Below are 90,811 nucleotides of genomic sequence, written 5' to 3' on the forward strand. Positions count from 1 at the left end.
TTCATCAATCGTAACGGAACGTCCCACGATTACATTTGTCTTGATTTCTACACCCAGTTTTTCTACTGTCTCGATTTCTTTTGCAACTAAATCCTTTGGAAGACGGAATTCAGGAATACCATAACTTAATACGCCTCCTGCCTTATGCAGTGCTTCAAATACAGTAACATCGTATCCTTTTTTGATCAGTTCCCCTGCACAGGTAATTCCTGCCGGTCCACATCCTACTACAGCTACTTTCTTACCGTTTTTTTCGATTTTCACTTCTGTCGGTTTTGCATTTGCCATATGCCAGTCTGCAACAAAACGTTCCATACGTCCGATACCAACTGGTTCTCCTTTGATACCACGTACACACTTTCCTTCACACTGGTTTTCCTGTGGACAGACACGTCCGCAGATGGCAGGTAATGCATTTTCGCTTGTGATAACTTCATAAGCACCTTCAAAATCTCCTGCTGCAACTTTTTCAATAAACGCAGGAATCGGTACATTAACAGGACATCCATTTACACAAGGTTTATTTTTACAATTTAAGCAGCGTGTTGCTTCTTCCATTGCCATTTCTTTTGTATATCCCAGAGCAACCTCTTCAAAATTCTTATTTCGTACATTAGGATCCTGTTCAGGCATCGCTACTTTTTTCAGGCTCATATTTGCCATGACTATTTCCCCCTTCCAATTCTGCATTCATGTTCTTCTTCTCTAAACATTCCCTGACGTTGCATACATTCATCAAAATCAACTTTGAATCCATCAAAATCTGGTCCGTCTACGCATGCGAATTTTGTCTCACCACCAACAGTTACACGACAACCTCCGCACATTCCAGTTCCGTCGATCATGATCGGATTCAGGGATACAGTTGTTGGAATATCGTACTCTTTTGTAATCTTTACTACATTTTTCATCATGATCAGTGGTCCGATTGCAATAACTTCATCGTATTTTACCCCGGATTTAATCTGTTCTTCCAAGACTGTTGTAACAAATCCTTTTGTTCCAAGGCTTCCATCATCTGTTGCAATATATACATTATCACAGAATTCTTCAAATAATTCCTTAAGGATAACAAATTCTGCACTCTTACCACCAATGATTACATCGACAGGTACTCCCATCTTAGCCAGTTTACGAAGCTGTGGATATAAAGGTGCTGCACCCACTCCTCCGGCAACTCCTATTACACGTTCACATTTATGTAATGGAGAAGGCTGTCCTAAAGGACCAACAAAGTCCTGTACATAGTCTCCTTCTTCTTTTTTACTCAATAATTCTGTTGAATAACCAACCACCTGATAGATAATGGTTACTGTTTCTTTTTCACGGTCAAAATCAGCAATGGTCAATGGAATTCTTTCCCCGTCTTCATCTACCCTGATGATGATAAACTGTCCAGGTTCACATTTTCTTGCTACGTATGGAGCTTCAATCTCCATTAACTCAACAAGATTGTTAAGTTTCGTTTTCTTTACGATTTTATACACCACGTACACCTCTTTCTCAAAATATATCTTTCTACATTATACATGTTAAAAGTTCAATAGAAAAGAACTTTTTTTAAAATGTGTAATGCAATTGTTTTATTTCATTATCAGCATCTATCCACGACTAGTCTTTCTCAATGGATGAATAATAATTTCATAATAATTTTCTGCCGTTCTATCATTCTCCCATAAAACTATTATAACAGAAAAAGGAAAAGCAATCACATGCTTTTCCTTTTTCCCTTCAAATGCTATAGAAGTATATAGAATAATTTTACTTATTCTCCTTATATAATTTAATAAACAGATTTTCAAAATCCGCCTCTGTAAATATGACTGGATTATCAAAAGTTTCTTCTGCATTTGCTGCTGTATGAGCAAGTCTCTTAAAATCCTTTGGATCCACAACATCCAATTCACAGAACTTTGGTATATTTAATCTTTCAGCCAATTCTTCCATATAGTCAACACCTGCATATGCTGCCTCTTCAACTGTTTTTCCTTCTACAACAACCCCGAGGAATCTGGCTACATCTGCATATTTTTCCGGTGCTCCTGGAACACTTAATCGACTGACTTCTGGAAGCATCATTGCATTGGCAACTCCATGAGGAATATCATAATATCCACCCAGTGCCTCTGAAATAGAATGAACAGATGCCACATCTGAATTTCCAAAAGCTGCTCCCGCCATACAGCTTGCTGCCATCATATCAACATAAGCTTCTTCACTATTTTCTTCTACCGCTTTTACAAGACTCTTTCCTATGAGCCTGATGGCAGTTTCTGCCAATGCATCTGTAAATGGATTTGCCGCTTTACATACATATGCTTCTACTGCATGGGTCAATGCATCCATTCCTGTGGATGCCAGCAATCTTTTCGGAAGATTTATTAGAACATCTGGATCAAGTACAGCAACTTTTGCGCTGACCTCATCTCCCCAGATACAGTCCTTTTCCAGTGTTTTTGTATTATTTACAATAGACTCATGGGTAACTTCACTTCCTGTTCCACAAGTTGTAGGGACACAAATCAAAGGGGTTATTACATTTTTAAGGTTTCCTTCTCTCCAGTCTTCACATTTCCCGCCATTTTCAAGAATTGCCCCTATTGCCTTGGCTGTATCAATGGCTGATCCTCCACCTACTGCAACCATAGAATCAATTTGCTGTTCTTTTGCAAAAGCTGCTCCCCGCTCAATATCCACATCTCTTGGATTCGGAACAATTTCTGACCACAAAATATATTCTATATTTTTCGCTTTAAAATCTTCAAAAACAGGATCAAGCAAACCTGTATCAAGCATTGGCTTATCTGTTACGATTAATGTTTTCTTCCCTATCTTTGCCGCCTCGTCAGCTACCTGTCTGATAGCTCCACGTTCAAATATAATTTTAGTCGGCATATAAAATTTAAATGGTTGAATCATATTTTTCTCCTTCAATATATTTATCCTAGTACAAATCCTGCTACCAGATACATTACACCGGAAATAACTGCCGAAATAATAAAATATGGCTGACAGGCAATATACTGTTCATATATCTTTACACCACAGGATCTTGCTGATACTACTCCAAGGTCAGATACAACACATGCATTAGCACCAAACAGACTTGCAGAAATCAACGCCCCTAAACATAACGGAACGTTTGCCCCCATATTACTAAGTACGACCATTAGAACTGGAATTGCTATCTGGAACAATGTATAATTCAGACTAAATAAATATTCTTCGCAGCAGAAAAATACAAAAATCAGGAACGGTATCAGACTTGGAATAGGTATTGCATTACAAACCCCCTGTACAAATGCTTCCATGCCCATAGCATACATTACTTCCTGCATACAATATCCGATCATCAAGATCATGACCATATCCATCATGTCAAGAAATCCGTCAACTGTACATTGTACATAATCACTAATTGTCATCAATCCCTGAAGTACATATAATACTCCGGTAAAAATTGCAGCAATACCAAATGCCAGATAACAGTTTAAATCCGTTGCAATCAGTGCAACTACAATTACAATAATCGGAAGAATCAGATTTAATACACTGACATTTTGCGTTCTTGGATTATTTTCGTCAAACCCATCATCTTCGTCATCATCTTCACCACCATCAATTGCACCCATCTGGATTCCTTCTTCTTCCATCATCTGATATGCTTTTTTCATTGGTCCGATTTTTGGAAAAATTCCAACAGCAAATAATAGTGCAATCACACAGGCAACAATACAATAAAACATAAACGGAATCGTCTGTATGAAAATATGCGTTGCTTCTGCACGGCTTTCAACATTTTTTGCATTTGCAATCTGATAGATTACAAAATATCCCCATGCGCCAAATGGAAGCATTTCTGAAACATTGATACTTAATGTTCGAACAACATATGCCAACGCCAGTTTAGGTTTTCTAATCGCTTCCATCAGTGGAGAAAAAGACGCTCCTGCAGTTAAAGCCGATACATAATCATCAATAGATGTTGCTCCCGCATATACTCCAGATGCCGCAAGAATCATTTTCTCATTTTTACCAAATCGGGATGTAATAAAATCTGCAAATGCCTTTGTACTTCCGCTTCGCTTCATGGCAATGATGATTCCTCCACATAAGAAAAAGGACATATACATCTGTATATCTTCTTCATCTGCAAGAACTACCATTAAATCATCAAAGAAACCACCTACACATCCTAATTTGTACCATAAAATATAAGATGAAAACGTACCCAGTATCAAACTGCTCATTACATCTTTTGTTGTCAGCGCATAAACAAACAGTACAACAATTGGTGCAAGAATCAGAATATTTCCTTCGATCATACTTTTGGGCAACAGAAAAAATATAATATTCATGATCAGATAAAAAGACCATAGTTTTACCATTTTAGGATCAATTTGTTTTGGATTCATATAATACAGAATCCTTTTGATTATATTTTTTTCACTCATATTTTTCACTTCCTATCTTTCCAAAAGAAAAGGACATAAGCAGCTATTGCGCCATATCCTTTTCTTTCATCATTTTAACGGTCTGCCTTAAAACGGTCATATCGTAAAGGACTGATATCTACAATGGTATCTTCTCCCACGACCATCTGTGCAAGCATAAGTCCTACTGCCGGTGCAGTTCCAAATCCATGTCCTGTAAATGCGCATGCCAGAATCAGACCAGGTACTTCTTCTACCGGGCTGATAACAGGAACACCATCAATACAAAGATCTAACCATCCACCCCAACTTCTTACAATCTTAGCATCTTTCAGTGCCGGGATATATCCCATGATCGCACGACATCCTGCTGACATCGTTAAAGAAGATGTTCTAAGATCTGTTAACTCTTTATCTGCAGCTTCTTCAAGTCCACATTCAGAACCAAATACAAAAGATCCGTGAGCAGCCTGATGTCCATAGAAATCTGCATCTGCGGTTCCAAGCATTTGTTTAAACATTGGTGGCTGCATTTCTGTAACCAGAGCTTCTTCAAAATATTTAGTCATAGGAATATCAATACCTACAGTTCTTGCAATTTCTCTGCTTTCATATCCTGCTGCAAGGATAATAGTTTCTCCTTCAAATACAGTGCCATCAACTGTTATAACTTTTCTTGCCTTTCCTCTTACCTTTTCAATTTTCTTTACAGGTGCACCTTTGATAAAAGATACTCCTAATTCTACTGCTCTTTTGTAATATGCCAGAGTTGTCATCATTGGATTTGCATGTCCATCTGTTGGACACCAGCTGGCTCCAATGATATCATCAGATAAATATGGATTAATTTCTTTTACTTCTTTTGCATCAATCATTCGCACATCCAGACCAACACTCTGTGCATTTGTTGCCAGCTGATTTAACTTCTTTAAATGTGCTTCTGTTTTTCCAAGACGCAGGTTTCCTTCCTGACAGTACTCCACATCTACCCCTAATTCTTCAGATAAAGTAGGCCACATATTTTTGATAGCATACATAGCATATGGAAGTTCTCTCACATCACGTCCAGACTGACGGACACCTCCACCATTTCGACTGGATCCTCCATGCCCAATACTATCAGAAGCTTCTAATACAATAACATCTTTTACTCCGCGTTTTGCAAGATAGTATGCTGCTGCACAACCATTAACACCGCCACCGATAATTATTACTTCTGCTGTCTGTTTCATTACTGGTCACCTCCATCTCTTCCAAGAATCTCCATTGTCATCGGACGCATTGGAGCTCTTGATACTGCAGGCTCCAATTCAGCAGGAGATATCTTTAATTCTCTTGCAACAATTCCTTTTACCAGTTTTCCACAGGTCTGTCCCTGACAAAGTCCCATTCCACTTCTTAAAAAACGACGAATTTCTTCTATTGTAAACATTCCCGCATGAACTGCCTGTCTGATTTCTCCTTTGGTCACTTCCTCACAGCGACATACTAACATATCATCATCCGGCTGCGGTACATATTCTCCAATTTCTTTTAATTTATCATCTACACTAATCATATCCGCATCCTCCTATCTTTTGAAAAAGCGAGCTTTATCAACCATATCTGCCGGTACTTTAATCGTTAACAGATTGGTATGATCAAATGCTTTTGCACTTTTGACACCAATAACTTCTGCTTCACAAACCGGGCTTCCACTACGGTCAAATGCCATTCCTTTGTCACCTTTTTGTGGCAGAGGCAAAAATTCATATGGCATTGTAACACTTGCATATCCTTCCTCGTATCCTTCATCGATCAGGAAGATTGCCTGTCCGGAACAAGAAGCTACACACATTCCACATCCGATACATTCTTTTTCCACATCTACAACTGGAAGAGATGTGATATTTTCACCAATGCTAATGCATCCTTTTGGACATGCATCCTGACAAGGATTACATGGGATGTTCTGTGTACATTCCATTACCGGATGAACACCTAATTTTTTTACAAAACCAGGATATCTTGCGATTTCATCATCAGCTACATATCCTTTTTTCAAAAGATTGGTAGAAATTTCAATTCCTTCTTCTGTTTCTTTTATAATCTTACCTCTGTTTTCAGGAGCAAACATACCTTTACGGAGACTTCCTAAAGCATGTTCCAACGCTTCGCATTGTGTCAGACGTTCTTCCTCTGTCAGATATCCTGCAGATGCTGCAATGGAGACACCGGCTATCCTTCCTTCAATCATAGCTGAACTTGCTTCTTCAATACTGGAAACATCACCTGCTGCAAAAATTCCATCCACAGATGTCTGTCCAAATTCATCACATTCCGGAATATATCCACCTGGTGTATCCAACATTTTACATCCTGCCTGTTTTAATAACTGAGAGCTAGGTGACAATCCAACTGCCACACAGATGGTATCAACATCAAAATGTTTTTCTGTTCCAGGAATAAACTGGAACTTATCATCTACTTCTGCAATGGTGACTCCAGTTACATATTCGTCACCTTCTGCTTCTTTAATTGTATGGGATAAATAAAATGGCACGCCACAACGAGATACTTTAGATGCATGAACTCCATATCCACCAACTCTTGGAGCTGCATCTACCAGTGCTACTACTTCACATCCTGCCTGTAACAGCTGATAACTTACAACCAATCCTACATTTCCTGTTCCAAGCATCAATACTTTTTCTCCTGGCATTACATGGTGAAGATTCATCATTGTCTGTGCTGCACCGGCACCAATAACTCCAGGTTTAGTCCATCCCTTGAATGTAACCATATTTTCACTGGCTCCTGTTGCTACCAGAATGGAATCACCTTTAAAATGTTTTACCTGATCTCCAATTTTTACTGTAATTTCTTTTTCAGGATACAATCCAATAACTGTTGCATTTAAAACAACTTCTACTCCATATTCCTCAGCTTCTTTTAATAAATCTTCTCCAATTTTGAAACCTCGGATTTTAGCTCTATGTTCTTTGGATCCAAAAAATTTATGAATCTGTTTAAACAGCTGTCCGCCTGGTTTTGCATTTTCGTCAAAAACAATTGGTTTCATTCCACATTTTGCGGCTTCAATGGCAGCAGATAACCCTGCAGGTCCTGCTCCGATTACAATCAAATCATATCTTTTCATTATAGGCTGCCTCCTTCCTCTTTTGCTGTAACTCCATATTGAGTCTGCACTGTCATCCCCTCTTCCAATGGAGTAATACAAGTTCTCACATTTGGCTGTCCATTTACGATCATAACGCAGTCTGTGCATCGTCCAATCGCACAAAAAATACCTCTTGGCTCATGACGTTTCTTTGTATATCTATGTACCATAACCCCTGCAGCTTTCAATGCTGCAGCAATCGGTTCACCTTCCATTCCTTCCATTTCTTTTCCATCAAAATAAAACTTTACCACTTTTTTTTCTGGTGCAGTTCCTAAAATTGGATGTTCTTTAATTCTACCCATGTTATTTCCTCCTATCTTTATATTAAAAGGCTACTGGTTCTTCCCATAAATTAAGCATTGTTCCAATGCCTTTCTTTTTTGCCTTATGATAACACTCATAAGCCCATGCTACGTCTTGAATTGGCATTCCTTCTATGGATACAAGGAAGATTTCATCTTCTGATGTTCTTCCTTTACACTCTCCATTTACAATGTCTGCCAGATTCTTCACATCTTCTCTTTTGATCATGCCATCTCTGACCATAAACACAAAATCTTCTCCTATAGTTCCACAATTCTTTCTTGTTCCATCCGGATAAAAGTCATCTCCATCTTCCTGAGCGTATTCTTCATACATTCCCCAGTTGTCAACAACTTTGGAAAATTTCTTTTCATCTTCCCATGAAATATTTAATCCGTTGGTGGAAACAACAACTGCTCCAGGTTTTAACCACTCATATTTTAATTCCGGCCAATTTGGATATGTTACAGATGCTGCTTCACAAACAATATCCGCATCCTTCACTGCTTCCTGTACTGTAGCGCAAATCTCAATGTTCGTAATCTGAGGAAAATGCTCTTCAATAAATGTTTTCATCTTTTGTGCAGTTTTAGAAGTTGGAGTACTTCCTACCATTTTCACTGTATCAATTGTTGGAAACTTTGCAACAAAAGCTCTCATGGAAGAGCGATTGATAACGCCTGGACCAATAATTCCAACTGTTTTTGCATCCTTCTTGGCAAAGTATTTTGCTACCAGTCCTGGCATAGCACCTGTTCTCATAGAACTTAGCAAATTTGCAGACATATAACTGATCGGTGCTCCGGTCTCTACGTCATTTAAAGTTGCCATTAAAATAGATCTTGGATAACCTTTTGCACGGTTTCTTCCATTTGATCCATACCATTTCTGCCCTGCTACATGAAATCTTCCTCCCAGATATGCCGGCATTGCTATAAAACGACGATCTCTGGAATCTTGCAGCGGAAAATCTTTAATATCAGATTCTTTAGGAAATTCCAACATCAATCCATGTGCATTGTGATCAGAACCTCCCATCAGATAATCACCTTTTCCTAAAAGTGATACCACCTCTTCCATTACATCGACACATTTTCCCGCATCCAATACTCCAGCCTTAATCATATCCTGTTCATTCAAATATAAAAAATCAATCCTTGCGTCACTCATCATATCCTCCTTTTTATTATGGCGAACATTGAAATTTTCAGAAAACTTAAAAAAAGGAACACTATAGGTGTTTTACAACCTCAGTGCTCCTTTGCGCTGTTTTCTTTGTCTAAACGCATTATATAGTCTAGTATTATACTAGAGTCAATAACTTTTTTCCCAATTTTTTTCAATTTATGTTAGAATATCAATAAACAAGTCGTATAAAAAGGAAAAAAAAATGAACGAAGAAATATATTTTAAAATAGGTGAACTATCAAAGTTATACAATATAGGTGTGGACTCTATCCGTTATTATGAACAAGTGGGACTTTTACACCCAAAAAGAGATCCAAACAATAATTATCGATTATACACTTTGGAAGATATCCGAAAATTAACAATGATTCGAGAATTGCTGGCTTTGAATATGCCTTTAGAACAAATCAAAAATTTCGATGACCATCGTACCGTCGAAAATTCTATCAAATTATTAAAGACAGAATTGGATATCATTGATGAATCCATTGAAAAGCTGGTTCAGAACAAGAACAGTATCCTGAACCGTCTTTCAAATATTCAAAGTGCTTTGGAAAAAACAAAATATCTTAACCAAATTCGTACCCTGGACTTACCTGTACGTGATTGTGTTATGATCAGTGATACGAATCTTCCCAACGATTATGTTGATTATGCTGTTACACAATATATGCAAAATCATCACCAGGATATACATACCATTGGTGCATGTGACTGCTATACTCTGGATGTAAAAAACAGTAATCCAAAATCTAAACAATTGAGAACAAAAAATGTGTTTTTTTATTCTCCAAAGCCAATGTGTGATAGCAACTATACTCTTCCGGCAGGAAAATACCTTTCTGTCATATATTCCGGCAGCTATGATTACACAAAAGAATGGGTAAATAAAATGTTTCTTTATGCCAAAGAACATTCTTTAAAGATCATATCTGATCCCATTGAATTTGGTTATATTAATGAATATGAAACCACCGATGAAAATGAAAATATCATTGAAGTCCAGATGCAGATTAAGTCTTAATCTGCATCTGCACACAAAAAAAATAGAGGCTGCCACTATAGCAACTTACCCAGTTACCCTGATGACAGCCCCAATTAAAAATTACCAAGAGATTCTCTATATTATTCTGATTTTCCCACGAATCTGATTCTTTACTTTCGCTTAGTGTCCAGCGTCTACATCATACCCATTCCTGGTGCTCCTGCTCCTGCTGGCATTGCTGGTGCTTCTTCTTTGATGTTTGCAACTACAGATTCTGTTGTTAACAGAGTTGATGCTACAGATGTTGCATTCTGTAATGCACTTCTTGTAACTTTGGCTGGATCAATGATTCCTTTTTCGATCATATTTCCATATTCCTCGTTCAGTGCATCAAATCCAATTCCAATTTCCTGTTCTTTTACTTTATTTACAATAACAGCTCCTTCTAATCCACCGTTTACTGCAATCTGGAATAATGGTGCTTCTAATGCTTTTAAGATGATATTTGCACCTGTTTTTTCGTCTCCTTCCAGATCTTTTGTTGCTTCTGCAACTTTCTTGGAAGCATGAATATATGCTGATCCTCCACCAAAGATGATTCCTTCTTCTACTGCTGCTTTTGTTGCTGCTAAAGCATCTTCCAGACGAAGTTTACTTTCTTTCATTTCTGTTTCTGTTGCTGCTCCAACACGGATAACTGCTACTCCACCAGATAATTTAGCCAGTCTTTCCTGTAATTTTTCTTTATCAAATTCAGATGTTGTTTCTTCAATCTGACCTTTAATCTGTCCAATACGTGCCTGAATTGCATCTTTATCACCTTCACCGTCAACGATGACTGTATTCTCTTTTTCAACTTTGACAGATTTTGCACGTCCTAACTGATCTAAAGTTGCATCTTTTAAGTCCATTCCAACTTCTTCAGAAATTACTGTACCACCTGTTAAAATAGCGATATCTTCTAACATTGCTTTTCTTCTGTCACCATATCCAGGAGCTTTAACAGCACATACTGAGAATGTACCACGTAACTTGTTAACGATTAATGTTGTTAAAGCTTCACCTTCAATATCTTCTGCAATTATCAGTAACTTCTGTCCACTCTGTACGATCTGTTCCAGTAATGGAAGAATGTCCTGAATATTAGAAATCTTCTTATCTGTAATCAGAATATATGGATTTTCTAATTCAGCAACCATTTTTTCCATATCTGTTGAGAAATATGCTGATAAATATCCACGATCGAACTGCATACCTTCTACTAAATCTAATTCTGTTTTCATTGTCTTAGATTCTTCGATTGTAATAACTCCATCATTAGATACTTTTTCCATAGCATCTGCTACTAATTCTCCAACTTCTTCATCTGCAGCAGAGATTGCTGCTACTTTGGCAATCTGATCTCTTCCTGTTACCTGACTGCTCATTTCTGCGATTGCTTCTACAGCTGCTTCTGTTGCTTTTTTCATTCCTTTACGAAGAATAATTGGGTTAGCTCCTGCTGCCAGGTTTTTCATTCCTTCATTGATCATTGCCTGTGCAAGAACAGTAGCTGTTGTTGTACCATCTCCGGCAACATCATTTGTCTTTGTGGCAACTTCTTTTACTACCTGTGCTCCCATGTTTTCAAAAGCATCTTCTAGTTCGATTTCTTTTGCAATTGTCACACCGTCATTTGTAATTAATGGTGTTCCAAAAGATTTATCAAGAACTACATTACGTCCTTTTGGTCCGATTGTTACTTTAACTGTATCTGCTAACTGGTTTACTCCTGCTTCCAGTGCTTTTCTAGCTTCAATTCCGTATTTGATTTCCTTTGCCATAATTTACATACCTCCAAATGAATTATTCTACAACGGCTAAGATGTCATTCTGTTTTACGATAATGAATTCATCATCTTCTAATTTTACTTCTGTTCCTGCATATTTAGAATAAATTACTTTCTGTCCTACAGCAACTTCCATCTTCACATCTTCTGTTCCAGGACCAACAGCGATAACTTCTGCTTCCTGTGGCTTTTCCTGAGATGCTGTTGTTAAAACAATACCAGATTTTGTAGTTGTTTCTGCTTCTAACTGTTTCAGAACAACTCTGTCTCCTAATGGTGTTAATTTCATAATCGTATTACCTCCAAAAAAATTTTTAGAAAATTGTCATTTTTTATCTTTTATTGTTAGCACTCACTTTAACCGAGTGCTAACTCTATGTTTCTTAGTATAACACCGAGGAAAAAAAATGCAACCCCCTTTTTTATAAAAAATGTGTAAACTTTTCCACTGATGTAAATAAAAAAGAGACATCTTACTTTTTTATAAGACATCTCATTTTTTATTTCTACTATAAAATCTCACTTGCGAACTCGGACACATCTGGACGAAGCGCCAGCGAAGGAAGCGTTCCGAGAAGCATGTGAATTTTTTAACTTTAATATATCTTCATTCATTAAGTAACAAAAACAAGACATCTTATTTTTTTATAAGACATCTCATTTTTATTTCTACTATAAAATCTCACTTGCGAACTCGGACACATCTGGACGAAGCGCCAGCGAAAGAAGCGTTCCGAGAAGCATGTGAATTTTTTAACTTTAATATATCTTCATTCATTAAGTAACAAAAACGAGACATCTTATTTTTTTATAAGACATCTCATTTTTATTTCTACTATAAAATCTCACTTGCGAACTCGGACACATCTGGACGAAGCGCCAGCGAAAGAAGCGTTCCGAGAAGCATGTGAATTTTTGTTTTAATTTGGTTTATATGAACTCTTCAGATTTACAATTCGATTAAATACCAGATGATCTTCTGTGGTATCCTTTGTATCAATACAGAAATAACCGGTTCTCATAAACTGGAAACTGTCTCCTGGCTTGAATTCTTTCAAAGCAGGTTCTACATAAGCATTTTCAATAATCGTCAATGAATTTGGATTAATGTTCATAGTACCATCTTCTTCGTTATAAACACCTTTTTCTTCATCTACGATATTTTCATATAATCTTACTTCTGCCTGAACTGCTGTAGGAACTGCTACCCAGTGAATGGTTCCTCTGACCTTTCTTCCATCAGGACTGTTGCCACCTTTAGATGCAGGATCATAAGTACAGTAAACTGTCGTTACATTTCCATCTTCATCAGCATCATATCCTGTACAGGTTACAAAATATGCATTCATAAGACGAACCTCGTTACCTACATAGAGGCGACGATATTTTTTCGGTTTCTCAATCTTGAAGTCTTCTCTTTCAATATATAATTCTTTACAGAATGGAACAGTTCTTGTTCCCATCTCTTCATTTTCCTGGTTATTCGGCACTTCCACATATTCCATCTGATCATCTGGATAGTTTGTAATAACCAGTTTAATCGGATCTAGGATTGCTGCCATACGAGGTCTCTTTAACTTCAGATCATCACGGATACAATACTCAAGCATTGCATTATCCACTGAACTGTGACTCTTTGCTACTCCTACCAGTTCCATAAATTTACGGATAGCCTCAGGAGTATATCCTCTTCTTCTCAACGCAGACAATGAAACAAGTCTTGGATCATCCCATCCATCTACAACTCCATCTTCTACCAGTTTTTTAATATATCGTTTTCCAGTAACCACATTAGTCAGATATAATTTTGCAAATTCAATCTGCTTTGGCGGATTTTCAAATTCACATTCATTTACCACCCAGTCATATAATGGTCTATGATCTTCAAACTCTAAAGTACAAATAGAATGTGTAATTCCCTCAAAAGCATCTTCCAATGGATGGGCAAAATCATACATTGGATAAATACACCACTTGTTACCTGTATTATGATGTTCCATTCTGGCAATACGATAGAGAATCGGATCTCTCATATTCATATTACCTGATGTCATATCAATTTTGGCACGAAGTACTTTACTTCCATCCGGGAATTTACCATCACGCATATCACGGAATAACTGCAGATTTTCTTCCGGTGTACGATCTCGATATGGACTGTTCTTTCCAGGTTCTGTCAATGTTCCACGATATTCACGGATCTGTTCCGGTGTCAGATCACATACATATGCTTTTCCTTTTTTGATCAGAAATTCCGCACATTCATACATTTTATCAAAATAATCTGACGCAAAATAAATGTGTTCTTTGTAATCTGCTCCAAGCCATTCTACATCTTCTTTGATAGATTGAACAAATTCCTCTTTTTCTTTTGTTGGATTGGTATCATCAAATCGAAAATGAAATTCTCCATTATACTCCTGAGCCAATCCATAATTTAATAAAATAGACTTTGCATGACCAATGTGCAAATACCCATTTGGTTCTGGCGGGAATCTTGTAACCACTTTTTTACAATGTCCCTCTTCTATATCTTTATCAATAATCTGTTCTATAAAATTCTTTGATACAGTTTCTTCCATGTCTGTCCTCCATATGATATTTCTTTCCTTATCTTAAATTATCTGCACAATATAATCAAGTATATCTCCACATACTCTGTATTTTTCTCTTATCAGCCAATTAAATCCAAGGCTTCAAGAACATTTGATACGCCCATTAGTTTCATATTCGTGAAAATTTTTAATTGATCTACATTAGCCTGCGGCAGAATACATCTTTTAAATCCCAGCTTTTCAGCTTCCTTTATTCTTGCTTCCCCGCCAGATACTCCACGAATTTCTCCAACCAGTCCTACTTCTCCAAAAATAATCGTATCCTGCGAAATCGACATATTCTTGTAACTGGATGCAATAGCCATTATAACACCAAGATCAATTGCAGGTTCTCCAAGTCTCATTCCGCCTGCCAGATTCACATAGGCATCACAGCCTCCCAGTTGTAATCCAACTCGTTTTTCCAATACAGCCATTAGAAGATTCACTCTGTTATAATCAATACCTACCGCTGTTCTTCTGGGCATCTGAAAACTGGTAGGTGAAATCAATGCCTGAATTTCAATTAAAATCGGTCTGGTTCCTTCCATGGAACAAACTACTACAGAGCCAGATGCATCTAATGGTCTACCACTTAGCATGGTCTTAGAAGGATTCTCCACCTCCATCAGTCCATTTGAACACATTTCGAATACGCCTATTTCATTTGTTGAACCGAAACGATTTTTGACACCTCTTAAAATTCGATATACCGCTTCCCGCTCTCCTTCAAAATAAAGCACAGTATCTACCATATGTTCTAATGTTCTTGGACCCGCAACAACACCCTCTTTGGTTACATGTCCAACGATAAATACTGCAATATTCTCCTCTTTTGCAATTCGCATCATCTGTGATGTTACTTCCCGTACCTGGGACACACTTCCTGCTGCAGAAGATAATTCTTCACTGTACATAGTCTGAATAGAATCAATCACCACAAATTGTGGTTTAGTTTTCAGAATCGCACTGCAGATTGCATCTAAATCTGTCTCACAGAAAAGTAACATTTCCTGTTCAAATGTACCAATCCTTTCTGCGCGAATTTTAATCTGATGCATTGATTCTTCCCCGGATATATACAAGACTTTTCTACCCTGATTAGTAAGATTGCGGCATACCTGTAAAAGAAGAGTTGACTTTCCTATTCCAGGATCTCCACCTACCAGAGATAGAGAACCGGTCACAATTCCTCCTCCAAGTACACGATCTAATTCATGAATCCCTGTTGGAAATCGTTCTTCGTTTTGAACAGTAACCTCTGATATACTCATAGGAGAGGCAGAAGCCTTTACAGGCTTTGCCCCTCCTTTTTTGGCTGCTGTTATCTTTTCTTCTACAAAAGTATTCCATTGTTTACAGGCAGGACACTGTCCCATCCACTTGGAAGATTCATGACCACATTCACTGCAAAAATATACGGTCTTTTGCTTTGCCATAGATTCTCCCTGTCCTCTTATACTTTTATTGTTTCTTTACTCTTACTGAAACAGCTCTTCCTTCACTTAACTCTACTCCCATTGTTAATTTTCCGGCAAGGTTTGCTTTCATTGTTCCAATATTCGTATTATCAATATATACTTTATAATCCTGCTGTGGTTCCACCTCTAAAGTAACCTGAACATCACTGTCAGATTCTATATCAAATGCAACCCCATCTGTTGTAGCTACAAAATTATGTACTGCTGAACCAGGTACAGATTCAAAAATCAGCTGTCCATTCTTATCCAGCTTTGTCATTGTCTTAAATGTTTTAATTTTGTAGATATCTCCTTCAAATTCGATATCACCTTTTTTAGCTTTTGCTGCTAATGTGTAGTCACCAAAGCAAAGGGTTCCATTCTCTTCGCTGCGAAATAATTCAGTTACCACTGCCATTGTTTTATCCTCCTATTAATGTTTGGTTACGCACCGTTTATACTTTTATTATTATATAATATTTCTTATTTATTTACTAGCTTCCTTTACAGAAAATGTCAGTTTTTTATCTTTCTTACCAATAGTCATCTGACTGCCATTTTTTAATCTTCCTTCTAATATCCAGTCTGCAAGAACATCTTCAATTTCACTTTGAATGACTCTCCTAAGAGGTCTTGCTCCATAGTTCTCATCATAGCCTTTCTCTGCCAGCCAGTCCAGGGCACCTGGAGTTACTTTCAGGGAAATCTGATAACTGTTCATCAAACGACTTTTAACATCACTAATAAATAATTTTGCAATTTCTCTTACTTCTTCTTTTGTAAGCACTGCAAATACAATAGTTTCATCAATTCTATTGAGAAACTCTGGTCTGAAAATCTGTTTAACTTCTTCCATTACACCTTTAGTCATGATTTCATGATTCTTCTTTTTATCCATAGATGCAGCAAATCCCAACTGTTTTGGTGCAATAATACGATTGGCACCTGCATTGGATGTCATAATAATCACTGTATTTTTAAAATCTACCTGTCTTCCGTTGGAATCTGTAATATGTCCATCATCAAGTACCTGAAGAAGAATATTAAATACATCAGGATGTGCTTTTTCAATTTCATCAAATAGAATAACAGAATATGGATGCCTTCGAATCTGCTCACTTAGCTGTCCTCCTTCACCAAATCCTACATATCCTGGAGGAGATCCGATAATCTTTGACACACTATGCTTTTCCATATATTCTGACATATCTACACGAATCAGGTCCTCTTCCCGTCCGAACATTGCTTTTGCCAGTGTTTTAGATAATTCTGTCTTACCAACTCCTGTTGGACCAAGAAACAGGAATGATCCAATTGGGCGCTTTGGATCTTTTAATCCAACTCTGCTTCTTTTGATTGCTTTTGCCACAGCTTTAACCGCCTGGTCCTGTCCAATCACCTGCTTGTGCAATTCTTTTTCCAGATTACGAAGACGTTCCAGATCTCCTTTTTTCAACTGATTAACAGGAATTTTTGTCCACAAAGCAATTATATTTTCAACATCTTCTTCATTAATCTCAGGAATAATATTCTGCTTTTTGTTTATTCTTTTAATTTTGCTGTCTAAAGCTTTCTGCAGTTTCAGTTTTTCTTCTTTAATTTTTCTGGCTTTTACCATATCCCCGTCAGAGATTGCTTCTTCTGTTTGTTGCACCAGCATTTCGATCTGGTTTTTTTCCTCATAAAAATCTTCAGAATTTTTCAACAGTCCCATACGTTTCCTTGCACATGCTTCATCTAATAAATCAATTGCTTTATCTGGCAGAAAACGGTCACTGATATACCGATCTGATAATGTAACCATAAAATTTATAATCTCATCTGGTACCAGCACTCTATGATAATCCTCAAATCTGTATTTTAATCCTTTTAAAATCGTCACAGTCTGTTGAATGGATGGTTCTTCAATTCTAACCGGCTGAAATCTTCTTACAAGCGCTGCATCTTTTTCAAAATACTTTGTATATTCCTCGCTGGTAGTTGCCCCGATCAGCTGAAAATCTCCTCTTGCCAATGCAGGTTTTAATATATTGGATGCATCCATTGCCCCTTCTGAGCCACCTGCTCCAATCATTGTATGAATCTCATCTATAAATAAAATAATTGACGGATCCTCTGTTACTTCCGTAACGATTCTCTTCATACGCTCTTCAAATTCTCCACGATATTTTGTTCCCGCAATGACCCTTGTCAAATCTAATGAAAGAATTCTCTTATTTTTCAAAAGTGATGGTACCATACCACTTGAGATTTTCTGTGCCAATCCCTCTACAATTGCTGTTTTACCAACACCAGGATCTCCGATAAGACATGGATTATTCTTGGTGCGACGGCTTAAAACCTGCATTAGACGTTCCAGTTCTTCTATCCTTCCAATAACAGGATCCAGCTGTCCTTCTAAAGCCTTTTCTGTCAGGTCAGTGCTGTACTGCTCCAGTATAGTATCTCCTGATCCCTCTCCCTCATAAATATCTGAATTGATTGCTTCTGTAAACTCCGCTTTGGCGACTTTATAATCCATTCCTGCCGTCACAAGGATATCTGTATAGATTCCATCCAGTGCAATCTTATTCTTTTTTAACACTTCCAGTGCTTCATTATCTCCATCTCGAACCATAGCCATTAAAATATGTTCTGTTCCAATAGCATCACATCCATATTTTAATGCAGTTTCACCTGCAATTTCTAAAATTGCTTCGCTTTTTGGGGTAAGAGAGGCTTTTCTTCTTCCATCTTGAGGTCGAGTTGCCTTTTGCTGCACAAATTCCTCCAGCATATCTCTGGTAAGACCATGCATTTTTAATGCTTCACTGGCTAAAGATCCATCAGTCCCGTATAATCCGAGAATCAGAAAAATACTGCTAATATCTTTAAATCCCAGATATTTTGCAATTTCTTTTCCTTCTTCTATAGCTCTTGCAGCAAGTTTGGTAAATGGTAATCTGTTCATAATCCCTCCTGATTTCTATCTAGCTTTTGATACATGCAGTCAACAAGATAACACATCTCTTCTTTCGTAATCCCCTTGCAGACAGCTTCTGCAACCAGCAGCTGGAGATTCTCTCCAATTGCTTCCAGTTCTTTTTGTTTCTCTAAAGTTTCAACGCTGACTACTGCACCTTTTCTTCGGTCTAATTTCAAATATCCTTCTTCTCTTAAAATAGCATATGCTTTATTTACAGTATGCATGTTTACACCTAATATCTGTGCCAGCTGACGTACAGAAGGAAGTGATTCACCATCTGCAAATTCTTCACATGCTATTCCTAATATAATCTGATTTCGAAGCTGGACATAGATTGCTTCATCACTATTGAAATCAATCTCCAATACCATATGCAATCCCTTCTTTCTATTTTTTACTTTTCTTTAGTTTGTGTTATACTCAGACTATAATAAAAGGCACAGCCTGTCAAGAAAAAAAAGATCACAGACAATTCTTGTCCATGATCTTTACTCATACTATTTCTAATTTGCAATTCCTCTTTTTCTTCGAGTCGCATAATACATGCTATTTTCCATAGCCATAACTTTTTCAACCGGCACGCTTTTAAACACTGGAAGCTTCATTTTATATTTAATCCAGAAAAATGCGTATACTGCCAATATTCCAAAAACTACAATAGTCAAAAGCCATATGGTATGTTTTTCTGTTGGATCAGTAGAAATATTTAAAATCATATAAACTGTACCCAGAATTCCAATAATCTGTAAAATTCCTCCACCTGGACTTTTGAAAGAACGAGGTGCTTTAGGAAGCCTCTTCCTTAGGATTAATACATCAATATGTGCAAAAATATAAGAAATCATCCAAAATACTGATCCCACTAAAATCATGAAACTGATGGCATCTGTAGAACCATTACTTGCAATGGCAAACACTGTAATGGCAATACTGACAAACCATACTCCAACATATGGAACTCCATTTTTATTAGTCTTTGCAAAACACTGTGGCATCATATTCATCTTTGCCATTCCCTGACATATACTAGATAGCCCCTGCACCCCGGAATTCTGAGAGCTTATAACTGCCAGAGCTGCAACAAATGCCATCCAGATTTTTCCTGGCTGTCCAAGAAGTTTTACGCCATATAACAGATGTGGTGCTGCAGAGTCCGCCAGTTCTCCCCAATCTGTATAATTATGAAATCCAAGTACCAGTATAGACTGAACAAGACAAATTAATGCCAGACCAAGCATCATTCCCAAAGGTACATTTCTCTTAGCATTTTTTACCTCTTTTGAAATCGGTATTGCATATTCTGCACCAATGAACAGCCAAAATGCAACTGCTGTCATAGAAATGACAGATTTAAAATCGGTTGCCATACTCCATGGCTGATGGACCATTTTTCCTGTTCCTAATCCCAATGCTCCCATAAGCCCCATCAGAGCCATAGAACCAATCAGCAGATACGCAACCAGATCCTGAATCTTAGCGAACATATCCACACCTCTTAAATTTGCAATCAGCAACACTACCGTCATCACAAGAGTATAAATAATTCGCGGAATCGGCAGATGAAATGTCTGTTCCATTGCATAAGCAAAAATTGATGCCTCTACTCCTGATGAAAGAACATTACACAGAAGATATCCTCCTACCATTGATATAAGCGTTGGGAAGGGTCCCATACTTGCCAGTGTATATTGTGCCAGTCCTCCTGTTGTATTCGGCATTAAAGCATTTAACTCTGAAAGTGATGCCACTGTTGTCATATTTAAAAGACAGGCCATAATCATTGCAAAAATAAATACAACACCTATGGTTCCAGCACCTTGTCCTAAAGAAACCAGACAGCTGGTAGCAATAACCAATCCTACGGAAACCGAAACAACATTTCTTAATCCCAGTTTTTTTTCATTTTCCATATGCGCCTCCAACTATAATGCATCTATTCCCTCATCACCGGTTCTCACTCTGATTACATTATCAATACCATATACAAAAATCTTTCCATCTCCGATATGTCCTGTATATAATTCATGTTTTACAATTTCGACAATTTCATCAACCTTTTCTTTTTCAACAACAATACTAATCTGCTGTTTAGGAAGCAATTCCATTTCATAATCATCGTCTACTTCGTATTCACGGGTTCCTTTTTCAATTCCGCATCCCAATACCTGAGTTACCGTCATTCCACGCACTCCAGCTTTACTTAAAACTGCTTTTAGATTTGGTAATTTTGACATTCCTGTAATAATTTCAATTTTTGATAAACTCATATCAAAGTCCTCCTGTGTTTTTCTTTTTATTATTTAGTAATTGCAAATATATTTCCGGCGTCATACCAGCAAAGGATTTAAAATCTTTTATCATATGAGATTGATCATAATATCCGCATGATGAGGCCATTTCCTCCATTTCACTGGATTTCCCCATTACATCCATTTGTTTTAATAAATTCTGAAATCGTACAAATCGTTCAAATACTTTTGGACTGATTCCATGAACTTTTTTAAATACTCTTCTTATATAGCATTCAGTATAACTGGTTTCATCAGCCAGTTGTTTTATACTGATATTTCCATGACTTTCGTAAATTCGTCTTTGAATATAATTTTCCAACAACATAGTTGGATCATTTTGCTGGAAGCCTTCTTCCTGATTCACTAAATACTTTTTTAAAAAAATATGTGCACGATTTCTCAGACTATCTTGTTCCTGCAATTCTTCTGTTAAATGATCTCCAAAATTGTTACCATCAATTTCCAAATCTTTATCAATGATCTGTTGAATCACTAATTCCTTTGGTAAAATACATTTTCCCGGCTGAAAGCGAACACCAAAGTATGTTTTTCCTTCAGTCAACGGCCAGTTTTTTGCCTGTAATACTGTTCCACCAATGTACGTTCGAACATTGTTCTGACCAATATCGAAAAGGAGATCCACACTTCCATCTGGAACTGCCTGAATCTGCTTCTCAGACTCATGTTCTATTGTAAACTCATAAAAATGAGAAATTCCATATTTTCTTTGCACCATTGAATGATATTTACTTGTATACATAGAAACATATGGCTGTACCATAACATCATATGGCACTTCTTTTTCCATAGCATTCACTCCTTCTGAATCTATGCCATTTCAGGAACATCCCAAAGAGGAAGTTCAATTCCAATTCCTTTCTTCAAAGCATTTTGATAAACGACATTTCCCCATGCAATATCTTCTACAGGCATTCCTCCTACAGAATAAATAATAATATCATCGTCACTTTCTCTTCCCGGATGATTTCCCATCATAATATCTGCAAGATCAATAATGTCATCTCTTTGGATTTTTCCTTCATGCATAAGATCTGTAAATTTAGACCCGATAATCTGTACCATTTCATAGCTAGGATATGGAAATTCTTCTGCCCATGCTTCATACAGTTTATAATTATCCACAACAAGTTTACAATCATTAATCAAAAAGTCATCGTCAAATCTCGCTGCAGAAGGCATGCAAATCAATGCACCTTTCTTCACCCATGCCTTGTCAATATACTGGAAATCTTTCTCTTTTACCGGAGCTGTTGTAGTCATACAGACAATATCACTATCTCGCACTGCTTCTTCTACTGTGTCGCATACTGTAATATTTTTAAGCTGTGGACACTCTTCTTTCACAAATTTCAAGAAGGAATCCATGGATTTTTTCCCACGACCTTTTACTTTCAATGTATCCAGATTTGGACATGTACTAACAAATGCTCTCAGAGAGGTTTTTCCCATAACTCCAGGTCCAACGATTGCAACCGTTGAAGCATCTTTTCTGGCAAGATATTTTGCCCCTACTCCTGGAATAGCTCCTGTACGATAACTGCTTACCAGATTTGCTGACATCATTGCCACTGGAGCTCCTGTATCTTTATCGTTAAGCATCATCATTAAAATGGATCGTGGCAACCCGCTTTTCTTATTTTCCACATTGGAGCCATACCATTTCATTCCTGCCATTTGTGTATCTCCTCCAAGATAAGCAGGCATTGCCATAAATCGACGGTCATCTGCGTTCTTTGGCATCCCCGGAAATTTCGGGTCATCAGGAAATGTCACCTGAGTTCCATGAGAATTGTGGTTATTTCCACCCATTACGTAATCACCTTTCTTAAGGGTAATCAACATATTCTCCATGACTTGCACACACTGGTCCATGTCTTTTACACCGGCTTTAATCATATCGGGTTCACTTAAATATAAAAATTTGATTTTTGTATCCATAATTTCCTCCCATAAAACAAAAAGATGCCTGCATAGAATACAGACACCTTTGACTGAACTTCGTTAATTTCTATAGTAATCATCTTATCACAGATACAAAATTATGTATTGTAAAAAACGATACTCATTTTTTACTTTTTTACTATACAGGATATGAAATAATTTTTCAAGAGTTTTTCATCTATATTTAATAATATCTTCTACGTCGTTCTCTCTCTCGTTGTCTTGCCTTCGCTTTCGCTCTTTGCCTTGCCTTTTCTCTTGCTATTGCCTTTCTTTTCAGATGAATTCTTCTTTTTACATAAAGAAAAAGCAAAACAATGAAAACAATCAAAATCCAATCATCTTTTATTTTCTCAATGGCAATTTTTAATATGTTACCTGTTTCTTTCATTATGGTTTTCTGAGTTTGGGTATTTTCTTCTACTGATTCTTTATTTTTTTGCTCTACACTTCTTTGCTGATAGACAGAAAAATCTTTATTTTCATCTATATATTTATATAACTTAATACTATCCTCATAAGCTTTTGCAGAATTTTGACTTTTTAAAATGACACAGGCAAGAACTCTATCATGAAGTCTGGCATAAGTAATCAAAGTTCCTCCAGCAGCTACAGTATAACCAGTCTTTCCTCCAAGGCAAGGTTCATAATAATACTCACTGCCTTCACGAATCATTCGATTCCCATTGATCCACGTCCGAGTATTCTTGGTCAGATTTGTAGCAGGCTGTTCATAGCGTACCGTCCCCATGATTTTCTGAAGAATTTCATTACAATACGCTGCCTGTGCAATTTTAGCCATATCCGATGCTGTCGTATAATGATTAGAATCATTCAATCCACTGGCATTTACAAAATTAGTGTCCGTACATCCCAGTTCTTTTGCCTTTTTATTCATCATTTGCGCAAAACCAGGAAGATCTCCACCTACCTCATAAGCCAGTCCATGAGCAACATCATTGGCAGAATGCAGCATCATAACATACAGACTTTCTTCCACCGTCATAATTTCTCCTGGTTTAATGTATGCAGCACTACTCCCCGATTCAATGGACAATAATGCCTCATTACTATATTCCACCGTATCATCAAGATCCCGATTTTCCAAAACAACCAATGCTGTCATGCATTTTGTAATACTTGCCGGATAATGTTTAATATCCGGATTTTTTTCATATAATACATCACCTGTTTCTACATCAATGACAATTGCGGATTCTCCCACAATTTTAGGAGCACTCTCCACTGCTGAAACAGGAGATGTGGAAAATGATGCTGTTAATAATATGATCAATATATTTATAATTCGTTTTATTTGTTTCATAAAAAATCCCTCAAAAAAACCGCCAGCCCTTTGTTATCAGGCTGACGTGTATTTCTACTTATTTTATTTTTTATTTAGTATACATGATTTTTTAAAACGAGTCAACTTTTAATCCGGTACGCAATCAGAGCATCAACAAAGCGCACAAGTCCATTCAGATTCATTTCTGAACCTGAAGGACTTGTCCTGTTTTCTGTCTCTTTTCAATTATATCTATGCCTCATCAATGGCTTTTCCAATGTCATTTCTCTTGTATTTATTTGCAAAGTCAATCCACTCTGTTGCTTCATATGCATTAGCTCTGGCTGCTTTCAGATTATCTCCTTTGGCTACAACACCAAGAACACGTCCTCCATTGGTTACAATCTTGTCACCATCAAATTTAGTTCCTGCATGGAATACGTAATATCCATCTTTATCCTTAAATGTATCCAGACCTTTGATTTCAAAACCTTTATCATATTTTTCCGGATATCCATCAGATGCAAGTACGACACATACAGCTGCATTATCTTCAAATTCCAGTTCTACATCTGCAAGTTTTCCATCAATACATGCTTCCATCACATCAATAATATCATTCTTCATACGAGGAAGAACTACCTGTGCTTCCGGATCTCCAAAACGTGCATTATACTCCAGCACTTTTGGACCATCAGCTGTAAGCATCAGACCTGTAAATAGAATTCCGGTAAAAGGTCTTCCCTCTGCTGCCATTGCATCAATGGTTGGCTGATAAACATATTTCTCACAAAACTCTTCTACTTCTTTTGTGTAGAAAGGACTAGGTGAAAATGTTCCCATTCCGCCTGTATTAAGTCCCTGATCACCATCTTTTGCACGTTTATGATCTTGTGCAGATGTCATACATTTAATAGTCTTTCCATCACAGTATGCAAGAACAGATACTTCTCTTCCTGTCATAAATTCTTCAATAACAATTTCATTTCCGGCATCACCAAACTGTTTATCCAGCATCAGGGTTTTTACTCCCTCTTTTGCTTCTTCTAATGTATTACAGATTAATACACCTTTTCCAAGTGCTAGTCCGTCGGCCTTTAAAACAATCGGCATTTTTGCTGTTTCCAGATATTTTAATGCTTCATCCGGGTCTGTAAAATTCTCATATGCTGCTGTTGGAATATTGTACTTTTTCATTAAATCCTTGGAAAAAGCTTTGGATCCCTCAATAATCGCAGCATTTTTTCGAGGTCCAAAGACTCTTAATCCTTCTGACTCAAATGCATCTACAATTCCTCCTACCAGAGGATCATCCATACCGATGATAGTCAAATCAATTTCTTTTTCTTTTGCAAATGCAACCAGCTTCTCAAATTCCATTGCTCCAATATCAACACATTCTGCAAATTCTGCAATTCCTGCATTTCCAGGTGCACAGTAAATTTTATCTGCTTTTGGGCTTTTAGCTACTGCCCAGGCAATTGCATGTTCTCTTCCGCCGCTTCCTACGATTAAAACCTTCATTTATCTTTCCCTTTCTGCTATACCTGCCGGTCTAGCCACTGCTGCTGTTTTCCGGTACCATGGGTCCTGGTAAGAAGGAGAAGCTCCGTCTGCATGAAGCATTTTCCCATTTCCAATGTAGATTCCCACATGTGCGATATTTTTGAAACGTCCGTTGTTTCCTTTTCGCTTTGTATAGAAAATCAAATCTCCCGGTTCCAGTTTCTCACTATGACCATTGACAGTTTTCATCGATAGTAATCTGTTATTTTCCCGACACCATCTGGCAATCTCTGCTGCCGTTGGTGCATAATCCTCCTGTCCAAAGGAAATTCCTGCCTTGGACCAGCATCTCCATACATAAGAACTGCAGTCCACATATCCATCAAGCATCCTTTTGCTCTGGCTATAAACAGGTTTTTCTTTATAGATTTCCAAAGCCTCTGCTATCGCCTTTTTGGTTTGTTCATTCTTTGGCTTCTCAATCTTTTCTTTTGTTTTATATTCTGCCGTTTTTGTGATCTTTTTCGGGTTCTCTTTATTAAAATTATTCTTAAATAGAGAAAACCAGATGGCTGTTGCCATAATCCCTATAATGATCACTGCTCTGATCAGAAATCTTTTCATTATGCTTCCTTAGAAGTAAATTTTACTTTCCCATCTTTTACACAAATTCGTCCATTAGCAATATCATCAATGGCTTTTGGCATGATAACCCATTCTGCCTGTTCCATAATTCGTCTCTGAAGAGTCTCCGGTGTATCACCTTCTTCAACATAAACGGCTTTCTGATTGATGATTGGTCCTGTGTCAGTTCCCTCGTCTACAAAATGTACCGTTGCACCTGATACTTTCACTCCACGTTCCAGTGCTTTTTCATGAACTTTCAGCCCATAATATCCTGTTCCACAAAAAGATGGAATTAAAGATGGGTGGATGTTAATAATCCGGTTTTCAAATGTTTTGATAATCTTTTCCGGAATAACCACCAGACATCCTGCAAGTACAATCAAATCAATCTTTCGGTCAACCAGTTCCTGATACAGTGCTTCATTAAACAACTCTCTGGATTCAAAATCTTTTGGAGACAATGCAACCGCATCAATATTATGTTTTTTAGCACGTTCCAGTGCATATGCATTTTTATTGTTACTGATGACCACATTAATTTCTGCATTGGTAATGGTCTGGTTCTCAATTCCATCAATGATTGCCTGCAGATTTGTTCCTCCTCCAGATACTAAAACAGCCAACTTTAGCATAAAGTAACTCCTTTGTCTCCTTCTTTGACTTCACCTACAACATAAGCTGTTTCTCCAGCTGCTTTTAATGCTTCTAATGTTGTATCCACATCAGCCGGATCTACTGCAACGATCATTCCAAGTCCCATATTATATGTGTTGTACATCATTTCTTCATCAATATTTCCTGTTTCTGCCAGAAGTTTAAAGATTGCAGGAACTTCGTAGGAATCTTTATGAACAACTGCGTGAATTCCTTCCGGTAACATTCTTGGAATATTTTCATAGAATCCGCCACCTGTGATATGACTGCAGGCCTTCACTGTAACTCCTGCATTTTTCACAGATTTTAATGCCTTAACATAAATTCTTGTTGGAGCCAGAAGTGCTTCTCCTAAAGTTGTTCCAAGCTCATCATAATATGTATTTAAAGATTCTTCTGTCATTTCAAAAACTTTACGGACCAGAGAAAATCCATTACTATGAACACCGGTAGATGCCATACCAATCAAAACATCTCCCTCTTTTAAGTTTTCTCCTGTAATCAGATTCTTACGGTCACATACACCAACAGCAAATCCTGCCAGATCATATTCATCTTCTGGCATTAATCCTGGATGTTCTGCTGTTTCTCCTCCAATCAACGCTGCATCTGACTGAACACATCCTTCTGCCACACCACTAACAATAGTTGCAATCTTTTCAGGATAATTCTTTCCACATGCAATATAATCCAGGAAGAATAATGGTTCTCCTCCTGCACACGCAATATCATTTACGCACATTGCTACCGCATCAATACCAATGGTATCATGCTTGTCCAGAATCATGGCAAGTTTTACTTTTGTTCCACATCCATCTGTACCGGATAATAAAACCGGATCATCCATTTCTTTGATTTTTTCCAAAGAAAATGCACCGGAGAATCCTCCAAGACCTCCTAAAACCTCTGGACGCATGGTTCTTTTAACATGCTCTTTCATCAGCTCAACAGATTTATATCCCGCTTCAATATCTACACCTGCTTTTTTGTAATCCATTTGTTAAAATCCTCCTAAATGACTTGAAATATTACTTATAGTCTTTATAACCAACCTGATCAAGCTTTTCAGCTTTTTCTACTACAGACTGTTTCATTGTCTCGCTGTAATCTTTTAATTTAGCTAAAAGATCTGAATCTGATGTCGCAAGAATCTTTGCTGCAAGAATTCCTGCATTTAATCCCCCGTTAATTGCTACTGTTGCAACCGGGATTCCAGATGGCATCTGTACGATGGAATATAATGAATCCACTCCTCCTAAATCTGATGTCTTCATTGGGATACCAATGACTGGCATTGGGAATAATGCCGCACACATACCTGGAAGATGTGCTGCTTTTCCTGCTCCTGCAATGATAACCTTTACGCCTCTGTCTTCTGCGCCTTTTGCCCATTCAAAGAAAATATCCGGTTCTCTGTGTGCAGAAATGATTGTCATCTCAAAGTCAATTCCCATCTCGTCTAAAAATTCTGCTGCCTTTCTCATAACAGGCATATCTGAATCGCTTCCCATTACAATTGCTACTTTTGCCATCTTTTTTCTCCTTAAGTTTATATTCTAATTTATTTTTTCACTTACATTTTACTAACTTGACCGTTTCCCGTCAATGCTTCATTTAACCTTTCTGTTCCCGGTAGCACAAACATACCTTTCCTGATCAATGGTATTTCCTCTCCGCCAAGTCCAATTGCTGTGATAGTATCCAGTTCCTCATAAGGAATCGTAATATCTGTATGACACTGGAAATATTCTCCCTCTATTGAACATTCATTATGTTTTGCCACAATTTCTTTTCCATCAGGATTATGAACCTCTGTTTCTTCACTGTGGCTGTAACATGTATCTCCCACTGCAAAATGCGGTCCCATTTTTTCAACAATCAAAATTGGTAATTTATATAAAATATCATATTTTTTTGCCATTACATAGGCTGTCGTATTTGTTCCAATTGCAAACTCTCCCATTGGAAGTGTATCTCTATTATATAGAAGATTCTCTTTGATAAATTCTTTATTTTCTTCTTCACTGCTAAAATTTTTACAGGAATATGAAACAATTTTCCCATCTTTAAATTCCAGCTTTAAATCAATAAATTTCAAATCGTTCAGATAAACTTCCCCAACATGTAGAATTCCATTAGTCCCAGCCAGTTTTGGTGAAGTGAATACCTCACCTACCGGAATATTTACATCTGCCAGACAATTTTCAAAATTAGTTTCCTGATCAGGATTTTGCAGGTCATGCATAGCAATATATAAATCCGTCTGGTTATTTCCTTCACCTTGTACATGAACTTCCACTGCCTGATCTAAAGCATCAATAAGTTTCTGCTGTATTTCACAATACATTTTTTTGTCTAGCGTATTTACTTTAATAACTTCCTGAAAAATCTTTTCAAAATCTTCTCCAATTTCTGGAACAGGATACGCTATAATGGTAAAACTTCTCTGGTCAGGTTTTATATATTGATTCATAATCTCTGAAGCCTTGATTTGAAACTCTACAGATAACTCCTGCTGCTTTTTTGATAATTTATAATTTGCCTCTTTATTCTGCGGTAGAAATGGAGTTTCCCCAAAAGTTTCCATACATGCCGGACCTGCAAATACAAATGCCTCTTCTTTCCATTTTTCATAGGAGTTTTTATAACATTCCAGCTTATGTTTCATAAATCGGTTATCAAAGTAAACTGCCTGATCATATCTATGGTCATATTCATATTGAAGATTTGGACTGGATGAAACATATCCTATTTTATTTAATCCTCTGACCAGAGTGGAATGTCCGCAACGATATATAACAGGAGATAATCCAATTTCTGCAAATTGCTTCACCGCTTCACGAATAATCGGTTCAAATCCAATGCTATATCTTATATTAACAGTCCTTTTGGGAGTCATATCGATGTTATTTACAATAAATCCTTCATGAAAACCTTCCACATATGTTTTTGCAATATCCCGAATTTTTTCTTTAGGAAGATGATTCAGAAATTCAAGTGTCCGGATTTCATTTTCTGAAATATATTCTCCATACTGATACAGAAAATCCGGATTTGATAAATCTGACTTCATAACAATATCTGTTGCAAAAGAAAGTTCTGGATTTAGTTGTTCCTGAATACGATATTCAAAAACATCACTGCTGTAATCTCTCATATGTTCATATATAATCTGTCTGATTTTTTCAGGATGTTCTTCACCATCACGAAAAACCTGATATACTTCCAAAAATAACTCATTATTAATTACAAGATCAAACAATCTTCCTTCTACTGCATAAATAAATCCACAACGCATTTCTGCAAATAAAAAACTGAAAAGCTGGCCAAAATCAATTCCCACCTGTTTTATAGAAAATTCTGGATTGGCAAAGCTCATTTCATAAGCTGCTGATGATATCTCTGCATACCATTCCTGATTCCATTTTTTCAGCTGTTCTAATGTTTTTGGCTGCACATCATAAATATCGTTTAAATACTGCAGCATTTCTGCCACTTTTTTAAAATACGCAGCATACTTACCACCCTGTTTCACTTCTTGTAAAACAGTCTCTAATCCGGTTTGATTCAACTCATGTCTTTCTATTAACATTGGATCCAAAACTAGCTATCTCCTTTTAATTTTCCCTTTTTCTATATTCTTGTCAAAAATACCTTCCAGATACTGCCAGATTGCAACAGAACCCTCTTTTGTATGCAGATTTCTTTCTCTTACCTGCTTTTCTGTAATTCCATGCTCCAACCATGCTTTTCCATCGGTTGCGTCATTTAAAAGAATCGGTTCTGTACGATCCAAAGTAGCTGCAAACTTTGCTTCTGGTGTTTTTCTTTCCTCAAACTCTCTCCAGAGATCAAACAGCTCTTTCCCCTGATCCTCCGGCAGTAAATGATAAATTCGGTTAGCTGCCTTCATTTCACGTGCTGCCTTTGTTTTCGTTCCTTCTTCATCATATAGATAAGTATCACCTGCATCAATCTCCACCAGATCATGGATTAATGCCATTTTTATCACTTTCAAAACATCTATAGGCTCATTTGCATATTCTGCAAGTAAAACTGCCATAATAGCAAAATGCCATGCATGCTCTGCATCGTTTTCTTTTCGTTCTCCACTGGACACATAAGTTTGACGAACAATATTCTTAAGCTTATCAATTTCAATAATAAAATTCATCTGTTGTTCTAAACGCTTCATAATAGTCTCCTTATATTCCTAGAATAAAAATAATAGCAGAAAATACTAAAACGAGTCCGTTGGTTGTACATCCGATGATTTTCCATATTACCATAGATGCCGTATCTTCAAAACTTTTTATTGAGAGGCGCAGCCCCACAATTGACATTATCAGAATTGCCCATCCTGCAAGTCCATATATTACACCACCATTTCCTTCTGAATAAAATGATCCTGCAATCAGCAATCCATAACCAACAATTCCCACTATTCCTAAAAAAGCAGAAACAGCAGATGCTCTGGAAACTACCCTGTCTGATGGACGATATGCAAATTTCTTCTTTCTATTTCTTCCCATGTATATGCCTTCTTTCTAAGATTTGGCTAATTTCCAGTAAAATTCTATACAAAATATATCCAATAAATCCACCTACTGTATTCAGCAGAAGATCATCCACATCAAACACTCCCACTTTCATAATCAACTGGCTGGTTTCGATTACCAGACTGAAAATAAATGTGCCTAAAACTGCACGAATACATCCCTTTCTCTTCTCCGTTACGATTGGAATCATAAATCCAAAGGGACTAAATGCAAAAATATTACCAAACAAATTAGTTATAAAAGCTTCCAAAGATAATAAATGCCGATATTCCCAAAATCTGCGAATTTCTTTTAAAAAAATAAAATTGACATGGGAGGTCTGATAACCAGTCTCCCTCCCATATCTCTCGCTTAGCAGTACAAAATAAAATATAAGAATAATATATAAGTAAAAAAATATCTTTATACTAAAACGCCCTATTCTTTTTTTCTCAATTGTCACTGAAACCATCCTTAATGTTTTACACCATATTTTTCATAGTATGCATCAATTGCAGCCTTTAATGTATCATCAATGATAACTTTCCCTTTATATGGTTTATTATACAGATGTTCAACAACCTCTTCCATTGTTACGATTGCTGTAGTTTCCAATCCATACTTTTCATGGATTTCATCTAATGCGCTTTTTTCTCCCTGACCCCGTTCCATACGATCCACAGAGACAACCAGTCCAAGAACATCCACATCTCCCTGCGCTTTCACTATTGGAAGTGTTTCCTGAATGGAGGTACCTGCTGTTGTTACATCTTCGATGATTACAACCTTATCACCGTCTTCAATAGGACTTCCAAGAAGAATTCCCTTATCTCCATGATCTTTTACTTCTTTACGGTTCGCGCAATAACGAATATCCTTATCATATTTTTCAGAAATTGCAATAGATGCAGCAACACTTAATGGAATACCTTTGTACGCCGGTCCAAATAATACATCAAACTCAAATCCGAATTTACTTTCAATTGCTTTTGCATAATATTCACCTAATTTACGTAACTGTGAACCTGTTCTGTAAAAACCTGTATTAACAAAAAATGGTGTATTTCTTCCACTTTTTGTTACAAAATCTCCAAACTTCAGTACATTGCAATCAATCATAAATTCAATAAATTCTTTTTTATACTGTTCCATATTTTCTACTCCTATTCTCTTAATGGTTGATTTACTTTTTTATATTCATTGTAATAAAATTGAATTACATCTTTTCTTGTCACGATTCCGATAAAATTTCCCTGGTCATCGTTAACCGGTACAAAATTATGATCCATGATTACATCCACAAGATCATTCATATCTGTATCAATCAATATGGACTGATTATCCCTTCTTCGATGGATATCAAGAATTTTTACTTTTTCTGCAGCTTCCAGACTCCAGTTACAGAAATCCTGCATAGCCCGCAAAATATCCCCCTCTGTTATGGTTCCTGCATATTTCCCTTCTTTTGTAAGCATCGGCACTGCAGTATATCCGTGATATCTCATTTTTTCAAGTGCCTGCCTTAATGTATCTGATGCAGGAATATACGCAACTTCTTTTTTGGGAGTCAGAAAAAATAATATATTCATATCTTCTCCCTCCTTTTTCTATAACGGATTATTTGACACATCCAATCAATTCCTTAATATCTTCAATCTGATGACGTCTCATATAATCTTCTATTCCTTTAATAACATTAATCGTAGATGTCGGATCAATAAAATTAGCTGTTCCTACTGAAACGGCTGTGGCACCTGCCATAATAAATTCCAGTGCATCTTCTGCTGTGGCAATTCCACCCATGCCAATGATTGGTACATCGACTGCATTTGCCACCTGATAAACCATACGGACTGCAACCGGTTTTATTGCAGGTCCGGACATGCCTCCTGTCTTATTGGCCAGAACAAAGTCTCTTCTTTCAATATCTATTTTCATACCTGTTAATGTATTGATCAAAGATAATGCATCACTTCCAGCGTCTACTGCTGCTTTTGCCATTTCTGTAATATCTGTAACGTTTGGACTAAGTTTCATAATAATTGGCTGTCTGGCTTTGGCTTTTACAGCTTTTGTAATGTCATATAAAGCCTTAGGATCTTGTCCAAAAGCAATTCCACCTTCTTTTACATTTGGACATGAAACATTGATTTCTAACAGATCAACCGGCTGTTCTGCAAGACGCTCTACTACTTCAACATAATCTTTTTCAGATTTTCCACATACATTTACAATAATAGTAGCCCCTGCATCTTTTAAAAATGGAATATCTCTTTCTACAAATACATCAATTCCAGGATTCTGTAATCCAATGGCATTGAGCATTCCTCCATACACTTCTGCTACTCTTGGTGTTGGATTTCCCGGCCATGGAATATTGGCAACTCCCTTTGTTGTAACTGCTCCCAGCTGACTTAAATCAACAAATTCGTTATATTCCTGTCCGGAACCGAATGTTCCAGAGCCGGTAGTTACCGGATTTTTCATGGTAACCCCTGCAATATTTACTGATAAATTCATTACAGTTCCACCTCCCTGGCATCAAAAACAGGTCCATCTTTACAAATGCGTTTATTGTGAACATGTGAATGTGCATCAATTTCTTTTGACTTACAGACACATGCAAGACATGCTCCAATTCCACATGCCATACGCTCTTCCAAGGAAATCTGTGCTTCTATATCATGTTCTTCTGCATATGCTTTGATTCCTCGAAGCATCGGAGTAGGACCACATGCATAAATAATACTTCCCGCCACTGCCTGCTCTTTTATTGCATCAATAACATTTCCCTTTGTTCCCACAGAACCATCTTCCGTAGAAATAACCACTTCGCCATATGGTTCAAACTCTTCTTTCAGAAACATCTGACTGTCACGATATCCCAGAACAATAGTCTTGTCGCATGAAAGCCCTTTAGCAAGTTCCAGCATCGGTGGAATCCCAATGCCGCCTCCAATTAAAATCGCTTTACTGTCTTTTTGAGTAAATCCGTTACCTAACGGTCCAAGAATCTTAACAGAATCTCCCTGACCGTAACCTGACAACTGCTTTGTTCCTTCCCCAGCTACTCTATATACAATTCTTAAAGTTCCTTCTTCTTTGTTAATCCCACAAATACTGATCGGTCTTGGCAGAATTTTGCTTTTATCATTTACATAAACAGAAATAAACTGTCCGGCCTTTGCCTCGGATGCTATGTCTTCTGCTTTTAATGTCATATCATAAATTCCATCTGCCAAAGATGTCTGTGATAAAATTTGGGCTATAACCTGTTTTTTACTCATTGGCATCTTCCTTTCTTATCGTTCCCAAGCCTGTCTTAAATCTTCTTTCATATCCAGTACTGCCTGTCTTGATGCGTCTGCATAATTCTCAGCTCCAAACTGACTGTACTGTTCCTGTTTGTATGCACAAATAATACCTCTGGAGGAGTTAACAATAGCTCCAAGACCATCTTCGTTAAAGAATGGTGCCAGATCTTTTGCCTGTCCACCCTGTGCTCCATATCCAGGTACCAGAATATATGCTTTTGGCATAACATTTCGCAGGATTTCTCCCATCTTTGGATAAGTCGCTCCTACAACGGCTCCTACATAGCTATAACCATCTCCCATTAATTCTTCTCCCCAGGAAGCAACTTTCTCGGCTACCATTTCATATATTGGCTTTCCATTAATTTCCTGATCCTGGAATTCTCCACTGGACGGATTGGATGTTTTCACAAGAACAAACATCCCTTTCTTTTCTTCCCTGCATACTTCCATAAACGGACGAACTCCATCACTTCCAAGATACGGATTCACTGTTACAAAATCTTCACAAAATCCGCTATATTTTTTACTTCCAATCTGTACCTGACCTACATGTCCTATAGCATATGCTTTTGATGTAGAACCAATGTCTCCACGTTTAATATCTCCGATGATGACCAGTCCTTTGCTCTTTGCATACTCACAGGTTTTGTTAAATGCAACGAGGCCCGGAATTCCAAACTGCTCATACATGGCAATCTGAGGCTTCACTGCCGGAATCAGGTCATATACGCTGTCAATAATTCCTTTATTATATTGCCATATGGCTTCGGCTGCACCTTCCAGTGTTTCTCCATATTCCTCAATTGCTGCCTTCATAATATGTTCCGGCACGTAATCAAGCATAGGATCTAACCCTACAACAATCGGTGCATCCAGTTTTTTGATGTTTTTTACTAACTGATTGATCATGGCAATTTCTCCTTTTTTTAGCTATCTTTGCATATTCAATTAATCATAACATGAAAAATCGCCTAGGACAAGATACGGAAGCAGTTCTTAAGAAAGAAAAAAGGAAGTTTTTCAACTTCCTTTTACTTTAACATTTGTTTTATACATAAATATAATCCGTCATAACCGGCTGCATTCCGTTTTCCTCGATGGCATGATAAATTTCTTCTACATTTCTTGCATCATCAATTTCAAATTGCTCATCACCTTTTTCTTCTCCAGTATGTCCACCAATTCCAACGTTTACTCCTGCTGAAATCTTGGTTGCTGCAATCTGAATGATATTATCACGGAACCTTGCACATTCTCTGCTGGAAATGGTAATACTTGCAAACGGCATAAAAATACGATATGCACAGATTATCTGCAATAGCTGCGGTTCATGAACATCTTTTGGATTAATTTTATCATTGTTAATGATCGGACGTAATCTTGGACATGAAAATGCGATTTCTGCATGAGGATATTTCCTCTGAAGAAGATAAGCATGCATTCCTGTTGCCAGAGCATCTTTACGGAAATCATCCAAACCAAGAAGTGCTGCAAAACCGACACCACGGATTCCTCCCATGACTGCACGTTCCTGCGCATTGAAACGGTATGGGAAGATTCTCTTTCTTCCGCCTAAATGTAATGTCTTGTATTTCTCTGAATTATAAGTTTCCTGGAATACTGTTACAAAATCTGCACCACATTCATGAAGATATGCATAATCTTTGGAATCCATTGGATAAACTTCAAGTCCGACAACCTTAAAATATTTTCTTGCTATTTTACATGCCTCTCCAATATATTCCACATCAGACATTTTCGGACTTTCTCCTGTAAGAATTAAAACTTCCTCCAGTCCGGTTTCCGCAATAGTTTTCATTTCCTTTTCTATTTCTTCTGCATTGAGCTTTGCACGTTTAATTTTATTATGACAGTTAAAACCACAATAAATACAGTAATTCTCACAGTAATTTGCAATATATAACGGTGTGAACATCATAACTGAATTACCAAAATGTTTTCTTGTTTCTTTCTGTGCCTTTTGTGCAATTTCCTCCAGAAAAGGCAGTGCTGCCGGTGAAAGCAGAGCTTTAAAGTTTTCTGGGGAACAAGTCTCCGCATTTAATGCACGTTTTACATCTTCTGCTGTATATTTTTCCGGATCAAATGCATTCATTTCGGCAATGACTTTATCCATAATATCAGAATCAATTGCTTCCATATCTTCTGTATATTTCATATGATCTGTATGTTCATCTATTCTTTCGCTCATGATATCCTCCTAGTCCTTTAAAAATCCTGTCAGTGGTGAAGATGCACTTCCACCTTTTTCAATAACTCTTCCAAGGCCGGCAAGGTAAGCACTTCTTCCTGCTTCAATAGCTTTTTTGAAGGCTTCTGCCATAGCCGGGATATCCCCTGCTGTTGCAATGGCTGTATTAGCCATAACTGCTGCAGCACCCATTTCCATAGCTTCACATGCCTGTGAAGGTTTTCCAATTCCTGCATCTACAATAATTGGAAGATCAATTTCATCAATGAGAATCTGGATAAAATCTTTTGTACAAATTCCTTTATTGGAACCAATTGGTGCACCTAAAGGCATAATAGATGCTGCACCTGCATTTACCAGGTCTCTTGCTGCATTCAAATCCGGATACATATATGGCATTACAACAAATCCTTCTTTTGCAAGAATCTCTGTTGCTTTAATTGTTTCATAATTGTCTGGAAGCAGATATTTTGAGTCATGAATGACTTCGATTTTAATAAAATCACCACACCCTACTTCTCTTGCAAGTCTTGCAATTCGAACAGCTTCTTCTGCATTTCTTGCTCCTGATGTATTTGGCAGCAAAGTTACTCCTTCTGGGATGTAATCCAGAATATTTGCTGTATCTCCTGTATTTGTTCTTCTTAAAGCCAATGTTATAATCTCTGCACCTGCATTTTGTACAGCTGCGTTAATCAAATCCAGGGAATATTTCCCAGAGCCTAAAATAAATCTGGAGTCAAACTCGTGTCCACCAATTACCAACTTATCCTGTTTCATTATATTTCTCCTTTAAAAAACTTTTTTATTTTATTTCTGTTTCCATTCAAAACCATCTCAAAAGTCTTGACACGGAATTCATCTTCTATCTGATATATCAGCCGCCTCCAACAAAAGAAACCACTTCCAGTGTATCTGCATCACTTAAAATCACATTTGTATACTCACCCTTTGGAACAATTTCTCCATTACGTTCTACTGCAATTCGCGCAATCTGATAACCTTCTCTGACAAGAAAATCTTCAAGAGACATTTCTGTTTCTAAAGGTTTCATCTCACCATTTACTTTCATATAAAATCCTCCTGTTTAAGAACAAAGCGGACAAGTCCGCTGTCAACTCCCTGTATCCCTCAATCATAAGGGACTTGCTCCGCTTGGCGTGCCGATGTGTAGCAGTTTTAATTGTTTTCCTTTGCACATCGTGCACATCCGCGCGGAGCGTTTTTTATTACATAGGAATTTCCTATGTAATAAAAAAGGTCCACGAAGAAACCCACACCCGAGGTGGTGTGCCCCTTCGTGAACCTTTTAACGAACTCACTCTATATGAAATAGTATCATAATTCAAAAACACTGTCAATTATTTATTTAATCTTCCAAGCTGTTCTTCTACCTGACTTAACATCTGCTGATATTTTGCCAGTTTATCCTTTTCTTCCTGTACTTTTGCAACTGGTGCCTTGCTTACAAATCGTTCATTTCCAAGCATTCCTTCACAACGTTTGATTTCTCCTGTCAGACGCTTCTGTTCTTTTGCCAGACGTTCTTTTTCTTTCTCAATATCTACCAGTTCTGCAAATGGCATATAGATAACTGCTTCTGGAATAACCGTTGATACTGCATCTTCTCCAATGCCGTTTTTATCATTCTGAATGATAACTTCGCTTGCATATCCTAAAGTTGCAAAGAACACTTTACCTGTTTCAAAGATATTTCGAATTTCCTCACTTTCAGATACCACATATACCTGAGCTTTTTTCTTTGGTGATACATTCATTTCTGCACGTACATTACGGATGCCGCGTACTGCTTCTTTGATTGTTTCTACTGCCTTTTCATCTGCTTTAAAGTTCCATTCTTCTTTAAATTCAGGCCATTTTGCAAGCATAATAGATTCTTCATCTGTCAGATTACAGTAAATTTCTTCTGTTATAAACGGCATATATGGATGTAACAGCTTCAAAGCTTCTGTAAGAACTGTATTCAATGTCCAGAGAGCTGCAGCTTTCGTTTCATCCTCGTCATTGTACAAACGTGGTTTCACCATTTCAATATACCAGTCACAGAATTCTTCCCATAAGAAGTCATTTAATTTCTGAACTGCAATTCCCAGTTCATATTTTTCCATATTTTCTGTTACATCTTTTGCCAGAGTATTTAATTTAGATAAGATCCATTTATCTGCACTTGTCAGATCATCTAACGTCACATTCGTAAAATCTGCCTGTTCCAGGTTCATCATGATAAATCTGGAAGCATTCCAAACTTTATTTGCAAAATTTCTGCTGGCAATGACACGTTTTTCTGTATAACGCATATCATTTCCCGGTGCGTTTCCTGTAACAAGAGTAAATCTCAATGCATCTGCTCCATACTGGGCAATAACTTCCAGAGGATCAATACCATTTCCTAAAGACTTACTCATCTTACGTCCCTGTTCATCTCGAACAAGTCCATGGATCAATACAGTGTCAAATGGACATTTTCCTGTATGTTCATATCCTGAGAATACCATTCTGACAACCCAGAAGAAAATAATATCGTATCCTGTAACCAGTGTATTGGTTGGATAGAAATAATCCATTTCTTCCGTTTTATCCGGCCATCCAAGAGTTGAAAATGGCCACAGAGCTGAACTAAACCATGTATCCAATGTATCTTCATCCTGTGTTAAATGTTTGCATCCGCATTTTGGACATACTTCTGGTACATCTCCTGATACCACAACTTCTCCACATTCATCACAATAATATGCCGGGATTCTATGTCCCCACCACAGCTGTCTGGATATACACCAGTCACGAATATTCTCCAGCCAGTGTAAATAAGTCTTTGTATATCTTTCTGGAACAAATTTTAAATCTCCATTTTTTACTGCCTCAATAGCTGGTTTTGCCAGCTCATCCATTTTTACAAACCACTGTGGCTTGATCATTGGTTCAATGGTTGTTCCGCAACGGTCATGTGTTCCTACATTATGCTCATGATCTTTGATTTTTACCAGATATCCCTGTTCTTCCAGATCCTTAACAATAACTTTTCTTGCTTCATAGCGATCCATACCGGCATATTTTCCGCCATTTTTATTAACAGTTGCATCATCATTTAAAATATTGATTTCTGGCAGATTATGACGTTTTCCAACTTCAAAGTCATTTGGATCGTGAGCAGGTGTAATCTTAACTGCTCCGGTTCCAAATTCACGGTCTACATATTCATCTGCAACTACAGGAATCTGACGATTACATAATGGTAGTTCCAGCATTTTACCTACCAGATGGCTATATCTCTCATCTTCCGGATGTACTGCAACAGCAGTATCTCCGAGAAGAGTTTCCGGACGTGTTGTCGCAATTTCAACATATTCATTTTCACTGCCGACTACCGGATATTTAATGTGCCAGAAATGACCTGCCTGATCTTCATATTCAACTTCTGCATCAGAAATAGATGTCTGACAAACAGGGCACCAGTTGATAATTCTTGATCCTCGGTAAATATATCCTTTTTCATATAACTTAATAAATACTTCCTGTACTGCTTTGGAGCATCCTTCATCTAATGTAAAACGCTCTCTATCCCAATCACATGCAGAACCAAGTTTTTTCAACTGACTAACGATAGTTCCACCATACTCTTCTTTCCATTCCCATGCACGTTCCAGGAATTTTTCACGACCCAGATCTTCTTTTTCAATACCCTCTTCTTTCAGGGCATTGATGATTTTTACTTCTGTTGCAATACTTGCATGGTCTGTTCCCGGCTGCCATAAGGTATTATATCCCTGCATTTTCTTAAAACGAATCAGGATATCCTGAAGAGTTTCATCCAGCGCATGTCCCATATGCAGTTTACCTGTAATATTTGGTGGTGGAATTACAATAGTATAAGGTTTCTTTGTACGATCCACTTCTGCATGAAAATACTTGTTATCAAGCCATTTCTGGTACAGACGCTCTTCAATTTCACCTGGATTGTAGGTTGTCTCTAATTCTTTCTTCATGTCTCAAACTCCTATAATTAATATTTTTATTCATTATTATTTCTTGTATCTATTTTCTGCTGGTGTCTTTCCAGTGCGTCCTGACATATATTTTGCCGATTATTTAATCGCTCCACATACGCACCACGTTTTGGAATTTCATACAGGGCTTTAGGATAATAAAGCCATGCATCTATTTCTTTTAAATGATGTTTTTGAAGAACTTTCTTTAGAACTTCACTCTGTTCTTTCAGTTCCGCAGAAAATTTAAGCCCGGCTGACACTTTAGCACAAAACTCAAATAATTTCCACTGTTCTTCTGAAATATATCCAAAAAGTATTTCGTATTTCTCATAGTAATATTTTAAATCATTACCAATATTCTGGAAATCCGATTCTAAACGACATCTTGAATTGAATTTATGAGTCGCCATCATACGGTACAATTTTTCGCTTTCTACCGCTTTTTTATATAGTCGATACAAAGTAATCAAAAGTAATAAAACAATGAAAATCACTGTTACTACAGGCAATATATATTCAATAATCGGAAATTCCAGTTTTACCACTGCTACCGCCATAATTACAACTGCCACCAGTGTCATAAGAAAAAAAGAAAGCAACACTGCCTTTCGATTGAGACGAATATCTTCTGCCTTTTTTCTCTTCTCTACAAGTTCATCTTCTTCCCCGATTACAATATCCATTTCTCTTTCAAGCTGCTTTTGCTCCCCTTCCATAGAGGAAATTCTTTGAAGATCTCTTTTTAATTCTTCTTCCCTTTCCCACAAAGGATAAAACTCTTCCTCTGTCACTATTCCGGCTGACATCTCATAGAAATTCCTTGCCAAAATACGATGATATAATCTTGCTGATTCCTCTACATCTTTTAACTCCTCGTCATCCAATTGTCCAATAATCTCCAGATCTTCTTTTTTTGCCTGAAGATGTGAAATCTCATTCTGGTAAAGTGTTACAAATCTGTCTTCAATCAAATCTTCTTTTGTATTTTGAATATCCTTAGATAATCTCTTTTTTGTATTCATCCTTCCATCTCTCCAGTACGGCTTTTGTGAGCCTTCTTGTTGTCATATCGTCCGTTTTCTTTCTATGGTAATCTATTTTCTTCAATTTGACAAACTCTTCTTTATTTTTTATTTCTTCTTCTCTCTGTTTTATATTACCATAAATAATCTTACAGCGTTCTTCTGAAAAAGATATTTTTTCACCATCCTGCAGAAACGTATGATAATCCCCCTGGATATAAGAAACAAGGAAATATGCTTCCTGAATTTCTTTCAGCTGTCGAATTTCCAGTGCCTTTTTAAATGAAACCTTTGCCTCTTCAAAACAAAACATCCTGCTTTGACACAATCCCATATGATATAATACTTCTGCCTGTTCTCCGGTACGTAACTGTCCTGAGATTTTCTGGAGATTCTGATATGTCTGCAATGCACCAAGATACAAATGATTCTTTAAATACATATCTGCCAGAAGCTTCTGTTTTTTTGCTACAGAATACAAATATGTAGTTCGTATTTTCTGCTGTAACTGCAGTTTCTCATCTATTGTAAAATAATTTCGATAATTAATGATTTCTTTTATCTGTCGAACCGGGTCCTCACTCTTCAGCGTTATTCCGATTTCATCCTTGATGTAGGCCTTTATAGATGTATCAAACCCCTCCATTAGAAAATAAATAAAATAATGTTCGAGAATATAACATAATTCTCCATAACCTGAAAATGACTGATTCAATTTTTCAATATGATATACTGATGTGGTTTTTTGTGTTTCACATAATACAATCTTACTCACGGAAATCACCTCTTTCCAAACAGATCACCTGCTGCCATACCTGAAATGTTGTAGGTCTTATTTCCCCAAATCCCAGATCTGCTATCTTAATTTTACATTTATCCGGAGAAATGTATTCTCCTTCAATTTTCAGCTGATAGACCACATCTTTATCTTTTGTCATTCCAGTTAAAGGGAAACAAACCATTGCCTGCTTAATGCCGGATTTATTTCTCAGTTCGAAATTCAGACGGTTTATTCCTGATACAAATATTTCTATTTCCCCTTTACTCTCAAACCATGGCCGTCCTTCTTTCATCAAAGGATAGAACACGTCCCTGCCATGATGATGTAAGGTTAATCCTATTTGACAGATTGTCATAGTTTCCGTTAGAATGAGCGCCTCTTCTCTGCTTTCGGAGAAAACCTCCTCTCCTGCCAGGTAAGCAGCTCCGCATGCAAATAAATGCTTCCCCATAAAAACTCTCCTGCCAAGACATAGGGTTTTAACAGAATCCTGAAACCATTGTCCATCAAAGCCTGTACCACATAAATATACCGTGACTGTAACTCCCTTTGCCAGTGCGTTTTTTATTATTTTCAAAAATGCCTGATCTTTTTCACTTTTTGTTACAGCACCAGATATTTCTGACGTATAGTCTTTTTTTTCAATCCGTATCTTTCCGTTATATTTCTGTATCTGATAAAAACACAGGCCACTCTGATTATAATCAAAAATCACTGTATTTCCACGATCCAACTGGTTATTCTGTACTTTTACCAGTCCTACCAGGGCTTCTTCCTTAGTATAAAGTTTCAGTCCATGAGCTGTAAATCCAAGGTGTTTTTCAAAATCTGCTGCTTCTTTCATCACTTCCGGGGTCATTCCATCCATGACAATACCAATCTTTTCTCCCTGAACGCCCTTTTCCGCAACTGCTTCTGCAACATAATGTGTCCACGGTTTCTGCATTCTCACCGGTTCCTGTTCAATTGTACTTTGCTCATCCATGTAACAGGTATATACCTGTCCATCTTCAAAATGTATTCCCGTTCGCATACATTATTCCTCTATCATTGGTTTAATAAACTTTATCATCTGTTTCTTCAACTCATACTGTTCCATAGAAATCTGAACAGAATCCTTGTGCCTTTCTTTCAGCATTTCATTAAGTTCATAAAATCTGCTTCCTTTACTCTTTTCAATATGATCTTTGCAACGGATATCTTTCCGCCTGCGCTTTTCCTCTCCCGAAGCAGTAATAAAACAATCAACAATCTCATCATCAAAAATCACTGCTGACGCCACATAATACCCCGGCATTAATTCTTTCATGGAAAGTTCTTTCCACTTCTGCCCTCTTGATCCTGTATAGTGAAATATAAGAGATAATCCTTCTTCCGCCTGATATTCCACAAATGTTTTTGCATATAAATATTTAGGAAGCTCTATTACAGCTGAATAATCAAATAAAACCGGAAAAATATCTCCTGTATACATCTGAACATCCTTAATCTTTTCTATTCGACGCAGCTGTGAATCATCCAGTTCTCTGTTTTTATGATAATCCAGATACAATCCCTGATACAGTTTATCCATTTTCCCTGCATCAATTTTCTTTCCAATCAGCTGATAAAACTCTTCAGGAAGTTCCTTGTGTTTTCTCCATACAAAATCCACATACTCTACCAGCATTCCATCGATCAAATCAGTTTTCTTATCTTCCTGCTGTAAATATCTGGAATAAACAGGAAACTCACTTCCATCAACTCCATCTCTGATACAAATCCTGAGAGTCTCCTCAATAAAATCCTGCTGATACATTCCAATTTCTCTACCGCAATTCCATAATTCCAGCATCTGATCTTTGGATCCTTTAAAATATTTTTGCAGATATCCTATCATCTCACTGTTATAATGACCATATTCAAATGCTCTGCTGCACATACCAACAAGCATATCTGATCGTCTTGTACTTAATGTTGTTAATGCATAGATACAAACCTTCTTCAGAAGTTCTGGTTCAATAAAATGATATCCATATTGCTGAATTCCTTTTAACGCTTCTTCATACAATCCTCCAGCAATAAAATATTCTATCATTCGTATTCTGTTTTCTGATGGAAGCTCTCTCCAGTTTACATACGTAAGAGCATCTTTTAACTCTTCCTTTTTTCCATTTTTCCAATAATATTCCAGAACTTTTTCAAAAATATTCTGCCGGTATTCATCTTTAATCTGTCCACAATTAATCACTGACATTACCGTTGGAAAATCTTCTTCTGTCAATTCTTTTTTTTCACCGAGTTCTAAACTTTTAAACATTAGATAATGCTCATTATCATTACATTTTTCACAGTATAAACGGATTTGTTCTTTTTTCCAGAGAGGTTTTGTTGTATATACTGCCGAACCAATATATCGATTTTCATCCTGGTCAAAAAAGACGAACATCGCATCCGGATCAAAAATTTCTATATATTCTTCTCCATTGAGAAATACTGTATCTGCCTGTTTCTTTTGTTTCTGGAAAATCATCACTTTTTTCAGATATTCCTGTTTACATGTCAGTTTCTGATAAAATATGATATTTCCAAGATTCTCTCTTGTTTTTTCATTTTCCAGCAGTTCTTCAAAATATGCATGATACAGCAAAACTAAATACTGATTCAAATGCCCTTTCTCTAATTCTTCTTCCAAAAATGGTCTTATCATCTCTTCATAATTTGAAAAATAATTTCCATATTTTCTCCGATTTTTTACAAGATTCGCATAAAGTGCACTCTGCTCCTTTTTACTTAAGCTGTCACTATATGTAAAATATGTTAATGTTTCTTCCGGGAGAATCGGATATTCTTCTTCCGGAATTGTTCTAAGAAATGCTTCCTGTAGTCCGATCAGCTGTATTCCTTCAGAAATAGCTGTTTTAAAATATGGATGACAATCTGGATCCATACAATTTCCCTGAATCAATAATGCACAGATTGCCTGCAGTACATCTCCATAAGAGTATTCTTTATAAATACAGATCAGCATCCACAGCATTTCTTCTGAAAATGTTTTTTCTCTGGAAATAAGAAAACATACTCTTTGAATCAGTTTATCATTTAACAGCCTTTTCTCTGCTGCAAATTCAAGAACTTCCAATTCAAATGACCCAAGTCGGTGTAAAAGATCTGGATTCTCTCCGAATATACAACACGCTTCAAAACGCAGAAGATGATTTCTGTCCCCTTCTAGATATATTTCTTTCATTTCTTCAAGCTGTGCCGTCTCATCGTAAGCAATGGATGCATCCAGATTCATTCTCATCCACAGCAAAAACCCTCGCTGATTTTCTTCTCCATATGCTTTACAATTCAATTCTACCGCTTCTTTAATTGATTCCTCTGTCTTGAAATATAAAGCCTTTAAATACATAAAATAGCAATATGAAATTCCTTTTTTCTGTATTTCCCCCTCTATTTCAGTTAATTGATCCTCTAGATCGGAATCTCCATTTAAAATCTGCAGATGAATCTTCATAAGATCATAGATCATCTTATCAGATATATTCTCTGGCATCTGATCCAGCAAAGTTTTTTCCCGTTCAATAAATGTTGTAACTGGTATTCTTCCTGTACAAAAATCAACATAGCCTTGAAACATTTTTTTATTTCTTCTCTGCTCTTTTTGAAATTCCGGAGTTTCATTCTCATGAAATACTATCTGTAAAGATAATTCCTCATTCACTGTCTTAATGAGAACATATGCTTTACTTCCGTTCTGCGTAAAATCTGTTAGATACACATGAAGCTTCATAATGCCGTCTTCAAAATCACTATCTGTAAAACTCTCCTCTTCTACAGACAGAAAATCCCCATCAGCTACAATTTTACCTTCTATATATCCCCATCCTTCTTTTTTTACATAAAGAATTAATGGCTCATCAAAATGATCCATTGTAATCTGGTATTTATTTTTAATTGCTGATAAATGAACAGGCTCTTTTTCCCCTGCGGTCACAAGAAATTCTTCCAGAATCTGCTCGCGGTTACGCCCCAGCAGTAACTGATGATATACTTCTCCATATTCCAAAGACGTTTCCAGAAACTCCTCTTTAAAAGATTCTGAAAAAAAGAGGGCTTTAGCTCTCTTTTTATCTTCCTTAACCATATTTGTAAATTTTCCTAACAGTTCTGACATAATCTGCTTTCGCTCCTTGCCAATCAAATCACTTACACGTATAATAATCTAATGTACACTAATTAAATTTCATTATAACAAATTTCGACAAAATATTAAAGGAAAAGAAGGATAACCATGTTAGAAAAAAAACAAGCTTTTCACGGAAGCGATTTAGAAAAAATCGAAGAGATTTACGGAATAAAAAAAGAACAAATTATTCCTTTTGGAGGGAATGTCAATCCTTTGGGTATCTCCCCCTTATTAAAGAAAAGTATGGGAAACCACATTGAGGCAATATGTGAATATCCTGATCGGGACTATAAAACATTACGCTCAACATTAAGCTTATACTGTAACACTCCTATGGAACATATTATTGTTGGAAATGGTGCTACAGAACTGATCAGTTTAACGTTAAATCTTCTACGTCCAAAAAATGCCTTGCTGCTGGCACCAACTTATTCAGAATACATGCGGGAAATTTCCCTTGTAGGTGGTTCTTATCAGGAATATTTTTTATCAGAAGAAAAGAATTTCTGTCTTGATTTGGAAGACCTGAAATCTCATTTAACAGACAATGTAGATTTATTTGCATTTTGTAACCCAAACAATCCTACTTCCAGTGCACTTACTGCCTCTGAGATTGAAAACCTGCTGATTCACTGTAAGAAACATAATATCTTTGTTTTAATTGATGAAACTTATGTTGAATTTGCACCAGATATCCAGAACATTTCCGCCGTATCACTAACTGAAAAATTCGATAATTTTATGGTTCTTAGAGGAACTTCCAAATTCTTTGCTGCTCCAGGACTTCGTCTTGGTTATGGAATCTGCGGAAGTCTTGATTTTCTTAAAAAGCTGAATTCCATCAAAAATCCATGGACTATCAATACTCTTGCTGCTCTTGCCGGTGAAGCAATGTTCATGGACTCAGATTATATAAAAACAACGAAAGAATTTATTTCATCAGAACGCAGCCGCTGTCTGAAAAAATTGAATCAGTGTGAAAATCTTAAAGCCTATCCTGCTTATGCCAATTTCATACTGGTACAGCTTTTAGATGGAACCACCTCCTTTGAAATGTTTGAACGATGCATCAGAGAGGGTATGATGATTCGTGACTGTAGCAGTTTTGACGGTTTAGATGGTGAATTTATTCGTTTCTGTATCCGTTTAAAAGAACAAAACAGTAGGTTACTAAGCATTCTTACTGAGAAAAAGAACTAAGAAGCCAAAATATAACAAAATCTTTCCTAGCGAAATAAAAAAACTTGCAAAAGAAAAATTCTTTTGCAAGTTTTTTATTGCATGATTATTTTACTCAATCCGATAAAACTATCTTCTATATCTGATTCATCCTACTGATTATCAATTGTCACCTTTATATCAGCATTATGATCATCAATCTTTTTGAGCTGTTCCTCACTTTCAGGATCTGCTGTAGGATAATAATCTACATAATAGTAAGTTCCTTTTTTTAATCCTGTAAATGTATATTTTTTCCTGTTTTTCTTAATTGCAATAATTTGCGGATCATCCTCATCATTTACTGTATTAAAAGATAAAACCGGTTTTAAAGTAACATCAAAACTATCTGGATTGTCCACTATAACAGTAAGTTTTCCTGTCGAAGAATGAAATACATTTCCTACAACAAAATCTCCAAATCTGCCACTGGCAGCTTTTGTTCCTCTTAATGCATCAACATCAAAATACAGAGTCCCATCTTTGCTTCGCTTCAGCCATACCTTATCATCACTAGCCTCCAGCTCATCTGAATCTTTCTGCTGGTTTAGCCGGATATAATCATAAAAAACCGGAAGGCTTTGAAATTCATTTTTCGTAACATCATATGAAATAATCTGCAGATTTTTAAATTCTTCTTCTGGCTGGATAAAAACATCTGATGGATATCCTAAATACATCAGTATATTATCACTTTGAACACAGACATCAGAATTACCTTGTCCATTTTCAATCAGAATTTCTTCAATATCCTTTACTTTCTTCCCTGCAAAGGTATCTTTCTTATAATCTGTATAAAAGGCTCCCTGATATGTCCCGTTCAGTTTTTTTTCTGTTTTGACAATCTTACCATCGTCCACCATAAGGCAGTAATCTTTTACAACCTTATTCTTTTTCCTTTGGAGTAACTGAACCTTTTTTCCATCTGATGAAGCCAGAACCCGAGTCTCATAGCTGCCTTTTGTAGAATACAGTTTCAAATCTTCTAAATTCAGAGCCTCAATAATCTTTTGTTTTTTCATATCAAAAACAAATAATCCAGTCTGATTATAAAAAATAACTCGACTTTCTGAAGCATATGCAACTTTCGGTAACTCTCCATTATTTGGATCTTCCTGTTTCTGCACTGTCTCTGTGATCAATTCTTTTATTTCTTTTTGAGAAGAGAGAACCTTGAAGGTTTCCTTTTCCTTATCATTTTTGCATCCGGACAGCAAAACAAGTCCGCAAAATACAATCAAAAAACAAAAAAGATTCTTCTTCATACACAGACTCCTTTATTTAATCCATTTCAATGACGGATAATAGCGGAACCATGCCTTTCCAAGCACCTCATCTCTGGAAACATAATGTGTGTCCCAGTCTCTGGCATCATTAGAACAATTCCGATTATCTCCCATTACAAAATATCCGTTTTCAGGTACTTTGTATGGGCCAAAATCATCTACAGGTTCTTCTTTAATATAAGGCTCTTCTAATGGAGTCTTACTGCTATTAATATAAACTTTTCCATCCTTTACTTCCACTGTCTCTCCAGGGAGAGCAATGACTCTCTTAATATACCATTCCTCTTCATTATCCGGATATTCAAAGATAATGATATCTCCCCGCTGAGGATCATTAAACCAATAAGAAGTTCTCAATGCAATCAGCTTGTCATTGGTCATAATGGTATTTTCCATGGAACCACTTGGGATATTTGCATTAATAATAACAAACCTTGTAATCAGCTGTGTCAGTACAATTGTTACAACAATGCATAATACCCAGCTTAATGCTTCCTTTTTCCAGGAGTTTTTCTTCTCCTGTTCCTTTTTTTCTTCCATCTTCTCTAGTCCTCAAAACCACGACGGATGATTTCATGTCTTCCAGGACCGTTTGAAATAAGAGTAATTGGATATCCAATTTTTTCTTCAACAAATTCAATATATTTTTTACAATTTTCTGGAAGATCATCATATTCAGTAATTCCTCGGATATCTGTTTTCCATCCTGGAAGTACTTCAAGAACTGGTTTTGCTTTTTCCAGTTTATTAGTTGTTGGGAAATCTGTTGTTACTTCACCATCAATTTCATATCCAACACATACCGGAATTTCATCTAAATACCCCAGTACATCCAGTACAGTAAAAGCAACATCCGTTGTTCCCTGCATACGGCATCCATATTTTGTTGCAACTACATCAAACCATCCCATACGTCTTGGACGACCTGTTGTAGCTCCAAATTCTCCGCCATCTCCACCGCGTCGTCTTAATTCATCGGCTTCTTCCCCAAAAATTTCGCTGACAAAAGCACCTGCTCCTACAGCACTTGAATAAGCCTTGACAACTGTTACAATTTTCTTGATTTCATATGGAGGAATTCCTGCACCAATTGCTCCATATCCTGCTAATGTTGAGGATGATGTTACCATTGGATAAATTCCATGATCCGGGTCTTTTAATGAACCTAACTGTCCCTCCAGAAGAATATTCTTTCCTTCTTTGATCGCTTCATGAAGGAACAAAGAAACATCACATACATATGGTGCAACCATTTCTTTATATTCCATTAATGTATCAAATAATTCATCTGGGTTCAGTAATGGTTTATGATATAAATGTTCTAATAAAACATTCTTTGTTTCGCAAACTTTCTTAATCTTTTCTTTCAGTGAATCTTCATCAAATAATTCGCTTACCTGAAAACCAATTTTGGCATATTTGTCAGAATAAAAAGGAGCAATTCCTGATTTTGTAGATCCAAAAGAATCTTTTCCAAGTCTTTCCTCTTCATATTGATCAAATAAAACATGATATGGCATAACCATCTGTGCACGATCTGAAACCAGAATTTTAGGTTTTGGCACACCCTGTGATACAATGCTTTCGATTTCCTTAAACAAAACCGGAATATTTAATGCCACACCATTTCCAATTACACTGGTGGTATGATTGTAGAATACTCCAGATGGCAGTGTATGAAGTGCAAACTTTCCATAATCATTAATGATTGTATGCCCTGCATTTGCTCCTCCCTGGAAACGAACAATAATATCAGATGTCTCACCTAACATGTCTGTAATTTTCCCTTTTCCTTCGTCTCCCCAATTGGCTCCAACGATTGCTTTTACCATATGTGTATCCTCCTAAAATCAACCTGTTATGACTTTTGTTATTTTTTTAATATACTGCAAAAAATAAAATCACAGCATTTTTATTCTATATTGTTTTAGGCACTCTGTCAAGGCAGAGTGCCTTTCCCGCTAATTTTTACTGCTGTTTTCAGTTGAAAATAATGTCTTGCTTACATTTTTCTTATCCATCAAACTGTTATATTGCAGATATTGATACTGTTTAATCAGTTTAGTATATTCATTTTCATCTTCCAAACTATGGTTTTGCCCATCTGAAGTAACATATCCATTAGCATTGATAGCCGGAATCGTCTGATTAAGATTCAGCAGAAACTCATTATACGGTGACAGCTGAAGATTTGTCTGCTCCATCATAAGACTGGCAAGATAATTTGCACTGATCAGCTGCTCATTCTTCTTTTCATCAATATCATAGTTAGCCCAGATAATATAAGGTACTGTATATTTCTTCTGCAATTCTTTTAAACTTAAACTGTTTAATGATTTTCCATACAGTAATTCATAAAATGAATCTTCCAGTTTTGGCTGATGATCTCCGAACATAACAACAATCGTCGGTTCATCCTGATTCTTAAAGTAATTTACTATTTTTTCAAAAGCACGGTCTGATTCATGAATCAGGGATAGATAACGATTGGCTGTATTTGTAGCTTTTTCATCCTCAATCTTGATTTCTTCTTTAAAATTCTTATCTGCAATTAAATATCCACCATGATTCTGAATAGTTACATTAAACAAAAATAATGGATCTCCTGCTTTTTTCTTATTAAAAATTTCAATAATCTTATTATAATCTTCGGAATCACTATACCATCCACGGAATTTTTCTCCATTTGGATTCATGGAAGTTTCATCCAGAAATTGATCAAATCCAAGAAGCGGATACACTGTATCTCGATTCCATCCATGGGCTTTATATGGATGAAAGGCTATCGTATCATAGCCCTGTTCCTTAAGCTGTGTTGCAAGACTTGGAACATTATGTTTCACAAACTGGGTATAAGCATTTCCATTTAAAGGAAGTGTTGAAACAGAATTTCCTGTAAGGAATTCATATTCTGAATTACTGGTTCCTCCACCAAAAACAGATACCAGCATATTTCCCTTAATTGTATTATCCGTTAAGCTGTTAATATAAGGCATTACCTCTTTATTTGTTTTTATCTTATTTACAACATTTAAATCAGAAAATGTCTCATTCATAATAACCACAATATTAGGCTTCTGTTTTAAATTTTTATTTTTTCCTGTTGTCACTTTATATTCATCAGCAATTTTCTCAACCTTTTCAGGACTGTATCCTTCCGGTTCAGATACGATCGTATATTGAATATTCATCAGAAAACTTAAAATATAACCATTTTGTTTATATCCTTTTTTCTGATTCCAGAAGTTGACTTTAATTCCTTTGGTTTCTAAAAAATCTGTTCTGGTCATGAAAAAGGTGCTTCCTGCTGTAGCAATTGCAACCACTGCCAATGCTATCACTCGTTTTTTCCAGTAAAAAACTTTATATGTATCCAGCTTGCAGGCAATCACACACAGGCCAAGAAGTACAACTGTTGCTACAATAGCAGGTTTGTCGTATGACAATGTATAATGGTCAGCGACATCCATTGCGGTTCCTAACGCATAAATATCTGCGGGTGTAATTGGAGTTCCTCGAAATGCCATAACAAAGTAATTTCCAATGGCTGCTGCATATAACAAAATATCCCCAACTAAAATAGAGTACTTAATGCGATTAAAAATCAGAAATAGAATTCCAAAAATAATATAATACCAGACAATGTTCATTCCATAAGCAAGTTTATTCATTACACTAATCGGGTTATAAAAAACCTTCTCCACCATATAAAAAGCCACCCACGGATTAACAATAAACAGTGCCCATGTAAGTCTGCGATTCAGTTTTTCCGGAATATCAAGAGGAATCAGAATCAGTGCAATCAAAGCAACTGCAATAGCAATAGTTAATGCAATAGCCCATTTATCAATCTGGGTTGTCCACACCCTGGTACGGATATGAATATTTTGACTGTCACCATTCACCTTAACTTTCTGGAATATTTTCCCCATTTTCTCTGATGTATACAAATATAACGGGCGGTCTTCTTTAATTCCCTTTCCCTGAATTTCCAGAGTATATAGTTCTCCTTTATTTAGTTTTTGGTTTACAATAATCTTATACCACTTTGCTTCATTTCTCTCTGTACGACGCATAGTAGCTTTCATATCTGTCAATCCATCAACTTCCAGGAGAGTTGGTGTAATATGGAAAACTGAGTTTCCATTCTGATCTTTTACATTTAAATCAATACTTCCGGCGCGTCCTGTCTGTTCGTTTCTGTCTATCATAATATCCAGACGTTCCATAGTATTCGATACTGCCTTGAATTTTTGAACTACCTTATCTCCATCCGTTACTGCTATTCTGGTATACTTGCTTTCTGGCACACCTTTTGCAACTTTCTCAGAAAACTGCTGCTTGTTGACAATAACAAGAACAATAAAAGCAAGCAGAGCAGCTACCATTACAAATTTCATAGATTTATGTAAAAATCCATGAACCTTTCCAAACTTTTCCCCTTTTTTTCCCTGATTCTTCATTTTACTACCTTCCATTCGTTTGTTTTTTTTTATTTTTTTCTTTCCCCTTAAATCCTTATTGTTTATTAAAAGTTTCCCAGTATTTTAAAATCTTTAGTCTCTTCTCTGATCCCTGCCAGCGCATTACGAATTGCAGGATCATTTAAATTTCCAATTACATCAATATAAAATCCATATTCCCACTGTCTTCCAGGAAGCGGTCTGGATTCAATGTTGCTCATATTCACATTATTAAACATAAAATGAGTCAATATGTTATAAAGAGATCCTGATTCATGAGGTGCACTAAAACTAATGCTGACTTTCCCTGCATCCTTCCGATACTGTTTCTTTTTAGACATGATAACAAATCTTGTAGTATTGTTTTCTTCATAATTTACTTCTTCCTGTAAAACCTGAAGACCATAGATTTCTGCTGCCCGACGGCTGCAGATGGCTACTTTCGTCATATCTTTATCATCCGCCACTTTTTTAGCACTGATTGCTGTATTGGCAACCTTTACCTGATCCCAATCCCATTGATCCAGGAATTTTTTACACTGCAGAAGTCCTTGAGGGTGAGAATATACTTTCTTGATCTGATTCAGATCAGATCCTGGAAGTCCTGCCAGTACATGATGGCATTCAACTGTTTCTTCCCCTACTACACAAATATCATAATCAAGGATCATGTCATAAATACCACTGACAGTTCCGGCAGAAGTATTTTCTATAGGCAGGACACCATAATCTGCCAGCCCCTGATCCAATGTTATAACAACATCTTTAAACTCAGGAACGGAGAAGTTCTTTACATTCTCACCAAAATATTTTACCATAGCCTGTTCCTGATATGCACCTGGAATTCCCTGGTAAACAACCTTGGTATCCTCATGAATATCAAGAGCATCCACTTCTTCAAAATGTTCTTCAATATAAGTATCTGCCTGAGCTAAAATACTATATTGATACCTTCGACTGACAGACATAATCTGTAAAAATATCTCTTCAAAAGCTCTTACCATAAAAGGGTCTTCTTCATTTTCTGTCAATACATTAATTTTAGCCTTTTCTCTCACCGGATCGTAAATAGCCTTTCCAGTTCCCCTTTTATATTCTGCTACCTCTTCAGAACAAAGCATTCTTTTTTTTAACAACCTTACCAGTTGCGTATCAATATCATCAATTTCCTGTCGTATTTCTGTTAAATCTCTCATGGGTATTTTATTCCTTTTCTATTATTTCTTTTAATTCCATAACCGTTTTTCGCAATAACGGATGCATCAGATATGGTGCAATCTCTGCAAGAGGTTCTAGAACAAACAATCTTTTATGCATTTCTTTATGCGGAATGGTTAATTCTCTTTCATTCATTACCAGATCATCATACATTAAAATATCCAGATCAAGTGTTCGAGGCCCCCAGTGAACGGTTCTTTTTCTTCCTGCCTGCTTTTCAATATCCATTAAAAAGTCCAGCAGTTCCATAGGTTCCTTTAATGTATCAATTGCCACACATCCATTAAGAAAGTCATCCTGCTCTACACCACCATATGGTTTTGTTTCAATCAATCCGGATACATGCATTACTTTTGTATCCTCCTGCTCTTCAATTCGATCAATAGCATTACTGATATACTCCATACGGTCGCCCATATTGGAACCCATACCTATATAAGCTCGATGCCATCCACGGGAAATTTTTACGGAAACACTGTCTAGAGGCAGTCCTATTGGTGCCCATGGCTTCTTCACCTGAATATCCAGTTTCTTAATCAGAGGAAATTCAAGTAATAATGTTTTTGCAACTGTCTCTGCAACTCTCTCTATCAGGTCAAATGTATTTCTCTCCATTATCTCTGCAATTCGATGACAAACCTCACCATAATCAATAGAATATTCAATCTTGTCACTTACACCAGCCCGCTTTGTATCTGTATATAAAGTTGCAGACACCAAAAATTTCTGTCCTAAGACTTTTTCTTCCTTATAAACTCCATGGTTACTGTAAATTTCCAAATCCTGAATGATAATCTGATCTGCCATGTTCCTCACTCCTTTTAATGGCGGCTGATTGCCTCTATCATTGTAAGTGCCCGTTTATTTTCCTTTACATCATGAACTCTGAAAAATCGACATCCTTTCATAAAACCACACACAGTTGTTGCTACAGTTCCTTCAACTCTCTGATCAGATGGCAGATCCAGTGTAAGACCAATCATGGACTTTCTGGAAGTCCCAAGTAAAACCGGAACATCCCATTGACCTAAAATTTCCAGATGATTCATCATTTCCAGATTCTGCTCAAGATTTTTGGCAAATCCGATACCTGGATCCAACATGATCTGTTCTCTTTTCATTCCTGCTTTCATTGCCATATCCATGATTTCCTGAATATCTTCCTGAACATCCTTCAAAAAATTTCCATACTGTGTATTCTTTCTGTTATGCATCAGACAGGCAGGAACCCCACTTTCTGCCAATACTTCTGCCATGGTTCCATCCCATTTAAGTCCCCAGATATCGTTGATCATATCGACCCCTGCGTCTATTCCTGCCTTGGCAACTTTTGATTTGTATGTGTCCAGCGAAACAGGCACATCAAATTCTCTCTTCAGGGCTTCAATAACCGGAACAACCCTTTCAATCTCTTCTTCATCAGAAATCAGAGTATACCCTGGTCTTGTAGATTCTCCCCCTACATCGATTAGATCTGCCCCTTCATTTACCATCTGCTCTGCATGCTCCAATGCCGCATCTAACTGATTGAATTTACCTCCATCGGAAAATGAATCTGGTGTCACATTAAGAATTCCCATAATATATCCGTGTTTATCAGTCAAAAATTTCTTTTCTCCAATTATCATAATGTCTCCTAACAAATATAAGTATCATTTTTTTTGTCATCTGGCCAATAACAGTCTTTTCTTGCTTTACAGTGAATACAATCTCTGGAAAGTTTGTCTGCCAGATAGAACATTTCTGCAAAACTATGATCTTCTGATGCACCGGTACGATGATTTCGTATAACTTCTGTTATCACTTTAATTTCTTCCGGTTCATAATCACATTCCTTTAAAATAATTTCCGCAAGTTCGGCACCTGCTTCTTCATGAGAAATGCCTTTTTCATACTGAACTGTCCTTCCAAGATCATGAAGAAAAGCTGTACCATATATGATATCTTTCGATAAATTTTCATTTCTTTCCAAAGAAAAAATATAACAAAGTCTTGCAACTGCTAAAAAATGATTCATATCATGCCCGCAAAACTGTCTTCCCTGTTCCAGATTCTGCAGTTTTTCATATTCTTCCTTATATCTTTTGTTCCAAATAATTTTCTGGAATCGTTCCACTGTCTTACCCTCTATAGTTCATTTTGAAAAGATAATGTCCCAAATACTACGATGACATCATCTTTTTCTGATATTGTTTTTACTTCTTCCAAACATTGAGCCAACCGATCTCTTACAAACACTTTAGAATGACACTTTCTAACCATATCTGCAAGATCCTTGCTGGATAGCGCTCTTGGATTATCCGGAGCAACTGTATAAACAGAGTCTGCAAGCCATACAGTTTCCTGAATCATCTGTTCATATTCCTTGTCAGCTAATACTCCCATTATATAAATTATTCTTCGGTTTGTAAAATTTTTTTGAAGAAAATCTGCCAGGCAACGGGCACCATCTGGATTATGAGCACCATCACACAAAATGATCGGATCTTTCTGAAGTATTTCCAAACGGCCTCTCCATTTTGTCTTTCGAAACCCTTCTTCTGTCTGAAATTCACTGATACAATAATAGTTTTTAATAATATCTAAAACTTCCAATGCAACTGCAGCATTCCAGATTTGATGCTCTCCAAGCAAAGGAATCTCTATTTTTTCATACCATCTTCCACTGTTGCTTCGGTATGTAAAACTCTGTCCATTTAATGACTCCGATAAAATCCGTATTCCCTTTTTATTAACGAACTTCAATGGACAATTCTTTTCTTTGGCAACATTTTTGATTACCTGATTTGCTTCTTTTGAATTATCATATGAAATGACAGGACATCCTTCTTTAATAATTCCTGCTTTTTCATATGCAATTTTTTCAATTGTATCTCCCAGATATTGCATATGATCATAACTGATAGATGCAATAACAGTGCAAATTGGACGATCCACCACATTAGTAGCATCCAGACGCCCGCCCATTCCAGTTTCCAGTAATACCACGTCGACCTTTTTATCAAGAAAATAAAGAAAACTTAATGCTGTCTCTATTTCAAACATTGTTGGATGATTTCCCCCATCTGCAACCATTTCCTCTGAAGTTTTCTTTATTTTCTCCATATAGTAACACAAATCATCCTGCGAAATATTTTCCTCGTTGATCCGGAATCTTTCTTCATAGGAAAAGGAGGCAGGAGAAACATATCGACCTGCCCGATATCCACTTTCCCTAAATACACCTGCAAGATATGCAAGGATAGAACCTTTTCCATTGGTTCCGGCAATATGTACTACTTTCAGCTTATTTTGCGGATTTCCAAGTCGTGAAAGCAATTCTCTGATATTATCCAGCCCTAAGACACTCCCAAATTTATTTGTATTACTTATAAAATCCATTGCTTCTTTATAGTTCATAACTGCCTCCAAGATTATTCGTTTATCTCTTTCTCCACAAATGCCTGCTTTATTACCTGATTCATATTGCGAACATAGATAATTTCCAGACCTTCTGTAATTTCTTCATGAAACTCTCTAACATCTTTTTCATTTGATCTTGGTACCAGAACCTTTTCTATACCAAGTCTTTTAGCTGCCAACAGCTTCTCTTTTAGTCCTCCAATAGGAAGTACATCTCCACGAATCGTAACTTCTCCTGTCATAGCCAGATTTCCATAAACCTTCATACCTGTTATCGCTGATAAGACAGCTGTAGTCATGGTAATACCTGCTGACGGTCCATCTTTCGGTACTGCTCCCTCAGGTATATGGATATGTATATCATGTTTTTCAAAATAATCTGCTTTGATTTTATATTTTCTGCTCTGGCTGCGAATATAACTGATTGCAGCCTGAGAAGATTCTTTCATTACATCTCCCAGAGAACCTGTCACCTGAATTCTTCCTTTTCCCGGCATTACATTAACTTCAATTTTTAATGTTTCACCACCAACTGATGTCCATGCCAAGCCATGAACAACTCCGATTTGATTTTTTAAAGAATCCTTTTCCCACTGATAAGGTGGGTTACCTAAATAGTCTTTTACTGCTTTTTTAGTAATTGTTACTTTTCTATGCTTTTTCAGATAAATATCCTTTGCAACTTTTCTAGAAATCTGTCCGATTCTTCGTTCCAGATTTCGGACACCTGCTTCCCTTGTATATGATGTTATCAGCAGCCGAATCGCATCTTCTTTCCATTGAATTTCTTTTTCAGTCAATCCATTGGCTTCCATCTGTTTTTTCACCAGATATTGCTGTGCAATATGAAATTTTTCATTTTCGGAATAACTTGATACATCAATTACTTCCATTCGATCCAGTAGCGGTCTTGGAATTGTCGATAAATCGTTGGCTGTAGCAATAAAAAGAACATCACTCAAATTTAATGGCACTTCCAGATAATGATCCTGAAAATGTTCATTCTGTTCTGGATCCAATACTTCCAAAAGAGCAGATGCTGTATCTCCCCGCTGATCTTTTCCTGTTTTATCAACTTCATCCAGTAATATCAGCGGATTTCGAACCTTCACTTTTTTCAATGCCTCTACAATTCTTCCTGGCATAGCCCCCACATAGGTTTTTCGATGACCACGAATCTCAGATTCATCTCTAACTCCCCCAAGAGAAAGTCGTACATATTTTTTCTCAGTTGCTCTTGCAATAGATTTTGCAATGGAAGTTTTTCCTGTTCCCGGAGGACCTGCAAGACATAAAATAGCCGCATCCTTCTTCCCGCTCATAGCACGCGCTGCAAGATATTCCAGCACTCTCTCTTTGACTTTCTCCAATCCATAATGATCTTCATCTAAAATCGAAGCTGCTTTTTCCAGATCCTCTGAATCTTTAGAAAGAGTCTCCCATGGAATTTCCAGCATAGTTTCAATATAGGTGCGAAGTACCGCATTTTCTGGACTGTTTCCTCCTATGGCCTGAAATCTTCCAATTTCCTTTTTTATTTTTTCTTTAACTTCTTTTGAAGCGTTTAACTGTTTTAACTGATTTAGAAATTCATGAGCTTCATCTTCAATATTTGTCTCTCCTAATTCTTCCCGGATAACTTTCATCTGCTCACGAAGCATATATTCTTTCTGGTTTTTATCAACATTACTTTTAACCTTCTGCTGAATACTATTTCGAAGCTTAATCAGTTCCTGTTCTTCTTCCAAAAGAATCAGCATTGTCTCACTTCGTTGCTTAAGATCCATTTCTTCCAAAATCTTCTGTTTATCTTCTATAGCAAATGGAAGATGAGTGGCTATCTGATCCAGAAGGAGTTCCAAATCTGGTTGCATCTCTATATACCCGGCTATATTCTGGTCAAGCTTACTCCAGGAATTACTGTATTTTTGAAAAGCTTCTTTCACGGCACGAGTTAGGGCTTCTTTCTCATACGGTTCAAATTTCTGCTGTTCCACATGATTATATGCAACTTCTACCCTGAATAAAGGTTCCTCTTCACAAACCTCTGTCATCTCGGCACGAAACAGTCCTTCCGCAAATACTCTAACTACATTTTGCGGCATCTTAACCACCTGTCGGATTTTAGCTAAAGTGCCTACACTATATAAATCAACGATCCCGGGATCTTCGATTGTAGGATCTACCTGATTATCTAAAAAAATCATTTGATCATTTTGCATTGCCTCTTCGATTGCTCTAATCGACTTACTTCTGGATACATCAAAATGAATCACTGTATTAGGGAAAATGTATTTCCCGCGTAAGGTAAGCATCGGTAAAATTTTCTTCATTTGATTCTCCTTTTTAAAAGAAAAACTGCTCCGATACAAGACTATCTTGTTCAAAAGCAGTTTTTTCTTCAGGCTCTTGCCTGTTTATGCAATCTCATGATTGCTTTTCTTCGTTCGTTTTTTTGGTGCAGCAGATTTTACTTTCTTTTCAGAACGCTCAACCACGGGATCTGCCCCATTTTCTACTACTTCTTTGGTAATAATGCATTTTGACACATCTGTTTCAGATGGAATCTGATACATTAAATCCATAATTTCCTTTTCTACAATTGCACGAAGTCCTCGTGCTCCTGTCTTTCTCTGTAATGCCTTTTCCGCAATTGCTTCCAACGCATCATTCTCAAATTCCAGTTCAACACCATCCATCTCAAACAGCTTCTGATATTGTTTCACCAATGCACTCCTTGGTTCTTTTAAAATACGAACCAGTGCTTCTTTATCCAATGGATTTAATGAAACATTCACTGGAACTCTTCCGATAAACTCAGGAATCAATCCAAATTTTACAAAATCTTCCGGAAGGACCTGTCTAAGCAATTCTCCCAGATCGTCCTGTCTTTTACTGACTACATCGGCGCCAAATCCAATGGATTTCTCTCCAATACGAGACTCAATGATCTTTTCCAGTCCATCAAAGGCTCCACCACAAATAAACAGAATATTTGTAGTATCAATCTGTATAAATTCCTGATGTGGATGTTTCCGTCCTCCCTGAGGCGGAACAGATGCAACAGTACCTTCAATAATTTTTAAAAGAGCCTGCTGAACACCTTCTCCAGATACATCTCTTGTAATAGATGTATTTTCAGACTTTCTTGTAATCTTATCAATTTCATCAATGTAAATGATACCATACTGTGCGCGCTCGATATCATAATCAGCTGCCTGGATAATCTTTAAAAGAATGTTCTCAACATCTTCTCCAACATATCCTGCTTCTGTCAGCGCAGTTGCATCTGCAATGGCAAACGGTACATTCAGCATCTTGGCAAGAGTCTGTGCAAGAAGTGTTTTTCCTGAACCGGTTGGCCCAAGCATTAAAATATTACTTTTTTGCAGATCAACATCTGAATCACCGCCCATAAGAATTCTCTTATAATGATTGTATACGGCAACAGAGAGAACTTTCTTTGCCTCTTCCTGCCCAATAACATACTCATCAAGAAAAGCTTTGATTTCCTTTGGCTTATTTAAATGTATTTCTGTATCTTCTGAATATTGCTCATACAGCTCTTCTTCTATAATTTCAGAGCAAATATCAATACATTCATCACAAATATAGACTCCTTTTGCCTTTGGCCCTGCAATTAGCTTTCGAACCTGATCCTGAGTCTTATTACAGAAAGAACATCTTAATATTTTTTTATCGTCATTATAATTTGCCACCAGGTTACCTCAATCTTTCTATTTATTATTGTCTGTTCTCAACAACCTTATCAATCAAACCATACTCTAACGCTTCCTGTGCATAAAGCCAGTTATCACGTTCTGTATCTTTGGCGATGGTTTCATATGACTGTCCTGTATTCTGACTTAAAATAGTATTCAATCGTTTCTTGGTTCTTAAAATATGTTCTGCAGCAATTTCAATTTCAGTTGCCTGTCCCTGTGCTCCTCCAGAAGGCTGATGAATCATAATCTCAGCATTCGGCAGAGCCAGTCTTTTTCCTTTAGCCCCTCCTGCCAGAAGAAAAGCACCCATGCTGGCAGCCATACCCATACACATGGTAGACACATCACATTTTACATACTGCATTGTATCGTAAATTGCCATTCCTGCAGTTACAGATCCCCCTGGACTGTTAATATACAAATTAATATCTTTATCCGGATCTTCAGATTCCAGGAATAATAATTGTGAAACTACTAAACTTGCAGTTGTATCGTTTACTTCTTCTCCTAAAAAGATAATTCTTTCTTTCAGCAGACGGGAATAAATATCATAAGATCTTTCTCCTCTGCTTGTCTGTTCAATGACATAAGGTACTAAACTCATACTGCATCCTCCTAATTTTTGCCTATTTTGATTCTGCTACAAGGAAGTCAACAGCTTTCTGAACTGCAATATCAGCCATCATCTGATCTTTCTGTGGTCCCTGAATCATTTTTTCCAACTGTTCAGCTTCCATCTGATACATAGCTGCCATCTTATCCAGTTCTTCTTTGAAGTCATCTTCACTTGCTTCAATATTTTCTGCTTTTACAATTGCTTCTAATACCAGGCGTGTTTCAATTCTCTTCACTGCCTGTGGTTTCATATCATCTGCAAATTTCTGTGCATCCATTCCTGTAAACTGGAAGTACTGTTCCAGATTCAGTCCCTGATAGCTTAATCTCTGAGCAAATTCTTCAGTCATCTGCTGAACCTGTTCTTCAATCATTGCTTCCGGGATATCCATAGATGCATTTTCAACAGCAGTATCTACGATTTTGTTTTCTCTTTCTGTTTTAGCCTGTGCTTTCTTTTCTTCACGGATCTTTTCTTTAATATCTGCTTTATAGTCTTCTAATGTTTCAAATTCAGATACTTCAGATGCAAATTCATCATCTAATTCCGGAAGTTCTTTTTCTTTGATTGCTTTAATTTTTACTTCAAATACAGCTTCTTTACCTGCTAAATCAGGTGCATGATATTCTTCAGGGAAAGTTACATTAATAGCTGTTTCTTCGTTTAATTCTTTTCCAATCAGCTGATCTTCAAATCCTGGAATAAATGCTCCTGAACCGATAACCAAAGTCTGATCCTCAGCTGTTCCACCTTCAAATTTCACACCATCAACAGATCCTGAATAATCAATTGTCAGAATATCTCCATCTTTTACAGCTCTGTCTTCGATTGTGATTTCTCTTGCGTTCTGTTCCTGAACTTTCTTTAATTCTTCATCGATTTCATCTTTTTTAACAGTAACTCTTGTTTTTGCTACTTCGATACCTTTGTATTCACCTAAAGTTACTTCTGGTTTTACTGCCAGTTCAGCTGTAAAAATAAATGGTTTTCCTTTTTCTAACTGAACTACATCAATTTCAGGTCTTGAAACAATATCCAGATCACAATCTTTCATTTCTTCTGCATATGCATCTGGAATCAGAATATTTGCTGCATCTTCATAGAAGATTTCAACTCCATATTCTTTTTCAATTAATTTTTGTGGTACTTTTCCTTTACGGAAACCAGGGATATTAAACTGATTTTTCTTTTTGTTAAAGGCTTTTGTAATTGCTGCATCTAATTTTGCTGCATCTACTTCGATTGTAACCTTTACCATATTATGCTCTAAGTTCTCCACTTGCAAACTCATCTCTATAAATCCTCCTAAAAATTATTATCATATTGTATTTTCACAAACATTCAATTATTATAGCATAAGCCTTACAGACTGTACAACTACTTCTTTGCTTAATTTTCGTTTTTTTCTTTGTAAATATAGGCATTGGATGTTCTTAACACTCTTGGTGCCTTACTGATAATACTGACTGTAAAAGTATCTCCATCCTTTAAATCCTTCTTTGATACTTCTAAAAGGTGTTCATTATGATATGTCGTATTAATCTGCATATCACCAACTGATACTTCACAGTAGTTTGTAAAATTATCACCTACAATAAATACACTGTCCTCTGTCTCATAAGCTTTGGTAACTACCAGATCCTTAATTCCAAATGTAATATCCGTAGCTTTAAATGGATTTTCCTGATTCCAGATATAGCGTTTTCCATATAACATATCATATTGAAGTTCTTTCATATCTTTCTGATAGTTTTTCGTACCTTTTCTTGTCTGATGAAAACTATTCATGATTCCATTATGAATATTACATTTATCAAGAATCTCTGAGCCCAGATCATATGCCTCAATAACACCATCTTCTTTTTTCAGATTCATATTATCCCAGATAAAGTAACTTGTCTCATATTTATTTCCATAAGTAAGATCATTATCCTCAATTTCCAGACTAGGAAGATGATCACCATACATCACAAGAATTGTTTCTTCATTTCTTTTTTCCAGAGATTTTACCAAACGTCCTACAAACTGATCCATCTGATAAACCTGATTTGCATAATAAGTATATTTGTTCCTTAAGGCTTCATCTTCTATACCGTTAACTGTGATTTCCGGATTTTCAATAATTTCTGTTGTTGGATAATCTCCATGACCCTGTACAGAAATACAGTAAATATAATCCTGATTTTCTGTAGAATCCAGACTGTCATTAATACAGCTGGTAAGAATCAGATCTTTTGCCCATCCGTTTTCTGTCCATTTCTTAATATTCATACTTTCCTTTGTAGTAAAAGTATCAAATCCCAGTTGTGAAAAGACCAAATCTCTGTCATAGAAAGCTGCACTGTTATTATGAATAGCATGTGCTGTGTATCCATAAGATTTCAATACAGTTGCCATACTTTCTGTAGTAGTATCCTGAAGAACAGTCTTGTACGGATATTCTGCTGCTCCAAAATGATCCAGGTTCATTCCTGTGATGGTTTCAAACTCAGAGTTAGCAGTTCCTGCTCCATAAGATGGCATAGACAACTGTCCGGAAGAATAACCTTTCATGTATTTATGGAAGTTCTCCAATGGATCTTTATTAAAAGAAATCCCTTTTACCTGTGTAATATCAAAATGTGATTCCAGCTGAACAAAAATGATATTAGGTGTTTTTACCTTCTCATTGTTCTTCTTTTCAGCTGCTTCTTTTTTAGCAATTTCATCATTAGTCCGCTTCTCGATACTTTCGATCTTTTTCTCTGAATAATCAGACGGTTTCTCAATTCCATTCTTCAATGCTGTAATGGAAAAGCAATAAGGAGTACCGTAATCACTAAAAGCTATTCTGATATTATGAATCTGATCCACCAGCATTCCTGATTTGAATCCATAGATTGTTGTTCCTGCAAATACCACAACTATAAAAAGCATCTTCACAATTCCGGTTTTTCGGTTCAGATTCTTCTCCATAGGAAGATACATATAGGAAACAACCAGAAGAACAAGAAGAATCAAAATCAGTGTTCCCATGGATGCAATCTCCATAGGACTAAAATAATTAGTCATAACCGGCAGCACTGATTTCATCAGCGTAATATCAACATAAGTAAATGGTGTATTTCTTGAGCTCAGCATCATGAAATTAACAATTCCAACAATACTCCAAAGCAAAGTTACTATTATATAAGTAAAAAGTCTTCTCTTTACGATAAACACAATCGAATATGTTAAAAAGATAATCAGAACACTATATATGAACATTTTACTTCGTTGATCGACAAATCCTACTGCACTTAAATCAAAAGTCTGGCGTCCGAGAACTTCCAAAAGGAAAGCCATTACCACTGATAAAATAATATTACAAAAGAAAGGATGATTTCGAAGCTTTTCGACAATGATCATACCTATCTTTTTCCCTTTTTGCTGTATATTATTAAAAAAAGCCTTCATACTTTTCTCCTTATGATACAAAATTTTCTTTCTTCTATTTCATTACAATCATCGTAATATTATACCATTCCTGCAGAAAAGTATCTAGTTTTAACTTCTTAAAAAAATATTAAATATTATTTTTTTCTAAACATTTTTCTTATTATTTGACTTCCTAAAACATACATGATACCATTCTACCGTTGGAGGTTTTGGGTTTTGAACATCCGGCAAAATCTATAGAAAGGAGTTTATTAGTGTACGAAGCGCCATGCACCTTCCTGATACGGAAACAGCAGATTAATTCTCTGCAATCGGAAGGTTAACGAGGTGGAAAGTGATCGAAAAATTCGGCGGATGCTTTCCCGTAGCCCCGGTCTATGTGATATACTGCACAAAGCCATGAGTAATCATGAAACAAAAGCAGTATAATCCGGGCAAAACCGCATATGAATAAAAAACAAGTTAACACTGGAAATATTATGAAGAAAAAAAAAATAGTTTGCTCTTCATTATTTCGCTATGTCAATTTTAATAAGGAGATTTTTATTATGTGTGGAATTATTGGATTTACTGGTAAACTGCAGGCAGCAGAAATTCTGGTAGGAGGTCTTGAACAGTTAGAATATCGAGGCTATGACAGTGCCGGAATTGCAGTAAACGAACAGGAAATTACAAAAATCATTAAAACAACTGGTAAAGTTTCACAGCTTCGTGAAAAAGTTGAAAATGCAGAAGATATCAGTGGAACATGTGGAATTGGTCATACACGCTGGGCAACTCATGGTGGAGTTACCACAAAAAATGCTCATCCTCATGTGTCAGGGAATATTACTTTAATTCATAACGGAATTATTGAAAACTATAAAGAACTGGCTGCATCTTTAAAAACAAAAGGATATACAGCAGTTTCAGAAACAGATACAGAAGTTGCAGCAATGTTAATCGATTCTCTGTATAACGGAGATCCTTTTGCTACTTTAAAAGAAGCTGATAAAATTCTGGATGGAGCTTACGGCTTCTGCGTTATGTTTAAAGATCATCCAGGAGAAATCTACTGTATGCGTAATGCAAGCCCTCTGGTAGCAACTTCTACAGAAGATGGTGCATTTATCGCATCTGATATGGTAGCTCTGTTAAAATATTCCAAAGATTATTTTGTTGTTCCAGAGGAACATATCGTGGTATTAACAAAAGACGGAATCAAATTATACACTATGGAACAGGAAGAAATCGAACCAAAAATGCTCCATGTAGACTGGGATACAACTGCTGCTCAGAAGGGCGGTTATGACTTCTTTATGCAGAAAGAAATTTATGATCAGCCGGAAGCACTTCACAATACTGTTATGCCTCGTCTGCACAATGGTCATGCAGATTTTACTGCAGATGGCATTTCCGATGATATTTTCAAAGGAATTAACCGTATTATTGTAACAGCCTGCGGAACTGCAATGCACTCTGGTCTGATTGGAAGAACATTGATTGAATCTATGCTTCGTATTCCTGTAACTGTAGAATTATCTTCCGAATTCCGTTACATGAATCCAATCTTAGATGAACATACTTTAGTTATCGTTGTAACCCAATCCGGAGAAACTGCTGACTCTCTTGCAGCACTTCGTCTGGCAAATGAACGTGGAGCAAAAACAATTTCTATCGTAAATGTAAAAGGATCAAGCATTGCCCGTGAAAGTGATTATGTACTTTATACACATGCAGGCCCTGAAATTGCCGTTGCAAGTACAAAGGCATTCTCTGTACAATGTGCAGGTATGTATCTGATTGCTCTGAAACTGGCTGAAATCAACAATATGATGACAGAAGAAGAAATGCAGGAATACTGTAAACATTTTGAAGAAGCCATTAATACCGTTGAGGAAGTCCTGAAAATGGATGATTATATTAAGTCCATTGCAGAAAAAATCAAAGATACTTTCTCTGCATTCTATCTTGGAAGAGGCTTAGACTATGGTATTGCAAGTGAAGGTTCATTAAAATTAAAAGAAATCTCATATGTAAACTCCGAAGCATACAACGCCGGAGAATTAAAACATGGAACCATTTCTCTTGTAACAGAAGGCGTACCAATCATCGCCATCGCAACACAGGATCATGTTTTATCTAAACTGATGGCAAACGTTGAAGAAACAAAAGCCCGCGGAGCACATGTAATTATGGTAACAGATAAAGACATGACCAAGTATGAAGGATTATATGATGACCTGATTCAGGTACCAGAAGTAGACGATAAATTCGGAACCTTCGGCGTAACCGTAGCATTACAGTTACTGGCATACCATGTAACTGTATTCAGAGGATACGACGTAGACCAGCCAAGAAACCTGGCAAAATCTGTAACAGTAGAGTAACTCCAAAAGAACCCACTAGGAACGGCTTCCGCGCTTCGCTTGTGCAGATTGTTCCTGCGTGGGTTCTTTTTCCGCATAATCATAGTATTACCCTAGAATACTCTGCATTGAACACTTAATGAATTCGAACCTTCGGCGATGAATGGATTTAGTGAGAAAGCCGTTCCCGAGACTCAGCGGATCCGAGCCATCTGCGAGAGATAAGCGCTAGTCGAGTGGAACTTCCTTGTAAATTTTGAACCCATTAGGAACAATAGTTCCTATATGGGTTCTTTTTTTGAAAACGGCTTCCGCGCTTCGCTTGTGCAGATTGTTTCTGCGTGGGTTCTTTTTCCGCATAATCATAGTATTACCCTAGAATACTCTGCATTGAACACTTGGCATTGAACAGTTAATGAATTCGAGCCTTCGGCGATGAATGGATTTAGTGAGAAAGCCGTTCCCGAGACTCAGCGGATCCGAGCCATCTGCGAGAGATAAGCGCTAGTCGAGTGGAACTTCCTTGTAAATTCTAAGGGGCGTTGCATCTTGCAACACCCCCCCCTTTGTCTACAGTCTGACAATAACGTTATTTTTTGTTTGAATCTTCATTATCATTTGTATTATTGTTTTTAGAAAATCTCTTTTTATTCAGTATAATATCTTCCCAATGCATCTGCTCCCATGATTGCCGCATATACATCATCCGGTGTTACTTCAAATGGCATATTTCCCATAGTATCATCTTCTGCGCAGGAAAGTTCTGCCACTTCCATAATTTGCTCTGGTTTTACTTCTGTAATTCCAAGTTCTTTTAAGGTAATCGGAAGGCCGGTTTCTGTACAGAAATCAATGACTTCCATAATTTCATCTTCCCCTGCATCTTCCAGCACCAGCTGTACCAGAGTGCCAAATGCAACTTTTTCTCCATGATAGAGTTTATGAGTTTCCGGTATTGCCGTCAATCCATTATGAATTGCATGTGCACCAGCCAAACCTCCACTTTCGAATCCAATTCCAGATAAATATGTATTTGCTTCAATAATATTCTCTACCGCTTTTGTACAAATTCCTTCTTTTACTGCTGTCATTGCCTGAATACCGCTATCTATCAATGTATTGTAGCACAATTCTGCCAGATTCATTGCAGCCAGAGTACATTTTCCGCCAACACAGTTGGAAGCATCGGATCGTTTACATGCTCTTGCTTCAAAATAAGTTGCTAGTGCATCTCCCATACCGGAAATCAATAGCCTTGCAGGGGCTTTGCTGACAATACCTGTATCAACCAAAACCATATTTGGACTGGATGGCAGGAATAAATATTTCTCAAATACCCCTTCATCTGAATAAATAACAGATAAAGCACTACATGGAGCATCCGTAGAAGCAATAGTTGGAACGATAATCACCGGTTTGTGCATATAATAAGCTACTGCTTTAGCAGTATCATGGATTTTTCCTCCACCAATACCAACAATGATATCACTTCCCACACCTTTTACTACTTCAATCAGACGATTGATTTCTGTCATACAGCATTCTCCATTGAACACATCATATGTGATCTCTGTATCGCCTTTTCCTTCATTGATAGAAGGTTCTACTCTTTTTCTTCCTGAAGCACTAGTCAATACAAACAGACTTTCTCCAAAATTCTTTGCATATTCACAAAGATTCTTTAATTCTCCTTTTCCCTGAATATAACGAGTTGGACTACCGATAATCTGTGCCATAATACACCTCCATCATAAATGTTCTAACCTTTGTTATAATTATAACATTCATTATAACAAAAAGAAACCGGATGAAACAAAACATCCGGTTTCTCTTAATAACTTATGTCATCTTCATTTTATCCGATAACATCGCTCATGTCATACATACCAGCCGGTTTCCCTGCCAGATAAAGTGCCGCGCTTACTGCACCTTTTCCAAAAATAGCTCTGGAATAAGCTGTATGCTTTAATTCAATCACTTCATCCTGTCCTGCAAAGATGATTTCATGTTCACCTACAATGGTTCCTCCACGTACTGCAGAAATACCGATTTCTTTCTTTGGTCGCTGCTCTCTTCTCTGGCTGCGATCATAGACGAATTCATATTCATTGTCCAACGGTTCATTTACTGCTTCTGCAAGAGCTAACGCTGTACCTGATGGAGCATCCAGCTTTCTACGATGATGTTTTTCAACAATATCAATATCAAATCCTGCATCTGCAAGGAGTTTTGTCATGGATTTTAATAACTTAACCAATGTGTTAATTCCCAGTGACATATTGGCAGAACGTAAAATAGCAACTTTAGTACTTGCTTCTTTTACTTTTTCCAGCTGTTCATCACTTAATCCTGTTGTACAAAGAACCAATGGAATCTGCTTTTCCACTGCATAATCAACAAGAGCATCCACTGCTGGTGCTGCTGAAAAATCAATGATAGCATCAATATCAACATTACAATCTGCAAGATTGGTAAATACCGGATAGTCATTATGTCCATCATCCTGACAATCCACTCCTGCTGCCATTACAGCATCATCTGTTTCTTCAATAATCTTACTAATTACCTGTCCCATGACTCCATTGCAGCCATGCATCATAATTTTTGTCATCTTCTGTTTCTCCTTAAAGAATACCTGTTTCTTTCATTGCCTTTATTAAAAGTTCTGCATTTGCTTCTTCCATTTCTGTCAATGGACGTCTTAAAATATCACGACAATATCCCATCTCAGCCACTGCACGTTTTACAGGAATCGGATTTACTTCACAGAATAATTTATGAATAACTTCAAGATATTTTAACTGAATATCTTTACTTCCTTCAACATCCCCTTCCAGGAACTTCATGACCATATCATGAGTTTCTCTTGGTGCCACATTGGAAAGTACAGAAATAACACCTTTTCCTCCTAGAGATAATACCGGAAGAACCTGGTCATCATTTCCGGAATAAATATCCAAATCTCCCTGGCTTTCATATGCAACAGTAGCAACCTGTGACAGGTCTCCGCTGGCTTCTTTGATAGCAACAATATTTTCAGCTGTCCTTGCAATCTTTACAGCTGTCTTAGGCTGAATATTAGTTCCTGTTCTTCCCGGAACATTGTACATAATGATCGGAACATCAACTGCACCGGCAATTGTTGTATAGTACTCTTCCAGACCACCCTGTGTTGCTTTGTTATAATATGGAGTTACAACCAACAGTGCATCAGCACCAACCCCCTGTGCTCTCTTTCCAAGAGATAATGCTTCTTCGGTACAATTTGCACCGGCACCTGCAATAACAGGAACACGTTTATTTACATGAGAAACGCAAGCTCCGATTACTTCAATCTGTTCATCGTGGCTCATGGTAGAAGCTTCTCCTGTAGTACCACAGATAATGATACTATCTGTTCCATTATCAATCTGAAAATCGATAAACTTTTCAAGCTGATCGTAATCAACTGATAAATCTTCTTTAAAAGGTGTAATTAATGCAACACCAGCACCTGTAAATATTGACATATTCTTTTCCTCCTATCATCTTATGTAGAAATATATCTAACGACATACATTATTTATTTTTTAAGATTCTTTTACTGTATTAATACAATAGGCTGCATCAACATAATCTATGAGTTCTTCTGGCAAACTTCTTCCTGTCATAATAACCTCAAGCTCCTCATCCCTGTTTTCCAGAAGCTCAATGAGATTTTCCGGCTTAATAAGCTCCAGATCCAAAAGCCCAAGTACCTCATCAAGTACAAGAACATCACACTGCCTTGTATCAATAACCTTCTGAGCATACTTCAGCCCATTAAAAATATAATGGTCCTGATCTTTCTTCTCCTCTTCACTAAGATTCATGTACTGTTTTTCATACTTTTCAAATCTGAAAAGCTGAACTTCCGGTTCTAATCTTCTGATAAAGCTGATTTCCTCTGTATCTTTTCCTTTAAGGAACTGCACGATAATAACCTGCTTATCCTGACCTGCCGCTTTTACACAATGACCTATAGCACAGGATGTTTTTCCCTTTCCTGAACCATAGTATGCTTCCACTCGTCCTTTCATCTTTTCACCTCAAAGAATCTTCCTTTTGTAATATTGATTTATTATATCATTTTTACTACAATAAATCCAATTTATTCTACATCCTTTTCATGAATTTCCAATTTATTTACAGAAACTTCATATGCAATACGTTTTATTGTTTCATTTTCGCTTATTCGTTTCTGATATTCTCGACTTTGAATTCTGCCAATTAGTTGAATTCTAGAACCAATTTCCAGGTTCCCTGCAAATCTTGCATTTCTGCCCCAGCAGATACATGGTATGTAATCTGATTTACCATAAGACCGGTTTACGGCAAGAAGTATATCACAGATTTCCCTTCCTAAAGGTGTCATCCGATATACTGGCTGTTTACAGATAAATCCATCCAGCGTAATCTGATTTGGTTTTACATTTTCCATCGAATCCAGAAATTCAATATCGCGAACAAACACAGATAAAATCAGATGATTTCTATTTTCCTCATGTTTGTTATAGGATCTAAATTGTCCACATGCTTTCACCAGCATCCCTCGATAATCTTTTGTAACATCGATTAAACGTTCAGAAATTAATAATGGTATCTCGTCAGTTGCTTCACTTAATCTGTTTACTAAAAGTCTGACGGTATAAAATCCTTCTCCAAAAATCTCGTGGCTGTATTCAAAAGATGAATGAATTCTTCCTGCCACCTCCACTTGATTATGATTGGTTCCCTGTTCTGTCATCCTTTTTCTCCCTTCTTGTGTCAATTTGTATACTTTAAAGAGTATTCCAAATGAATCACAAATAGAAGAAAAATCCATCGACAAAGTTTTCCCACGTTTTTCGACATTCCATTGCCACTCTATGAAAATTTTGCTCTTTTTCTCAAAGTCGGATCAAGAATTTTTTTCCGGATACGAATATTTTCCGGTGTAATTTCCAGCAGCTCATCAGTATCAATAAATTCTAAAGCCTGCTCCAGACTCAAAATTTTAGGTGGTGACAATTTTAATGCATCATCTGAACCAGATGCACGAGTATTGGTCAGTTTTTTTGTTCGGCAGACATTAATTTCAATATCTTCCGTTTTACCTGTCTGTCCAACAATCATTCCACCATATACTTTTTCTCCAGGACCTACAAATAATGTTCCTCTTTCCTGAGCATTAAACAGACCGTAAGTAATTGTTTCACCTGCTTCATAGGCGATAAGTGAACCCTGTTTTCTATACTGAATATCCCCCTTATATGGTCCATATCCATCAAATAAGGTATTCAGGATACCATTTCCTTTGGTATCTGTCATAAATTCCCCTCTATATCCAATCAAACCTCTGGAAGGAATAGAGAATTCCAATCTGGAATAGCCTCCATTTGCCATGGACATATTTTGAAGTTCGCCTTTTCTCTGACTTAACTTTTCAATAACAGCTCCTGCAAATTCCTCCGGAACATCTACGATAGCAATTTCCATTGGTTCCAGTTTTTTACCCTTTTCATCTGTATGATAAAGAACTTCTGCTTTGCTTACAGCAAATTCATATCCTTCACGACGCATATTTTCAATCAGAACAGATAAATGCAATTCTCCTCGTCCGGATACTTTAAAGCTGTCTCTATCTTCTGTTTCTTCTACACGAAGACTGACATCCGTATTTAACTCTCTAAAAAGACGATCCCGAAGGTGTCTGGAGGTTACGTATTTACCTTCCTGACCTGCCAATGGACTATCATTTACCATAAACTGCATGGAAATGGTCGGTTCAGAAATTTTCTGGAATGGAATTGCCTGAGCACCTTCCGTATCACAGATGGTATCTCCAATAGAAAGATCTGATATACCTGAAATCGCAACAATAGAACCGATATTTGCTTCTTTTATATCTACTTTATCAAGTCCTTCAAATTCATATAACTTCGTAATTCTGACTTTTTCCTTTTTTTCCGGATCATGAGCATTTACTACAACACATTCTTTATTAACAGCAATTGATCCATTATCTACTTTTCCAATTCCAATACGCCCCACATATTCATTATAATCAATCGTACTAATCAGTACCTGAAGTGGTTTTTCCGGATCACCTTCTGGTGCTTCAATATGATTTACTATGGTTTCAAATAAAGGTTTCATATCCTTTTTCTCATCATCCATATCTTTTACTGCAAATCCTGCTTTTGCTGATGCATAGACAAATGGACAATCCAGCTGTTTATCTCCTGCATCAAGTTCCATCAGAAGTTCCAGTGTTTCATCCACTACTTCTTCCGGTCTGGCTTCCGGACGGTCAACTTTATTGATACATACAATCAAAGATAAATCCAGTTCCAGTGCTTTCTTCAAAACAAATTTTGTCTGTGGCATTGGGCCTTCAAATGCATCTACCACAAGGACAACACCATCAACCATTTTTAAAACACGTTCAACTTCTCCTCCGAAATCTGCATGTCCTGGTGTATCTACAATGTTAATTTTAATTCCATTATACATAACACCTGTATTCTTAGAAAGTATTGTAATTCCTCTCTCTTTTTCTATGTCATTTGAATCCATAACTCTTTCGGCAACTTCCTGATTTTCACGAAAAGTACCGCTTTGTTTCAGTAATTCATCGACTAATGTTGTTTTTCCATGGTCTACATGGGCAATAATCGCAATATTTCTTACATCTTCTCGCTTCATGATATCCTTCTTTCCTAATAAAAAGCAGACAATGCTGCCTGAATTCTCAATAACTGTGTTATTTTATCACAACCCATGAAAGGATTCAATTTTTCTTATGTTTTGTACTAAAAAATAGACAATTCTTTTTATTATTGTTTCCTTTTATTGTTTAATATGTTATATTTGCAAAAGAGATTATCTTTCTTATAAAATCTATCGGAGGAGTATGATTATGAACACCCTGACAATCATTGATACACTATATAAACAACAAACTCTTTCTCAAGAAGAACTTATTTTTCTTCTTGAAAACCGCAATGAAGAAAATGCTTCTTATATTGCAGAACTTGCTAGAAAAGAAGCGCAAAAAATATATGGAACCGGTGTTTTCCCCAGAGGGCTTATTGAATTTACAAATTATTGTAAGAACAACTGTTACTATTGTGGCATCCGAGGTGGGAACCATAATGCTCATCGATATCGTCTGACAGAAGATCAGATTTTATCTGCCTGTAATAATGGATATCAGCTTGGTTATCGCAGCTTTGTACTGCAAGGTGGAGAAGATCCTTATTTTAACGATGATAAAATGGTCCCAATTGTTGCGGAAATCCGAAAAAAGTATCCCGACTGTGCCATTACTCTTTCTCTGGGAGAACGTTCAAAAGAAAGCTATGAAAAATTATTCAAAGCTGGAGCTAACCGCTATCTTCTGCGTCATGAAACCGCCGATTCCAAACATTATCACATGCTTCATCCAGACAGCATGTCTTTGGAATACAGAAAACAATGTCTCTGGAATTTAAAGGAAATCGGATTCCATGTGGGAACTGGTTTTATGGTGGGAGCACCGTATCAGACACTGGAGAACCTGGCAGATGATTTATTATTTATCAAAAAATTAGATCCCCAAATGGTTGGAATCGGTCCATTTGTACCACATCATGATACAAAATTCAAAGATTTTCCATCTGGGACTGTAGAACTTACTACATTTTTAATCAGTATTCTACGGCTGATGAATCATCATCTGCTTCTTCCTTCTACCACGGCTCTTGGAACCATTGATCCAAAAGGAAGGGAAAAGGGTATTTTAGCAGGTGCCAATGTAGTTATGCCAAATCTATCTCCTGTAGCTGTAAGAAAAGATTATTCTCTGTATGATAATAAAATCTGTACTGGAGAAGAAGCCGCTGAATGTGTTGGCTGTCTAGGCAGAAGAATGGAAAGTGTTGGATATCATTTAGAATTTAGCCGCGGAGACTATAAGTAAAAAAGAACTTACGACTTGAACTGCTTCCCGGACTTATGTCCGGTTCAGATGTTCTGTGTCGTAAGTTTTTTTATTTACTTTTCTCAATTCAGATTGTTTTAGGTATTATTTATTGTTCATGAAAATCTCCTGAACAAAGCGGACAAGTCCGCTATCAGCATGAAAGAAAAAAGTACCAGGAAATCTGCTCTACAGACTTCCTGATACTTTTTCATTACTCATAATTAATTTTATTTTCTTCTGCTCTTTAATAAAAACTCTGGTATCACAATTTTGGAATCATTATCTTCCATTGCTGTTGCTGAAGCTTCAGTGGTATATGCTGCTGAAGTCTCTTCCGTCTCAACCTTTCCATTGTGAATCTGCTGTCCTGAAAATGCCGGTGCCGGTCTGGTGGTAAAACCAGTTCTGATTCTTGCCTGCTCTTCTGCTGATTTGATTCCAGTTGCAATAATAGTTGCACTGATCTGATCTCCGAAATCCGCATTGACTGTACCGAAGATAACATTGACTTCTTGTCCTGCAGCATCCTTTAAGTATTCTACTGCCTGCTGTGCTTCCAGCATACCAACAGCTCCGGCAAAGTTTACAATAACGTCTGTTGCTCCTGAAACTGTAGTTTCCAGTAATGGACTTTCCATAGCTGTCTTAATAGCTTCCAGTTCCTCATCAGCAACACCCATACCGATATGAGCAATACCTTTATCACGCATAACAGTCTGAATATCCGCAAAGTCCACATTGATAAGTCCTGGATTATAAATCATATCTGTAATTCCCTGAACTCCCTGCTGCAGTACTTCATCTGCTTTCTTCAAGGCATCCGGAATTGTTGTTTTCTTATCACAAATCTGCAACAGCTTATCATTTGGAATTACAATCATAGTATCAACCTGATCGCGAAGGCGTGCAATTCCTGACATCGCATTATTCATACGAGGTTTTCCCTCAAAAGTAAACGGTTTTGTTACAACACCAACTGTTAATATTCCAAGACCTTTGGCAATCTCAGCAATTATAGGTGCTGCTCCTGTACCGGTTCCTCCACCCATTCCACAGGTTACAAACACCATATCTGCTCCTGTTACCAGTTCTGTAATTTCTTCTCTATTTTCTTCTACTGCCGCTTCACCGATCTCCGGCTTAGCTCCTGCTCCAAGTCCTTTAGTAAGTTTTTCACCAATCTGTATCTTTGTTGAAGCTTTACATAAAGATAAAGCCTGTCTATCTGTATTAACGCCTACGAGTTCTACACCCTGGACATTTTCATCTACCATACGGTTTACTGCATTATTTCCTGCTCCCCCGACACCTATCACTAAAATTCTCGCTTGTGTACTCTCTACACTAGGCATAATTTCAACCACGTTGCTCCTCCTTCATGTCTCTATGACAACCCTTTATAATTTTATAGACTATTTTTATGATACCGTTTTTACTTGTTTTTTTCAACCTTTTTTGGTTTAAAAATCGTAATCTTCTGATATTCATCAAAATATCTCATATTAATGGTTCCACTTTTTCCTTTCAGTTTTTTCAAAATACCAGACAACTCCGGTATCTTTATATCAATATTTTCTTTATCATATAAATCTATGGTAAGATTACCACTCATTAGCAGGGCATTTCCATCATCTTTGATATATATCTCCTGAACCGGGATGTTATATTTATCTATTGACATTGTCAATTCAAGGATATAAGTGAATATTTCCTGCTTTTTTACCGGAATTTTTTCCTGCATAACAAGTTTTTTAAATTGTAATCCTGTAACCAGAGGGACATCTCCATATTTTTTTTCATAGCTTTCCAAAGCATATCCATTTTTATCAAAATACACATATTTACCATTATATGCAAGGCAACCTGCCCTTTTTCTTTCCTTTACATGAATTCTTATAATATCAGGCTTTTCTAATTCCACCTGAAAAGATTCAATAAACGGAAGCAATTTGGGTTGAAATATCCTGCTTTTTATGAGATATGCTACAGAATTATCAATATATCCATTTTTCTTAACAGCCTGTTCAACTTCTTTATCCGTATAATGACTGTTCCCGCTTATTTTTATGGTTTTGGTGGTACATGTAGCCCAAATGATCATGATAGAACATATCAAAAGAATACCTATTCCTAACAGAAATTTTTTTACTGAAATGTGAGGAATTATCTTTTGTTTTTTATGATCATTTATCTTAATGACTTTATTTTCTTCTCGTTCTTCTTTTTCTTCCATTTATGTAATCCCTTCTAAAGCCTTATTCTTTTGGAAACTGACAAAACGATTCCCATCTCGATCATAATAACCATTATAGAAGTACCACCATAACTGATAAATGGAAGAGGTATTCCTGTTGGTGGAATCGTATTGGTTACAACTGCAATATTTATGAATACCTGGATGCCGATATGTGTTAAAAATCCAATGGCAATCAGCGAACCAAACAAATCCTCTGCATTCATGGCAATCAACAGCATTCTCCAGATCAATGCTATAAACACCAGAATAAGACAGACAGCTCCAAATAATCCCAGTTCTTCGCATATAATGGAAAAAATCATATCATTATGAGACTCAGGAATAAAGCCCATTTTCTGCATACTTTGTCCCAGCCCTTTTCCAAAGATTCCTCCTGATCCAATAGCATACAACGCCTGCATTGTCTGAAGGCCCTTTTCGTGTGTCTCCGGATGTTTCCAGATGGCAACCCTTTCATTTCTATAACTATCTGAAAATGTCAGGTACATAACCAACCCACCTACTGAAGCAGCCGCAAGACCAAACAGCTCTTTTGTTTTTGAACTGACAACAAAAATCATGACACCTGCAATAGCACACATAACCAGTGCTGTACTAAGATTCTGATACGCAACCAGACCAATAATCGGTACACACCAGACAAGCATCTTCATGGCATCTAAAAATGTATCCATTTTATGAGCATTAAGGGACAGCATATATGCCAGAAAAATAACCAGACCAATCTTGGCAACTTCTGATGGCTGAAACTGTAATCCTCCAATGGAAATCCATCGCACAGCTCCTTTTTTGGCTGCACCAACAAGCAAAACAACGACCAGCAATGCAATACTTACAAAATAAAGACCCAACGCAATATACTTATTGTTAAAAACACGATAATCCAATTTACAAGACATTATCATTGCAGCAGCTCCTACAGCAACAGCTATTCCCTGACGGATTACCCAGTGATATGGATTTCCAAAATTCACTGTGCTTTTGTATGAACTTGTACTAAATATCATAACCATACCAAAAAATATCAGAAATATAACGAGAAACAGCATAGGATAATCAAAATATTCCTTTTTTGACATGTATTTTTCTCTGATACGATTTGCCACTGCTTACAGCTCCTTTAATTTTTTTACACACTCTTTGAAAATATCGCCTCGTACTTCATAATTTGGAAACATTCCCCAGCTGGCACAAGCCGGTGACAACAGAACCGCATCCCCATTCTGTGCCTTACCTGCTGCATAAGAAACTGCTTCTTCCATGGAATCAACAAAAACAATGTTCTCAAAACCATGTTTTTTTGCAGTCTCTGCAATCTTAGGTGCGGTCACTCCCATAAGAATCAATTCCTTAACTTTTCCATCAAAGGCTTCAATCCAGTCATCATAAGGAGATTTTTTATCATATCCTCCCCCTATAAGATATGTTGGACGATTCATTGCCTGAATCCCTTTGATAGCTGCATCTGTATTCGTTCCTTTAGAATCATTATAATATGCGACTCCATTAACAGTATCCACATATTCAATTCTGTGGGCAACTCCATGAAATCTCTTTATTCCCTCTTTTATCTGTTTTACCGGAACTCCCATATAATAAGACACAGCAATTGCCGCAAGAATATTCTCATAATTATGGTCTCCCAAAAGATGTATATCCTCCATTGTACATACTGGAATTCTCTCTCCATTTTCCTCAATGATAAATGTTCCATTGTCAAGGGAAACGCCTTCTGTAATTTTATGATGGAGACTGAAAAATACTACTTTACCCTTTGCACGTTCTGCCATGGCACGAGTCGTATCATCCTCATAGTTTAATACCATTACCTGATTTTCATTCTGATTCTTTCCTATAGACTCTTTTGTCTGGGCATATATTTCCACTGTTCCATGGCGATCCAGATGATCCGGGGTAATATTAAGAACTGCACATACCTGCGGACAGAAATCAACAATAGTTTCCAGCTGGAAACTGCTGATTTCCGCAACAATTACACTGTCATCTTTCGTATCAAGAGCTACACTGGTATATGGTGTTCCAATATTTCCAACGACAAATGTACTGTCAAAATAGCCCTTTACAATTTCTCCAGTCAGGGCTGTGGTGGTTGTTTTTCCATTGGTTCCTGTAATGGCTGCAATTTTCCCTTTGGATACCTGATAAGCTAATTCAATCTCACTCCATACAGGCTTCCCCTGATTTGAAAATACCTTTGCAATCGGTGCATTTACAGAGATTCCAGGACTTAAAACAAGTAAATCATAATCTTTCACTGCGTTTTCTGTTACTTCCCCAAGCAGAACAGGAATTTCCTTATTATCATATATTTTTTCATACAATGCATTTAAATCCAGTTCCTTATTTCCATCATATAGGCTAACTTCTGCCCCTGCCTGAAGCAGCAGATTGACAGAACCGACTCCACTTTTTCCTGCTCCTGCAACTAAAAATTTCTTATCACTTAATGCCATTTTTTTCTCCTTACTAAATAGCTACCAGACCAATCAGACAACAGACAGCTGTAATAATCGCAAAAATTGCAACAACTTTTGTTTCCGGCCATCCAGACAACTCAAAATGATGATGGATTGGCGCCATTTTTAATAATCTTTTCCCTTTTGTAGCTTTAAAATAACATACCTGCAGCATTACAGATATGACTTCAATCATGTAAATGAAGGCAACAATTGGTATAAATAAAGGAAGATGCAGCATCACTGCTGTAGCTGCTACAAATCCTCCCAGTGCCAGGGATCCTGTATCTCCCATAAATACCCTTGCCGGATATACATTAAACACAAGAAATCCCAGCAATGATCCTACTGTTGCACACGAAATCGGCCATATTCCAGGATCCTTTCCTGAAATTCTCATTCCCACTGCTGCCACAGTAAAAAATGTTGCAATTAAAACTGTAACACTGGACGCCAGTCCATCCAGTCCATCTGTAAAATTTGCTCCATTTACTGTTCCTAATAAAATAATAAAAATTCCTGGTACAAACAATATCCCCATATCCAGATACTTTCCATGGGTAAATGGTATAATCATAGAAGTCCCTAAATCTGTATAATTAATAAGATAATATGCGAAAACTCCTGTTACTATAATCTGTCCCATCATTTTCTGCCAGGCTCTCAATCCCAGATTTCTCTTCATTACAACTTTTATATAGTCATCTATAAATCCGATAAATCCAAAACCAAGAGTTACAAACAAAATCGGTATGATAAGTGGATAATCTCTGACATAAAATAAAGATGCCACCACTATTCCCAGTAAAATAATCAAGCCTCCCATAGTGGGAGTACCAGACTTTTTCAGGTGTGACTCCGGACCTTCGCCACGGATAAACTGACCGAATTTTAACTTATGAAGATACCTGATCATCATCGGGCTCAATATAACGCTGACGAAAAAGGCAATTAAAATCGGCTTCACAATATTATAATTCATGCTTCCACCTCATTTGTTTTCTAGTATATAATTATTCACTTTTTTTATCAACCGTATAATCTTTTGATATGCCAAGATAAGGCAATGCAATCTCAAATACATTTCTCATAACCGGTGCCGCTATGGTCCCTCCATAGTAGGTTCCAACCGGTTCATCAATCAGCACGATACCCATTATTGTTGGGTGACTGGCTTTTGAAAACCCCAGAAAAGACGAAATATATTTTCCATTTCCTCTTGGGAGTTTCTCACTTGTAGCCGTTTTTCCCCCAATGGAGAAACCATCTATGCGACAATTTCTTCCTGACCCCTCTGAAACAACCGCTTCAAGAAGTTCTCTCATAGTCTCGGATGTTTCTTTTTTAATGACATTCTTTTTTACCGGATAATGAAATACTTTTTCTTTTTTGCCATCAGCAGAAACCAGACTCACTCCAAAATGCGGTGTTATCAGTCTGCCTCCATTTACAGCTGCACTGGCAGCTCTTAAAAGCTGTAGTGGCGTGATCTGGATAGACTGACCAAAAGACATGGTAGCAAGTTCAACCGCTTTAACATTTTTTTTCTGATGCATAATAGATCCGGCTTCACCAGGCAAATCAATTCCTGTTTTTTCAAACAATCCCAGTTTCCTGAAAGTGTCATACATGCCATCGACGCCAACTCTGGCACCTACTTCCATAAATACAGGATTACAGGAATTCATAACACCTTCTTTAAATGTTTCTGGCCCATGACCACTTGTTTTATGACAGCGAATCTTACGGTCTTCTACGATTCGAAACCCTGGACAATTAAAATGGTCATCAGGCCTGACTTTTCCAGACTCTAATCCTGCCGCTGCTGTTACGATCTTAAATACAGATCCAGGCTCGTAGGTATCATTGATACAGGTATTTCTCCACTTCCTATTCAAATATTCCTGCTGCTTCTTACTGCTTTTTTCAGATACTTTTCTGCTTAATACAAAAGGTTCATTAAGATCATATTCCGGAACATTTGCCATAGCAAAAATTTCGCCATTCTGCGGATTCATAAGTATCATGGATACCTGTTTTGCTTTTTTTTCTTTTTTTACTTTTTCACATGCCTGAGTGATATAATTCTGTAGATTTACATCCAAAGATGTATACAGATCTTTTCCTGGAACAGGTTCATCCCGCTCCTCAAAGGCCCCTTGTATTTCAATGCCTTTCCCATCCGTTAATGTCAGGATTTTTCCTGATTTTCCTCTCAAATACTTATCATATGCAACTTCAAGTCCTATGATTCCCTGATTATCTCCTCCTGTAAATCCAAGAACTTTCGATGCCAGAGAATCAAAAGGATATACTCTTTTGTAATCCTCATCTACTTTAACCCCATCAAGTTTATATTCCCTTATTCTATCTGCTTTCACCTTATCAACATTACTTTTTATTTTCTCTCTGACAGAATTTTTATAAACTTTCTTTTTTACCTCTTCCTCATCAATCTGGAGTACCTGAGATAAAACCTTTACAATCCTGGCTTTTTCTTTCATTTGTGAATAAATGACAGAAATCGAATAAACTGCTTTATTAGAAGCAATCTTCACTCCATTTCTGTCATAAATATTTCCTCTTGGTGCTTTTATTTCTCTTTCCCGCTGATGAAGATTTTTTGCAAGTTTCAAATATTTATCAGCCTGCGCGATCATTACATAACCAAGACGACATGTAACAACTAGAAATCCTACAAAAAATACAATGATAATTCCCAGGATTCTCTTTTTATAAACCGTTTTCATAGTTATTCCTCATAATCTCATATAGTATAAGATTATGAGAAATTTCCATGTGTATTACTTTTTACTGCTTTTTGGCACTTTTAATTCTTTCAAGGATTCTTTTAAAACCTTTTGAGCCATCTCAACGGCAAGACCGGTATTAGTCTGAGAACTTTTCTGGATTTCATCAATAACCACATAAACAACGACCTGAGGTTTTTCCACTGGTGCAAATCCACAGAATGATACTATATAGGTTCCTGCACTTCTAGGAATCTTCTGTGCTGTTCCCGTTTTACCACCGACAGTATAATCATCTAACTGTGCTTTCGTTCCTGTTCCAGATTCAACTGTTTCTTTCATATACGACTTGATTTTATCCGAAGTACCTTTGGAAACAGTCTGTTTTACCAGAGTTGCATCTACAGTTCTTACAACTTCTCCCTTATCATTACGAAGCTGTTTCACAACATGCGGCTTGTAATAATTTCCCCCATTGATCAGGGAGGAAAATGCACTTGCCATCTGAATCATGGAGCAGTTAAAAGACTGTCCGAAAGAACTGGTTGCCAGATCAGCTTCTGTCATATCATCTGCATCATGAAGCAATGCAGAGGTCTTTGCTTCTCCTGGAAGATCAATTCCTGTTAATTTCCCAAAATTAAAATCTCTTTGATAGCTTGCAAAAATATCTTTTCCTTCTTTTTCTGCAATTTGCATCAAAGCATCATTACAGGAAAGAGAAATTGTCTGAGACAGTGTAATATTTCCATGTCCGCTTCTATGAGAACAATGGATGGTATGAGGCCCGACTTTCTGGAATCCATCGCAATAGTAGGTTTCATTTCCTTTAAGAATTCCTTCCTCTAATCCTGCAGCCACTGTAAACGGTTTATATGTGGAACCCGGCTCAAATGCATTGGAAACTATCGGATTTTTCCAGATTTCATTAAATGCCTTGACTTTCTGTTTTTCTGTCATTGCAGCAATCTTTTTTTGCGAATACTTCTGAAGAAGTACATCATCACTTCTCGGATCTTCCAGATTAAAAGAAGTGGAATTTGCCATTGCATACACTTCCCCATTATTTGGATTCATTACAAGAATACTGCTGCCTTTACTTCCATATTTCTCCTCAAATTTATTCAGTGTCTTCTCTGCTATCTTCTGTATATTTGAATCAATAGTAGATACAATAGTCTTACCATTCTCCGGCTCAACTATTGAGCTATCCTGTTCAAGTTCTTCATTAAGATACTTATATTTTCTTCCATCAACCCCTGATAATGTACTGTTATAATATTGTTCGATTCCTCCTGTTCCAACGTTTCCATCAGATACAAATCCAAGAACATGACTTGCCATGGATTTATTAGGATAACGTCGCTGATATTTTTCAGAAAAGACAATTCCCACAACATTCTTGCCCTTTTTGCCCTCAAGATATTCCTTTAAATCTGAAACCTGGCTGTAACTGAGATTCTGCCTGTACACAGAATAATAAGATTCTTTATTATTATTCAAGAATGAAATCAGCTTATCTTCATCCAGATCCATATACTTGGTTAATGCATTCAGTGCATCCGTTTTTGTTTTTTTCGTTCTTAAAATGTTTTTGGGCTCCAGAACCAGATTATACATTTTCTGACTGGTAGCTAAAGTATTACCATTTCGATCTAAAATATCCCCTCGTTTATATGGTATTACTTCATTATCATAATTTTGCTGTGATAATACCTGACGCTTGTAAATTCCATTTTTAAAAATGCCAAAATATACCAATCTTCCTATTAAAACTACAAAAAGAATTGCTATGACGGCAACGATTTCAACAGTTCGTACCTTCATAGCATGATTTAATCTTTTTATTTTCTTTCGTCTTCTTTTCTTCAAGTAAACCACCTCTTAGTTGGCATCCGGAATTTTCCCGTACTGACGTACATATTCCACATCCTGACTATCATAATGAATAATTTGTTTTGAATCTGGTTTCTTCATTCCGTAGCTTTTTGCTGCTGTTTCAATAGCATCTAAGTTGATACTTTGCTCAATTTCAAGATTTAAATCTTCATTTTCTGTCTGAAGAGTAGAAAGCTGTGCCTTTTTTTGTGCCAAGACTGTCCTCTGATTTAACAGTTTCGTTCTTTCAGATAGATAGAAGAAACTGACTCCAACAATAACAGCCAATGCTGCCAGCAGAGTGCGGATAAAGGCCATATCAAATTCCAGGGCCTTTTGCTGATTCTGTCGTGTTCTCGGAGTCGCCTTTGGTCTTGATACCGGCTTTCTTTTTCTCTGCGGTTCCCTATATGCCGGTTCAGGTTCTATTTTTCTTACGGTGTTTCCATATATTAAGTTGTAACGCTCTTGTCTTGATTTTTCCATAGACTACTCCCCTTAATGTGCTTTTTCAAATACTCTAAGCTTGGAACTTTTAGCTCTCTTATTCTCTTCTAGTTCTTTCTCTCCCGGAACAATTGGCTTTCTTGTAATCTGCTTTCCCTTTGAAACCTTTCCACAGACACATACCGGAAAATTCGGCGGGCATGTGCATGGATTTTCATTTTTCTTAAAGGCACGTTTTACAATTCGATCCTCTAAAGAGTGAAATGTGATGATACAAAGTCTCCCCCCCGGATTCAATAAATCAATCATTGCATCCAGACTGTCTTTCAACACATCCAGTTCTCTATTACATTCAATCCGAATCGCCTGAAAAGTTTTCTTTGCCGGATGTCCCCCTACAGCTCTGACTTTCATAGGAATGGCGCCCTTAATAATGTCTATTAATTCACCTGTAGTTTCCACAGGTTTTTCTTTTCTTTTGTTTACAATATGTTTTGCAATATTCTTTGCAAATTTCTCTTCCCCGTAATCTTTGATAATATGAAACAATTCCATTTCAGAATATTCATTAACAATATCACGGGCTGTAAGTTTCTGCCTTTGGTCCATTCGCATATCCAGCGGAACATCTTCCCTGTAGGTAAATCCTCTTTCCTTTTCATCCAACTGAAAAGAGGAAACCCCCAGATCAAGCAATATTCCATCTACACCTGTGATTCCAAGATTTTTTAAAACCTTAGGCATATTCACATAGTTATCTCTCACGATGGTAACCTTATCTCCAAATTCTTCAAGGCGTTTTGTACTGGCAGCAATAGCATCTGCATCCTGATCGATCCCAATGTAACGTCCCTTATCAGAAAGATGCCGGCATACTTCATAAGCATGTCCAGCTCCTCCAAGAGTTCCATCTACATAAATTCCATCCGGTTTGATATTAAGTTTTTCAATTGTCTCTTCCAATAATACGGAAATATGTTCAAATTCCATAAAAACCCCTAAATACTCAGACCTAAATCCTGCATGCTTGCTGCTATATCATCCATATCTTCATAAGAATTGTTTTCATTCCATTTATCCTTACTCCATATCTCGATACGATCCAGCATTCCTGTCAATACTACCTCTTTATTCATTCCTGCAAACTCCCGTAATGTTCCGGGTACAAGAATTCTTCCCTGCTTATCCAGTTCGCAGGTACTGGCACCTGCCAAAAAGAATCTTGAAAATTTTCTGGCATCCTTGTTAATAAGTGGAAGGCTTCGCAATTTCTCCTCAAAAGCTTTCCATTCTTTTATAGGAAACACAAACAGGCACCCATCTAACCCCTTTGTAATTACAAATTCCTGACCTAAAGTTTCTCGAAACTTGGAAGGGATTATCAGCCTGCCTTTTGAGTCAATGGTGTGATTGTACTCTCCCATAAACATGGAATCACCTCTTAGTCTCAAATTACTCCACTTGGTAATATCAGATGACACCCGATTACACTCTTGTCCCACCTTTCACCACTTTATACCACTTATAGGTAATATTTTATATGATACCAGGTAAAAAATCAAGAAATAATCCACACTCAATTCTTAGTTTTTTCTTAGTTTATCAACATTTTTAGAAATCAATTCACTTATCCTATCTGAAGATGACTGACAGGTTGTTTTCCGCATCAAAAAAAGACAGAAGTATCCACATTTTGCAGGATATTTCCGTCTTTTTACTTTCCTTAAATATCTATTTTTCTTTGCACTTTTTTAAATTTCTTCTCCTATATATGAAAAAGGCTACTCCTGCAACAACCATGACTGCAGCAACCATCTGTGAAATACGAATTCCTGTATTTCCTAGCATCAGTGAATCCGTACGAAGTCCTTCAATCCAGAATCGTCCAGCTCCATATCCTATTGCATATAATGCAATCAGTTCACCATCATTCTTTTTCCGTTTTGTGAACCATATAATAATCAGCAGTACTGCCAGGTTCCATAAAGCCTCATACAGAAAAGTCGGATGTACCTGAATAAAGGTATATATTTTCCCTCCTGTCTCCTGAAAAACGGCCTGATCATACAATCCTGATTCAATGATTTCTGATAAACGTCCATGTTCCATAAAGAAATCTGTTGGTATCTGCATGGCAAAGAGTCCATCTGTATAACGGCCAAATGCTTCACGATTAAAGAAATTTCCCCATCTTCCTAAAATCTGTCCCACTAATAATCCTTTTATTAAAATATCCCCGAACTTTAACATGGAAACTTTCCGGACTTTGCAAAAAATATATAATGTAAGCACTGCCGCAAAAATCCCTCCGTAGATTGCCAGTCCTCCATTTCGAATCTGAATAATTTCATTTAAATGATCTTTATAATAATCCCAGGAAAAAACCACATAATACAATCTTGCTCCTGCAATTGCAGGAATTACCATACAAATAAGATAGTCAAATACCATTTCCGGATCAAAATCTTCTGTATGCTTTGCAGCATAATATGCCACTAAAAGTCCAAACAAAAATCCCATGGCAATCATAATCCCGTAATATTTTATTTCAAATCCACCTATTGTAAATCCATCTCCAACACTTTTTAACAGAATCCCCAAATGAGGAAATCGAATCTCATGTTCCATTCTGATACCCTTTCTCTTTAATCTGTTTTCATTTTCCTAAGATTAATATCTTAATCTATTTTTCTTTTCTTTTCAAGTTCCTTGTGATAGACTATTAACTGAATAAATGTGTAAATAAGGAAGGAAGAAATTATGAAATTAGGAATTGTTGGACTGCCAAATGTCGGAAAAAGTACTCTATTTAATTCCCTGACTAAGGCAGGGGCTGAATCAGCCAATTATCCATTTTGTACAATCGATCCAAACGTTGGAATCGTTACGGTTCCAGACACACGTGTTGATCATTTAGCTGATATGTATCATTCAAAAAAAGTCATTCCTGCAGCAATTGAATTTGTTGATATTGCAGGTCTGGTAAAAGGTGCTTCCAAGGGAGAAGGTCTGGGAAACCAGTTTCTTGCCAACATCCGTGAAGTAGATGCCATAGTACATGTTGTCCGTTGTTTCGATGACGGGAATATTGTCCACGTGGATGGCTCTGTAAATCCTTTACGTGATATTGAAACCATTAACTTTGAATTGATTTTCTCTGATATTGAGGTTCTTGACCGAAGAATCGCAAAATCTACCAGAGGTGCAAGAAACGATAAAACCCTTGCCCATGAAGTAGAATTTCTGGAAAAAGTGAAAGCTCATCTGGAAGACGGTAAACTGGCTAAGACATTTGAAACAGAAGATGAAGATGAACAAGAAATTTTAAACTCCTGTAATCTTCTTACGATCAAACCTGTTATCTTTGCTGCAAATGTAAATGAAGATGAATTAGGTCAGGAAGACAATGATTATGTAAAAGCAGTACGTAAATATGCAGATGATGTAGATGCAAAGGTATTTGTTGTATGTGCCCAGATTGAACAGGAAATTGCCGAACTTGACGATGACGAAAAGAAAGAATTCCTGGATGATCTTGGTCTCGAAGAATCCGGTCTTGAAAAACTGATTTCTGCCAGCTATTCTCTTTTGGGATTAATCAGTTTCCTTACTTCAGGCGAAGATGAAACCCGTGCCTGGACAATCAAAAAAGGAACCAAAGCTCCTCAGGCAGCTGGTAAGATTCATACTGACTTCGAGCGTGGATTTATCTGTGCTGAAGTGGTTTCTTATGATGATCTGATTGAATATGGCAGTATGACTGCATGCAAAGAAAAAGGACTGGTAAGACAGGAAGGAAAAGAATATGTAGTTAAAGACGGTGATATTATCGTATTCCGTTTCAATGTATAACTACGCAAAGTTCCCCGTGCACGGCTTCCGCGCTTCGCTTGTGCAGATTGATGCACGGAGGAAATTTGCTCCGCTTGGTGACTTTAGTCTGTTGAGTGCTGGAGTGTTCTTCAGAAGGAGAATGCTCCGGCACGAAATAATAAACCACCAGCTCTGCTGGTGGAGCACGATTTTGGCTTTAGCCGTATATAAAAAACCTCC

The 90,811-nt window shown here is 36.9% G+C and carries 80 protein-coding genes (1 of these 80 cut by a window edge); 6 read left to right on the forward strand and 74 right to left on the reverse strand.

Features of this window, described 5'->3' with window-relative positions; translation table 11 throughout:
• The 9 genes from gltA to KTB61_RS03835 form a co-directional block, all read right to left on the reverse strand.
• On the reverse strand, nt 1-663 hold the 5' portion of the coding sequence (gltA, locus tag KTB61_RS03795; RefSeq protein WP_216696833.1) for an NADPH-dependent glutamate synthase. Its footprint begins 729 nt before the window's first position; 663 of the gene's 1,392 nt are visible here — the first part of the coding sequence; it begins with the start codon at nt 661-663; its stop codon lies off the left edge, out of view.
• Nucleotides 664-665: 2 nt separating this feature from the next.
• Nucleotides 666-1,487 carry a sulfide/dihydroorotate dehydrogenase-like FAD/NAD-binding protein gene (locus KTB61_RS03800; RefSeq protein ID WP_075760333.1) on the reverse strand — a complete coding sequence of 274 codons (822 nt, stop codon included), beginning with the start codon at nt 1,485-1,487 and terminating at the stop codon, nt 666-668.
• A gap of 274 nt (nt 1,488-1,761) precedes the next feature.
• Nucleotides 1,762-2,919 (reverse strand): iron-containing alcohol dehydrogenase, encoded by a 1,158-nt coding sequence (locus KTB61_RS03805; RefSeq protein ID WP_216696834.1) that lies wholly within the window; start codon nt 2,917-2,919, stop codon nt 1,762-1,764.
• A gap of 20 nt (nt 2,920-2,939) precedes the next feature.
• Entirely contained in the window at nt 2,940-4,454 is a 1,515-nt protein-coding gene (locus KTB61_RS03810; protein WP_216696835.1) for a Na+/H+ antiporter NhaC family protein, read from the reverse strand.
• Between the two features lie 74 nt (nt 4,455-4,528).
• Entirely contained in the window at nt 4,529-5,665 is a 1,137-nt protein-coding gene (locus tag KTB61_RS03815) for an NAD(P)/FAD-dependent oxidoreductase (RefSeq protein ID WP_075760329.1), read from the reverse strand.
• On the reverse strand, nt 5,665-5,991 hold the full coding sequence (locus KTB61_RS03820) for a (2Fe-2S)-binding protein (protein WP_075760328.1): 327 nt from the start codon (nt 5,989-5,991) through the stop codon (nt 5,665-5,667). The genes KTB61_RS03815 and KTB61_RS03820 overlap by 1 nt, the downstream gene beginning before the upstream one ends.
• 12 nt (nt 5,992-6,003) lie before the next feature.
• Nucleotides 6,004-7,572, reverse strand: a complete 1,569-nt coding sequence (locus KTB61_RS03825; RefSeq protein WP_216696836.1) for an FAD-dependent oxidoreductase — start codon at nt 7,570-7,572, stop codon at nt 6,004-6,006.
• Nucleotides 7,572-7,898: a (2Fe-2S)-binding protein gene (locus tag KTB61_RS03830; RefSeq protein ID WP_216696837.1), complete on the reverse strand. Its 327-nt coding sequence runs from the start codon at nt 7,896-7,898 to the stop codon at nt 7,572-7,574. Before KTB61_RS03830 ends, KTB61_RS03825 begins: the two co-directional genes overlap by 1 nt.
• Before the next feature lie 22 nt (nt 7,899-7,920).
• On the reverse strand, nt 7,921-9,069 hold the full coding sequence (locus tag KTB61_RS03835) for a tyramine oxidase subunit B (protein ID WP_216696838.1): 1,149 nt from the start codon (nt 9,067-9,069) through the stop codon (nt 7,921-7,923).
• A gap of 220 nt (nt 9,070-9,289) precedes the next feature.
• On the opposite strand from KTB61_RS03835, the gene KTB61_RS03840 reads away from it, so the two are divergent.
• Entirely contained in the window at nt 9,290-10,111 is an 822-nt protein-coding gene (locus tag KTB61_RS03840; protein WP_216696839.1) for a MerR family transcriptional regulator, read from the forward strand.
• 155 nt (nt 10,112-10,266) lie between these two features.
• Here the strand turns inward: KTB61_RS03840 and groL are convergent, their stop codons facing one another.
• The 34 genes from groL to KTB61_RS04010 form a co-directional block, all read right to left on the reverse strand.
• Nucleotides 10,267-11,895 carry a chaperonin GroEL gene (gene groL / locus KTB61_RS03845; protein ID WP_216696840.1) on the reverse strand — a complete coding sequence of 543 codons (1,629 nt, stop codon included), beginning with the start codon at nt 11,893-11,895 and terminating at the stop codon, nt 10,267-10,269.
• 22 nt (nt 11,896-11,917) lie between these two features.
• A complete protein-coding gene (locus tag KTB61_RS03850) occupies nt 11,918-12,190 on the reverse strand; it encodes a co-chaperone GroES (RefSeq protein WP_216696841.1) in 273 nt (90 codons plus the stop codon).
• A 631-nt stretch (nt 12,191-12,821) separates the two neighbouring features.
• Complete coding sequence (locus tag KTB61_RS03855) at nt 12,822-14,483, reverse strand: glutamine--tRNA ligase/YqeY domain fusion protein (RefSeq protein WP_216696842.1); 1,662 nt, start codon at nt 14,481-14,483, stop codon at nt 12,822-12,824.
• A gap of 92 nt (nt 14,484-14,575) precedes the next feature.
• Nucleotides 14,576-15,934 carry a DNA repair protein RadA gene (radA, locus tag KTB61_RS03860; protein WP_075760321.1) on the reverse strand — a complete coding sequence of 453 codons (1,359 nt, stop codon included), beginning with the start codon at nt 15,932-15,934 and terminating at the stop codon, nt 14,576-14,578.
• 25 nt (nt 15,935-15,959) lie between these two features.
• Nucleotides 15,960-16,373, reverse strand: coding sequence for an endosialidase (locus KTB61_RS03865; RefSeq protein ID WP_075760320.1), 414 nt, complete (start codon nt 16,371-16,373; stop codon nt 15,960-15,962).
• 69 nt (nt 16,374-16,442) lie between these two features.
• Nucleotides 16,443-18,905, reverse strand: coding sequence for an ATP-dependent Clp protease ATP-binding subunit (locus KTB61_RS03870; RefSeq protein ID WP_216696843.1), 2,463 nt, complete (start codon nt 18,903-18,905; stop codon nt 16,443-16,445).
• A complete protein-coding gene (locus KTB61_RS03875; protein WP_075760318.1) occupies nt 18,902-19,291 on the reverse strand; it encodes a GntR family transcriptional regulator in 390 nt (129 codons plus the stop codon). The genes KTB61_RS03870 and KTB61_RS03875 overlap by 4 nt, the downstream gene beginning before the upstream one ends.
• A gap of 132 nt (nt 19,292-19,423) precedes the next feature.
• Complete coding sequence (locus KTB61_RS03880) at nt 19,424-20,830, reverse strand: APC family permease (RefSeq protein WP_216696844.1); 1,407 nt, start codon at nt 20,828-20,830, stop codon at nt 19,424-19,426.
• A gap of 12 nt (nt 20,831-20,842) precedes the next feature.
• Entirely contained in the window at nt 20,843-21,187 is a 345-nt protein-coding gene (locus KTB61_RS03885) for a P-II family nitrogen regulator (RefSeq protein ID WP_216696845.1), read from the reverse strand.
• Between the two features lies 1 nt (nt 21,188).
• Nucleotides 21,189-22,019 (reverse strand): helix-turn-helix domain-containing protein, encoded by an 831-nt coding sequence (locus KTB61_RS03890; protein ID WP_216696846.1) that lies wholly within the window; start codon nt 22,017-22,019, stop codon nt 21,189-21,191.
• A gap of 20 nt (nt 22,020-22,039) precedes the next feature.
• Nucleotides 22,040-23,170 carry a tyramine oxidase subunit B gene (locus tag KTB61_RS03895; protein WP_230973598.1) on the reverse strand — a complete coding sequence of 377 codons (1,131 nt, stop codon included), beginning with the start codon at nt 23,168-23,170 and terminating at the stop codon, nt 22,040-22,042.
• Nucleotides 23,171-23,357: 187 nt separating this feature from the next.
• Nucleotides 23,358-24,497 carry a D-alanyl-D-alanine carboxypeptidase family protein gene (locus tag KTB61_RS03900; RefSeq protein ID WP_216696847.1) on the reverse strand — a complete coding sequence of 380 codons (1,140 nt, stop codon included), beginning with the start codon at nt 24,495-24,497 and terminating at the stop codon, nt 23,358-23,360.
• 213 nt (nt 24,498-24,710) lie between these two features.
• Complete coding sequence (purD, locus tag KTB61_RS03905) at nt 24,711-25,982, reverse strand: phosphoribosylamine--glycine ligase (protein ID WP_075760312.1); 1,272 nt, start codon at nt 25,980-25,982, stop codon at nt 24,711-24,713.
• A complete protein-coding gene (locus tag KTB61_RS03910) occupies nt 25,983-26,588 on the reverse strand; it encodes a C40 family peptidase (RefSeq protein WP_075760311.1) in 606 nt (201 codons plus the stop codon).
• Nucleotides 26,588-27,223 carry a phosphoribosylglycinamide formyltransferase gene (gene purN / locus KTB61_RS03915; protein WP_075760310.1) on the reverse strand — a complete coding sequence of 212 codons (636 nt, stop codon included), beginning with the start codon at nt 27,221-27,223 and terminating at the stop codon, nt 26,588-26,590. Before purN ends, KTB61_RS03910 begins: the two co-directional genes overlap by 1 nt.
• Complete coding sequence (gene purM / locus KTB61_RS03920; protein ID WP_075760309.1) at nt 27,217-28,242, reverse strand: phosphoribosylformylglycinamidine cyclo-ligase; 1,026 nt, start codon at nt 28,240-28,242, stop codon at nt 27,217-27,219. The genes purN and purM overlap by 7 nt, the downstream gene beginning before the upstream one ends.
• Nucleotides 28,243-28,273: 31 nt before the next feature.
• Nucleotides 28,274-28,777, reverse strand: a complete 504-nt coding sequence (gene purE / locus KTB61_RS03925) for a 5-(carboxyamino)imidazole ribonucleotide mutase (protein WP_075760308.1) — start codon at nt 28,775-28,777, stop codon at nt 28,274-28,276.
• Nucleotides 28,778-28,818: 41 nt separating this feature from the next.
• Entirely contained in the window at nt 28,819-30,837 is a 2,019-nt protein-coding gene (locus KTB61_RS03930; RefSeq protein WP_216696870.1) for an aminopeptidase, read from the reverse strand.
• 15 nt (nt 30,838-30,852) lie between these two features.
• Nucleotides 30,853-31,440: an HD domain-containing protein gene (locus KTB61_RS03935; protein ID WP_075760307.1), complete on the reverse strand. Its 588-nt coding sequence runs from the start codon at nt 31,438-31,440 to the stop codon at nt 30,853-30,855.
• A 10-nt stretch (nt 31,441-31,450) separates the two neighbouring features.
• Nucleotides 31,451-31,777: a hypothetical protein gene (locus tag KTB61_RS03940; RefSeq protein WP_075760306.1), complete on the reverse strand. Its 327-nt coding sequence runs from the start codon at nt 31,775-31,777 to the stop codon at nt 31,451-31,453.
• Nucleotides 31,764-32,255, reverse strand: coding sequence for a VanZ family protein (locus KTB61_RS03945; RefSeq protein ID WP_216696848.1), 492 nt, complete (start codon nt 32,253-32,255; stop codon nt 31,764-31,766). The genes KTB61_RS03940 and KTB61_RS03945 overlap by 14 nt, the downstream gene beginning before the upstream one ends.
• A 2-nt stretch (nt 32,256-32,257) precedes the next feature.
• Entirely contained in the window at nt 32,258-32,935 is a 678-nt protein-coding gene (pyrE, locus tag KTB61_RS03950) for an orotate phosphoribosyltransferase (RefSeq protein ID WP_075760304.1), read from the reverse strand.
• Nucleotides 32,936-32,946: 11 nt separating this feature from the next.
• A complete protein-coding gene (locus KTB61_RS03955; RefSeq protein WP_216696849.1) occupies nt 32,947-33,372 on the reverse strand; it encodes a CBS domain-containing protein in 426 nt (141 codons plus the stop codon).
• Between the two features lie 28 nt (nt 33,373-33,400).
• The gene (locus KTB61_RS03960) at nt 33,401-34,303 is read right to left on the reverse strand and encodes a dihydroorotate dehydrogenase (RefSeq protein ID WP_075760302.1); all 903 of its coding nucleotides are present in this window, start codon (nt 34,301-34,303) and stop codon (nt 33,401-33,403) included.
• Nucleotides 34,303-35,070: a dihydroorotate dehydrogenase electron transfer subunit gene (locus KTB61_RS03965; protein WP_075760301.1), complete on the reverse strand. Its 768-nt coding sequence runs from the start codon at nt 35,068-35,070 to the stop codon at nt 34,303-34,305. Before KTB61_RS03965 ends, KTB61_RS03960 begins: the two co-directional genes overlap by 1 nt.
• Before the next feature lie 15 nt (nt 35,071-35,085).
• Nucleotides 35,086-36,009 (reverse strand): orotidine-5'-phosphate decarboxylase, encoded by a 924-nt coding sequence (gene pyrF, locus KTB61_RS03970; RefSeq protein WP_216696850.1) that lies wholly within the window; start codon nt 36,007-36,009, stop codon nt 35,086-35,088.
• A 139-nt stretch (nt 36,010-36,148) separates the two neighbouring features.
• A complete protein-coding gene (thiH, locus tag KTB61_RS03975) occupies nt 36,149-37,312 on the reverse strand; it encodes a 2-iminoacetate synthase ThiH (RefSeq protein WP_075760299.1) in 1,164 nt (387 codons plus the stop codon).
• A 9-nt stretch (nt 37,313-37,321) separates the two neighbouring features.
• On the reverse strand, nt 37,322-38,092 hold the full coding sequence (locus KTB61_RS03980; protein ID WP_075760298.1) for a thiazole synthase: 771 nt from the start codon (nt 38,090-38,092) through the stop codon (nt 37,322-37,324).
• A 97-nt stretch (nt 38,093-38,189) separates the two neighbouring features.
• Nucleotides 38,190-38,384, reverse strand: coding sequence for a sulfur carrier protein ThiS (thiS, locus tag KTB61_RS03985; protein WP_075760297.1), 195 nt, complete (start codon nt 38,382-38,384; stop codon nt 38,190-38,192).
• A 289-nt stretch (nt 38,385-38,673) separates the two neighbouring features.
• Complete coding sequence (locus KTB61_RS03990) at nt 38,674-41,316, reverse strand: valine--tRNA ligase (protein ID WP_216696851.1); 2,643 nt, start codon at nt 41,314-41,316, stop codon at nt 38,674-38,676.
• A gap of 26 nt (nt 41,317-41,342) precedes the next feature.
• On the reverse strand, nt 41,343-42,341 hold the full coding sequence (locus KTB61_RS03995; RefSeq protein WP_216696852.1) for a hypothetical protein: 999 nt from the start codon (nt 42,339-42,341) through the stop codon (nt 41,343-41,345).
• Nucleotides 42,316-43,116, reverse strand: coding sequence for a tetratricopeptide repeat protein (locus KTB61_RS04000; protein WP_075760294.1), 801 nt, complete (start codon nt 43,114-43,116; stop codon nt 42,316-42,318). The genes KTB61_RS03995 and KTB61_RS04000 overlap by 26 nt, the downstream gene beginning before the upstream one ends.
• Complete coding sequence (locus KTB61_RS04005; RefSeq protein ID WP_216696853.1) at nt 43,109-44,155, reverse strand: DUF5716 family protein; 1,047 nt, start codon at nt 44,153-44,155, stop codon at nt 43,109-43,111. The genes KTB61_RS04000 and KTB61_RS04005 overlap by 8 nt, the downstream gene beginning before the upstream one ends.
• 3 nt (nt 44,156-44,158) lie before the next feature.
• Entirely contained in the window at nt 44,159-47,281 is a 3,123-nt protein-coding gene (locus tag KTB61_RS04010) for a DUF5717 family protein (protein ID WP_216696854.1), read from the reverse strand.
• Between the two features lie 117 nt (nt 47,282-47,398).
• On the opposite strand from KTB61_RS04010, the gene KTB61_RS04015 reads away from it, so the two are divergent.
• On the forward strand, nt 47,399-48,493 hold the full coding sequence (locus tag KTB61_RS04015; RefSeq protein ID WP_075760291.1) for a pyridoxal phosphate-dependent aminotransferase: 1,095 nt from the start codon (nt 47,399-47,401) through the stop codon (nt 48,491-48,493).
• Nucleotides 48,494-48,624: 131 nt separating this feature from the next.
• On the opposite strand, the gene KTB61_RS04020 is transcribed toward KTB61_RS04015, so the two are convergent.
• The 14 genes from KTB61_RS04020 to KTB61_RS04085 form a co-directional block, all read right to left on the reverse strand.
• On the reverse strand, nt 48,625-49,776 hold the full coding sequence (locus tag KTB61_RS04020; RefSeq protein WP_075760290.1) for a hypothetical protein: 1,152 nt from the start codon (nt 49,774-49,776) through the stop codon (nt 48,625-48,627).
• Between the two features lie 12 nt (nt 49,777-49,788).
• The gene (gene lepB, locus KTB61_RS04025) at nt 49,789-50,337 is read right to left on the reverse strand and encodes a signal peptidase I (protein WP_075760289.1); all 549 of its coding nucleotides are present in this window, start codon (nt 50,335-50,337) and stop codon (nt 49,789-49,791) included.
• A gap of 5 nt (nt 50,338-50,342) precedes the next feature.
• Complete coding sequence (locus tag KTB61_RS04030; RefSeq protein ID WP_075760288.1) at nt 50,343-51,629, reverse strand: adenylosuccinate synthase; 1,287 nt, start codon at nt 51,627-51,629, stop codon at nt 50,343-50,345.
• A gap of 129 nt (nt 51,630-51,758) precedes the next feature.
• Nucleotides 51,759-54,275: an LTA synthase family protein gene (locus KTB61_RS04035; protein WP_230973599.1), complete on the reverse strand. Its 2,517-nt coding sequence runs from the start codon at nt 54,273-54,275 to the stop codon at nt 51,759-51,761.
• Between the two features lie 50 nt (nt 54,276-54,325).
• Nucleotides 54,326-55,456 (reverse strand): bifunctional chorismate mutase/prephenate dehydratase, encoded by a 1,131-nt coding sequence (locus KTB61_RS04040; RefSeq protein WP_075760286.1) that lies wholly within the window; start codon nt 55,454-55,456, stop codon nt 54,326-54,328.
• A gap of 7 nt (nt 55,457-55,463) precedes the next feature.
• The gene (gene folK, locus KTB61_RS04045; RefSeq protein WP_075760285.1) at nt 55,464-56,285 is read right to left on the reverse strand and encodes a 2-amino-4-hydroxy-6-hydroxymethyldihydropteridine diphosphokinase; all 822 of its coding nucleotides are present in this window, start codon (nt 56,283-56,285) and stop codon (nt 55,464-55,466) included.
• Between the two features lie 14 nt (nt 56,286-56,299).
• Complete coding sequence (folP, locus tag KTB61_RS04050) at nt 56,300-57,106, reverse strand: dihydropteroate synthase (RefSeq protein WP_075760284.1); 807 nt, start codon at nt 57,104-57,106, stop codon at nt 56,300-56,302.
• Between the two features lie 8 nt (nt 57,107-57,114).
• Nucleotides 57,115-57,594 carry an HD domain-containing protein gene (locus KTB61_RS04055; RefSeq protein ID WP_075760283.1) on the reverse strand — a complete coding sequence of 160 codons (480 nt, stop codon included), beginning with the start codon at nt 57,592-57,594 and terminating at the stop codon, nt 57,115-57,117.
• A gap of 11 nt (nt 57,595-57,605) precedes the next feature.
• Entirely contained in the window at nt 57,606-58,877 is a 1,272-nt protein-coding gene (locus KTB61_RS04060; protein WP_216696855.1) for a bifunctional folylpolyglutamate synthase/dihydrofolate synthase, read from the reverse strand.
• Between the two features lie 14 nt (nt 58,878-58,891).
• Nucleotides 58,892-61,213, reverse strand: a complete 2,322-nt coding sequence (gene lon / locus KTB61_RS04065) for an endopeptidase La (protein ID WP_075760281.1) — start codon at nt 61,211-61,213, stop codon at nt 58,892-58,894.
• Between the two features lie 84 nt (nt 61,214-61,297).
• Nucleotides 61,298-62,599 (reverse strand): ATP-dependent Clp protease ATP-binding subunit ClpX, encoded by a 1,302-nt coding sequence (clpX, locus tag KTB61_RS04070; RefSeq protein WP_075760280.1) that lies wholly within the window; start codon nt 62,597-62,599, stop codon nt 61,298-61,300.
• Between the two features lie 25 nt (nt 62,600-62,624).
• Complete coding sequence (gene clpP / locus KTB61_RS04075; RefSeq protein ID WP_075760279.1) at nt 62,625-63,209, reverse strand: ATP-dependent Clp endopeptidase proteolytic subunit ClpP; 585 nt, start codon at nt 63,207-63,209, stop codon at nt 62,625-62,627.
• A 22-nt stretch (nt 63,210-63,231) separates the two neighbouring features.
• The gene (gene tig / locus KTB61_RS04080; protein ID WP_216696856.1) at nt 63,232-64,512 is read right to left on the reverse strand and encodes a trigger factor; all 1,281 of its coding nucleotides are present in this window, start codon (nt 64,510-64,512) and stop codon (nt 63,232-63,234) included.
• A gap of 98 nt (nt 64,513-64,610) precedes the next feature.
• The gene (locus KTB61_RS04085; RefSeq protein ID WP_216696857.1) at nt 64,611-66,656 is read right to left on the reverse strand and encodes an LTA synthase family protein; all 2,046 of its coding nucleotides are present in this window, start codon (nt 66,654-66,656) and stop codon (nt 64,611-64,613) included.
• A 530-nt stretch (nt 66,657-67,186) separates the two neighbouring features.
• On the opposite strand from KTB61_RS04085, the gene glmS reads away from it, so the two are divergent.
• Nucleotides 67,187-69,007 carry a glutamine--fructose-6-phosphate transaminase (isomerizing) gene (gene glmS, locus KTB61_RS04090; RefSeq protein WP_216696858.1) on the forward strand — a complete coding sequence of 607 codons (1,821 nt, stop codon included), beginning with the start codon at nt 67,187-67,189 and terminating at the stop codon, nt 69,005-69,007.
• A gap of 626 nt (nt 69,008-69,633) precedes the next feature.
• Here glmS and KTB61_RS04095 read toward each other — a convergent pair.
• From KTB61_RS04095 to typA, 6 genes are all read right to left on the reverse strand, one after another.
• Entirely contained in the window at nt 69,634-70,722 is a 1,089-nt protein-coding gene (locus KTB61_RS04095) for a glycerol dehydrogenase (protein ID WP_075760275.1), read from the reverse strand.
• 119 nt (nt 70,723-70,841) lie between these two features.
• Nucleotides 70,842-71,597 (reverse strand): 4-hydroxy-tetrahydrodipicolinate reductase, encoded by a 756-nt coding sequence (gene dapB / locus KTB61_RS04100; protein ID WP_075760274.1) that lies wholly within the window; start codon nt 71,595-71,597, stop codon nt 70,842-70,844.
• A 13-nt stretch (nt 71,598-71,610) separates the two neighbouring features.
• On the reverse strand, nt 71,611-72,495 hold the full coding sequence (gene dapA / locus KTB61_RS04105) for a 4-hydroxy-tetrahydrodipicolinate synthase (RefSeq protein WP_075760273.1): 885 nt from the start codon (nt 72,493-72,495) through the stop codon (nt 71,611-71,613).
• A gap of 60 nt (nt 72,496-72,555) precedes the next feature.
• Nucleotides 72,556-73,044: a cob(I)yrinic acid a,c-diamide adenosyltransferase gene (locus tag KTB61_RS04110; protein ID WP_075760272.1), complete on the reverse strand. Its 489-nt coding sequence runs from the start codon at nt 73,042-73,044 to the stop codon at nt 72,556-72,558.
• A gap of 71 nt (nt 73,045-73,115) precedes the next feature.
• Nucleotides 73,116-73,751: a single-stranded DNA-binding protein gene (locus KTB61_RS04115; protein ID WP_075760271.1), complete on the reverse strand. Its 636-nt coding sequence runs from the start codon at nt 73,749-73,751 to the stop codon at nt 73,116-73,118.
• Between the two features lie 119 nt (nt 73,752-73,870).
• Entirely contained in the window at nt 73,871-75,691 is a 1,821-nt protein-coding gene (gene typA, locus KTB61_RS04120) for a translational GTPase TypA (RefSeq protein ID WP_075760270.1), read from the reverse strand.
• Nucleotides 75,692-75,905: 214 nt separating this feature from the next.
• Here typA and hydE point away from each other — a divergent pair, with 214 nt between their 5' ends.
• Nucleotides 75,906-76,946 (forward strand): [FeFe] hydrogenase H-cluster radical SAM maturase HydE, encoded by a 1,041-nt coding sequence (gene hydE / locus KTB61_RS04125; RefSeq protein WP_216696859.1) that lies wholly within the window; start codon nt 75,906-75,908, stop codon nt 76,944-76,946.
• Between the two features lie 230 nt (nt 76,947-77,176).
• Here the strand turns inward: hydE and ftsZ are convergent, their stop codons facing one another.
• The 11 genes from ftsZ to lgt all read right to left on the reverse strand — a co-directional run bounded on the left by ftsZ (nt 77,177) and on the right by lgt (nt 89,386).
• Complete coding sequence (gene ftsZ / locus KTB61_RS04130) at nt 77,177-78,313, reverse strand: cell division protein FtsZ (RefSeq protein WP_330390941.1); 1,137 nt, start codon at nt 78,311-78,313, stop codon at nt 77,177-77,179.
• Nucleotides 78,314-78,381: 68 nt separating this feature from the next.
• Nucleotides 78,382-79,182, reverse strand: a complete 801-nt coding sequence (locus KTB61_RS04135; protein ID WP_216696860.1) for a cell division protein FtsQ/DivIB — start codon at nt 79,180-79,182, stop codon at nt 78,382-78,384.
• A 14-nt stretch (nt 79,183-79,196) separates the two neighbouring features.
• Nucleotides 79,197-80,312, reverse strand: a complete 1,116-nt coding sequence (locus tag KTB61_RS04140) for an FtsW/RodA/SpoVE family cell cycle protein (protein ID WP_083638440.1) — start codon at nt 80,310-80,312, stop codon at nt 79,197-79,199.
• Nucleotides 80,313-80,315: 3 nt separating this feature from the next.
• Nucleotides 80,316-81,680, reverse strand: a complete 1,365-nt coding sequence (gene murD / locus KTB61_RS04145; protein WP_075760267.1) for a UDP-N-acetylmuramoyl-L-alanine--D-glutamate ligase — start codon at nt 81,678-81,680, stop codon at nt 80,316-80,318.
• A gap of 13 nt (nt 81,681-81,693) precedes the next feature.
• On the reverse strand, nt 81,694-82,665 hold the full coding sequence (gene mraY / locus KTB61_RS04150; RefSeq protein ID WP_075760266.1) for a phospho-N-acetylmuramoyl-pentapeptide-transferase: 972 nt from the start codon (nt 82,663-82,665) through the stop codon (nt 81,694-81,696).
• A gap of 31 nt (nt 82,666-82,696) precedes the next feature.
• Entirely contained in the window at nt 82,697-84,433 is a 1,737-nt protein-coding gene (locus tag KTB61_RS04155) for a peptidoglycan D,D-transpeptidase FtsI family protein (RefSeq protein WP_075760265.1), read from the reverse strand.
• Nucleotides 84,434-84,487: 54 nt separating this feature from the next.
• Nucleotides 84,488-86,305, reverse strand: a complete 1,818-nt coding sequence (locus KTB61_RS04160) for a peptidoglycan D,D-transpeptidase FtsI family protein (RefSeq protein WP_230973600.1) — start codon at nt 86,303-86,305, stop codon at nt 84,488-84,490.
• A gap of 12 nt (nt 86,306-86,317) precedes the next feature.
• Nucleotides 86,318-86,797, reverse strand: a complete 480-nt coding sequence (locus KTB61_RS04165; RefSeq protein ID WP_075760263.1) for a septum formation initiator family protein — start codon at nt 86,795-86,797, stop codon at nt 86,318-86,320.
• Nucleotides 86,798-86,809: 12 nt separating this feature from the next.
• Nucleotides 86,810-87,748, reverse strand: coding sequence for a 16S rRNA (cytosine(1402)-N(4))-methyltransferase RsmH (gene rsmH, locus KTB61_RS04170; RefSeq protein WP_075760262.1), 939 nt, complete (start codon nt 87,746-87,748; stop codon nt 86,810-86,812).
• 8 nt (nt 87,749-87,756) lie between these two features.
• On the reverse strand, nt 87,757-88,188 hold the full coding sequence (gene mraZ, locus KTB61_RS04175; RefSeq protein WP_075760261.1) for a division/cell wall cluster transcriptional repressor MraZ: 432 nt from the start codon (nt 88,186-88,188) through the stop codon (nt 87,757-87,759).
• Between the two features lie 301 nt (nt 88,189-88,489).
• Nucleotides 88,490-89,386 carry a prolipoprotein diacylglyceryl transferase gene (lgt, locus tag KTB61_RS04180; protein ID WP_075760260.1) on the reverse strand — a complete coding sequence of 299 codons (897 nt, stop codon included), beginning with the start codon at nt 89,384-89,386 and terminating at the stop codon, nt 88,490-88,492.
• A gap of 132 nt (nt 89,387-89,518) precedes the next feature.
• Between lgt and ychF the strand changes: the two genes are divergently transcribed.
• Nucleotides 89,519-90,610, forward strand: coding sequence for a redox-regulated ATPase YchF (gene ychF, locus KTB61_RS04185; RefSeq protein ID WP_075760259.1), 1,092 nt, complete (start codon nt 89,519-89,521; stop codon nt 90,608-90,610).
• Nucleotides 90,603-90,811: hypothetical protein (locus KTB61_RS04190; RefSeq protein WP_216696862.1), on the forward strand; the 209-nt coding region annotated here is incomplete at its 3' end. The genes ychF and KTB61_RS04190, both read left to right, overlap by 8 nt.

The sequence above is a fragment of the Anaerostipes faecalis genome (assembly GCF_018982945.1).
In the GTDB taxonomy this organism is placed as follows: Bacteria; Bacillota; Clostridia; order Lachnospirales; family Lachnospiraceae; genus Anaerostipes; species Anaerostipes faecalis.

What these genes read in the sequence shown, in the direction of transcription:
- KTB61_RS03805 (WP_216696834.1), bottom strand. Translation starts at nt 2,919, where the DNA reads ATGATTCAACCATTTAAATTTTATATGCCGACTAAAATTATATTTGAA.
- KTB61_RS03810 (WP_216696835.1), bottom strand. Translation starts at nt 4,454, where the DNA reads ATGAGTGAAAAAAATATAATCAAAAGGATTCTGTATTATATGAATCCA.
- KTB61_RS03815 (WP_075760329.1), bottom strand. Translation starts at nt 5,665, where the DNA reads ATGAAACAGACAGCAGAAGTAATAATTATCGGTGGCGGTGTTAATGGT.
- KTB61_RS03820 (WP_075760328.1), bottom strand. Translation starts at nt 5,991, where the DNA reads ATGATTAGTGTAGATGATAAATTAAAAGAAATTGGAGAATATGTACCG.
- KTB61_RS03825 (WP_216696836.1), bottom strand. Translation starts at nt 7,572, where the DNA reads ATGAAAAGATATGATTTGATTGTAATCGGAGCAGGACCTGCAGGGTTA.
- KTB61_RS03830 (WP_216696837.1), bottom strand. Translation starts at nt 7,898, where the DNA reads ATGGGTAGAATTAAAGAACATCCAATTTTAGGAACTGCACCAGAAAAA.
- KTB61_RS03835 (WP_216696838.1), bottom strand. Translation starts at nt 9,069, where the DNA reads ATGAGTGACGCAAGGATTGATTTTTTATATTTGAATGAACAGGATATG.
- KTB61_RS03840 (WP_216696839.1), top strand. Translation starts at nt 9,290, where the DNA reads ATGAACGAAGAAATATATTTTAAAATAGGTGAACTATCAAAGTTATAC.
- groL (WP_216696840.1), bottom strand. Translation starts at nt 11,895, where the DNA reads ATGGCAAAGGAAATCAAATACGGAATTGAAGCTAGAAAAGCACTGGAA.
- KTB61_RS03850 (WP_216696841.1), bottom strand. Translation starts at nt 12,190, where the DNA reads ATGAAATTAACACCATTAGGAGACAGAGTTGTTCTGAAACAGTTAGAA.
- KTB61_RS03855 (WP_216696842.1), bottom strand. Translation starts at nt 14,483, where the DNA reads ATGGAAGAAACTGTATCAAAGAATTTTATAGAACAGATTATTGATAAA.
- radA (WP_075760321.1), bottom strand. Translation starts at nt 15,934, where the DNA reads ATGGCAAAGCAAAAGACCGTATATTTTTGCAGTGAATGTGGTCATGAA.
- KTB61_RS03865 (WP_075760320.1), bottom strand. Translation starts at nt 16,373, where the DNA reads ATGGCAGTGGTAACTGAATTATTTCGCAGCGAAGAGAATGGAACCCTT.
- KTB61_RS03870 (WP_216696843.1), bottom strand. Translation starts at nt 18,905, where the DNA reads ATGAACAGATTACCATTTACCAAACTTGCTGCAAGAGCTATAGAAGAA.
- KTB61_RS03875 (WP_075760318.1), bottom strand. Translation starts at nt 19,291, where the DNA reads ATGGTATTGGAGATTGATTTCAATAGTGATGAAGCAATCTATGTCCAG.
- KTB61_RS03880 (WP_216696844.1), bottom strand. Translation starts at nt 20,830, where the DNA reads ATGGAAAATGAAAAAAAACTGGGATTAAGAAATGTTGTTTCGGTTTCC.
- KTB61_RS03885 (WP_216696845.1), bottom strand. Translation starts at nt 21,187, where the DNA reads ATGAGTTTATCAAAAATTGAAATTATTACAGGAATGTCAAAATTACCA.
- KTB61_RS03890 (WP_216696846.1), bottom strand. Translation starts at nt 22,019, where the DNA reads ATGGAAAAAGAAGTGCCATATGATGTTATGGTACAGCCATATGTTTCT.
- KTB61_RS03895 (WP_230973598.1), bottom strand. Translation starts at nt 23,170, where the DNA reads ATGGATACAAAAATCAAATTTTTATATTTAAGTGAACCCGATATGATT.
- KTB61_RS03900 (WP_216696847.1), bottom strand. Translation starts at nt 24,497, where the DNA reads ATGAAACAAATAAAACGAATTATAAATATATTGATCATATTATTAACA.
- purD (WP_075760312.1), bottom strand. Translation starts at nt 25,982, where the DNA reads ATGAAGGTTTTAATCGTAGGAAGCGGCGGAAGAGAACATGCAATTGCC.
- KTB61_RS03910 (WP_075760311.1), bottom strand. Translation starts at nt 26,588, where the DNA reads ATGAAAAGATTTCTGATCAGAGCAGTGATCATTATAGGGATTATGGCA.
- purN (WP_075760310.1), bottom strand. Translation starts at nt 27,223, where the DNA reads ATGCTAAAGTTGGCTGTTTTAGTATCTGGAGGAGGAACAAATCTGCAG.
- purM (WP_075760309.1), bottom strand. Translation starts at nt 28,242, where the DNA reads ATGGATTACAAAAAAGCAGGTGTAGATATTGAAGCGGGATATAAATCT.
- purE (WP_075760308.1), bottom strand. Translation starts at nt 28,777, where the DNA reads ATGGCAAAAGTAGCAATTGTAATGGGAAGCGATTCAGATATGCCTGTT.
- KTB61_RS03930 (WP_216696870.1), bottom strand. Translation starts at nt 30,837, where the DNA reads ATGTTAATAGAAAGACATGAGTTGAATCAAACCGGATTAGAGACTGTT.
- KTB61_RS03935 (WP_075760307.1), bottom strand. Translation starts at nt 31,440, where the DNA reads ATGAAGCGTTTAGAACAACAGATGAATTTTATTATTGAAATTGATAAG.
- KTB61_RS03940 (WP_075760306.1), bottom strand. Translation starts at nt 31,777, where the DNA reads ATGGGAAGAAATAGAAAGAAGAAATTTGCATATCGTCCATCAGACAGG.
- KTB61_RS03945 (WP_216696848.1), bottom strand. Translation starts at nt 32,255, where the DNA reads ATGGTTTCAGTGACAATTGAGAAAAAAAGAATAGGGCGTTTTAGTATA.
- pyrE (WP_075760304.1), bottom strand. Translation starts at nt 32,935, where the DNA reads ATGGAACAGTATAAAAAAGAATTTATTGAATTTATGATTGATTGCAAT.
- KTB61_RS03955 (WP_216696849.1), bottom strand. Translation starts at nt 33,372, where the DNA reads ATGAATATATTATTTTTTCTGACTCCCAAAAAAGAAGTTGCGTATATT.
- KTB61_RS03960 (WP_075760302.1), bottom strand. Translation starts at nt 34,303, where the DNA reads ATGAATTTATCAGTAAATATTGCAGGGGTTACCATGAAAAATCCGGTA.
- KTB61_RS03965 (WP_075760301.1), bottom strand. Translation starts at nt 35,070, where the DNA reads ATGAGTAAAAAACAGGTTATAGCCCAAATTTTATCACAGACATCTTTG.
- pyrF (WP_216696850.1), bottom strand. Translation starts at nt 36,009, where the DNA reads ATGATCAATCAGTTAGTAAAAAACATCAAAAAACTGGATGCACCGATT.
- thiH (WP_075760299.1), bottom strand. Translation starts at nt 37,312, where the DNA reads ATGAGCGAAAGAATAGATGAACATACAGATCATATGAAATATACAGAA.
- KTB61_RS03980 (WP_075760298.1), bottom strand. Translation starts at nt 38,092, where the DNA reads ATGAAACAGGATAAGTTGGTAATTGGTGGACACGAGTTTGACTCCAGA.
- thiS (WP_075760297.1), bottom strand. Translation starts at nt 38,384, where the DNA reads ATGAAAGTAAATGGTGAGATGAAACCTTTAGAAACAGAAATGTCTCTT.
- KTB61_RS03990 (WP_216696851.1), bottom strand. Translation starts at nt 41,316, where the DNA reads ATGAAGAAAGAATTAGAGACAACCTACAATCCAGGTGAAATTGAAGAG.
- KTB61_RS03995 (WP_216696852.1), bottom strand. Translation starts at nt 42,341, where the DNA reads ATGAATACAAAAAAGAGATTATCTAAGGATATTCAAAATACAAAAGAA.
- KTB61_RS04005 (WP_216696853.1), bottom strand. Translation starts at nt 44,155, where the DNA reads ATGCGAACGGGAATACATTTTGAAGATGGACAGGTATATACCTGTTAC.
- KTB61_RS04010 (WP_216696854.1), bottom strand. Translation starts at nt 47,281, where the DNA reads ATGTCAGAACTGTTAGGAAAATTTACAAATATGGTTAAGGAAGATAAA.
- KTB61_RS04015 (WP_075760291.1), top strand. Translation starts at nt 47,399, where the DNA reads ATGTTAGAAAAAAAACAAGCTTTTCACGGAAGCGATTTAGAAAAAATC.
- KTB61_RS04020 (WP_075760290.1), bottom strand. Translation starts at nt 49,776, where the DNA reads ATGAAGAAGAATCTTTTTTGTTTTTTGATTGTATTTTGCGGACTTGTT.
- lepB (WP_075760289.1), bottom strand. Translation starts at nt 50,337, where the DNA reads ATGGAAGAAAAAAAGGAACAGGAGAAGAAAAACTCCTGGAAAAAGGAA.
- KTB61_RS04030 (WP_075760288.1), bottom strand. Translation starts at nt 51,629, where the DNA reads ATGGTAAAAGCAATCGTTGGAGCCAATTGGGGAGACGAAGGAAAAGGG.
- KTB61_RS04035 (WP_230973599.1), bottom strand. Translation starts at nt 54,275, where the DNA reads ATGGAAGGTAGTAAAATGAAGAATCAGGGAAAAAAAGGGGAAAAGTTT.
- KTB61_RS04040 (WP_075760286.1), bottom strand. Translation starts at nt 55,456, where the DNA reads ATGAGAGATTTAACAGAAATACGACAGGAAATTGATGATATTGATACG.
- folK (WP_075760285.1), bottom strand. Translation starts at nt 56,285, where the DNA reads ATGGCAGATCAGATTATCATTCAGGATTTGGAAATTTACAGTAACCAT.
- folP (WP_075760284.1), bottom strand. Translation starts at nt 57,106, where the DNA reads ATGATAATTGGAGAAAAGAAATTTTTGACTGATAAACACGGATATATT.
- KTB61_RS04060 (WP_216696855.1), bottom strand. Translation starts at nt 58,877, where the DNA reads ATGAACTATAAAGAAGCAATGGATTTTATAAGTAATACAAATAAATTT.
- lon (WP_075760281.1), bottom strand. Translation starts at nt 61,213, where the DNA reads ATGAAGAAAATTTTACCGATGCTTACCTTACGCGGGAAATACATTTTC.
- clpP (WP_075760279.1), bottom strand. Translation starts at nt 63,209, where the DNA reads ATGAGTTTAGTACCTTATGTCATTGAACAGACAAGCAGAGGAGAAAGA.
- tig (WP_216696856.1), bottom strand. Translation starts at nt 64,512, where the DNA reads ATGAGTTTGCAAGTGGAGAACTTAGAGCATAATATGGTAAAGGTTACA.
- KTB61_RS04085 (WP_216696857.1), bottom strand. Translation starts at nt 66,656, where the DNA reads ATGAAGGCTTTTTTTAATAATATACAGCAAAAAGGGAAAAAGATAGGT.
- glmS (WP_216696858.1), top strand. Translation starts at nt 67,187, where the DNA reads ATGTGTGGAATTATTGGATTTACTGGTAAACTGCAGGCAGCAGAAATT.
- KTB61_RS04095 (WP_075760275.1), bottom strand. Translation starts at nt 70,722, where the DNA reads ATGGCACAGATTATCGGTAGTCCAACTCGTTATATTCAGGGAAAAGGA.
- dapB (WP_075760274.1), bottom strand. Translation starts at nt 71,597, where the DNA reads ATGACAAAAATTATGATGCATGGCTGCAATGGAGTCATGGGACAGGTA.
- dapA (WP_075760273.1), bottom strand. Translation starts at nt 72,495, where the DNA reads ATGTCAATATTTACAGGTGCTGGTGTTGCATTAATTACACCTTTTAAA.
- KTB61_RS04110 (WP_075760272.1), bottom strand. Translation starts at nt 73,044, where the DNA reads ATGAAAGGACGAGTGGAAGCATACTATGGTTCAGGAAAGGGAAAAACA.
- KTB61_RS04115 (WP_075760271.1), bottom strand. Translation starts at nt 73,751, where the DNA reads ATGACAGAACAGGGAACCAATCATAATCAAGTGGAGGTGGCAGGAAGA.
- typA (WP_075760270.1), bottom strand. Translation starts at nt 75,691, where the DNA reads ATGAAGCGAGAAGATGTAAGAAATATTGCGATTATTGCCCATGTAGAC.
- hydE (WP_216696859.1), top strand. Translation starts at nt 75,906, where the DNA reads ATGAACACCCTGACAATCATTGATACACTATATAAACAACAAACTCTT.
- KTB61_RS04135 (WP_216696860.1), bottom strand. Translation starts at nt 79,182, where the DNA reads ATGGAAGAAAAAGAAGAACGAGAAGAAAATAAAGTCATTAAGATAAAT.
- murD (WP_075760267.1), bottom strand. Translation starts at nt 81,680, where the DNA reads ATGGCATTAAGTGATAAGAAATTTTTAGTTGCAGGAGCAGGAAAAAGT.
- mraY (WP_075760266.1), bottom strand. Translation starts at nt 82,665, where the DNA reads ATGAATTATAATATTGTGAAGCCGATTTTAATTGCCTTTTTCGTCAGC.
- KTB61_RS04155 (WP_075760265.1), bottom strand. Translation starts at nt 84,433, where the DNA reads ATGAAAACGGTTTATAAAAAGAGAATCCTGGGAATTATCATTGTATTT.
- KTB61_RS04165 (WP_075760263.1), bottom strand. Translation starts at nt 86,797, where the DNA reads ATGGAAAAATCAAGACAAGAGCGTTACAACTTAATATATGGAAACACC.
- rsmH (WP_075760262.1), bottom strand. Translation starts at nt 87,748, where the DNA reads ATGGAATTTGAACATATTTCCGTATTATTGGAAGAGACAATTGAAAAA.
- mraZ (WP_075760261.1), bottom strand. Translation starts at nt 88,188, where the DNA reads ATGTTTATGGGAGAGTACAATCACACCATTGACTCAAAAGGCAGGCTG.
- lgt (WP_075760260.1), bottom strand. Translation starts at nt 89,386, where the DNA reads ATGGAACATGAGATTCGATTTCCTCATTTGGGGATTCTGTTAAAAAGT.
- ychF (WP_075760259.1), top strand. Translation starts at nt 89,519, where the DNA reads ATGAAATTAGGAATTGTTGGACTGCCAAATGTCGGAAAAAGTACTCTA.